The organism is Rhodococcus ruber (assembly GCF_027270735.1).
Lineage (GTDB): Bacteria > Actinomycetota > Actinomycetes > Mycobacteriales > Mycobacteriaceae > Rhodococcoides > Rhodococcoides rubrum_A.
In genome coordinates, this window is sequence record NZ_JAPWIJ010000002.1 from 459,138 (window position 1) to 574,480 (window position 115,343).

The 115,343-nt window shown below is 62.2% G+C and carries 107 protein-coding genes and 2 pseudogenes (2 of these 109 cut by a window edge); 51 read left to right on the top strand and 58 right to left on the bottom strand.

The genetic code is table 11. The features are described from left to right. The 3 genes from O4220_RS05915 to O4220_RS27875 form a co-directional block, all read left to right on the top strand. A protein-coding gene (locus O4220_RS05915) for an acyltransferase family protein (RefSeq protein WP_269602737.1) crosses the window boundary here: on the top strand, positions 1 to 958 show its 3' portion. 242 nt of this gene lie to the left of the window's left edge; the window shows 958 of its 1,200 coding nt (coding positions 243-1,200); its start codon lies off the left edge, out of view; it ends in the stop codon at positions 956 to 958. Between the two features lie 310 nt (positions 959 to 1,268). Beyond that, positions 1,269 to 2,147, top strand: a complete 879-nt coding sequence (locus O4220_RS05920; RefSeq protein WP_269602738.1) for a WecB/TagA/CpsF family glycosyltransferase — start codon at positions 1,269 to 1,271, stop codon at positions 2,145 to 2,147. Position 2,148: 1 nt separating this feature from the next. Further along, on the top strand, positions 2,149 to 3,288 hold the full coding sequence (locus O4220_RS27875) for a glycosyltransferase family 4 protein (protein ID WP_420030315.1): 1,140 nt from the start codon (positions 2,149 to 2,151) through the stop codon (positions 3,286 to 3,288). On the opposite strand, the gene O4220_RS05925 is transcribed toward O4220_RS27875, so the two are convergent. The 20 genes from O4220_RS05925 to O4220_RS06010 form a co-directional block, all read right to left on the bottom strand. Next, complete coding sequence (locus O4220_RS05925) at positions 3,277 to 4,740, bottom strand: oligosaccharide flippase family protein (protein WP_269602739.1); 1,464 nt, start codon at positions 4,738 to 4,740, stop codon at positions 3,277 to 3,279. The genes O4220_RS27875 and O4220_RS05925 overlap by 12 nt on opposite strands. Further along, positions 4,737 to 5,594, bottom strand: a complete 858-nt coding sequence (locus O4220_RS27880; RefSeq protein ID WP_420030316.1) for a glycosyltransferase family 2 protein — start codon at positions 5,592 to 5,594, stop codon at positions 4,737 to 4,739. Before O4220_RS27880 ends, O4220_RS05925 begins: the two co-directional genes overlap by 4 nt. Continuing rightward, complete coding sequence (locus O4220_RS05930) at positions 5,578 to 6,690, bottom strand: glycosyltransferase family 4 protein (RefSeq protein ID WP_269602740.1); 1,113 nt, start codon at positions 6,688 to 6,690, stop codon at positions 5,578 to 5,580. The genes O4220_RS27880 and O4220_RS05930 overlap by 17 nt, the downstream gene beginning before the upstream one ends. Next, entirely contained in the window at positions 6,687 to 7,772 is a 1,086-nt protein-coding gene (locus O4220_RS05935; protein WP_269602741.1) for a hypothetical protein, read from the bottom strand. The genes O4220_RS05930 and O4220_RS05935 overlap by 4 nt, the downstream gene beginning before the upstream one ends. 4 nt (positions 7,773 to 7,776) lie before the next feature. Then, a complete protein-coding gene (locus O4220_RS05940) occupies positions 7,777 to 8,919 on the bottom strand; it encodes a hypothetical protein (protein ID WP_269602742.1) in 1,143 nt (380 codons plus the stop codon). Continuing rightward, positions 8,919 to 10,067: a glycosyltransferase family 4 protein gene (locus O4220_RS05945; protein ID WP_269602744.1), complete on the bottom strand. Its 1,149-nt coding sequence runs from the start codon at positions 10,065 to 10,067 to the stop codon at positions 8,919 to 8,921. The genes O4220_RS05940 and O4220_RS05945 overlap by 1 nt, the downstream gene beginning before the upstream one ends. Then, a complete protein-coding gene (locus O4220_RS27885) occupies positions 10,064 to 10,810 on the bottom strand; it encodes an acyltransferase (protein ID WP_420030317.1) in 747 nt (248 codons plus the stop codon). Before O4220_RS27885 ends, O4220_RS05945 begins: the two co-directional genes overlap by 4 nt. A 223-nt stretch (positions 10,811 to 11,033) precedes the next feature. Continuing rightward, positions 11,034 to 12,029, bottom strand: a complete 996-nt coding sequence (locus O4220_RS05950) for a GDP-L-fucose synthase family protein (RefSeq protein ID WP_269602745.1) — start codon at positions 12,027 to 12,029, stop codon at positions 11,034 to 11,036. Further along, a complete protein-coding gene (gene gmd / locus O4220_RS05955) occupies positions 12,026 to 13,048 on the bottom strand; it encodes a GDP-mannose 4,6-dehydratase (protein WP_269602746.1) in 1,023 nt (340 codons plus the stop codon). Before gmd (O4220_RS05955) ends, O4220_RS05950 begins: the two co-directional genes overlap by 4 nt. Before the next feature lie 61 nt (positions 13,049 to 13,109). After that, on the bottom strand, positions 13,110 to 14,597 hold the full coding sequence (locus O4220_RS05960; protein ID WP_420030332.1) for a sugar transferase: 1,488 nt from the start codon (positions 14,595 to 14,597) through the stop codon (positions 13,110 to 13,112). 515 nt (positions 14,598 to 15,112) lie between these two features. Beyond that, positions 15,113 to 16,432, bottom strand: a complete 1,320-nt coding sequence (locus tag O4220_RS05965; protein WP_269602747.1) for a UDP-glucose dehydrogenase family protein — start codon at positions 16,430 to 16,432, stop codon at positions 15,113 to 15,115. A 189-nt stretch (positions 16,433 to 16,621) separates the two neighbouring features. Next, entirely contained in the window at positions 16,622 to 16,921 is a 300-nt protein-coding gene (locus O4220_RS05970) for a hypothetical protein (protein WP_269602748.1), read from the bottom strand. 62 nt (positions 16,922 to 16,983) lie between these two features. Then, the gene (locus O4220_RS05975; protein WP_269602749.1) at positions 16,984 to 18,429 is read right to left on the bottom strand and encodes a sugar transferase; all 1,446 of its coding nucleotides are present in this window, start codon (positions 18,427 to 18,429) and stop codon (positions 16,984 to 16,986) included. Between the two features lie 313 nt (positions 18,430 to 18,742). After that, complete coding sequence (locus O4220_RS05980) at positions 18,743 to 19,594, bottom strand: sialate O-acetylesterase (RefSeq protein WP_269602750.1); 852 nt, start codon at positions 19,592 to 19,594, stop codon at positions 18,743 to 18,745. 10 nt (positions 19,595 to 19,604) lie between these two features. Then, positions 19,605 to 20,825 (bottom strand): lipase family protein, encoded by a 1,221-nt coding sequence (locus O4220_RS05985; RefSeq protein ID WP_269602751.1) that lies wholly within the window; start codon positions 20,823 to 20,825, stop codon positions 19,605 to 19,607. A gap of 4 nt (positions 20,826 to 20,829) precedes the next feature. Next, positions 20,830 to 22,101: an acyltransferase family protein gene (locus O4220_RS05990; RefSeq protein WP_269602752.1), complete on the bottom strand. Its 1,272-nt coding sequence runs from the start codon at positions 22,099 to 22,101 to the stop codon at positions 20,830 to 20,832. A 16-nt stretch (positions 22,102 to 22,117) separates the two neighbouring features. Next, positions 22,118 to 23,365, bottom strand: a complete 1,248-nt coding sequence (locus O4220_RS05995; RefSeq protein ID WP_269602753.1) for a lipase family protein — start codon at positions 23,363 to 23,365, stop codon at positions 22,118 to 22,120. Continuing rightward, positions 23,362 to 24,057: a YveK family protein gene (locus O4220_RS06000; protein WP_269602754.1), complete on the bottom strand. Its 696-nt coding sequence runs from the start codon at positions 24,055 to 24,057 to the stop codon at positions 23,362 to 23,364. Before O4220_RS06000 ends, O4220_RS05995 begins: the two co-directional genes overlap by 4 nt. Beyond that, positions 24,054 to 25,298, bottom strand: a complete 1,245-nt coding sequence (locus O4220_RS06005; protein WP_269602755.1) for an alpha/beta hydrolase family protein — start codon at positions 25,296 to 25,298, stop codon at positions 24,054 to 24,056. Before O4220_RS06005 ends, O4220_RS06000 begins: the two co-directional genes overlap by 4 nt. Before the next feature lie 5 nt (positions 25,299 to 25,303). Further along, positions 25,304 to 26,764: a polysaccharide biosynthesis tyrosine autokinase gene (locus O4220_RS06010; protein ID WP_269602756.1), complete on the bottom strand. Its 1,461-nt coding sequence runs from the start codon at positions 26,762 to 26,764 to the stop codon at positions 25,304 to 25,306. 110 nt (positions 26,765 to 26,874) lie between these two features. On the opposite strand from O4220_RS06010, the gene O4220_RS06015 reads away from it, so the two are divergent. The 10 genes from O4220_RS06015 (at position 26,875) to O4220_RS06060 (ending at position 38,404) form a co-directional block, all read left to right on the top strand. After that, on the top strand, positions 26,875 to 28,296 hold the full coding sequence (locus tag O4220_RS06015) for an O-antigen ligase domain-containing protein (protein ID WP_269602757.1): 1,422 nt from the start codon (positions 26,875 to 26,877) through the stop codon (positions 28,294 to 28,296). A gap of 158 nt (positions 28,297 to 28,454) precedes the next feature. Then, positions 28,455 to 29,891 carry a cellulase family glycosylhydrolase gene (locus O4220_RS06020; protein ID WP_269602759.1) on the top strand — a complete coding sequence of 479 codons (1,437 nt, stop codon included), beginning with the start codon at positions 28,455 to 28,457 and terminating at the stop codon, positions 29,889 to 29,891. Positions 29,892 to 30,317: 426 nt separating this feature from the next. Continuing rightward, entirely contained in the window at positions 30,318 to 31,454 is a 1,137-nt protein-coding gene (locus tag O4220_RS06025) for a glycosyltransferase (protein ID WP_269602760.1), read from the top strand. Further along, entirely contained in the window at positions 31,454 to 32,449 is a 996-nt protein-coding gene (locus tag O4220_RS06030) for a GDP-mannose 4,6-dehydratase (RefSeq protein WP_269602977.1), read from the top strand. The genes O4220_RS06025 and O4220_RS06030 overlap by 1 nt, the downstream gene beginning before the upstream one ends. Beyond that, the gene (locus O4220_RS06035; protein ID WP_269602761.1) at positions 32,446 to 33,420 is read left to right on the top strand and encodes a GDP-mannose 4,6-dehydratase; all 975 of its coding nucleotides are present in this window, start codon (positions 32,446 to 32,448) and stop codon (positions 33,418 to 33,420) included. The genes O4220_RS06030 and O4220_RS06035 overlap by 4 nt, the downstream gene beginning before the upstream one ends. Then, positions 33,417 to 34,034, top strand: a complete 618-nt coding sequence (locus tag O4220_RS06040) for an acyltransferase (RefSeq protein ID WP_269602762.1) — start codon at positions 33,417 to 33,419, stop codon at positions 34,032 to 34,034. Before O4220_RS06035 ends, O4220_RS06040 begins: the two co-directional genes overlap by 4 nt. Then, positions 34,034 to 35,101 (top strand): glycosyltransferase, encoded by a 1,068-nt coding sequence (locus tag O4220_RS06045; protein WP_269602763.1) that lies wholly within the window; start codon positions 34,034 to 34,036, stop codon positions 35,099 to 35,101. The genes O4220_RS06040 and O4220_RS06045 overlap by 1 nt, the downstream gene beginning before the upstream one ends. Next, positions 35,098 to 36,258, top strand: coding sequence for a lipopolysaccharide biosynthesis protein (locus tag O4220_RS06050; protein ID WP_269602764.1), 1,161 nt, complete (start codon positions 35,098 to 35,100; stop codon positions 36,256 to 36,258). The genes O4220_RS06045 and O4220_RS06050 overlap by 4 nt, the downstream gene beginning before the upstream one ends. Next, a complete protein-coding gene (locus tag O4220_RS06055) occupies positions 36,255 to 37,370 on the top strand; it encodes a glycosyltransferase (protein ID WP_269602765.1) in 1,116 nt (371 codons plus the stop codon). Before O4220_RS06050 ends, O4220_RS06055 begins: the two co-directional genes overlap by 4 nt. 5 nt (positions 37,371 to 37,375) lie before the next feature. Then, positions 37,376 to 38,404: a hypothetical protein gene (locus O4220_RS06060; RefSeq protein WP_269602766.1), complete on the top strand. Its 1,029-nt coding sequence runs from the start codon at positions 37,376 to 37,378 to the stop codon at positions 38,402 to 38,404. A 14-nt stretch (positions 38,405 to 38,418) separates the two neighbouring features. Here the strand turns inward: O4220_RS06060 and O4220_RS06065 are convergent, their stop codons facing one another. The 3 genes from O4220_RS06065 to O4220_RS06075 all read right to left on the bottom strand — a co-directional run bounded on the left by O4220_RS06065 (position 38,419) and on the right by O4220_RS06075 (position 41,027). Further along, positions 38,419 to 39,414, bottom strand: a complete 996-nt coding sequence (locus O4220_RS06065; RefSeq protein WP_269602767.1) for a GDP-L-fucose synthase family protein — start codon at positions 39,412 to 39,414, stop codon at positions 38,419 to 38,421. Further along, positions 39,411 to 40,433: a GDP-mannose 4,6-dehydratase gene (gene gmd / locus O4220_RS06070; protein ID WP_269602768.1), complete on the bottom strand. Its 1,023-nt coding sequence runs from the start codon at positions 40,431 to 40,433 to the stop codon at positions 39,411 to 39,413. The genes O4220_RS06065 and gmd (O4220_RS06070) overlap by 4 nt, the downstream gene beginning before the upstream one ends. Before the next feature lie 72 nt (positions 40,434 to 40,505). Continuing rightward, positions 40,506 to 41,027, bottom strand: a complete 522-nt coding sequence (locus tag O4220_RS06075) for an acyltransferase (RefSeq protein WP_420030333.1) — start codon at positions 41,025 to 41,027, stop codon at positions 40,506 to 40,508. A gap of 133 nt (positions 41,028 to 41,160) precedes the next feature. Between O4220_RS06075 and O4220_RS06080 the strand changes: the two genes are divergently transcribed. Next, the gene (locus tag O4220_RS06080; RefSeq protein ID WP_269602771.1) at positions 41,161 to 42,366 is read left to right on the top strand and encodes a lipase family protein; all 1,206 of its coding nucleotides are present in this window, start codon (positions 41,161 to 41,163) and stop codon (positions 42,364 to 42,366) included. 11 nt (positions 42,367 to 42,377) lie between these two features. On the opposite strand, the gene O4220_RS06085 is transcribed toward O4220_RS06080, so the two are convergent. Beyond that, the gene (locus O4220_RS06085; RefSeq protein WP_269602772.1) at positions 42,378 to 43,493 is read right to left on the bottom strand and encodes a cellulase family glycosylhydrolase; all 1,116 of its coding nucleotides are present in this window, start codon (positions 43,491 to 43,493) and stop codon (positions 42,378 to 42,380) included. A gap of 191 nt (positions 43,494 to 43,684) precedes the next feature. On the opposite strand from O4220_RS06085, the gene O4220_RS06090 reads away from it, so the two are divergent. Beyond that, the gene (locus O4220_RS06090) at positions 43,685 to 44,968 is read left to right on the top strand and encodes a glycosyltransferase family 4 protein (RefSeq protein ID WP_269602774.1); all 1,284 of its coding nucleotides are present in this window, start codon (positions 43,685 to 43,687) and stop codon (positions 44,966 to 44,968) included. Here the strand turns inward: O4220_RS06090 and O4220_RS06095 are convergent. Genes O4220_RS06095 through O4220_RS06110 form a run of 4 tightly spaced genes read right to left on the bottom strand, consistent with a single transcriptional unit; the run spans position 44,941 to position 49,409 of the window. Then, positions 44,941 to 46,389 carry a hypothetical protein gene (locus O4220_RS06095; RefSeq protein ID WP_269602775.1) on the bottom strand — a complete coding sequence of 483 codons (1,449 nt, stop codon included), beginning with the start codon at positions 46,387 to 46,389 and terminating at the stop codon, positions 44,941 to 44,943. The genes O4220_RS06090 and O4220_RS06095 overlap by 28 nt on opposite strands. Beyond that, positions 46,379 to 47,194, bottom strand: coding sequence for a glycosyltransferase (locus O4220_RS06100; protein ID WP_269602777.1), 816 nt, complete (start codon positions 47,192 to 47,194; stop codon positions 46,379 to 46,381). Before O4220_RS06100 ends, O4220_RS06095 begins: the two co-directional genes overlap by 11 nt. A 5-nt stretch (positions 47,195 to 47,199) precedes the next feature. Next, a complete protein-coding gene (locus O4220_RS06105) occupies positions 47,200 to 48,114 on the bottom strand; it encodes a glycosyltransferase family 2 protein (RefSeq protein WP_269602778.1) in 915 nt (304 codons plus the stop codon). Continuing rightward, complete coding sequence (locus O4220_RS06110) at positions 48,111 to 49,409, bottom strand: hypothetical protein (RefSeq protein ID WP_269602779.1); 1,299 nt, start codon at positions 49,407 to 49,409, stop codon at positions 48,111 to 48,113. Before O4220_RS06110 ends, O4220_RS06105 begins: the two co-directional genes overlap by 4 nt. 364 nt (positions 49,410 to 49,773) lie before the next feature. On the opposite strand from O4220_RS06110, the gene O4220_RS06115 reads away from it, so the two are divergent. Genes O4220_RS06115 through O4220_RS06135 form a run of 5 tightly spaced genes read left to right on the top strand, consistent with a single transcriptional unit; the run spans position 49,774 to position 55,026 of the window. After that, the gene (locus O4220_RS06115) at positions 49,774 to 50,343 is read left to right on the top strand and encodes a DapH/DapD/GlmU-related protein (protein WP_420030318.1); all 570 of its coding nucleotides are present in this window, start codon (positions 49,774 to 49,776) and stop codon (positions 50,341 to 50,343) included. Between the two features lies 1 nt (position 50,344). Then, complete coding sequence (locus O4220_RS06120) at positions 50,345 to 51,472, top strand: glycosyltransferase (protein ID WP_269602782.1); 1,128 nt, start codon at positions 50,345 to 50,347, stop codon at positions 51,470 to 51,472. Continuing rightward, positions 51,465 to 52,331: an SGNH/GDSL hydrolase family protein gene (locus tag O4220_RS06125; protein ID WP_269602783.1), complete on the top strand. Its 867-nt coding sequence runs from the start codon at positions 51,465 to 51,467 to the stop codon at positions 52,329 to 52,331. The genes O4220_RS06120 and O4220_RS06125 overlap by 8 nt, the downstream gene beginning before the upstream one ends. Then, a complete protein-coding gene (locus O4220_RS06130; RefSeq protein WP_269602784.1) occupies positions 52,328 to 53,710 on the top strand; it encodes a polysaccharide biosynthesis tyrosine autokinase in 1,383 nt (460 codons plus the stop codon). The genes O4220_RS06125 and O4220_RS06130 overlap by 4 nt, the downstream gene beginning before the upstream one ends. 2 nt (positions 53,711 to 53,712) lie before the next feature. Continuing rightward, on the top strand, positions 53,713 to 55,026 hold the full coding sequence (locus tag O4220_RS06135) for a polysaccharide biosynthesis tyrosine autokinase (protein ID WP_269602785.1): 1,314 nt from the start codon (positions 53,713 to 53,715) through the stop codon (positions 55,024 to 55,026). Here the strand turns inward: O4220_RS06135 and O4220_RS06140 are convergent. Continuing rightward, positions 55,023 to 56,318 (bottom strand): hypothetical protein, encoded by a 1,296-nt coding sequence (locus tag O4220_RS06140; RefSeq protein ID WP_269602786.1) that lies wholly within the window; start codon positions 56,316 to 56,318, stop codon positions 55,023 to 55,025. The genes O4220_RS06135 and O4220_RS06140 overlap by 4 nt on opposite strands. A gap of 117 nt (positions 56,319 to 56,435) precedes the next feature. Further along, positions 56,436 to 57,458, bottom strand: coding sequence for a hypothetical protein (locus tag O4220_RS06145; protein ID WP_269602787.1), 1,023 nt, complete (start codon positions 57,456 to 57,458; stop codon positions 56,436 to 56,438). A gap of 423 nt (positions 57,459 to 57,881) precedes the next feature. Here O4220_RS06145 and O4220_RS06150 point away from each other — a divergent pair, with 423 nt between their 5' ends. After that, on the top strand, positions 57,882 to 59,072 hold the full coding sequence (locus tag O4220_RS06150) for a transposase (protein ID WP_269602788.1): 1,191 nt from the start codon (positions 57,882 to 57,884) through the stop codon (positions 59,070 to 59,072). Between the two features lie 38 nt (positions 59,073 to 59,110). Here O4220_RS06150 and O4220_RS06155 read toward each other — a convergent pair whose 3' ends face one another. Next, positions 59,111 to 60,295, bottom strand: coding sequence for a DUF6461 domain-containing protein (locus O4220_RS06155; RefSeq protein WP_269602789.1), 1,185 nt, complete (start codon positions 60,293 to 60,295; stop codon positions 59,111 to 59,113). A gap of 131 nt (positions 60,296 to 60,426) precedes the next feature. Between O4220_RS06155 and O4220_RS06160 the strand changes: the two genes are divergently transcribed. The 3 genes from O4220_RS06160 (at position 60,427) to O4220_RS06170 (ending at position 64,710) form a co-directional block, all read left to right on the top strand. Next, positions 60,427 to 60,705: a hypothetical protein gene (locus tag O4220_RS06160; protein WP_269602790.1), complete on the top strand. Its 279-nt coding sequence runs from the start codon at positions 60,427 to 60,429 to the stop codon at positions 60,703 to 60,705. A gap of 137 nt (positions 60,706 to 60,842) precedes the next feature. Further along, the gene (locus tag O4220_RS06165) at positions 60,843 to 61,505 is read left to right on the top strand and encodes a TetR/AcrR family transcriptional regulator (RefSeq protein ID WP_269602791.1); all 663 of its coding nucleotides are present in this window, start codon (positions 60,843 to 60,845) and stop codon (positions 61,503 to 61,505) included. Between the two features lie 121 nt (positions 61,506 to 61,626). Next, the gene (locus tag O4220_RS06170; protein WP_269602793.1) at positions 61,627 to 64,710 is read left to right on the top strand and encodes an MMPL family transporter; all 3,084 of its coding nucleotides are present in this window, start codon (positions 61,627 to 61,629) and stop codon (positions 64,708 to 64,710) included. A gap of 28 nt (positions 64,711 to 64,738) precedes the next feature. Here O4220_RS06170 and O4220_RS06175 read toward each other — a convergent pair whose 3' ends face one another. After that, positions 64,739 to 65,644 carry a zinc-binding dehydrogenase gene (locus O4220_RS06175; RefSeq protein ID WP_269602794.1) on the bottom strand — a complete coding sequence of 302 codons (906 nt, stop codon included), beginning with the start codon at positions 65,642 to 65,644 and terminating at the stop codon, positions 64,739 to 64,741. 114 nt (positions 65,645 to 65,758) lie between these two features. On the opposite strand from O4220_RS06175, the gene O4220_RS06180 reads away from it, so the two are divergent. Beyond that, positions 65,759 to 66,388 (top strand): TetR/AcrR family transcriptional regulator, encoded by a 630-nt coding sequence (locus O4220_RS06180; RefSeq protein WP_269602795.1) that lies wholly within the window; start codon positions 65,759 to 65,761, stop codon positions 66,386 to 66,388. Positions 66,389 to 66,544: 156 nt separating this feature from the next. Here the strand turns inward: O4220_RS06180 and O4220_RS06185 are convergent, their stop codons facing one another. After that, the gene (locus tag O4220_RS06185) at positions 66,545 to 66,904 is read right to left on the bottom strand and encodes a CGNR zinc finger domain-containing protein (protein WP_269602797.1); all 360 of its coding nucleotides are present in this window, start codon (positions 66,902 to 66,904) and stop codon (positions 66,545 to 66,547) included. A gap of 74 nt (positions 66,905 to 66,978) precedes the next feature. On the opposite strand from O4220_RS06185, the gene O4220_RS06190 reads away from it, so the two are divergent. Together O4220_RS06190 and O4220_RS06195 are read left to right on the top strand one after the other, a co-directional pair. After that, complete coding sequence (locus O4220_RS06190; protein WP_269602799.1) at positions 66,979 to 67,905, top strand: SMP-30/gluconolactonase/LRE family protein; 927 nt, start codon at positions 66,979 to 66,981, stop codon at positions 67,903 to 67,905. A gap of 235 nt (positions 67,906 to 68,140) precedes the next feature. Next, positions 68,141 to 68,509, top strand: coding sequence for a histone-like nucleoid-structuring protein Lsr2 (locus tag O4220_RS06195; protein WP_269602801.1), 369 nt, complete (start codon positions 68,141 to 68,143; stop codon positions 68,507 to 68,509). A gap of 375 nt (positions 68,510 to 68,884) precedes the next feature. Here O4220_RS06195 and O4220_RS06200 read toward each other — a convergent pair whose 3' ends face one another. Continuing rightward, the gene (locus O4220_RS06200) at positions 68,885 to 69,235 is read right to left on the bottom strand and encodes a winged helix-turn-helix transcriptional regulator (protein ID WP_269602802.1); all 351 of its coding nucleotides are present in this window, start codon (positions 69,233 to 69,235) and stop codon (positions 68,885 to 68,887) included. Positions 69,236 to 69,278: 43 nt separating this feature from the next. On the opposite strand from O4220_RS06200, the pseudogene O4220_RS27890 reads away from it, so the two are divergent. Further along, positions 69,279 to 70,163 (top strand): annotated as a pseudogene (locus O4220_RS27890) (NAD(P)-dependent oxidoreductase); the annotation flags it as partial. A gap of 218 nt (positions 70,164 to 70,381) precedes the next feature. After that, positions 70,382 to 71,167 (top strand): hypothetical protein, encoded by a 786-nt coding sequence (locus O4220_RS06210; protein WP_269602803.1) that lies wholly within the window; start codon positions 70,382 to 70,384, stop codon positions 71,165 to 71,167. A gap of 2 nt (positions 71,168 to 71,169) precedes the next feature. Here the strand turns inward: O4220_RS06210 and O4220_RS06215 are convergent, their stop codons facing one another. Continuing rightward, the gene (locus O4220_RS06215) at positions 71,170 to 71,577 is read right to left on the bottom strand and encodes a hypothetical protein (protein ID WP_269602804.1); all 408 of its coding nucleotides are present in this window, start codon (positions 71,575 to 71,577) and stop codon (positions 71,170 to 71,172) included. A 126-nt stretch (positions 71,578 to 71,703) separates the two neighbouring features. Here O4220_RS06215 and O4220_RS06220 point away from each other — a divergent pair, with 126 nt between their 5' ends. Together O4220_RS06220 and O4220_RS06225 are read left to right on the top strand one after the other, a co-directional pair. Beyond that, entirely contained in the window at positions 71,704 to 72,147 is a 444-nt protein-coding gene (locus O4220_RS06220) for a VOC family protein (RefSeq protein ID WP_269602806.1), read from the top strand. A 108-nt stretch (positions 72,148 to 72,255) separates the two neighbouring features. Beyond that, entirely contained in the window at positions 72,256 to 73,392 is a 1,137-nt protein-coding gene (locus O4220_RS06225) for an alpha/beta fold hydrolase (protein ID WP_269602807.1), read from the top strand. Between the two features lie 45 nt (positions 73,393 to 73,437). On the opposite strand, the gene O4220_RS06230 is transcribed toward O4220_RS06225, so the two are convergent. Next, positions 73,438 to 75,198, bottom strand: a complete 1,761-nt coding sequence (locus O4220_RS06230; protein WP_269602809.1) for a 2-isopropylmalate synthase — start codon at positions 75,196 to 75,198, stop codon at positions 73,438 to 73,440. 178 nt (positions 75,199 to 75,376) lie between these two features. Between O4220_RS06230 and O4220_RS06235 the strand changes: the two genes are divergently transcribed. Further along, complete coding sequence (locus O4220_RS06235) at positions 75,377 to 76,066, top strand: FadR/GntR family transcriptional regulator (protein ID WP_269602810.1); 690 nt, start codon at positions 75,377 to 75,379, stop codon at positions 76,064 to 76,066. A gap of 64 nt (positions 76,067 to 76,130) precedes the next feature. Continuing rightward, entirely contained in the window at positions 76,131 to 77,153 is a 1,023-nt protein-coding gene (locus O4220_RS06240) for an ABC transporter substrate-binding protein (protein ID WP_269602811.1), read from the top strand. Here O4220_RS06240 and O4220_RS06245 read toward each other — a convergent pair. After that, complete coding sequence (locus O4220_RS06245; RefSeq protein ID WP_269602813.1) at positions 77,128 to 78,411, bottom strand: MFS transporter; 1,284 nt, start codon at positions 78,409 to 78,411, stop codon at positions 77,128 to 77,130. The genes O4220_RS06240 and O4220_RS06245 overlap by 26 nt on opposite strands. A gap of 151 nt (positions 78,412 to 78,562) precedes the next feature. Between O4220_RS06245 and O4220_RS06250 the strand changes: the two genes are divergently transcribed. After that, positions 78,563 to 79,117, top strand: coding sequence for a hypothetical protein (locus tag O4220_RS06250; protein WP_269602815.1), 555 nt, complete (start codon positions 78,563 to 78,565; stop codon positions 79,115 to 79,117). Between the two features lie 49 nt (positions 79,118 to 79,166). Beyond that, entirely contained in the window at positions 79,167 to 79,601 is a 435-nt protein-coding gene (locus O4220_RS06255) for a hypothetical protein (RefSeq protein WP_269602816.1), read from the top strand. Here O4220_RS06255 and O4220_RS06260 read toward each other — a convergent pair. After that, positions 79,588 to 79,968 carry a VOC family protein gene (locus tag O4220_RS06260; protein ID WP_269602817.1) on the bottom strand — a complete coding sequence of 127 codons (381 nt, stop codon included), beginning with the start codon at positions 79,966 to 79,968 and terminating at the stop codon, positions 79,588 to 79,590. The genes O4220_RS06255 and O4220_RS06260 overlap by 14 nt on opposite strands. A 92-nt stretch (positions 79,969 to 80,060) precedes the next feature. On the opposite strand from O4220_RS06260, the pseudogene O4220_RS06265 reads away from it, so the two are divergent. Further along, positions 80,061 to 81,112: pseudogene (locus O4220_RS06265) on the top strand (YihY/virulence factor BrkB family protein). A 203-nt stretch (positions 81,113 to 81,315) separates the two neighbouring features. After that, on the top strand, positions 81,316 to 81,705 hold the full coding sequence (locus tag O4220_RS06270; protein WP_269602818.1) for a DUF4234 domain-containing protein: 390 nt from the start codon (positions 81,316 to 81,318) through the stop codon (positions 81,703 to 81,705). Between the two features lie 27 nt (positions 81,706 to 81,732). On the opposite strand, the gene O4220_RS06275 is transcribed toward O4220_RS06270, so the two are convergent. Continuing rightward, positions 81,733 to 82,902, bottom strand: a complete 1,170-nt coding sequence (locus O4220_RS06275; RefSeq protein ID WP_269602819.1) for an MFS transporter — start codon at positions 82,900 to 82,902, stop codon at positions 81,733 to 81,735. Next, positions 82,902 to 83,741: a MurR/RpiR family transcriptional regulator gene (locus tag O4220_RS06280; RefSeq protein ID WP_269602820.1), complete on the bottom strand. Its 840-nt coding sequence runs from the start codon at positions 83,739 to 83,741 to the stop codon at positions 82,902 to 82,904. The genes O4220_RS06275 and O4220_RS06280 overlap by 1 nt, the downstream gene beginning before the upstream one ends. Positions 83,742 to 83,883: 142 nt before the next feature. Between O4220_RS06280 and O4220_RS06285 the strand changes: the two genes are divergently transcribed. Genes O4220_RS06285 through O4220_RS06300 form a run of 4 tightly spaced genes read left to right on the top strand, consistent with a single transcriptional unit; the run spans position 83,884 to position 87,603 of the window. Continuing rightward, positions 83,884 to 84,453 (top strand): tripartite tricarboxylate transporter TctB family protein, encoded by a 570-nt coding sequence (locus O4220_RS06285; RefSeq protein WP_269602821.1) that lies wholly within the window; start codon positions 83,884 to 83,886, stop codon positions 84,451 to 84,453. Positions 84,454 to 84,456: 3 nt separating this feature from the next. After that, positions 84,457 to 85,980, top strand: a complete 1,524-nt coding sequence (locus O4220_RS06290) for a tripartite tricarboxylate transporter permease (RefSeq protein ID WP_269602822.1) — start codon at positions 84,457 to 84,459, stop codon at positions 85,978 to 85,980. After that, entirely contained in the window at positions 85,977 to 86,969 is a 993-nt protein-coding gene (locus O4220_RS06295; RefSeq protein WP_269602823.1) for a Bug family tripartite tricarboxylate transporter substrate binding protein, read from the top strand. Before O4220_RS06290 ends, O4220_RS06295 begins: the two co-directional genes overlap by 4 nt. Positions 86,970 to 86,991: 22 nt before the next feature. After that, on the top strand, positions 86,992 to 87,603 hold the full coding sequence (locus tag O4220_RS06300) for a methyltransferase (RefSeq protein ID WP_269602824.1): 612 nt from the start codon (positions 86,992 to 86,994) through the stop codon (positions 87,601 to 87,603). A gap of 8 nt (positions 87,604 to 87,611) precedes the next feature. Here the strand turns inward: O4220_RS06300 and O4220_RS06305 are convergent, their stop codons facing one another. The 11 genes from O4220_RS06305 to O4220_RS06355 all read right to left on the bottom strand — a co-directional run bounded on the left by O4220_RS06305 (position 87,612) and on the right by O4220_RS06355 (position 96,202). Beyond that, positions 87,612 to 88,367 (bottom strand): EAL domain-containing protein, encoded by a 756-nt coding sequence (locus O4220_RS06305; RefSeq protein ID WP_269602825.1) that lies wholly within the window; start codon positions 88,365 to 88,367, stop codon positions 87,612 to 87,614. Next, the gene (locus tag O4220_RS06310; RefSeq protein WP_269602826.1) at positions 88,354 to 88,560 is read right to left on the bottom strand and encodes a hypothetical protein; all 207 of its coding nucleotides are present in this window, start codon (positions 88,558 to 88,560) and stop codon (positions 88,354 to 88,356) included. Before O4220_RS06310 ends, O4220_RS06305 begins: the two co-directional genes overlap by 14 nt. Before the next feature lie 62 nt (positions 88,561 to 88,622). Further along, the gene (locus O4220_RS06315) at positions 88,623 to 89,915 is read right to left on the bottom strand and encodes a lipase family protein (RefSeq protein WP_269602827.1); all 1,293 of its coding nucleotides are present in this window, start codon (positions 89,913 to 89,915) and stop codon (positions 88,623 to 88,625) included. 22 nt (positions 89,916 to 89,937) lie between these two features. Beyond that, positions 89,938 to 91,527 (bottom strand): GMC oxidoreductase, encoded by a 1,590-nt coding sequence (locus O4220_RS06320; protein WP_269602828.1) that lies wholly within the window; start codon positions 91,525 to 91,527, stop codon positions 89,938 to 89,940. Between the two features lie 100 nt (positions 91,528 to 91,627). Beyond that, positions 91,628 to 92,179, bottom strand: a complete 552-nt coding sequence (locus O4220_RS06325) for a TetR/AcrR family transcriptional regulator (protein WP_269602829.1) — start codon at positions 92,177 to 92,179, stop codon at positions 91,628 to 91,630. Between the two features lie 27 nt (positions 92,180 to 92,206). Further along, a complete protein-coding gene (locus O4220_RS06330; RefSeq protein WP_269602830.1) occupies positions 92,207 to 92,350 on the bottom strand; it encodes a hypothetical protein in 144 nt (47 codons plus the stop codon). A gap of 147 nt (positions 92,351 to 92,497) precedes the next feature. Next, positions 92,498 to 93,256 (bottom strand): 1-acyl-sn-glycerol-3-phosphate acyltransferase, encoded by a 759-nt coding sequence (locus tag O4220_RS06335; RefSeq protein WP_269602831.1) that lies wholly within the window; start codon positions 93,254 to 93,256, stop codon positions 92,498 to 92,500. 6 nt (positions 93,257 to 93,262) lie between these two features. Then, positions 93,263 to 93,655: a hypothetical protein gene (locus tag O4220_RS06340; RefSeq protein WP_269602832.1), complete on the bottom strand. Its 393-nt coding sequence runs from the start codon at positions 93,653 to 93,655 to the stop codon at positions 93,263 to 93,265. A gap of 11 nt (positions 93,656 to 93,666) precedes the next feature. Beyond that, a complete protein-coding gene (locus O4220_RS06345) occupies positions 93,667 to 94,809 on the bottom strand; it encodes an NAD(P)/FAD-dependent oxidoreductase (protein ID WP_269602833.1) in 1,143 nt (380 codons plus the stop codon). Next, complete coding sequence (locus O4220_RS06350) at positions 94,806 to 95,003, bottom strand: ferredoxin (RefSeq protein ID WP_269602834.1); 198 nt, start codon at positions 95,001 to 95,003, stop codon at positions 94,806 to 94,808. Before O4220_RS06350 ends, O4220_RS06345 begins: the two co-directional genes overlap by 4 nt. Next, positions 95,000 to 96,202, bottom strand: a complete 1,203-nt coding sequence (locus O4220_RS06355) for a cytochrome P450 (RefSeq protein ID WP_269602835.1) — start codon at positions 96,200 to 96,202, stop codon at positions 95,000 to 95,002. The genes O4220_RS06350 and O4220_RS06355 overlap by 4 nt, the downstream gene beginning before the upstream one ends. A 162-nt stretch (positions 96,203 to 96,364) precedes the next feature. On the opposite strand from O4220_RS06355, the gene O4220_RS06360 reads away from it, so the two are divergent. Further along, positions 96,365 to 97,030 (top strand): TetR/AcrR family transcriptional regulator, encoded by a 666-nt coding sequence (locus O4220_RS06360; RefSeq protein ID WP_269602836.1) that lies wholly within the window; start codon positions 96,365 to 96,367, stop codon positions 97,028 to 97,030. A 34-nt stretch (positions 97,031 to 97,064) separates the two neighbouring features. On the opposite strand, the gene O4220_RS06365 is transcribed toward O4220_RS06360, so the two are convergent. From O4220_RS06365 to O4220_RS06375, 3 genes are all read right to left on the bottom strand, one after another. Further along, a complete protein-coding gene (locus O4220_RS06365) occupies positions 97,065 to 97,907 on the bottom strand; it encodes a GAF and ANTAR domain-containing protein (RefSeq protein ID WP_269602837.1) in 843 nt (280 codons plus the stop codon). 553 nt (positions 97,908 to 98,460) lie between these two features. Beyond that, complete coding sequence (locus tag O4220_RS06370; RefSeq protein WP_269602838.1) at positions 98,461 to 100,824, bottom strand: transketolase-like TK C-terminal-containing protein; 2,364 nt, start codon at positions 100,822 to 100,824, stop codon at positions 98,461 to 98,463. Between the two features lie 238 nt (positions 100,825 to 101,062). Further along, complete coding sequence (locus O4220_RS06375) at positions 101,063 to 101,692, bottom strand: TetR/AcrR family transcriptional regulator (protein ID WP_269602839.1); 630 nt, start codon at positions 101,690 to 101,692, stop codon at positions 101,063 to 101,065. A 121-nt stretch (positions 101,693 to 101,813) separates the two neighbouring features. Here O4220_RS06375 and O4220_RS06380 point away from each other — a divergent pair, with 121 nt between their 5' ends. From O4220_RS06380 to O4220_RS06420, 9 genes are all read left to right on the top strand, one after another. After that, positions 101,814 to 102,794, top strand: a complete 981-nt coding sequence (locus O4220_RS06380; RefSeq protein WP_269602840.1) for an SDR family oxidoreductase — start codon at positions 101,814 to 101,816, stop codon at positions 102,792 to 102,794. Then, positions 102,791 to 103,576 (top strand): SDR family NAD(P)-dependent oxidoreductase, encoded by a 786-nt coding sequence (locus O4220_RS06385; protein WP_269602841.1) that lies wholly within the window; start codon positions 102,791 to 102,793, stop codon positions 103,574 to 103,576. The genes O4220_RS06380 and O4220_RS06385 overlap by 4 nt, the downstream gene beginning before the upstream one ends. Positions 103,577 to 103,588: 12 nt before the next feature. Then, the gene (locus tag O4220_RS06390; protein WP_269602842.1) at positions 103,589 to 104,305 is read left to right on the top strand and encodes a TetR family transcriptional regulator; all 717 of its coding nucleotides are present in this window, start codon (positions 103,589 to 103,591) and stop codon (positions 104,303 to 104,305) included. Positions 104,306 to 104,437: 132 nt separating this feature from the next. After that, positions 104,438 to 105,073 carry a VOC family protein gene (locus O4220_RS06395; RefSeq protein WP_269602843.1) on the top strand — a complete coding sequence of 212 codons (636 nt, stop codon included), beginning with the start codon at positions 104,438 to 104,440 and terminating at the stop codon, positions 105,071 to 105,073. A gap of 15 nt (positions 105,074 to 105,088) precedes the next feature. Further along, positions 105,089 to 106,015 (top strand): fumarylacetoacetate hydrolase family protein, encoded by a 927-nt coding sequence (locus O4220_RS06400; RefSeq protein WP_269602844.1) that lies wholly within the window; start codon positions 105,089 to 105,091, stop codon positions 106,013 to 106,015. Beyond that, a complete protein-coding gene (locus O4220_RS06405) occupies positions 106,012 to 107,799 on the top strand; it encodes an FAD-dependent monooxygenase (protein WP_269602845.1) in 1,788 nt (595 codons plus the stop codon). Before O4220_RS06400 ends, O4220_RS06405 begins: the two co-directional genes overlap by 4 nt. A gap of 93 nt (positions 107,800 to 107,892) precedes the next feature. Next, a complete protein-coding gene (locus tag O4220_RS06410; RefSeq protein WP_269602846.1) occupies positions 107,893 to 108,768 on the top strand; it encodes a hypothetical protein in 876 nt (291 codons plus the stop codon). Positions 108,769 to 108,819: 51 nt separating this feature from the next. Next, positions 108,820 to 110,028 (top strand): lipase family protein, encoded by a 1,209-nt coding sequence (locus tag O4220_RS06415; protein ID WP_269602847.1) that lies wholly within the window; start codon positions 108,820 to 108,822, stop codon positions 110,026 to 110,028. A gap of 19 nt (positions 110,029 to 110,047) precedes the next feature. Then, complete coding sequence (locus O4220_RS06420) at positions 110,048 to 110,920, top strand: alpha/beta fold hydrolase (RefSeq protein ID WP_269602848.1); 873 nt, start codon at positions 110,048 to 110,050, stop codon at positions 110,918 to 110,920. A 22-nt stretch (positions 110,921 to 110,942) separates the two neighbouring features. Here the strand turns inward: O4220_RS06420 and O4220_RS06425 are convergent, their stop codons facing one another. The 4 genes from O4220_RS06425 to O4220_RS06440 form a co-directional block, all read right to left on the bottom strand. Further along, positions 110,943 to 112,340, bottom strand: a complete 1,398-nt coding sequence (locus tag O4220_RS06425; RefSeq protein ID WP_269602849.1) for an MFS transporter — start codon at positions 112,338 to 112,340, stop codon at positions 110,943 to 110,945. 159 nt (positions 112,341 to 112,499) lie between these two features. Continuing rightward, positions 112,500 to 113,159: a bifunctional 4-hydroxy-2-oxoglutarate aldolase/2-dehydro-3-deoxy-phosphogluconate aldolase gene (gene eda, locus O4220_RS06430; protein ID WP_269602850.1), complete on the bottom strand. Its 660-nt coding sequence runs from the start codon at positions 113,157 to 113,159 to the stop codon at positions 112,500 to 112,502. After that, the gene (locus O4220_RS06435; RefSeq protein ID WP_269602851.1) at positions 113,156 to 114,568 is read right to left on the bottom strand and encodes a mannitol dehydrogenase family protein; all 1,413 of its coding nucleotides are present in this window, start codon (positions 114,566 to 114,568) and stop codon (positions 113,156 to 113,158) included. Before O4220_RS06435 ends, eda begins: the two co-directional genes overlap by 4 nt. Continuing rightward, positions 114,565 to 115,343, bottom strand: partial view of a sugar kinase gene (locus tag O4220_RS06440; protein ID WP_269602852.1) — the 3' portion only. 172 nt of this gene lie beyond the right edge of the window; 779 of the gene's 951 nt are visible here — the last part of the coding sequence; its start codon lies off the right edge, out of view; it ends in the stop codon at positions 114,565 to 114,567. Before O4220_RS06440 ends, O4220_RS06435 begins: the two co-directional genes overlap by 4 nt.

Sequence of the window (115,343 nt, forward strand, 5' to 3'; positions counted from 1 at the left end):
AGTTGGGCGCCTGCTCTTAGAGGAGCAACTTCACCGCACGACGGTCGATGGCAAGCGATTTCTGATACGTCGCGCCTTTAAACTTTGGCCCGTGCTGTACGTATTCCTTTTCGCACAACTCATCTTCGGGGATATGAGCTGGAACACGTACCTGGCACAAACAATATTCCATATTCAAAACTACACACACGGTTCCATATCCCATTTATGGTCGCTCGCAGTCGAGGAACACTTCTACCTGATACTGGTTGGCGTGATTACCATATTTTCGACAACTTTTCGCAGCTCCCGGCACCTTTTGGCGTTGATGTTTTCGTTACTAATTTCATGCCTGGCGCTCCGCGTATCAGCGTACGCATTTGGCTCCGGATTGGTCGAACTTCAGACTTACTCGCATTTCCGGTTCGACTCCCTCGCCGCTGGAGTCATTCTTGCGATAATGGCAGTCAACTACCCGAAACAATTTACGAAACTGTTGCTTCTACGCCCGATGTTCGCGATCGTAGCTTGTGCTGGCGTGACATGGCTAGTCCTAGTTCCAAAGAACACCGCTCTAGGGAGCACGATTGGCTACACCATTGCATATCTCACTGGCGCCGCGCTTCTTCTAACTGTATATCGAGCTGATTTCGTGATTAAGGCTCCTCTATGTTGGCAGTGGTTGGGTGTCCTAGGAACATATTCATACGGCCTATACATTTGGCATATCGCAGCTGGAAATTTCGGGGAAATCTTGTTTCGGAAAATATTCGACGATTCCGTCGGCACAGTTGTGCTGACAATCGTCAAGTATCTGTCAGCGCTCACTATCGCAGTCTTCGTGACTAAGATTGTGGAGTGGCCATCGCTCCAGCTGAGGAACAAGCTATTCCCCTCGCGCACCACGATACAGCCAGACGGAGACGCCTCGAGGGGTACTAACACGCATCGAAACGCCTCTGATCTTCCCGATGAATGACCATCCGAGAACAACAACCTACGAATCCTAGAGACGGTGGTGCCGGTGCGGATACCGTGGTCGACCTGGGGTTGCAGAGTCCAACACCACACCGTTTCCTGACCGACCCCCACTATTTTGGCGCCTCGCCACCGCCGCGGTGGTGGCGAGGCGCAGTCCGCTCCGTGAGCTTCATGCAACTGCAGTGCCCTCGCGCAGACCACTGGTCAGATCTTCTTGAGCGTGTGCTCATACTGCGTGGCTCACTATATGGCATCGAACCTAAATTGGTTCACCGCATGGGCACGACGATAAACCGAGCCCAAGGACAATGCACTCTTCACCCGACCAATACGACAGAGACCGATTTGACGCCCGGTCGGGTTGCGCGCAGGATACGAAGGTCAAGCGCAGCGTCACACTTCAGAACTCACCGGGGGCATGGATAGTGCAGCCAGACCACAAGCCTCACTACGAGCGCGTCTCGGTGGGTAAGGTGCCGTTCGAGGTTACTGACCTTACTCAGGCAACCGGAAGGGTGCTGACTTTAGTCAGAGACCACAACCCACTCCCCATACGTCTAGCCAACGCATACTGCGTTGCAACTGCATCTAAAGATCACACATATCTTCGCCTTCTTAACGATGTCGGGTTAAACTTCCCCGACGGAACGCCCGTGGTGTGGTTTATGCGCTCACGTGCACGTACTTCCAAGCCATCTCGTGTGCGTGGACCGTCGCTATTTCGAGAGGTCTTGGACAAAGGCCAGCAGTCAGGTATTTCTCACTTCTTCCTGGGCACCACGCCGAGCACACTCACGGCGCTGCAGAACGAGGTGAAACGAATGTACCCGCTGGCCAACATCAGAGGAACCCTGTCACCTGCGTTCGGACCCCTGAGCGATAAATTCTACTCCGAAGCCGTCTCCGCAATAGAGAGAGCATCGCCGGACATCGTGTGGGTTGCCCTTGGCTCTCCTAAGCAAGATTTCGCTGCAGTTGAGATCTGCAAGCGCACGAACGTCACTTGTATAGGTGTAGGCGCAGCGTTCGACTTTGTTGCTGGCACGGCAAATGAGGCACCCGAGTGGATTCAAGCAAATGGTATCGAATGGCTGTTTCGCCTGGCCACTGACCCAAAGAGACTCTGGCGTCGATACATATTTGGCAATATAACGTTCCTTCGCACAGCCTTAACGAATCGACGCTAGGATGTTGCGAATCGCGCTCGTGCACAGCTACTACTCATCGGAGAGCCCCAGCGGGGAAAACGTAACTGTTGACGCACAAGCGGCCGCTCTTGTGAAACGCGGGTATGAGGTAAAGATAATAGGAACCTCAACTGACTACCTTCAAGAATCGCGACTGTATCCTATCCGCGCCGCCGTCACAGCTTCAGGATTTGGCGGCCTCGACCCAACGAATCAACTTCGCCAGTTCAATCCGCATATTGTCCACGTACATAATCAGTTCCCAAATTGGGGAACTGGGTGGATGAAATCGTGGCGCCGCCCTATAGTGTCAACGTTACACAACTACCGCACAATCTGCTCGAATGCACTTTTGTGGCGCGACGGACACGACTGTGTCGATTGCCTATCCCATGGATCATTTCAAGCGATTAAGAACAAGTGCTACCGCAATTCCGCTCTAAGTACTTTACCTCTTGCGATCGCTACTCGTAGTTCTGGAAGACACTCAGCTGTATTGAACCAGTCTAGTGCCATTATCGTGCTGAACGACGCGGCGAAAGAACACTATAACCAAATCATACCCGACGCTCCAATATATACGATTCCGAACTTTTCACCGCATGCCGAATTACAACAGGCGCACAGAAGTCCGGCGTGGATCTATGTAGGCAGACTGACGGAAGAGAAGGGTGTGGGCTGGCTTGCTGACAACTGGCCAGTGAATGAAACGCTAACTATAATAGGGTCCGGTCCATTGGAGAATTATGTAAGACAGATATGCCTAAAGAACCCGAGAATACAATTCCTCGGCAGGCAAAGCCCAGAAGCTACAGTAAACAATATCTCGAAGTCGAGAGGTTTAGTTCTCCCAAGCATGTGGTCAGAGGGAATCCCGACTGTAGCCTTGGAAGCCCTTCAGACCGCAACCCCAATTCTGATTTCCGATGCATGCTCCTCGGCAAGACGACTAGTTGCTGGCGGTGCGGGAGAAATCTTTATATCGGGCGACATTACGTCTCTACGACAAGCGATGAGTTCAGTCAAAACTGCCCCCGATAGCTACTCGCACCAAGCAGCCGTCAACTACGAAAAATCGTTCTCCGAGAACGCTTGGTTAGACAACATTTCTAAGGTCTATCAATCGGTCTTATCGAAGTGACGTCGGAACCATCTCGTACTTGCACAACAGCGTCCAAAATTGCGTTCTCCTTCGAAGCAGAATCACACCAGCGGTATTCAGCATCCAGGCAACAAGTAGCGGTACCCAAACAAGAAATCCATGAAGCGTCTTTTCTCCAATCGACAGCAAAGTCCAAGAAGTCAATCCGTACGCGAAAGAAGTCCATAAAACCCATCCATACGACTTGATAATTGACCTCGAATTGATTAAGTCGAGTTTAACACTCATATATACATGAATCGCATGCCTCAACAGAAGACTAAACCCGACCCCTGCCACGGCCAACGCTAGAGATCGCGTCAGAAGAACACCCAACGCGATAACCACCACCACTAGAATAATGAACACCTGAGTGCGGAAGATTACCTGAAATTTACCCAGTGACTCCAGCCCTGCCGCGAGTAGAGTCGTGATTGGCTGGAAACATGCGCCGATTGCAACTAGTGGAACCAGCTTGGCGGTCTCCCCCCAGCCTGGCCCGAAGAGTACAGGAACCATCTCAGGCAGGATCGCTGCTAATACGAAGCCAGCCGGTACTGTAACCCAGGCCGTCAACGCTAAGAGATCGCCCCAGCTTTCACGGCCTGTCTCAGATTTTCCCATTCTCACTGACCGAGAGAATTCTGGATACACCACTTGCATAATCGAATTCTGCAGCATGGTAAACGGCTGAACCGTAAGGACGTCGGACCTACTCCAAATTCCGAGTGCGGAACCCCCAATAGCGCGGGTTACCGCGATCTTCAGAATATTGGATAGAATGTACTCACGAACATTTGATAGAAGTACTTTGTATGAGAATATAATAGAGCCTAGAGATTGAGCACCAGGAACACTCGGCCAAATTGCACGGCCACACATCGAGCAAATCAGCACCAACACCACCATTTGCTGAACTAGGGGAAATACCACCAGCGCAGATGCGCTTCTAAGCTGGAATACAGCAACTGCACCAACTAACATCCCCATTACGCCTGCGCCGAAGTTCACTATCGCGAAACCTTTGAACTTACCCAGCCGACGCAAAACGCCATTGCAGACTCCGATCGCTGGAGCCATTGCCGTACCCAGGGCGAGGACTCGAATTGGAGCAGCCGCTTCTGGCACGTTCCAAACAGCAGCCCAGAGCCCTGCGCTGAAGTAGACGCCGACTCCTCCGAGCAATCCCAGACCCAGGGCAACCGATGCAAGTTCACGGCTGCTTCGCTCGCCTGCATCGTCCATCCGCATGATTGCCTGGCTCAACCCGCCAGCTGCAACAAGGTTTGCAGCTGCGATAACGACTAGCGCAACGCCGTATGCGCCAAATTCAAGCGACGAAACGATACGCGAGGTCAAACCCGCATAGGCGAACTGCAGCACGACGACCAGAATCTGAGAGACTGCAAGCCACGATGCACCCTTCAGAAGCGCTTGACCTCGCGCGCTCATGACCGCGAATACAGCTGTTCGGCATAGGGCTTTACGAAGTAGATCGGTGCAGCAATCCCTCCGTGACGGAGGCAGAATGTGAACCAATCCTTGACGGGCAGCTCTTTCTTCGAGACTCGGTTCTTCAGGCGTTCGATAACGTTGCTGGATCCGAGAACCGCACGAGGCGGATTCGGCTCACAGGTACCGACAGTACCGGGCAGCAAAGCAACTGCAACTTTGGTTCTACTAGCCCTAAGGGTGTAGTCGAAGTCTGCCATTGAGTGACTAAAATCCGCGGGAAAACCCCTCAGCCTGGAATCGATCGGGGCCGGGCTGATTAGAAAATTTCCATTCAAGGCATCGCATTTCTGAACTGAACCTGACATCTCCAAACGCCGAAAACTCATTCGCTTAAATATCGGGCCTCGGATATATCCCCCGTACGAAAGTACCCCCGTCGAACTTCGAGTCGCCCCGCCTATTATCGCACCACCATCGAACTTTCGGTAGAGGTCGAAAGCTCTCGTAAGCGCATCTGTATCCAGGACCACATCGTCATTCAACCACAAAACGCAATCTGCCCTTGCGCCTTGCGAGGACTCCCAAGAAGACCTCATCCCGCTAGCCCAAAACGTCTCGGAAGATCGTAGCTGAATGCGTGCATCCGGGAACAGAGACTTTACGCGGGCGATTGTATCGTCGCCGCTGGTCGCATCGGTCAGAAACAGCTGCAAGCTGACTTCTGTACTGGACGCAGCCTTCAGGAGAGATCGCAAGCATCGTTCCGTGGCATCGGCCCTGTTGTAGGTCGCCATCAGCACTGAAACAGATATCGTTTCAGAACCGGGTAGCTCGTCACGTTGAGAGGGCATTCTTCACTCCGTCCAGAAAATTTCTCGCCATAATCTCGGTACTGTATAAATTTGAACTCAACTCACAGCCAATTGTAATCTTTTGGCGAAGATCGTCGTCTCGAAGTACAGATAGAAAGGTACTGATGAATGCCTCTAAGGAGTTTTCGGAAAGTACACAATTTTCTCCATGCTTCAAATAATCAAATTCAGGACCATGCAGTGCACCGTTCACAGCCACAATTGGTGTACACGAAGCAATCGAGTCGACAGCAACTAAGCCCACACGCCCCGGAATTGGGATCACGTCCGCAACAGCCAGCCATGAAGCCAGTTCCACTCCGGACAATGGACCAACCGACAGAAGCCAGTCATGTGTCAATTCCTGGTCGCGGACATATCCACGAAGTGCTCCGTCACCTGCAATTACAAGCCTGAACTGGTCATCGGCAGATGCGGCCTCGCAACCCGCCGCTATCAACCAATCTAGCCTCTTCGATTCGTCCAACGCACCTAGAAAAAGCGCCACACGCCCGTTTAAGCCATGTCTAGTGCGAAACTCGGATTGCAGGGCAGAATCCACAGTTGCCAAGTCTCGCTTCAAACGTCCTGTATCGGTGGAGTTTAAGACCAGCGTCGTTCGCGCTCTCGGAACTCCCTGGGCCACCACATCTTCTACGGAGCTTTGTGTGTAGCCAAAGAACCAGCACGATCGCCTTGTCAATTTTGCGAGTAATTTCTTGTCAAATTTGCCGACAGTCTTAGTCCGATCTCTTCCGTGTCCCCATAACGCTATCTTTTGGTGTCTCTGCGGAAGCAAAAGCCGATAGATATCGATGTTTCTGCGTGCTTGCTCCAGGATCACGAGATCGGCATTCCGAATAAGACTATTCAAATTTCGAATTGTGATCCGTCGCCCGAATAGACTGAATTCTCTTTGAAAAACAACAACAAAACCTTCATTGGTTGCGTCTCCACGCTGAGACTGTGCACCAACCGGACCATTGGCGGCCACGGTAATGTGAATTCCCTGTCGAGCTGCCTGCTCAACCAGTTCCTCGAAGAAGGGCGCACGATAATTTGGTACATATTCTTGAGCTATCAGAACCTGTTTCATACTTTATCACCGGATGGCTTCTGGCTACTATTGTCCGGCGCGCCCGTTGCGAGCGCGGCATGCCCGTTTCTGATGAAGTCGAGCAGTCGGGCTGGGTCCGCAACTTCGCCCACGTTGTCCAGGTGGATCCATCGTCTATCACCCGGGACATGGTGCCACCAAGGAACGCGAGCAAGGACCAAAGCATGACTTGCGATTGCAGCGAGGTACGAGAAGCTACTTGGTGCCATTACCAGAATATCCGCGCCGACCAGCGCGCTGAAATCCTCGTCTCGATCCCCGTTTAATAGAACTCGAACACCGGTTTGCTGAATCTTCTCGAATTGATCTATAGACCCGAGCGAGTGGATACTAATTTGAAGCGATCTACCAGTTTCCGAAGACGCAGCCCGAAGACGGGAGATGACGTTGACATAGAAGTCCTCGTCGATCCAACGATCAGGATGACTCACAGCTCCGACATCACCGCGCCGGATGTGGATTCGAACATCCAATGTTCCGCCTTGTCGTGGCGTGTTGAGCGGGGGCAATCTATCCGAGAAGTACGCAGCACGCACCGAGTCTTGGGCGATTGTAAGATCAAACCTTGGAAGATCAAGTGGCGTCTGGAGTATGACTTGCCGACTTCGTGCGAGGTGCCTTCTAGCTACCTTGTTTAAGCGTTGACGCGAAATGCCAGAGTTCTCGTCACCTGCTGGCGGCAAGCGCACCGTACGAGGACACGTATCCCCCGTCTCCTCCTTCCTAACGGGCCTGTCACTAACCCAGCGAAGGCCGAATATGTCGTCGACGTCGGCACTCAGTGGCGAATACAAACACTTTATGCCGAGTTCCTGTGCGAACATTGCAGCCGAATACCAAGCGGTCAACTGATGACCCAGGCCGGCGTATGGATGCACTACTGGCTTGACGCGACCAGCGTGCTTCAGATCGCTTCGCGCGGGTATCAGTAGCCACCATGTTGCGGGCCACAACCACTGCAATGCTGGCCGCTTTTTCACCTGTTCGCCTACAAGCACCAATATTTTCATTTTCAATTTAATAGGATCACGAAGCGCGTTTTTCGTACGTTCTACAATCATCAATTCACCTGCCTCCGCTGTCTCTCTGCGCGTGAGGATGTTCTGGACTAGTATTTGGGGTTGCTAATCGCGAATTCAAGGTTGGTAACCGCGCCCACGGGTCCGACGGTGGGTTGTCAACTCCCAATATGGAATCCTTCAGCATAAAGTTCAGCGCCTCAACATCGGACATCCGATCCTTAACCCATCGATTTGCATTGCGTCCTGCGTGCAGCAGTGTCTTTGGTCCGCGCTCCAGAACACCCTCCACGCTGTGCCTAAGACCCAACGGACGGTCAACCAAGGTAACGAATTCGGCCAGCTCATCGAGCCATTCCATTCCAAGATGCCCGGTCGTAACGTGCACCCGGCCCGCCAGAAGTGATATCGGCAGACGATCGGACGCGTAGCCAAAGTGCTTTGGATAATGATCCCAGTTGGCGGATATGAGACCCCGCCTCAGTGTGGGTATTTGCAATTCGTATGGTATTTTTCCGCGGGCAGATTTACCTCGCCAATTTTCACCATATACCTCGAAATTGGCCTTTTTCGATCGGAGCATCTGTGAGATGGATACAGCCCGCGCGGCAGCGCCTGGCACCGGGCGACCCGGACGTAACAGCTTCTGACGATTAGCAATTGTTACCACATCGGGCAGAGAAGTCCGGTCAAGTTCACGTCCCTGCCAAGTCAACATCTTTTTGTTCTGGACCTGGCAGTAAGTGTGGAGTATCAACCTTACATCTTGAGCACCGTAGGACTTGAAGGCTAGTGCCTGGCTGCCGCCGGCAACCGTATATATTCTGTCTGATCGCTTCGCCCAATAGGTCATCGAATGGGTGAACTTTGATCTCGATTCCCAAGGGTCACCTTCCCAGTAGATAACCTCAGCATTACCGGAGAATTCGTGGACTTGATCTTCGGTCCAGGGACTAGATTTGGGCGACATGATCAAGATAGTTGTCGGTCTGAATTCTTTGCGCACCGCCACTAATTCGGGATAGACGGAGTCCCATTGCAGGCCAGCTTCCAACTGCACCCTGGGTGCTAAGGTAAGCCAGCTATCGATAAGTCCCTGATCTTCCAGCCGCGCTAATGCGTCCCTGAAGCCCGCTTCCCCGCCTTTTGCTCGCTCGTTACTCACCAACAAGATACGATTACTGTTCATTAGTACGAACCGGGGGTTCGATTAGTAGCCGCTGCCAGTTCGGCAAGGTAAATGTCTGCTACGTGTTCGAGATCGAATTTTGGGGCTCTCTCGCCTGCAAGCGTTGAGTACATCTCTCTCAATTCGGGGCTATCGATCATAGCTCTGATACTACTTGCAATCTCATTGGTAGAATTGACATTCACAAGGAGGCCGGCTTCGCCAACGACTTCAGGAACGGCCCCTGAATGGACACCAGCTATGATTGGCTTGCCAGCTGACATTGCTTCCACCAGGACCAGACCGAATGACTCCTCCAAAGACGGATGCAAAAATATTTCAATCGAATCGAACCATTGATTGATCTCGTTGGGGTCGATAGCACCTCGTAGGTGGATCTGGAGTCCAGTTTCGTCCGGCTTCAGAACCTGCCCGACGTTCCTTGGATCGTACGGTGGCCCAGCCAACTCCAGAATCCATTCAGGGTATTTTTCCCGGATTTGAACCCAAGCATCGATTGCAGTGCCCACATTTTTTCGAGCATCGTCACTTACATTAAGTAGCCCGATCCTGCGAACTGTCGGATTAGCAACAGCTATCGGAGCGGAGGACCTCATCGTTATGCCGTTGGGAATTACTATGCATTCTTTCCGAAAGTACTTACGAACCCTGTTGGCAATATATATTGATGGCGCGGTGATTTTTGCGGCGTTGGTCAGTACGCGTATCTGCATAAATAAGCGAACAAGCCTGTAGGGGTCCCGCAGCTGATTCAAGATCGCTGGAGCCCAGTCGTGGACGGTGATGACCGTCGGCTTCCCACTCGAAAGTGCCGCCAGTGCGAACTCGTAAGTCCAGTGCGCATGCACTACGTCCGGGTTAATCTCACCTATAACCTGACTAATCGCGCGCCGTTCCTCCCGGAACATGTCCAACGCACGTGAGCGGGCGCTCTCCCGTGACGGAACAACAACGACCTTCAGGCCCTTCTCGGAGGCGATTTCGATTCGGTGCTCTAGTCCTGGACTGGTTGTGACAACTATAACTTCGTGGCCACGCTTTACGTATTCGAGCGCCAGATACGCGGTCATCGAGAATGGGTATCCATCGGGCACCTCCTGGTCGGTAAGCAGCGCCAACGTCGCCGGGGCGGCCAGAGCGATCCTCATTTTTCGCCTCCCAGCCGTCTGACTAGCCGGGCCGGGTTACCCGCGTAAATGGAGTGCGGTTCGAGAACTCCGGACGCAACAGACCCTGCCCCCACTACTGAACCCCGGCCAATCCTGGTTCCCTTTAAAATTATTGCCCTCGCGCCAACGAAGACATCGTCCTCAATCTGCACTTCATGTTGCGATTTGGAAGGCGGCCGCCCTGCGCTGCGCCGTGCGCTTACATCCTGCAAATCTGCAACGTGGTGGTCCGAATCTGTAACTATTACTCCCGCCCCCAGGAGCACCCTGCTGCCGATCGTGATTTTTCTTGCAGCACTGATTGTTACGCTTGTCATACCAGTATCGCTGCCTACCGAGATTTCTGCACCCGAACTTAGTGTTCGTAGAATTGTCGGGCCGCGCGCGTCGAGGTCGTTCTTTCGCCACTGCCCCGCAATCACGACATTATCTCCGAGAATGATGCTACTGCCATCCGCAATACTTATCCGAGGACGACCGTACAGTCGAATACGACCCAGGGTCTTTACGCCCAAGAACTTCATGAAGCGGCAGGTCACTTGGTTTCTGGAATGCCCAACGGCATGCCGGATCTGACGTTTTAGATAGGTTGCGGATCTCATTGTCTTTTTGCTGTTTTCGCTTGCTGACGCGGCACCGTGGGCGGATGCGCAACGCGCAGGTATTCTTTGGCACACCCGGCTACACTCATATTTAGACTCCTTGCAGTCCGGCGTGGGCATGTTTCGCCATTGTTGACGTCCTTCGGCTTCTGGTAGCTGCTGGTTGGGCAGACTGCCTGTTTGTCTATTCCAGGCGCGTAGTTCGCCATACAACCTCAACTAGTTGCTGTAAGCCGCACTGACTGTCGCGGCGGAGTGTAACGTCTAACGGATGCGCTACCCGGCCTGATAGACGGACGGACTTTCTTCACGCGCCACCATCTTGGCGCGAGGACGCTCGTTCCTACTCCCGCAGCGTCCCGATCTGATTCCGATACCATTCGATCGTGGACTCAATTCCCGCCTCAAGATCGATCTGAGGCTTCCATCCCGCATTCCGAAGTTTGCTCACGTCGAGCAGCTTTTGTGGTGTTCCGTCCGGCTTGGACGCGTCCCACTCTGTCTCACCCTCGAAGCCGACGGCGGATGCCACAATACCGGCGATCTCCTTGATCGTCGCGTCCTCGCCGGTGCCCACGTTCACCTGATCAGGTCCGTCGTAGTGCTCGAGTAGATGGATGCACGCAGCGGCCATATCGTCTACGTGCAGGAACTCGCGGCGAGGAGATCCGCTACCCCAGTTGGTCACCTTGTCTAGACTGTCGCGGCGGGCTTCGTCGTAACGACGAATGAGTGCGGGCAGGACGTGCGAGCCCTTCGGGGAGAAGTTGTCGCCCGGGCCGTACAAATTGGTCGGCATTGCCGAGATCCACGGCAGGCCGTACTGCTTGCGCACCGACTGAATCTGCAGGATGCCGGCGATCTTCGCGATGGCGTAGGCGTCGTTCGTCGGCTCCAAATGCCCGGTGAGGAGGTACTCCTCCTTGATCGGCTGCGGAGCCAGTTTCGGATAGATGCAGGAGGAGCCGAGGAACAGTACCCGCTGCACGTTCTGCGCCAACGCTGCGTCCAGCACGTTCACCTGAATGCGCAGATTGTCCGAGAGAAAATCCACCGGGTACGTGCTATTGGCAAGAATTCCGCCCACCTTGGCGGCCGCCAGGACCACCGTTGCCGGCTTGGTCTCCTCGAAGAACGAGAAGACCGCGTCACGATCTTTGAGATCCAACTCGGACGACGAGCGTCCGATCAGGTCACTGAACCCGGACGCTTCGAGCTGACGCCATATTGCCGAGCCCACCAGACCACGGTGCCCGGCCACGTAGAACGGCGCATCTCGGTCGAGCGGAGCCGGCGTGTATTCGGAAGCTGCCGACGCATCCGTCACCACGGCGCTCATGCCCAATCCGGCAGCGCCGGACGGTCGATCCACGGGCGACCCTCGTGCTCGAGGGCCGCAATATCGGCGTCGACCATGATCTTGGCGAGCTCAGGCGTGTGGACAGTTGCCTTCCACCCGAGCTTTGCTTCGGCCTTGCTGGCATCACCTATGAGAGCGTCCACCTCGGTGGGACGCAGATAGCGCTCGTCGAACTTGACGTGCTTCTCCCAGTCCAGTCCTGCTCGCTCGAAGGCGACGACAAGGAAGTCTTTCACCGAGAAGTTGCCGCCGGTGGCCAACACGAAGTCGTCCGGCTCATCGGCTTGCAACATCCGCCACATGCCCTCGACATACTCGGGGGCGTAACCCCAGTCGCGGATAGCGTCTAGGTTGCCCATGTACACGTTCTGTTCCAGGCCGGCCTTGATGCGTGCGACGGCGCGAGTGATCTTGCGGGTGACGAAAGTTTCGCCACGGCGCGGAGATTCGTGGTTGAACAGAATGCCGTTGACGGCGAAGATGCCGTACGCCTCGCGGTAGTTCTTGGTGACCCAGTAGGCGTAGACCTTGGCTGCGCCGTACGGCGAGCGTGGGTAGAACGGAGTGTCCTCGTTCTGCGGGGGCGGAGTTGCGCCGAACATCTCGGAGCTCGACGCCTGATAGAAGCGGCATTGCAGGCCAGCAAGGCGTACTGCCTCGAGCAAGCGAATGGAGCCGACGCCGGTGGTGTTGCCGGTGTGCTCGGGTTCGTCGAAGCTGACGCGCACATGGGACTGCGCACCCAGGTTGTAGACCTCGTCCGGCTGGATTTCGGTGAGCAAAGTGACCAGTCGCGCTCCGTCACTCAAGTCGCCGTAATGCAGAAACAGCTTGGCGTCTTTATCGTGCGGATCCTGGTACAGGTGATCGATGCGTGAGGTGTTGAAGGTGGACGACCGTCGAATGAGGCCGTGCACCTCGTAGCCCTTGCTCAGCAGCAGTTCCGCCAAGTACGAGCCATCCTGGCCGGTAATGCCGGTTATCAGTGCGCGTTTCATCTTTTCCACTCCTCTAATGCCCAGCACAGATCTGGCTTTGTAATCAACTTGGACATGCCGCTCAGTAAGCTCCGTCGCTTCCAGCGACGGCCTTCATGGTCTTGGCGATGATCAGTAGATCCCCCACCATCGACCAGTTCTCGACATACGAAAGATCAAGCCGGACAGTCTCTTCCCACGACAGGTCGGATCTACCGCTGACCTGCCACAGACCTGTTACTCCGGGCTTGACCAGCAGTCGCCGACGAACCTCACCGTTGTAGGTCTCGACCTCTCGGCGCAGCGGCGGCCTCGGCCCCACCACACTCATCTCGCGCTTGAGAACGTTGATGAACTGCGGAAGCTCATCGAGACTGAAGCGCCGCATCACCTTGCCCACGGGCGTCACCCGTGGATCGTCACGCATCTTGAACAGAACTCCGCCGGCACCCTCGTTCTGATCCAAGAGGTGTGCAACCTGCTTGTCGGCGTCCGCGGTCATGCTGCGGAACTTGATCATCGAGAACGGGGTGCCGTCGATGCCCATTCGCTCCGACTTGTAGAAGATCGGGCCTCGGCTGGTTGTCTTCACGGCGATGGCGACGGCCAGCAGGATCGGCGAGATCAGCACCAGCACCAGAGCTGCGAACGTCAGGTCGAAGGCAGTTTTGCTGAACCGCGTCGCGCCGTTGTACTGGGGCTTCTCCACATGGATCAGCGGAAATCCAGCGACTGGACGCATCACCAGTCGCGGACCGGCAACATCGACCACACCCGGGGCGACGACCAAGTCGACGTCCTTCTTCTCCAGATCCCAGATCATTTTGCGAATGCCCTTGTTACCGAGGTGCTCGGTTGCAGTAACAGCCACCGTGTCGGCACCGCACTGCCCGATCGCGTCGAGAACGTCGTGCTCATCACCCAGCACCGGGATGTCGGTACCTTCGATATGAACCAGCCCGTCCCGTGGAGCCTCGTAACCGGGCATACACATACCGACCACCGCGTAGCCCGAGGACGGGGATCTTTCGAAGGACTGTGCCATCGACATCGCGGCCGTACGGCTGCCCACGATCAAGACCGAGGTCTTGTATTCGCCGGTGCTGCGCAGCCGAGCGACGACCTTGCGCCAGACCCATCGATTCAGCAGCAGAGCAAGCAGCCCGACGGGCAACGCTATTGCCAGATACAACCGCGCGAAGTCGATACGGAACAGCAGCGACATGATCGCGATGACGCCGAACAGGCGGAAGGTGGCCGAGACGATACGTCGGTACTCCTCCGCACCGTTTCCGATGACGCGAGGGGATCTGGTGCGAAAAATGGCGAGGAAGGCAATCCAGACGGCGGCCAAGGCGACGGACACCCCGGTGTACGTGACCGTCGGAAGCAAACCTGTGGTCGCAATATCTTCGCCACCGAAGCGCACGACCTGCGCGAGTGCGACCGACAGAACCACGACGACGACGTCGGTGACCCGCAGCCGCCTGATGTATTGCTCTTCCCACACGTGACGCGAAGTGAGGGTGCGTGTTGCCACTGCGCCCTGTCGACGCGGATTACCCCACAGAGAGCGCTGTGCAGCCCCGACAGATGCCACGTGCTCCCCTCCTCTGCACTCCTGCGCACACTGCGCGAGTTCGGATCGAACCAATCCGGAAAGCAACTGGTACCGAATTGAAATAGTCCCACGCCGCTTTCCAATGCACCACGCGAGCGGCGCAGATCACAAATGAATAACGGCACGTGTATCGGTTTACCACACCATCGCTGACTAGGCGATATGAGCGACTGGAACCCACCGGGTGTAACCGTGCCACGGCCCAAAAACGTTACATGTGAACACAATCGACTTAACAATGTGAGGATTCACAGGCTGCACCGCTGGTTATTGTGTGATCGACAGCCTCGCTCCCGCTGAAGGAACTCCGTACGGACCCTGGAGCAGTCCCAACTGGTAAAAACAAGGATTTTGCCTACCTTAGCGAGCACAAGAAATCGAATCGGCGAGAAATCGTATCCAAAAGAATGAGCGCAAAAATTCATTCCAACGAATGAATCTTTCGCTCGGATTGTTCGCCCTGATCAGGGACGGCCGAGCCCGCGGTAGTTCCACCCCGCCGCCCGCCACTGCTCCGGGTCCAGGCAGTTGCGGCCGTCGATGAGCGTCTTGCTGCGCACTGCGCCCTCCAAATCGTTCGGAGTGAGTGCTTTGAACTCTTTCCATTCCGTCAGCACCAACACCACGTCCGCGCCCTCGCACGCTTCCAGCGCAGAATTGCTGTAGGTGAGAGTGGGGAACAGTGCCCGCGAGTTCTCCATCGCCTTGGGGTCGTACACGTTGACCGCAGCACCCTGCAGCTGGATCTGCCCAGCCACGTTCAGAGCAGGCGAATCGCGCACGTCGTCGGAATCGGGTTTGAAGGCCGCACCGAGCACGGCGACCCGAGCACCGAGGAGAGACCCGCAGGCCTCGCGCGCCAGCTCGACCATGCGGGTACGGCGTCGCATGTTGATGTTGTCGACCTCGCGCAGGAACGTCAGAGCTTGGTCGGCACCGAGTTCACCGGCCCTGGCCATGAATGCCCGGATGTCCTTGGGCAGACAGCCGCCGCCGAAGCCGATGCCGGCATTGAGGAACTTGCGGCCGATGCGTTCGTCATGACCGATGGCGTCGGCCAGCACGGTGACGTCTGCGCCGGCAGCTTCACACACCTCGGCAATGGCATTGATGAACGAGATCTTGGTGGCCAGGAACGCATTAGCGGATGCCTTGACCAACTCGGCGGTCGCCAGATCGGTGACCAAAAACGGAATCTTCTCGTCGAGCAGCTGTGCGTAGACCTGACGAGCGAGTTCCTCGGCGCGGCCCGGACGGGCGCGGTCGACGCCGAGCACCAGGCGGTCGGGATGGAGGGTGTCTTTGACGGCATAGCCCTCGCGGAGGAACTCCGGGTTCCAAGCAACCTCGACGTCGTCGCCTGCGGGAGCGAGCTCGCGGGCCATGCGGCCCAGACGCTCGGCCGTGCCCACCGGCACGGTCGACTTGCCGAAGATGACGGCCGGCTTGGTCAGCAGCGGAGCCAGCGTCTCGATGACCGAGTCGACGAACTTCATGTCGGCCGCGAACTCCCCCTTCTTCTGTGGAGTCCCGACACCGAGAAAGTGGACCTCCGCGAAGTCTGCGGCTTCCTGGTACGACGCGGTGAAGCGCAGCCGGCCGGCCGCGATGTTGCGCTGCAGCACCTCTTCGAGTCCGGGCTCCCAGAAGGGGACCTCACCGGCTTCGAGCTTGGCGAGCTTGGCCGGGTCCACATCGACACCGAGCACCTCGTGGCCGAGTTCGGCCATGCACGCGGCATGAGTGGCACCGAGATAGCCGGTACCGAAGACTGTGATTCGCATGCTGCTCGTTCCCCGTCGGTTGTGCTGCTGAACTCAGATGTTCGGTCGAGACACGTTCTCGAGAATGGCGGGCACACCGTCATGACCACTTCCGCCCATGCGCATAGTAAACGCACAACGGAGGTCTCCGAAACCCGAGGGACGACGATTTACAGCACAATGAACACTCGATGATTCCGCGGCCAACTTTCAGCGGCGAACGGGAAACTGCGGGTTCTCGGGCTCTTCGACGGCCTCGGCGCAGCGATGGATGAAATCGCTCAGCTCGGTACGAACCTCGGGGGCAAGCAGGTCCAACGGTGCCTCGGTGCCGTGATATTCGGCGAATGCCGACGTGTACGCGTCCACGCTGTCGGAGATCACCGCGTGCAGCGAGGTCGACCGATTCAGATGCTCCCGCGCGATCCGGTCTACTCGATCGGACAAGAAATCATGAAAGGAACTCTGCGCCATGGTGTTACCGGATCCGTTCTCCGAAATAATGGTCATCCCAGAATGATACGAACAAAACCGACCGATCGCACGGTGAACGAGATCGAAAGAGTCTGGCGTCAGTACGCGCCTTCACTCTTGAAGACGGCCACTGAGGTTTTGGCGATGATGAGCAGATCCCCCGTCATGGACCAGTTCTCGACGTACGAGAGATCGAGGCGAACGCTTTCCTCCCACGACAGATCGGATCGGCCACTCACCTGCCACAACCCGGTGATGCCCGGTTTGACGAGCAACCGGCGTCGTACCTCGCCGTTGTAGGTCTCCACTTCACTGCGCAGTGGCGGGCGCGGACCCACCACACTCATCTCGCGCTTGAGCACGTTGACGAACTGCGGTAGCTCATCGAGGCTGAACTTGCGCATCACCTTGCCGACGCGGGTGACCCGTGGATCGTCACGCATCTTGAACAACACGCCGCCTGCGCCCTCGTTGAGAGCGGCCAACTCCTGCACGCGCTTGTCTGCGTCCTGCACCATGCTGCGGAACTTGATCATCTGGAAGGGCTTGCCGTCGATGCCCATTCGCTCGGACTTGTAGAAGATGGACCCGGTGCTGGTGAGCTTGATGATCACCGCAAGCGCAATGAGGATCGGCGAGATCAGTAGCAGCACCGACGCGGCGAACACGAAGTCGAAGGCCGTCTTGCTGAAGCGCTTCGCGCCGTTGTACTGAGGCTTCTCCACGTGGATGAGCGGAAAGTTCGCCACCGGTCGCATCACCAGGCGCGGGCCCGCCACGTCCATCACGCCCGGCGAGACGACGAGGTCCACCTTCTTCTTCTCCAGGTCCCACACCATCTTTCGAAGACCATGGTGGCCGATGTGCTCGGTAGCCGTGACCGCTACGGTGTCGGCTCCGGAGGTCTCGATGGCCTCGACAACGCTGTGCTCGTCTCCCAACACGGGGATCTCGACGCCGTCGATGGTGAAGGACGTGTCGTTGCCGGGCTCGTAGTTGGGAAGGCAGATTCCGACCACGCTGTAGCCGGCTTGGGGTGAACGCTCGAACGATGTGGCCATCGACAGCGCCGAACTACGGCTGCCGACGATGAGCACCGATGTCTGATAGTCGCCGCCGGCGCGCTTGCGAGCGACGACCTTGCGCCAACCCCACCGACTCAGCAGTAGACCGATCATGCCGACGGGTAGCGCGATGGCGAGATACAAACGAGCAATGTCGAATCGGAACAGCAGCGACAGAATGGCAACGGTGCCGAACAAGCGGAACGTGGCCGAGACGATGCGTCGGTACTCCTCCGACCCATTGCCGATCACCCGCGGGGAACGAGTGCGGAAAATTGCGAGGAACGCCAACCACAGGACGGCGAGTACAGCCGAGACGCCGACATAGCCGGCAATGGACGAGGGCTCACGAAAATCGATATCGCCGAAGCGGATGATCTGGGCGACCGTGACCGCACCGAGAACGACCAACGTATCGGTGACACGAAGCCCCTCGGTGTAATGCGTCTCCCATTCGCGACGCGAGGTCACCCGTCGCATCCTCCGTGCGTCGCGCCGCGACACTACCGAATTCTGCGTATTCACATCCCTGACCGACACTGATTCCCCCTCGGTACGTGTGCACTGTCGAACTTCCGCGACCGACACAGCACCGTGCCTTCCCGTCCCTGCTATCTACCTTGTTCGTACTGAACGTAACCGGTAGTAACGATATGTTGATCGACGCTGCGCCGCAGGTCGTTACATGTTTCGAGTGCATTAACCAGAGGCGTCCACTGCGTTTCTGGCAGAGCCGAATTCCCAATTCCGCCCCACTCCCGGGGACCACTAAGCAACAGATCGTCACTCGATGTCAAGCGATGTCGGTCGATCGCACGACGCGCGGTCCCATGCCCGCGAAGGCCGTCCACATTCGGTGCCCCAGTTCCCGTTGCCCCGCACCGCTGTAGTGAATCTTCTCGGTCTCGCTGTTGTAGAGCCCCCTCGGTCCCGGCACGTACGCAACGTTCGTCCTTCGCCGCGGAGTATCGGCATGGACCGCGTCGATGACGGCGTAGTTGGGCTCCCCCGATTCGATTTCGTCCGGCACCATCTGGCCCACAACGAACGGCACCTCACCGAACTCGATACGCAAGGCGTCGATGAGACTGTCCAGCTTCTCGGCATACACCGGCCCGGTCAGCAACGGCACATCGCTCTCGCCCTGATGCCACAGCACCGCAGCGAGCTGGTTGCCGGGTTTGGTGGCCAGGCCGGTTCGGATGCGCTGCATTGCATCCCAGAACAGATTGACGCGGGCACCGGTATCGGCCGGATCCCACGAGATGCCATGGATGCGCGCAAAGCCCGAATCTCCACGCGCATAGGGAACGAGCAACACCGGCTTACCCGTCGTATCGGCGAGGTGCGCTGCAAACGTGGGGCCGAAACCGACTGCCTTGGAGGGAACCTCGTGAAACAGCGGGTTGCTGCCCGCCACGATGGTGTTCTTCGACTGCCCCGACGCTGCCCACTGATGCACCCGTGGATGCGGAGCGTCGAGACCCGAACTGTCCAAACCGACGCCTGCGCCATGTGCGTTCGATTGCCCCATCACGGCGACCACCAGGTACGGCTCGTCGAAACCCTCCACCGGAATGCCTCGTCCCAGACGCTTCTTGACGACGTCCTTCGCACGCACCTTCAGATCTTGACGAAATCCCATGACATCCCCCTCATCGGCGGCAATCGTTCTGCGCCGGTGCGCCGGCGAATCGATCACCTATCCACTGATTGACGGCATCGCCGTTCACGTCCCCGTGCCCCCGCCCGGCCTGACGATCGATGCTGATGACGTCTCCGAACGCGCAGGCCTGCTCGAGTGCCGCGTCGGTCCACGCCGCGTCGATGAAGGTGTCGGCGTCGCCGTAGGCCACCAGCATCGGTGCCGACGCCGGCCCCTTGGGCACGGCCATCGCCGTCAACTCCTCGCGCAGTGCCGCCGCGGCCTCGTCGGACTTGGGTGCAAAGTCTTTGTCGCCGAGCCGTTTCACGGCATCGTCGCGGGCACCGGCTTTGTCCGGAGTACACCCGGTGAGCGCAGCCCAGTCCTGCGCAGCGTTGCCGCTGCGGTAGTCGTCGAGATTCACGGCAGGATCACGTCGCGACAACGACTCGAGTATCCATTGCAGCAGCGGACCCTGATCCACGGTCAGTGTCGCCGCGATGGCCTTGTCCACCAATCCGACCATGTTCGCCCCGGGTGCAAGCGCCACGGCTCCCACCAGATCCAGCTCGGGCGCATAGGAATCGGCGAGCTCGTTCGCGGCCCACGCAGCGCCGCCACCCTGCGAGCCACCGAACGCAGCCCACCGGGTACCCACATCGGGAAAGACCGTGCGGAGAGCACGCACGGCATCGATCACGTCGTAGCCGGCCGCGATGTTGTCGAGGTAGGCATGACTGCCGGGGTGTCCCAGGCCCTCGTAGTCGGTGATGGCCACGGCGAATCCCGCTGTGGTGTAACCCTGTACGAGCGCCGAGGCACCGAGGAGCGAACTGGACTCCGACGGCGCACACTCCTGCTCGATGCCCGTCGTGCCGTGGGCGTAGGAGATGATCGGCCAACCACCCTCTGGGGCATCACCGGACGGGGTGAACACCGTGCCCGATACTTCTCGCTCCCCCACTCCCGGCTGTACCGAGCGATACACCACCCGCGCAGCGTCGACTCCCGAAAGCCGCACCTGGATCGGCAGATTCGGCATTGTCTCGGCACTGACTATCGACCCGCTGCCTGTCCCTGGGTCCGCGATCACCAGCGGCTCGGGATCCGAACCTCGTACCGCCGCCGCGACGCCGCGCTGCACGTCCGCACCGACCGGCACGACGGCGGTGCATCCTGCCAGGACGGGGAGCAGCAGCAGTGCTGTCAGCGCTCGATGTGTACGACGCATGACACTATTTGCTGGCCTTGAATCTACGGGCGTAGGTCAATGCTGGCTTTTCGATGAATCGGTAGGTCAACGTTCCGAATGCGATGCTGACCGCGCTGACCAGAACGAAGTTTCGGAGCATACCCAGCGGGCTGTCGCCTGCCATCCAGCCGAAGCGCCCCACCATGATCAGGATGGGAAAGTGCCACAGGTACACGCTGAGCGAGATCATTCCCACGTAGCTCAGCGGTGCCCAGTCGGCGCGCTCGGCGAGCGAGGACTTCTCGCCTCGGGCCAGTGGAACGATGATGAACAGGATGAGCAGGGCCGAGCCGAAGGCGACGGTGGAGCTCTGCCAGCGGGAGTTGTCGTCGATCAGCTTCAAGGAGATCGCTGCCGTCGGGAGCATCGCGATTCCCGTCCACCACCGCATCTTGGTTGCGATGGCACCCTTCATGATTCCGTTGTCGATAGCGACGAACACCACTGCGGCAAGCATCCCGTACGTGAAGTTGTCTGCCAACGACCAGAAGCTGCGGCTCAGCACCGCAATCTCGTTGGGTCCCCAATCCAGCAGTTTCGGATCGGTGATGCCCGACGGCCCCACGAGCGAGGCGGTGTACAGCTTTCCGGTCACGCCGATGACGAACATGATCACCACCGGAATCATCGCCAGCACCGGGGCCGAGATGGACGTTCGCTTACGCAGATAGAACGCGATGCCCGTCAGCAGCGGGAGCGCAAGATAGAACGCGAACTCCAACGACAGCGACCACGACGGGTTGATCCCGGTTTGGAGCATGCTCGGAATGTAGGAGTGCACCAGGGTCAGATTGGCCAACAGCGTCAGCGGATCGGCGAGGACTCCCAGTCCGTTGTCGGTGAAATGCCGCTCGGCGACGGCCGCGTTCTCCACGAATACCGCACGCATGACGAAGTTCGCGAACAGGAAGATGAACAGGTACGCCGGAAACACCCGCAGCAGGCGGTGCATTGCGTAGCTGAAGTTGTTCGGCATCGGTTTGCCCGCAAACAACTTTCGCACCATCGGCAGGAAGATGAGGAACCCCGACAGGGCGAAGAAGAAGATCAGCCCCTGGCCGAGCAGTCCGAGCTTGTACGTGAGCACGGTCTGCGGCGAGTAGTGACCACCGACGTGCACGGCGAGCACACACAGGCACGCGAAGCCACGTGGCCCGTCGAGGCCGAGGATACGAGCGGGTCGCTTGGACTCGCTGCTCACCGGAGACGCGGGCGCAGTTGCTGCGGCCGCGGTGCTGTCTGGAGTTGCTGTCATGGCTGCCTTCTGAAGGTCACGGAGCCGGAGCCGATTCTGGAGCTGAGGCTGGGCAGAAGCTGATGGCCTCGGTACCGGCGAACCGGTCCGCGAGCCATCCGAACGCAGCAGCACCGTCGATGTCTGCGTGACCGGAATTCGGCTGGAGCACATACTGAATACTGTCGCCGTTGCCGCAGCCGGCGGCGATCGCCGCGTCCGTCCACGGCTGGGAGATCAACGTGTCCTTGCCGCCGTAGATCACCAACATCGGAGCCGACGCAGGCGACTTGGGCAGGCTCATCTCTCTCAGGTAGCCCTCGAGTGTCGCGGTGGCCTCGGGAGTTGCCGGGCGGAGATCGTCGTCGCTGATCTGTGCCGCCAACGACGTGCGGTCGGCCGCGAGGACACCGCCACACGCCGACAACTCGTCCCACCGCTCGGCCACGATGCCCCTGCGGTAGTCGTCGAGATTCAGCTCGGGATGAGCCTGGGCCAAGCCCACCAGAACCCACTGCAGCAGCGGCTTCTGATCCTCGGTGAGCGTGCCGCTCGCCGCCGCCGCGGCCAAACCGGTGATGTCTGCTGCGGGAACCAGGCTGACCGATCCGACCATGTCGAGGCCAGCGCCGTAAGTCTTGGCCAATTCGTTTGCTGCCCAGGAGGCTTGACCACCCTGAGAACCACCGAACGACGCCCATCGGGTCGAGGCGTTCGGTACCAACTTGCGGGCGGCACGTACCGAATCGATCAGGTTGTTCCCGACGGTACGTGCATCGAGGTAGGGGTGATAGGTGCCGTCCAGGCCGAGCCCCTGGTAGTCCGAGACCGCAACCACGTGTCCGGAGCGCACCAGCGCCGCAACGATCTGAGAACTGCCGAGCAGCTCAGGGTCGGTCGATGGGCCGCAATCCTCGAGCACACCGGTGGTGCCGTGGCCGTATGCGATGATCGGCCAACCACCCTCCGGTGCTGTGCCTTCCGGGGCGAAGACGGTGCCCGATACCCGTTGCTCGGATCCGTCCACCCCGGACGTCGAGGTGTACACCACCCGCGCTGCGATGGAGGAGATCCCGCTCAGCCGGCGATCGATGGTGAGCAACTCCTCCGCGCTTTCCAGAGAGCCCGGGCCGTCGTTGCCGTAATCGGCTTGCAGCGTGGCCCCGACCGCGACGGATTGCGGATCCACCACCGCGTCGTCCGAACCGCACCCTGCCGTTACCAGCACCATCGCCAACGCACCGGCCGTTGCCGCTCTGCGCAACACCGTTCGCGTGTAGTTCATCGCTTCTCCCCCATGCCTTGCTTCTCCCCTAGGACTTGCCCCAGCAATTGTTCGACCTGATCGCGATGGTCGATCGAATCCCGCGAGATCCCCCTCGCGAGCACAAGCACACTGCCGATAACGATCCCCATGACCCCGCCCAGCATGGCGTTGCTCGTGCGCTTTGGGCTGGTTGCCGAGCCAGGGGTTGTGGCCGCATCGACGACAGTCAGCTGAGATACCGGCCCGTCTGCCCCCAGGTCGATCTCCCCGGCCAGCTTGACCAGCTGCACGGCAACAGAATTGGCGATGTCACGGGCACGCTCGGCATCGGCGTTCACCACCGAGATCTCGATCAGAGCAGAGCCGGGACTCGGCAACACCGTGATGTCCTTCTTCAGCTCGGCAGGTTCGATCGGCAGATCCTCGGACGCGATGACCCGTCGCAGTACCTGCTCGCCGGTGGCAAGCTGAACGTACGACTCGACGCGAACCAGAGATCCGCGGTTGCCGTCGAGCGAATTCTTGGGCGACGGTGGACCGGGCGCAGTGACGAACACTCGAGAGGCCGCGGTGTACGACGGCTCCACGAACGATGTCGCCAGCCACGCGACGCCCGCCGACAGTACGGCCGCGGCAACGATCGAAGCCCAGCCGGACAACAGAATACGGCCGTAGTCCTTGAGCGTCGGCACACCCGTGGGCGCGATCATCGCTTCTGCTCACACGTGTTGACGGGTCGTTGGCCGGCGAACATGCCCTTGACCCACGGTAACGACCGGCTGCTGTCCAGGTTGCCGTGGCCTTCACCCTGATGCAGCTCGTATTCGACGACGTCGCCGGAGTCACACGCGCGCTGCAACGCCTTCTCGGTCCACGGCTGAAGTATCAAATCGTCTTCGCTGCCGTACATGACCAGCAACGGTGTTGTCGAACGTTGTTGCGGCAGAGCCATGTCCGAGAGGTAGCCGCGCAGCCTGTCCGTGGCCTCCTGGCTCACCGGCTTCAGATCGGCAGGCCCCAGCCGTGTCTGCAACTCGGGTACGTCCAACGACCCCGGCGGAACACATTGAAGCAGGTCGTCCCACCGTTCCCGGGCGAAGCCGGACCGGTAGTCGTCCAGGTTCATCTCGGGATGCGAGATCGCCAGCGAAGACAGCGCATACATCAACAAGGGGTACTGCGCCCGAGTGAGCGTCTCGTTGGCTGCCGCGTCGGCCAAACCCGCCATGTCGGAGACCGGCACCATCGCGGCCGTACCGACCAACTCCAGTCCGCCGCCGTATTCGGCGTTGCGGTCGCTCGCCGCCCACGCAGCCATCCCGCCGAGCGAGACCCCGTATGCCGACCACCGGGAGCTCAGGGTGGGCATGAAGTTCCTGGCCGCTCGCACGGCGTCGATCATGTTGTAGCCGAACGTCTTCGAGTCGAGATAGGGATGATAGGACCCCTCGAGTCCGAGGCCCTGATAGTCGCTCATTGCTACCGCGAAACCGTTCAGAGCGAGAGCGGCCACGATAGGAGCGTTACCGAGCAGGTTCGCGTACAGCGACGGTCCGCAGGCGTTCAGCACCCCCGTGGTTCCGTGCCCGAACGACACGATCGGCCAGCCACCCTGGGGCGCGATGCCGGCGGGAACGATGACGGTTCCCGAGACCTCCGTCGGTTGGCCTGTAACACCGGAGGTCGACCGATACACCACCCGGGTAGCGGAGGCACCGAGCTCGGTGATGTCGACGGCGATGTCGTCTATCGGTTCGGCCGAAATCAGCGAACCAGGAGCCGTACCACCGAAATTCGACGGAGGCGGCGGCTCCGACGCCGTCGCGGACGCCGTCACCGGAGCCGTCGGCGCGTCGGGAGAGATGACCACGGGTGCCTCCTGCGAACAGGAGACCAACACCGCCGCGACGGTCAGCACCACGCCGACCTTGGCCGCGAACCTACCTGCCATCGAAGCTATCCTCTGCTCGCCGAGGAGCTCGCAGTGTCGCTCGTCGCCGGCGTGGGCCGGGGGAATGCGGGTTCGGTAGGTGTCGACGGAGCTGCCGTGGAAGGTTCTGCGGCAGAGGAATGTACCGGGGACTGGTCGGACGACGAGGAGTTGCCACCGAGTAGACGCCGGGCCGACGGCTCGAAGGTGGTCACGACGCCCAGCACGGTGCCACTCACACCGTCGAGCACCTTGATCGCACGTCGCAACTTCTCACGTGTCGTTCTACCGGTGCGCGCGAGAACCAGAGTGCCGTCGGCCAACGCGGTGAGAATCGCACCGTCGGTGGCCTCGAGCAGAGGCGGGGTGTCGACGATGACATAGCGGTAATCGCCGCGTAGCTCCACGAGCACCTCGTGGGCGCGGTCCGATCCCAGCAACTCGCTCGGATTGGGCGGCACCGGACCCGAGGGCAGTACCGACACACCGTCGAACACATCGTGCGCAATCGCGTCTTCGATGCGGTGCTCACCGGAGAGCACCGTCGACAGCCCGCTGTGCTGCTCGATGCCCAAGCGAGTTCCCAGGGCTGCGCTGCGAAGATCGCCGCCGACGAGCAGCACGCGGTGCCCCGCTTCGGCGAGAATTGCCGCGAGATCGATGGCGGTGCTGGTGCGACCTTCGGCGGCGGACGGGCTGGTGATGGTGATGACGCGCGGCGGCGCGCCGCCGCCGAGGAAGCGAATGTTGGTGCGCAGCGCGCGTAGTGGCTCGCCCATCTTGATCATCGACGACACTGCCGCTTTGGGTCGCGTCGCATCGACCGGGAGTCCGCCGAGTACAGCGCGACCCGAGATCTCCTCTGCACGCAACCGATCCCGAACAGACCGGTCCAGCAGACCGCGGAGCAACGCGAGTGCAAGACCGACGACGAGGCCGATTGCGGCGCCGAGTCCGAGGACGGTGGTCAGCCCCATGCCGATCGGTGCGGCCGGAACATCGCCCTGATCGACGATGGTGGCACCGGCGGCCGGGCTACCACCGCGCTGAGAGGTTTCGAGTTCCTGCACCAACTGGGTCAACTGGCCGGCGACCGCGTTGGTCAGCACCTGAGCGACCGCGGGATCGGCGTCGGTGGCACAGAGATCGAGCAACACCGTCTTGTCGATGGGGGTGGCAGTGACGCGTGTACGCAGTTCGTCCGGCGACATGTCCAGCTGCAACTGGTTTATCGCGCGCTGGGCAACCTGTGTGCTGGTAGCCAATCCGGCATAGGAGGTGACACGTTCCTGCGAGAACAGGTTGTTCTGATAGGCCTCGCCCACCGAGCTGCCGCCCTCGGTGGTGACGAACAGGCGGGCGCACGCCTGATACTGCGGCGTCGTGAAGAACGTGTATGCCCAGCCTCCGACGATGCCGACGACCATCGTGAGCGCGACGATCCACCAACCCGCGCGAAGAATCCGCCCGTACTCTCGAATCTCCACGAGTGCTCCTATCGAATGACGTCGGTCAAGGGGAAAGAATAAAGCGCAGCGAACGATTCGGCACGGCGTACATGTTGCGAGCGGGTGAAAGCGTGACAACATCAGACCCTATGAGCATCACGCAACGAGTCGGTGCGGCAGCCATCGTGGTGGTCCCCGTGTTCGTTACATTCGCAATGATTCTCGGCGGAACTCCAGCAAAACTGGGTGCGTTCGCCCTCGTCGTGCTGACCGTGGGAGCGTACATCGGCCTACGTCATCCGCTGTATCTGACTCGCGCTCTTGCTTTTTCGCTCGGGGCATTGCCGTTCGGATATGTTCCCGGCGTTCACGCGCCGTTAATCTTCGCCTTGGGAATCGCGGTCATCATCGCCACTGTGGTCCACCGCACAGCCGTGAGCCGCATCACATGGCCGGAATTGCCGATGATCGCACTGCTCGTTCTCTCCGCATTGTCGTTGTTCGCGACGAGTGGCGCACTCGTCGACTACGTGGAATTCGCGCAATGGGTCGTATCCACCTTGGTCGTCGTCTGCTTGCTCCGAATGCAGCGTGACGAGCTCGCCCTTTTCGGCAGGATCTATGTCTACGCCGCATCGGCCGCAGCTGCTTTCGCACTGTTGATCTTCGTCGCAGATCCGGCCGGGAAACTTATTCGCTACCTGTCGATTTTCGGCTACGGCAGCGAAGAAGAAAGCACTCGCTTCGTCTACAGCCCCACCGGAGCCACCACCGTTCGCCTGGCCGGGACGTACATCGACCCCAATGCGGCCGGCATCGGATTCGTCCTCGCACTGATGCTGTGCGTGCTGCTGTTGCGCGGCTACCTGCGCACAATGCTTGCCGCACTGCTGTTCTTGTCGATCGTCATGACGCTCTCTCGCGCAGCACTGTTCTCGGTTGTGTTCGGCGTACTGCTGATGTTGGCGTTCCAGCAGCTGCGCGCTCGTGAGCGGCTCGCCATTGTCGGTGCATTCGCGGCCGCTTTCGTCGGGGCTCTCGCCGTACCGAGCGTGCGCAATCGCGTCTTCTCGTCGTTCGGCAGTGGGGACGCCGGCTCGAGTGCACGGGGCGATGCCCTGGTGGAGTTCCCCGGCCACATGCAAGGCCACTGGATGTTCGGACTGGGCTGGGGCCGTGCAGAATTCAAAGACCCCACGGTCGCTTTCGAAGTGAACTACGTAGCCAACACCCCGTTGCTGACCATCTATCGCGGAGGGTTGGTGGCCGGCATCGCCTTCGTCGCGATACTCGTCGTCATCGCGGTGGTCGGATACAAACTCCTGCGGGCCCGGCAGTGGGAGTACGGGTTCTACGGCGGCGGAATGATCGGCTTCGCCGTCGTCGCGCTGCAACTCGACTTCCCCGTTGTCACGATCCCAGCGACCACGATGGCGTTTTCGGTGATGTACGCATTTCTCGTCTACGCATGGGAAAAGTCGTCGGAAACCGATCCACCAGCCGACAATGCCTACACTCTCGAAACGAAAAGCTTGGTTTCACCGAGAGAAGCTCGACCAGCAGTTTCATAACAAACGAGCTGGTTTTTGGGAATTGCACAAAACCCTGTTTGTAGTGCAATGATTCTCCGCACCGGCCCGTCGAACGTTGGCACAGGCCCCCTGGTGGAGAGAATTGAAAGATGGTTCACTTTCGTGGTGGCTTTCGCATAGCGATTTCAGCAACAGCGATGATCGTCGCTGCCGGACTTGCATTCGGGGCACAAGCGCCGGCCCAAGCAGCCCCGACACCCCCCGGTGTCGGCATCTCGGACGGCGGCGGCCTGCTCTGGTCGACGGACGCCGAACTGGACACCACCGTCCAATTCGTCACCGCCATGGGCGTGAAGTCCATGCGCATAGCCATCCCGTGGTCGACCGTCGAACCCGTCCAGGGACAGCCGAACTGGGCACCCGTCGACCGCGTGGTGAACAAGCTGCGAGCAGCCAATATCTCGATGCTGGGAATCATCGCCTACACCCCGTCGTGGGCGACCTCGCCGGTCAACCAGCCCATCAACACCCGTCCCGCCTCGCCGGCCGCATTCGGTGACTTCGCCGGAAAAGTCGCCGCCAGGTACAAGGGCAAAGTGGCCGACTACGAGATCTGGAACGAGCCCAACGGGGCCATGTTCTACGCACCGCAACCCGACGCGTCGGGATACACCGCCCTGCTCAAGGCCGCATATCCCAAGATCAAAGCCGCCGATTCTGCCGCGACGGTCGTCGGCGGCGTGCTGGGTGCAGCCGAGCAGGCATACGGCGTGGTCAACCCGGTCGACTTCACCGATCAGATGTACGCGGCAGGCGCGAAAGGCTACTTCGACGCGCTGTCCTATCACCCGTACCAGTACTCGCTGAAGTTCTCCGAGGGCCCGTACGTCGACCACTCCCCGGCCCGGCAGGTCATGGACATGCGCGCAACGATGGTCGCCAACGGTGACAGCGGAAAGAAGATCTGGGGAACCGAGTACGGCGTGCCGACCTCGGTGGCCTCGGAAGATCAGCAGAGCGCGATGATCACCGACTTCGTCACCAAGTGGCGTGAGCTGCCGTACACCGGCCCGATCTTCCTGTACCAGCTACGTGACAAGCAGACCGGCAGCAACGACCCGGAGATGACGTTCGGGCTGTTGCACACCGACTGGTCGGCCAAACCCGCACTGTGGGCTCTGATGAGTCTGCTGCAGAACAACATTCCGCGGACCCCGGAGTACAACCGCTTCGCTGCCGCTCCCAACAATTTCGGCGCAGTCCTCGGACCGGTGTTCCCTGTTCGCGACACGTGGGCCCAGTATCGGCAGGACGCCGTGGTCTACGAGATGCCCAACGGATTCGTCGGCGTACCCCGCGCGGTCGCGGAGGCCGTCCGCTACACCGGATTCTTGCCCACGACCCCGTTCAACGGCACGTACCAGGACTTCGACAGCCCCTACGGCCTCCGTGTGTTCTCCACCGCCATCGGCGGTACACACAACATCGGTGGTGGCATCTTCAGCGCCTGGGATCCCACCCTTGGGCCGGCAACCAGCGACGAGATCCCTCAGTACGGCGGCGGCGTTCGCGTCACGTTCCAGTACGGTGCCATTACGTGGGCTCCCTTCGTGGGGACTACCGTCACCCGTTGAATTCGGGACTATGTAGTCGAGTATTCACAGACCGCTGAGCCTTTTTATTCGCGTTCCCGACGGCCAATCTCGGTGTCTTCGTTGCGGTCAAGTTAACTCTGAGCAAAGGCACGGTTTCGGCGGCCCGATCGATTAATTCGCGTTGTGAAGAACCTCACTCAGAGCTATCTATTTGTCGTGGAAAGGGATATTCATATAGCGCGAACGAATGACTTTTCGTGGCAGGATTGCGTCCATCGTTCGTATGTCTCGTCGGGGGACACCGGTTTGTTTCACGGTTCCGTCGTGCAGTGCCGCACGCTCGAACCCGGTCGGTGCTCGAGATGTCTCACTCCATTCGAGTACGGTTCGACACGATGGGTAACTGATGATTACGAATATTGTTGTGTCGCAGCTAGGTTCGCGTAAGTACTGCCAGGTGCAAGCATGACCGACGGCACTGGGCTTCGTGTCGCGATTGCCCACGACTACCTCACCCAACGCGGCGGTGCCGAGAAGGTCGTACTGGCAATGGCTCGCGCGTTCCCGGACGCGCCCATCTACACCACACTCTTCGAGCCGTCGACAACGTTTCCCGAGTTCTCGAACCTCGACGTGCGGCCTTCCGCATTGAACCGAGTCGGGCTTCTACGCAAGAACCACCGTGCCGCTCTGCCGCTGCTCCCGTTCGCGTCCTCATCCATCGAGATCGACGCCGACGTGGTGCTCACCAGTACCAGCGGTTGGGCCCACGGCTTCCGTACCTCCGGCCGCAAGCTCGTCTACTGCTACTCTCCGGCGCGCTGGTTGTACGAATCTCAGATGTACCTGGGTGAAGCGCGAAGCCCGCTCAAACGTGCTGCGCTGAAAATACTTTCAGCACCGCTTCGCACCTGGGACCAACGAGCGGCACTCTCGGCAGACCGGTATCTCGCCATCTCCACCGTGGTACAGCAACGCATCACCGATGCTTACGGTATCGAGTCGACGGTGCTGCCCGCGCCGTTCACCGTCGAGACGGCATCACCCCAGTCGATCCCGCAGGCGGACGCCTGGTTGGACGGCTCGGGCTACTACCTGTGTATCTCACGACTGCTGCCGTACAAGAACGTCGACAAAGTCATGGCCGCATTCGCCGACACCGACCGCAAGCTGATCGTCGTCGGCCGCGGCCCTGAGGCGGAGCGGTTGCGAAAGCTCAAGTCCGACAACGTACTGATGCTCAGCGATCTGACCTCGGGACAGATGACCTGGCTCTACCAGGGTTGTAACGGTTTGATCGCCGCAAGCTATGAAGACTACGGACTGACCCCCATCGAAGCGGGCTTCCACGGCAAACCCAGCGCGGTGCTGCACTGGGGCGGGTTCCTCGACACCGTCGAGGAAGGCGTGACCGGTGTGTATTTCGATCGGCCCCAACCGGATTCGATCCGAGACGCGGTATCGGAACTCGAACGAACCACGTGGGAACCCTCGAAGATCCAAGCGCACGTAGAGCAATTCAACGAAGAACGCTTCGCCGCCGAACTGCACGCGGCAGTGTCCGAGATGTACACGGAAAACATGGAGAAGACGGCATCGTGATGACCAAGCGCGCACTGATCACCGGCATCACCGGCCAGGATGGCCTCTACCTCGCCGAGCTGCTGTTGAGCAAGGGATACAAAGTCTTCGGTTTGATTCGCGGACAGAACAATCCGAAGGCTGCCATGGTCGAACGGGAGCTACCGCAGGTCCAGATCCTGCACGGCGATCTGCTGGATCTCTCGGCATTGATGCGCGCATTTGCCGTCGCCGATCCCGACGAGGTCTACAACCTCGGAGCCGTCTCCTTCGTGGCGTACTCGTGGGAGAACGCGCGCCTCACCACCGACGTCACTGGCGGCGGCGTCCTGAACATGCTCGAGTCCACCCGGCTCTACGAGCAGGTATCGGGCAAACAGGTCCGCTTCTACCAGGCATCCAGTTCGGAGATGTTCGGCAAGGTCCAGCAGGTACCCCAGCGCGAGGAAACGCTGCTGTGGCCCCGATCCCCGTACGGCGTGGCCAAGGTCTACGGGCACTACATGACCATCAACTACCGCGAGTCCTACGGCATGCACGCCAGCTCCGGCATTCTGTTCAACCACGAATCCCCCCGTCGGGGGCCCGAATTCGTTACTCGCAAGGTCTCCAAGGCCGTCGCCCGCATCGCGCTCGGATTGCAGAGCGAGATCTCGCTTGGCAACCTCGACGCCAAGCGCGACTGGGGATTTGCCGGCGACTACGTCGAGGCCATGTATCTGATGCTGCAGCAGGACGAGGCCGACGACTACGTGGTCTCCACAGGCGAGACACATTCCATCCGAGAGCTTCTTGACCATGCGTTCGCCGCAGTCGACATCACGGACTGGGAGCGCTACGTCAAGATCGACCCACAGTTCTTCCGTCCCGCTGAGGTCGATCTACTCGTCGGTGACTCCGCCAAAGCCCACGCAGCGCTGGGCTGGAAGCCGAAGGTTGCCTTCCCCGAACTGGTTGCGATGATGGTGCAGCACGACCTCGCCGAGCAGTCGCCCGACACGGCCGCAATCGCGTGAACACCGGGCATCGTCCGACCGCGCTGATCACCGGAGTGGCAGGCCAGGACGGTAGCTACCTCGCTGAACTGCTGCTCGAACGCGGTTGGGCAATTCACGGCGTTGCCAAACCCGGTGCGCGGCAGGGCTCGGTGAACCCGCTCGTGGAACAGCACGACATCGAACTCGGCGAACACGGGACGACGCGAGCACTGATCCAGGACATCGAACCCGATTATGTCTTTCACCTTGCCGGCATCTCGTCGGTGTGGCGATCGTGGAACGACCCGATCCTGACCACCCGGGTGAACGGCGTATCGGCGGCGGCACTGCTCGATGCCTGCTTCACCCAGCAGGAGGCATCGGGGAAACGCATCGTGATGATCAATGCATCCAGTGCCGAGATCTTCGCCGGATCCGGAGTGCCCCTGCAGAACGAGGGAACCCGAGTTGCGCCGACATCTCCTTACGGCGCGTCGAAAGCTCTGAGCCACAACATGGTCGAGGTCTACCGCGCTCGCGGACTCGAGGCGACCAATGCCATCCTGTTCAACCACGAATCGCCGCGACGACCGGAGACCTTCGTGACCCGCAAGATCACCAAGGCGGTCGCCGCCATCTCCCGCGGCAATCGTGACACGCTCGCGCTCGGCAACCTCGCCTCGGTACGCGACTGGGGCTGGGCACCCGACTATGTCGAGGCGATGGCCACAATGGCCGACTACGGCAAGGGTGACGATTTTGTCATCGCCACCGGCAAGGCGCACAGCGTGGCGGACTTCGTCGCCACCGCGTTCGAGGCCGTGGGAATCGACAACTGGCGTGACCACGTACAGAGCGACTCCGAGATGCTCAGACCCGTCGACTCGGCAAGAATGGTGGGCGACGCCACCAAAGCCCGAAGCCTGTTGGGCTGGGCACCGACCAAGGACTTCGATCAGATCGTGAAGGCGATGGTCGAGTTCGACATGACCGAGGAGATGGCAGCATGACAGCGGTGGAACGGCCTGTGGGCGACGCGGAACCCGAGATCTACGACGTGTCGAATTACAAGATGCAGGACATCACGTTCAAGCGGAAGCTGCGCAACCGCATCGGCACGCTCGGTTTCAACATGATCGTCACATTCATTCCGTCACACTGGATTCGGCAGAACTTCCTGCGCGCGTTCGGAGCGACGATCGGCAAGGACGTCTCGATCTTCCGCGGCACCACCATTCTCGACCCCGAGGGCCTCACCATCGGCGATGCCTGCTCGATCGGATTCCGCTGCATGCTCGACGCCCGCGGGGGCATCACGATCGGCAGCAATGTCGTCATCGCCAGCGACACCCACATCATCGCCGGCTACCACGATCACAATTCGCCGGAGTTCACCCCGATCCTCGAACCCTGCGTCATCGGCGATTACGTGTGGATTGCCAGTCGCAGCACGCTTCTCAGCGGCGTGACCCTGGGCCGTGGCGCGGTCGTCGGCGGCTGCTCCATGGTGCGTGGAAACGTGGGCGAGCTCGAGGTGGTGGCCGGAGTGCCCGCCAAGGTGCGCGCCATGCGCGATCCCAAGGCGCTTGCCTACCGCCCGAAGTATCGGCCGCTGTTCTACTGATGATTCTGCGCGACTGCCGACTCGTCTACCTCGCCCCTCGATCCGGAGTGGGCGGGGTAGGCGACTACGCCGACGATTTCGCCGACGCCGTACGTCATCACTTCGGCGAGGTGATCGAGTATCGCCATGACGGACCGGGGGCTCACTCGGTGCGAGATATCCTGCGGCACCGCAGAGCAATTCAAGAGCTCGTCGACGCCGACCCAGGCAGGACCGTTGTGCACTGCGAACTCAGCGGCGGCTCGGTGATGCCGTTCTGGGCAACCGCTCGGCTCACCGGCAACCCGCTGGTGACCGCCACCGTGCACGACCCACCCGGCATCGTCTGGTGGCCTGCTCGCACCAAATTCCTGGCCGGCAAGAAGGTGCTCAATCACGGCCTGCACTACCCGCTTCGGGCAGTGTGGCGCCGATTGGAACGCGCCGTCGTCGGTCGTCGAACGCTGTTCGCGCTCACCCGCTCCGGTGCAGATTCCCTCGAACGCAGCTACCCCGCCGTGACGGCAGAAGCTGTGATGCACTTCGTCCCCGAACGTCCCGACATCACCCCGGCCGAAGACCGCCCCCTTGCCGTCGGCCTGTTCGGGTTCGTCTACCGCGGAAAAGGATTCGATCAGCTCCAGCAGCTTCGCGATCGTCTGCCGAACGAGATTGCCATTCGCATCGCCGGACGCGGGACCGAACTGCTCGACCCCATCGACGGAGTCGAGATTCTCGGAGAGGTGAACGGACCGGACGAGGACGCCTTCTTCGAGTCGATCCGCGCACTGGTCGTGCCCTACGGCAAGCGATCCATCTACGGCGACGCGTTCCCTGCCTCCGGTTCGGTGAGCCGCGCCATCGCCTACCAAACCCCGGTTGTTTGCCTGGAGGAAGGTGCGCTCTCCGAAACCGACGGTGGTGCACTGGTTGTCGCCGGCGGGACCATCGAGATCGCCGACGCCACCGCGGCGCTCGTCACCGATCGGGAAGCCCTGACCCGACTCCGCCAGGAAGTGGAGACCTTGCGCAGCGCCAACGCTCCCCACCTGGTGGCCGAGAACTTCGTCGCTGTGTGGTCCAAGTGAACGGCAATCTGATCAAGGCCGGGGTCGCCGCCCTGTGGACCTACGGCGGGCGCGGAATCGGCCTGCTGTGGACCGTCGCGCTGATCGGCAAGCTGGGGATCAGCGACTACGGCCAATACGCCATGGCGTTCGCACTGGCCGCCATTCTTGCCGCACCACTGGATCACCCGTTCACTGTGCGCTCCATCCGCGTGAGTGAACGAGAGTTTCTGGGCGAGCGCACTACTCGCGTGCTGGCCGGTGCCGTACTGATCGCCGGCGGACTGTGCCTGGTTCAGGTGAACTACATCGCTTGGTTCGCTCTTGTCATCGGCGGCGGCGAGTTGGTCTTCAATGCCTACAAGAGCAGGGCATTGCGCGACGGCCGTCCTGATCTGACCCAGCGTCTGGACACCACTCGCCAAGCGACCTCCATCGCGCTCGCAACGGCGTACCTGTTCGCCGTTCCCGACCCGTCGCTGACGGTGGCCAGCCTGCTCTACGCCGCGCCGTATTTCGTCATCGCACTGCTGGCCGCGCTGCAGAGCCGGGTCGCGGCACCGCGCGTGCCCGGATCGTGGCGTGAAATGTCGATGTTGTTCTCGGAGAACCTCGCCAACGCGGTCTACATCCAGGGCGACGTGCTGCTGCTCGGCTTCCTCACCGACTCCACCATCGCCGGTTATTACTCCGTCGCCGCGGTGACGGCCTGGGCCGTGGCCTTCATCGGCCAGGCCTTCGGGAACACCTTCCACGAGAAGCTGCGCGCAGCAGACGGATCGGTCAGTGCCGGTCCGGCCTTGAAGCACACGGCGATCCTCGGCGGTGCCGCTGGATCTCTGCTGTTGGCAGCCGGGCTCGTACTGTTCTTCACTCCGGCGTCACCGCAGGTTGCCGGTGCCCTGGTGGTGATGTCCCTGTTCGTGGTGATGCGGGTGATGAACCACGTATTCACCACAGTGCTCTACCTCCAGCATCGCGACCGCACGCGGGTGCTGGCCGCCGCAACACTCGCGCCGCTGAAGATGGTGCTCGTGTTGTGCCTGTTCCCCTTCGGTGCCGTCGGCGCAGCAGTGGCGTCGGTGATCACCGACGCCGTGCTCCTCGTCTGGTTCATGCGCGCCCTTTACCGCACTGCGGCAACACAAGATCCGGTGAAAGAAGAAGTGACGCAATGAGACGAGCGACCTTCCTGCTGTCCAAAGACCCCGTCACCGAACACGGTGGCGACATCGCACTGTCTCGCTTGATGATGCAGCTGGCCCGCGAGGCATTCGAGGTGCGCTCGATCTGCCTGTCCAAGGAGACCGGTGTAGCTCCCGACGTCGTCCGCGTTCCCAAGCCCAAGGTCGATGTGGGGTTGCTGACGAAGTCCCTACGCCCGACTCGCTCGGTGGTACACGGGCGCTACGACGTCGACGCCTTTCGTGACGCCATCGACGCATCCAACTCGGATGTGTATGTGGCCGAACACAGTTACATGGCCGAGTCGTTTCTGCGCTCGGCCAAACTGGGGTCACCGTTCGCGATCAACACCGTCAACACCGAATCGCAGGTGTGGAAGGTGACGCGCGGGTTGATCGGCCGCATCGAGGCACCGCGCATCCTGCGTGACGAGATCCGCGTCGCCCGCGCAGCGGATGCCGTCGGGACGTACGACGCCGACGAGGCACAGATGTACCGGGACAAGGGTGTACGTGACGCCCGCTGGATCGACCTCACCCTCGAACCCGCGCCACAGCTGAATCTGGCCGAGACCGCGAAACGTCTGGTGTTCATGGGCACTCGCGACTGGCCGCCGAACCAGGAGGCCTTCAAGATCGCTCTGCAGTACTGGCCGGCGATCTCGGCGGGCATCGACGGTGCCGAGCTGTGCATCATCGGCGCGAAGGCCCCGGGTGCCAAAGATCCCGTGTATCCCGATGGAGTTCGCGACCTCGGCTTCGTAGACGACCTGCAGGAATTCCTCGGTACCTGCCGAGCTCTGATCGCACCGGTCGCCACCGGCGGTGGGGTACGCGTCAAAATCCTCGACGCCGCGAGCAAAGGCCTACCCGTCGTCGGAACGTCCGCGGCCGTCGGATCCCTCGACTCGATCTTCGAGCTCCCCACCTTCGACGGCAAAGAGCAGTTCGTCGCCGAATGCCGTCGCTACCTGCTCGACCGCACCGCAGCCGTCAAGGCCGGCGAGCGCATTTACGAGCTGAACACCGCACGTTGGCACGATCGAATCCCCCACTCCACCGTGGAGTCACTGATCGGTGCTCCACTGACACGCACCATAGGATGATCGCCATGACCCTCCGCTCACGTCTGCTCACCGTGGCCGCTGCCGCCGCGATCGCCGTCGGTCTCTCGTCACCCGTGGCGCATGCAGCACCGCCGGCCGGTCTCGGATTCACCGGCGGTGCGCCGTTCCTGACGCTCGACGACGCCACGCTGAACAACGAGCTCGGGGCCGGACGCGAGATCGGTGCGTCGTGGGTCCGAGTGGTTGTGAACTGGGCGGCAATCGAGACAGCACCGGGAGTGTTCGACTGGGGCAACACCGATCGCGTGATCAATGCTGCGACGGCGCAGGGTTACTCGGTACTGGCCGTGCTGGGCGGAACCCCCGGATGGGCGCAAGGTGGCGTCGCCTCCCCGCTGCCTGGCGCAGTTCCGTTGGATCCCAATACCTTCGGTGCGTTCGCGGGTGCGGCAGCAGCGCACCTCGGCGATCGTGTCGACAGCTACGAGGTGTGGAACGAGCCCAACATCCCCACCTTCTTCGCGCCCGTCGACGCCGCCCGCTACACCGGCCTGCTTCGCGCCGCCTACCCCGCGATCCACAACGCCGACGCCGGAGCCACCGTGCTCAGCGCCGGGTTGGCCACCACCGTCAACTTCGGAGCTTGGACCGTTGCTCCGGTGACCTTCCTGCAACAGATGTACGCAGCAGGAGCAGGCGGGTTCATGGATGCCGTTGCGCTGCATCCCTATACGTTCCCCTTCACCGTCGAGAACGACCCCAACGGCCAATGGGCGCAGGTGGATCAGGCCTACGGCACCATGGCGGCCAACGGCGACGGCGGCAAGAAGATCTGGATCACCGAACTGGGCGCACCCACCGGCAACGGTCCGATGGCCGTCACCGAGGACGCACAGGCCGCGATCATCGGCTCGAGCCTGGCCAAGGCGTCGTCACTGCCGTACGTGGGCCCGGTCTTCGTGCACTCGCTGCGTGACTCGGGAACCGACCCCGCCGACTCGGAACAGAACTACGGACTGCTGCGCTCGGACTTCAGCGCCAAGCCGGCATACGACGTAGTGCGGGGCTCGTAACCGAACCACAGCTATCAGGTGCGTACCGTGTCGACGTGTTCGCGATACCACTCGACAGTGGAGGAAATTCCTTCCTCCAGGTCTATGCGCGGTGTCCACCCCGCATCCCGGAGCTTGCTGACATCGAGCAGTTTCTGGGGAGTGCCGTCGGGTTTGGAGGAATCCCACTCGGTGGTCCCCTCGTACCCGACGGCGGACGCGACGATTCCCGCGATTTCCTTGATCGTGGCATCTTCGCCGGTACCGACGTTCACCTGTTCAGGTCCGTCGTAATGCTCGAGCAGGTGGATGCAGGCAGATGCCATGTCGTCGACGTGCAAGAATTCGCGGCGTGGTGAGCCGCTGCCCCAGTTGGTCACCGTCTCGACACCGTCGCGGCGCGCCTCGTCATAGCGACGGATGAGGGCAGGAAGCACGTGCGAACCCTTCGGCGAGAAGTTGTCGCCCGGGCCGTACAAGTTGGTCGGCATAGCCGAGATCCACGGTAAACCGTATTGCCTGCGGACCGCCTGGATCTGCAGGATGCCGGCTATCTTCGCGATTGCGTACGCGTCATTGGTCGGTTCGAGATGCCCTGTGAGCAGGTACTCCTCCTTGATCGGCTGCGGAGCCAACTTCGGATAGATGCAGGAAGACCCGAGAAACAGCACCCGCTCGACATTCTGTGCCAATGCTGCATCGAGCACGTTCACCTGGATACGCAGGTTGTTCGACAAGAAATCGACCGGGTACGTGCTGTTCGCCAGGATGCCGCCGACCTTCGCAGCGGCCAACACCACCGTCTTCGGCTTGGTCTCCTCGAAGAAGGCGAACACCGCATCGCGATTCTCGAGATTCAGCTCGGAAGACGAGCGGCCGATCAAGTTCTCGAATCCTCGGCCCTCCAGTTGACGCCGGATCGCCGACCCCACCAAACCTCGATGCCCAGCCACGTACAGCGGCGCTTCTCGATTCAGCGGTTCGGGGGTGTAGACGGATTCTCCCGACGCCTCGGCCGCTGCGGAACTCATGCCCAATCCGGCAAGGAGGGCCGGTCGATCCACGGACGGCCCTCGTGCTCGAGAGCAGCAATGTCGGCATCGACCATGATCTTGGCGAGTTCCGGAGTGTGGACCGTCGCCTTCCATCCCAGCTTCTCTTCGGCCTTGCTCGCATCACCGACCAACGCGTCCACCTCAGTGGGGCGAAGATACCGCTCGTCGAACTTGACGTGCTTCTCCCAATCCAAGCCGGCCCGCTCGAAAGCGACCACCAGAAAGTCTTTGACCGAGAAGTTGCCACCGGTGGCAAGAACGAAGTCGTCCGGCTCGTCGGCCTGCAGCATCCGCCACATCCCTTCGACGTACTCCGGCGCGTAGCCCCAGTCGCGGATCGCGTCCAGATTTCCCATGAAGATGTTCTGCTCGACCCCGGCCTTGATCCGGGCGACGGCACGAGTGATCTTTCGCGTCACGAATGTTTCACCACGCCTGGGCGATTCGTGATTGAACAGAATGCCGTTCACTGCGAAGATGCCGTACGCCTCGCGGTAATTCCTCGTCACCCAGTACGAGTACAGCTTTGCGGCACCGTACGGCGAGCGCGGATAGAAGGGAGTCTCCTCGTTCTGCGGGGGCGGCGTCGCGCCGAACATCTCGGAACTGGACGCCTGATAGAAGCGGCACTGCAAGCCTGCGAGGCGTACTGCCTCGAGCAAGCGAATGGACCCGATACCCGTCGTGTTTCCGGTGTGTTCGGGCTCGTCGAAGCTGACGCGCACATGCGACTGCGCACCCAGGTTGTAGACCTCGTCCGGCTGAATTTCCGTGAGCAACGTGACCAACCGAGCACCGTCGCTCAGATCACCGTAGTGCAGAAACAGCTTTGCCTTTTCCTCGTGCGGATCCTGGTACAAGTGTTCCAAGCGGGAGGTATTGAACGACGACGACCGCCGAATCAGGCCGTGCACCTCGTACCCTTTGCCGAGCAGTAGCTCCGCGAGATACGAACCGTCCTGCCCCGTAATCCCGGTGATCAACGCACGTTTCACTTGTTTCTCCACTCTGCAGACTTCGATGAACGATCATAGCGACGGCGTGTGCCGAATACACAAGCCCTGCACCTATTTTCGCTTCTGTTTGCGCGCAAAGGACCCGTTGCGCCGATCCCAGTAGTCGGACACAGTGCTGACTTCTCGTGCCGGGTTTCCGGCTACGACGGTGCCGGGCGGAACATCTTTGGTCACTACCGAGCCAGCCCCGACGATACTTCCTTCCCCCACCGTCACGCCAGGGAGGACAACGGCCCGAATACCGATGAACGCGTATCGCGAAATGACCACGGGAGACTCTTTGACCAACTCGAAAGAGCTGTCTTCCAACAGATTGTGCTGCTTAGCATACCGATCGAGAGAAAAATCATGTGTCAAAAAGACCACCTGCTCGGATATGACGCATTGGTCTTGCACTTCGATTATGCCGGGAGACTTGGCATCCCAGTACACAGACGGGGCGATCCACAACGGTGATCCCTGAACGGAAACATTCGATCTTTTCAAGATGCCGAGACAGAGCTTCATGTACCGCTGTTGATTGACGATGTCGATGACCCGCGTAAGGGGTAGCACCTTCAACAGTAGGCCCATCGTGCTCTCCCGTTCGATGTCGGAAACGACGCCGTCGACGCGTTGTCCCACAGCCTAACTGCCCATCGAGACTTCGGCGGTCGTGTTCGGCACACACAGACCCGGTTTCCGGCGTTCGCGATAACCTGAGCGTATGCCTGTGACTCGCACCCTGCGGCTGGCCTCTGCCGCCGCCGTCGGATTGATCGCTCTCGGCGGTTGTGCGTCCACGGGCGAGTCGTCGCCAGAGGTTGCGGCGCAGGACGATTCGCTCCCCTACATCGCGACCGACGTCCTCGCGCAGCGTGGATCGATCGTCTCGTCCGCCCTCGTGGCCGGGCTCGATCCCGCTGTCGCCACCAGAATCGGCGAGGCACGCACGGTCGTGTATCGGTCGGTGTCTGCTTACGACGGCCTCGCCAGTGAGGTGGCGTCCACGGTGTATCGCCCACGGGGAGACGCGCCCGCAGGTGGTTGGCCCGTCATCTCGTTCGGCCATCCCACCACGGGGCTGACGCAGGACTGCGGGCCTTCCCTCACCCCCGATCTGCGAGGCTTCGCGTCCACCCTGGCAGCCCTGGCGGAGGCCGGATTCATCGTGACCATGACGGACTTCCAAGGTTTGGGGTGGCCCGGCAAGCATCCCTACCTCGAACCGCGGACCGCGGGATTCAACATGATCGATGCGGTACGCGCCGTTCGAAACCAATACCCCGCCTCGTCGAACAAGTGGATGGCCGTGGGTAGCTCACAGGGCGGACAAGCAGCCTGGGCCGCAAACGAATACAGCTCCGAGTACGGAACCGGACTCGACCTGGTGGGCAGCGTCTCCACCTCCCCCGCAGCGGACATCAGCGGATTGGCACGTGCTGCCAGGGACAAGACCCTGACCGGTGATCAGGCCGCGTTCATGCCGTTGATCATCGACGGCCTCGAGGTTTCGCATCCCGAGCTCGTACAGAGCGACTACTTGGCTCCCCCTGCCGTCGCAGCACTCGACGTACTGGCATCGTGCGCACTCCCCGATGCCGAGAAGGCCCGGTTGACCAGCGAGCTCGATGCCGCTGACGTCCAACCCGTCTCGGACGAGGCAACCGAGCAGCTCGAAGCCTGGCTCACCGAAGCGGCGCTCCCCCAACGCCGCGCCACGGCTCCGATGTTCGTCGTCAACGGGTCCGAAGATCAACTGGTGCTGGCGAGCTGGGTACAGAAGGCCGTCGACGCCGCGTGCAGTCTGGGTGATCGCGTCGTACACCGCGAAATGGCAGGCCAGGGGCACGGCGACGCCGATGCCGGCGGCGAGACGTATCAGTGGATTGCAGACCGCTTCGCCGGCAGGGACGCACCCGACGAATGCTGACGGCGGCACGATCAGCGCAGCGTCGTCACCGCATTCAGAGCAGGCTTGGGTGAGAAATCCGAGCGAACGAGACCGGCGTTGTACTCGTCGACGGCACTGCCGGTATCGATGTCCCGAAGGTCGAACAGGTAGATCCCTCCGCAATACGGAAGACTGCGGAGATAGTCGATCCCGTCCACCAGCAGCGCAGCCTGATCGGGCTCACTGACACTGCGAGGACCGGTCCCACTGGCCGCGCCGAACTCGGTGAACCAGATCTGCTTGTCGCGATCACCGTTGGCCACCATCACCTCACGTACCAGATTGATGGCCGTGTTCGAGTTGCCCCGCTCAGCCGACGGCTCGCTCAGGCGCTTGGGCGCGCTGTAGGGATGCATTGCGACCGCATCGAAGTACGGTGCCGCGCCGCGGTCGTACAGGCCTTGCAGAAACGTGAAGGGATTCAGGTCGCTGTCGGTGTTGACCGTGGGAGATGTACCGCCGGTGAGTACCAACAATTGGGGATCGACGCTCTTTATCTTCTCGTATGATTCCTTCAGCATCGGAACGTACGTCGAAAGGTCCTCGGCCGGTCCGAAACTTGCCGCGACGTTGGGCTCGTTCCATATTTCCCACGTCCGAATTCGGTCTTTGTACCGTTCTGCTGCCAGGCGTGCGAATTCTGCGAATTTCGACGGACTCGTCGGTGCCGGATTGGGCACGGTTCGATTCGCCGGATCCACATCCCATGCCGGTGCCCATGTCGCAACACCGAGAATGTCGATGCCCTTCGACGCGAACGCATCGACCTGCTGATCGGTGGAAGTCCAGTCGAACACCCCGGGAGACGGCTCGATGATCGGCCAGTGGATCGTCAGCCGCACCGAGCCGAACCCGTAGTCCGAGATCAGCGAACTCTGTTGGTCCAGTTGCTGATCGGAGAACGAAGCCGAGACAGCGGTGATACCGAGATCCGACACCTCCGGCGCGCAACCACTGACCTGGTCGGCCGGTGCGGCCGACGTGGAGGTTGCGGTGGTACCGCTGTCGGTGGAGTTTCGATCCGCCTCAGGCGCGCTCTGCTCGCCCTGCGAACACCCGGCCAACAATGCCGAGACCAACACCGCAGCGGTGCAGGATGTGGTCACCCGACGCCACCGACGCCGATGGGATCGCCTCGCGTCGTCGTTCCTCGGCGAGGAGGAAAGTGGTTTCGAGGAATTGCGCACGATCTGTAACTTACCGGGTTCATGGCAAAATAGAGATCCACCGGATGATTAATTCGCTTTCGTTTGTCGGAAAGCGTCAACCGTGCTGAGATCGGATGGTGCCTGCCCCCGTGAGTGACCACGATCGCGAATCACCGCAGCAACTGGCCGGTTTGTCGGTGTGTGTCGTCGCCTGCCACTATGCGCCCGAGACCACCGGCAGCGCGCCCTACAACACGGCATTGGTGCAGGCGCTGTCGACAGCCGGGGCTGATGTCGAATTGATAACCGGCATACCGCATTACCCACAATGGGCAGTACAGGACGAGAAATATCGGCGCGGTTTGTCGTGGAACGAGACGCACGATCGAGTCCGCGTGCGACGCGTCCGGCACGCGGTACCGAGCGCGCCCAACCTGCTGGGTCGGGCCAGAATGGAGCTGAGCTTCACGGCACTGGCCGCGCCGCTTGCCCGAAAGTCCAAGGCCGACATCGTCATTGCGGTCACCCCATTACTCGGCGCGCTCCTCGCCGCATCCCTGGGAAAGGGCAAGCGGCCCCTCGGTGTGGTCGTTCACGACCTCAGTGGGAATGCGGCCCAACAATCGGGCACCACCGGCGGACGCGCCGGGAACGCGGTGGGCAGCGTCGAGTATCGACTCGCTCGATCGGCAGACCTGATCGGAGTCATCACCCCGCGTTTCCGAACGGTGCTCACCGAACACGGTGTTGCCCCCGAGGCGATCGTCGATCTCCCCATCTTCACCCACATAGCCGGATCGGACGAGAGCAGGAGTGCGGCTCGAACTCGACTCGGCTGGGTCACAACCGACCACACCGTCGTCGTCCACACCGGCAACATGGGAATGAAGCAGGGCCTGGAATCCGTAGTGGAGGCGGCACGTCTGGCGGAGCAGCAATCGCTTCCCATCACCTACGTCCTGGTCGGTGACGGCAATCAGCGTCGACAGTTGGAGGCAGCGGCCGGCTCGACGGCCACACTGCGCTTCGTGGACCCCGTCGACGACGACACGTACCCCAGCGTTCTCGCTGCCGCAGACGTGCTGCTCGTCAACGAACGCCAGGGCGTCAGGGAGATGTCGCTACCCAGCAAGCTGACCTCATACGTCGCTGCAGGGCGTCCGATCATGGCGGCGACCGAACCGGGAGGCATCACGCACTCGGTGCTGACCGAATTCGATTCGGCAGCCTTCGTAGCGACCGGCGACCCGCGCGCTCTCAACACCGCGGTGGTCCGGTTACGTGAGAACCCAGCCGAACAAGACCGACTGATCGTCGCGGCGCGTGATCTGGGAGCAGCCCGATACAGCGAAGCGGCCGGCCATGCGGGCTTCCGGAGATTCGCCCTCGCGCTCTCGGACTTACGTCAGGCCGGCACCGCACCGTCGGTCTGAGCCAACTCGTCCGGGCTTCGCCGTTTGACCAACCGGGGCACGAAAGCGAAATCCGGCACGATCTGCGTGATCAGAACTGCTGCGGCAGCGACGAACACGACCCCTGCGGCACCGTACTCGCGGGCCACGTAGATGCCGCAAAGAACGCTCCCCAGCCCCATCGCCATCACACACACGGCCTGAAACCTCATCTCACTCGGCGTCGTCAGCAGAACGCCTGCAGGCAGATGCACACACTGCACCACCAGAAGGCAGGCGAAAGCCAACGCCAACGCAGTAGTGGCCTTCACCTCGCCGCTGGAGAGAATCGATGTGGCCAGCGGGCCGAGCAAGACGATGAACACCGCCGCCACAACGGCGGCAGCGGAAAACACCAGTACGATCTTGATCCACATCTTGATCGTCTCCGCCTGGTCACCGCGGCGTTTGACGAACACCGGCCAGTACGCCATTCCGGCGGTGGAGAACACCGACCACCCCAGCGCATACACCTGAGCCATCAATGCATACCGCGACAATTCCTCCGGACTCGACATGTGCGACAGAATGATTCGCTGCGACTGCAGCCCCAGCGGAAGACCGACACTGACCACGAGCATCCACAGTGAACCGGCCAACAGCTTCACCTGCTTGATCTCGTCGACCGGGGCGGCGAATATCGCCGATCCGAGACCCGACAATCGAAGCGCAACAATCGTTCCCACGATGTTGCCCAGCAGTGCCCCCAACACTCCCGGTATCGCGAACCAAATACCCTGTGCACCGGCCAGCATCAACCCGACCGTGATGAGCAGTCCGAAAGCCGAATTCGACATCAGTATCAGCACCGCGAGCTGGCTCTTGTTGATGCCGATCAGGATGCGTACTCCCAACCCCAGCGGCAGGCTCAATGCGAACAAACTCGCTGCGATCGTCACGACGTACCGGTCGTTCGGCCCGGTCGTCACCCCGATGGCCGCACCCCACTTGTCCGTCACCATGACCAGAACGAAGATCACGATCAATCCGCACGAAATAGATGCCAGTACTCGGTACGCACGTTGGATCGTGCCGATCACCACCGGATCCTCGGACAACTTCCCGGCTCGCGAACTCGCATTGGTCACCACCGCGCCGATACCGAGGTCAGCGAACGGAAAGAGCAAACTCATGGTGGCGATCAGCGATACGACACCGAAGATGGACTCCCCGGTTTCCCGAACGATGATGGCGGTGTTCAGCAGACCGAGGAGGGCCATGATCGGCGTGCCGAGAACCCGAAACACCGTCCCCCACAACACGGCTTTCTGCTCCTGAGACGACAGACCACCGGCGGGAGCCACGGTGTCGACCACCTCGTCCGGTGGCAGGTCCGCCACCGGCTGCACCGTCGTCGTCGAAAATCCGGCCTGCCCGGAGGCAGTACGGTGCTTACCCGCCATTCGTCGGCGACCTACGCAGTACTCGGCGCGCGACGCTGCGACCCCGAAGCACTCCCCGCACCGCATATTCGATCGCGCGCGACTGCGCGCGCGAACGGCGACGGCTGCCGAACGGGTAGTAGTCGATGATGTCCCATGCGCGCCGCAGATCAGCGAAATTGTCCTTGACCGGCCGAACCGTTCCCGCCCCGGTGGTGTCGAAATCGCAGACCACCCTGTCCAGCGTCACCGGAGGTTTCTTCAACGCTGCCCGCATCAGGTAGAGCTGATCCGCAGCCAGACCGAACTGCTCGTCGTACGGCCCGAGCTCGGCAGCCAGATCCGCTCCGACGAACGAACCCTGATGCGGTATGGACGATTTCGCGGTCACGAAGTTGTGCAGATCGAACGGAATTGCGCCCCACTCACCCAGATCGTCACCGTCGGCGGTGACGCGTCGAACTTTGCCGTATCCCCACTGCCCGCGAGGATCGTGCACGTTGTTCACGACGTACTCGAGCGCATCGGGATCGGAGAAGCAGTCTCCGGAATGCATCAACCAGATGATGTCGCCTGCGCACTGAGCGATACCGCGATTCATGGCGTCGTACCGTCCGTTGTCCCGCTCGGATCGCCAGTACGACAAGCCGTCCCCGATCGAGGTCAAATACTCCTCGACATCGCTACCCGATCCACCGTCGAGGACGATGTGCTCGATGGGAACCGAGCATCGCTGGGAACGAACGCTGGCGACGGTCTTCCTCAAGCCGTCGAGATCTCGAAAACTGATCGTCACGACGGAGATCTTGCCGATCTTCGATGCCATCGGTGTCACCTCTTCCTCGGTCGCGTAGCGACGGTTGCAAGCTTGTTCGCCAGCACTCTTCCGGTGCTCAGAACGGCATATCCCAGCGCCCACTTACTGGGACGACCGCTGGCCAACCCGGCACGCCAGGACCGCACCACACCACCCAACGAGTGCCCGGCGACCGCCGACGTCAGCGGACTGGTCAAGAAGTAATCGGCCCGAGTCCGACCGTCCGAATCGGCGAGATAGTCCATGCCCCAGCGGATGTACGCAGCGCTCTCGTCGCGAGCACTGCGAGACAGTGAATTCGAGGTCATGTTGTAGTTCACCAGAACGTCACCCGATTGGAGGATCGGCACGTCCGGGAATTTTCGGCGCACCTCGATCAGCCATGCGGGGTCGTCGTGTACCGAGCCGAACGGCAGGGTCATCGGCATCTGTTCGGCGATGCGGCGCGGAAACAGCAACGTCGACGTCTGGGCGCTGGCTCCGCCGAATCGCAGCGAGTGGAAGCGAAACAGATACTCGCCCACCGGTTGACGCGCACCGATCAGGCGAACCGGCCACTCGGTGCTACTTCCGTCCGAAATCGCGCGGTACCGGCACGAGGCAATCCACAGTTCCTCGCCGGCCGGCACGGATGCCAACTGGACCGCAACCTTGCTCGGCAACCACTCGTCGTCGTCGTCCAACAAGCCGATGACGTCCCCGCTGCTCGCGTCGATGCCCAGCTGACGCGACCTACTACTACCCACGCGCCCCGGCGTCCTGACCACGGTGACCCGATCATCAGCCGGTACAACGGGTTCGACGTCTGCGTCGACCACGACGATCACCTCGAAGATCTCGTGGGTCTGAGCCAAGGCAGACCGCACCGCGGCAGCAACCGAGGCCCGGCCCACCGTCGGAATCACCACGCTGACAGTCGGACCGGTCATGCTCGAACCAGGCTGTCCGTCACCGATGCCTCCTCGTCGTCCGAGCGCCAGTGTCTGGCGGTGAACACCGCGGCCAGTAATGCGAATGCCGCCAGCAAGTTGTAGGACATCGGCGAGAACAACAGGTCCCACCCCGCCTGTATCGCAATCTGTACCGCCATTGCTGCCCAGATCCCGTACCGGGGACAGTTCCAGATCACCAGTGCGCCGGCGACGATCAGAAACAGCGGCAGCATGGCCGCGAACAGTCCGCCTTCCGCCCAGGAACCGAAGAACACCGAATGCAACGACGTGTCGCCGTTCGGCAGGTGCCAGTAGTTGTAGAAGGGCAGGGTGGGATCGAAGCCCACCTTGATGGCGTACTCCTCGCCGCGCGCGAAGACCTCCGGGGTGAGGTTGTTGGCGCTGCCCCATCCGAAGAACGGTCTCTCCACGATCGCCGAAATCGAGAGCGGCGACTCCGTACGTCCGGCCAGGATGGCCGGAACACCGGCCGACTCCTGAGATTCGGTCTTCTCCTTGACGGCCTCACCCGCGATGCCGCTGCGCGCGATGGCCGGAATGATCGTGCTGATCACCCACCCCACACCGGCGACCAAGAGAAACTGCGCCGACCGCGGGATGCGCCCCCGCGAGAAGTAGGTGACCAGAAGAAACGCGGCGCTGCCGAGGCTGACGAGGGCGTGCGAACGGAAGTTCAGTGCCAGGCTGACCCCGGCGAGCAGAATCAAGAAACACGCCTGCAGATGCACCGGCACCTCGAGTCGGGCGAGGATGTACAGGCCGATCAGGGTCGCATACGGCGCGTACCCGTACTTCCACAGATCCTCGATGCTTCCCAGGCCCAGCAAGGGTAGGCCCGCGGTGGAGAAGTACAGGCACGAACCGACAGCCACACCAGCCGCCAACGAGAACAATCGCTCGAGGTCTCGCCCTGCGATCACCACAAGACCCACGAAATAGATCCCGAACGACCCCCATTGAATGACCCGTTGATCGAAGAAGCTGACATCGTTGAGTTGGGACGACACGGTGAAGCCGGCGAACGCCACCACCGACAGGCCGAGTGTCAGACGCTCGCCTGTGGACGTCGCGGTCAGGAACAGAGCCGGCGCGACCAGAAGACACAGTCCCGACAAGACGGTGACGGTGAACCCCATTACCTGGAGTCCTGATGTTGCCCCGAGCAGCACGAGCGCTCCGCTGGATGCGATCCGCTTCCACAATGCCCGTCGATCCTGAAAACTCCGACCGGACGACGAGGCGACGGGACGAGCGACCGTGAGGGCAGTCATGACGGTTCGGCGATCACATCGACAAGTTCGATCATCGCGCCGAAAGCCGCCGTTCGATCACGCGAACAAACCCGAATCGGGCATTTGGACGGTAAAGAGCGTGAGTTCCGAATGGCGATGAGCGAGACACGCATCCGAACCGCCTTTCCGTCGCTACTACATTGGGGGTGCACACAATTCGGCATCGTAGATCGAATGGAGGTCACCGAAAGCGTAGCAACGACACGTTCGTACGTCTCGAAACAACGACCGGCCCAACTCGCTCCACGCGCGGCGAATTGCATCTGCATTCCGGTACCGTTGCTCTTGACCCGCAGATATCGATGTACGAAATACGACACCGAGAAATCACTCTCAGGACAGGATGATCCGCGTGCCAGACTCCACCGCATCCGTCAGATCACTCGGAGCGCGCCGCGGACGCTCGTACGACAAGGGCCGTGGATTCGTCCATCAAGCACTGTGGGTTGCGTTCTCGTACTTGGTTTTCACCAAGGTGTGGTGCCCCAACAAACTTCGGTGCGCAGTCCTGCGTCTGTTCGGTGCCCAAATCGGTAGTGGAGTCTGGATCAGACAGGACGTCCGCATCCAGTGGCCGTGGAAGCTGAGGATCGACGACAATTCGTGGGTCGGAGTCGGTTGCGACCTGTACAACATCGACGAACTGACGATCGGTTCGGATGTCTGCATTTCTCAGCAGACATTTCTGTGCACCGGTAGTCATGATCGACGTTCACCCAACTTCGACTACGACAACGGCCCCATCACGATCGAGAACGGGGTCTGGGTCGGTGCGCGGGCACTGGTACTCCGCGGTGTGACGATAGGTTCCAATTCCGTTGTGGGTGCGGGCTCTCTGGTCACCTCGGATGTTCCGCCGTCCTCACTGGTTCTCGCCCCGCCGCCTACCGTTCATCCGATTCGACCGCGTTGACATGAGGATTCTGCAGGCGGTAACCCTGTTCAGCCCGGACGGCGCGTACGGCGGACCGGTCCGGGTTGCGCTCAATCAGGCTGCCGCACTGCACGACGCAGGGCACACCGTGACCATCGCAGCAGGTTCGCGGGGCTACGACCCCCTTCCGACGTCGCAGGAAGACGTGCCGTTGGCGCTGTCTTCGGCACGAAACATGATGCCATCGCTCGGTTTTGCCGCGCTCGTGGCACCTGGAACGTTGGCCTGGTTTCGCCGTAATCGCCACGAGTTCGACGTAGTGCATCTACATCTGGCACGAGACATGGTGATGCTCCCACTCGCACTCGCCGTCCGAGCCAGCGGACTGCCGTACGTGGTGCAGTCTCACGGCATGCTCGCACCGCGGTCCAACGCACTCGCGCCCGCACTCGACGCCCTCATGGTGCGCCGATTACTGCGTCGGGCACACACCGTCTTCTGCCTCACTCCACAGGAGCGAGTAGAAATTGCCGAGGTATCGGGCTCCGACGACCGAATCACCATGCTGGACAACGGCGTTCCCCTCTACCCGCCGGCCCTGAAGACCGACGGTCCACCCGAAGTTCTCTACCTGGCCCGATTGCACGCCAGAAAACGTCCTCTCGATTTCGTCGACGTCGCCAAACAGATCCTGGACGCAGGCATCGACGCCACCTTCACGTTGGTCGGCCCCGACGAGGGGGAAGGGGACAGGGTGCGCGCAGCGATGGAGGGCTACCCCGCGATCTCCTGGGAGGGTGCACTACCCGGAGGTGCGGGCCCGGAAAGAATGCGACGCGCGCGCATCTACGTTCTGCCCTCGGTCAACGAGCCGTACCCGATGTCTGTCTTGGAGGCGATGTCCGTCGGCATTCCCGTTGTGCTGACCCGAGACTGCGGTTTGGCAGAACTGGTGTCGAGCACCGGGAGCGGTGTGGTGACCGATCCCGGTCCGCAGGCACTGGGGCATGCGGTGAAAACACTGCTGAACGACCCCGCGTCGGCCACCGCCATGGGCGAACGCGGCCGCGAGACGGCCCGAACCAGGGCTGGGATGGCGTCCGTTGCGAACCGCCTGATCGATGCCTACGCCGGCGCGCGCGCCGAAACGGCCGGTCGCAGTGGCTGAGCATGCCCGTCATTCTGCGGTGCCCGCCCCGGCGAGAGAACCCGTATCTGCCGGTGCGCCATGGCGTTCGCGGCTCGCGACCCTGGGCGTCTGCGTGCTTGCCCTCATCGTGATCGCGGCCGCAGCCACGGTGTTGATCGATCATTACAGTCCCGCTCCGGCACCCTCGTCCTCCGCGACGGACACAGCAACGGAACCGACAACCGACCGAAGCAGCGACACCTCGGCCTTGTTCATCGGCGACAGTTACACCGCCGCGCAGGCCAATCCCAGCGGCACGGGCTATCCGTGCCTGACGGCGACCGCACTGGACTGGAACTGCAACATCGCGGCCCAGCCGGGTACCGGGTACATCAACGGCGGACCCGATCATCGGATCCCCCGAATAATCGGTGCGCTCGAGGTGGATTCGACATCGCTCATCGAACGCCTGCCCCGTCTCCGCACGAAATTCGACGCGGACATCGTGGTGCTCGATGCCGGCCGAAACGATGTGGGTTTCGATGCCGTCGACGTCGGAAATGCGTTCCTCTCCACCTTGGATCAGACCCAGCAGACCTGGCCGAATGCCCGCATCGTCGTGATCGCGCCGTGGTTTCTGGCCAGCCCGGCCATCGTGATCGACCCCGGCACCGGGCCGATCGGCGTCGGCGCATATCTGCTGGGCCTGATGCGCGCTCAACCACGATTCGACCCCGTCACCTTCATCGACCCCGGCGCGCTCGGCTGGTTCCAGAACGAGGACACCTTTCCCCTCCGCGACCTGGACGGTATTCACCCCACCGATCGCGCACATCGCGTAATTGCCGAAAAGCTGATCCCCGCGTTACTCGCCAACGGATTCGGACAACGGCAGTGAACGACACGCTCCGCGAGTACGTCCGCGTCCTTCGCGAGCGGTGGAGACGAGTGGTCGTTACCTGCCTCCTCGTCGTGGGCGCTGCGACGGCGTTCCTTCTTCTGCAACAAACGAACTATCAGGCTTCGTCGACCGTGTTCGTCTCGACACCACGCGACGACACCGATACCTATTACCGCGGAGACACCTACGCCCAGGAGCGCCTGCCGTCGTACGCCGCACTGATCCAGAGCCAACAACTGGCCGGACGGGTGATCGACAAGCTGAACTTGGACACGACGCCGGCCGCGTTGATCGCGAATACCACGGCCGTGCCGGTGCCAGGCACGGTGCTGATCCAACTGATCACCCTCGCCGAGTCGCCGTCCGATGCACAGAGCATCAATCAGGCCTACCTGGATGAATACATCGCCGAAATAGCCTCTCTCGAATCGATACCCGGAGCTCTCACACCACGCGCAGAACTGCTGGTGGTGGAGCCGCCCACCGCCTCGGACCTTCCCGGTGGGTTTCCGCCCACCCTCGTACTCGGTGCAGCGACTGCCGCCGGGTTGATCGTCGGTGCGGCCGTGGCCGTGCTGTCTGCGCTGGCCGACAGTCGTATCCGCCGACCGGAGGATGCGGCCGAGGCAACCGGTCTCCCGCTGCTGGCAGTGTTCCCGGCCTACAGCTCGAAGAGACCGGGGACCGAAGCCGTTCGCATGCTTCGCGATTCGTTGACCGCCGCTCTGCCCGACGAACGACGCCGCGTCGTGCTCTTCACGTCACCCACTGTGTCGACCGGAACCAGCTCCATCGCCAGTCAGCTCGCCGAGTCTCTACGCGACTCCGGGGCAAGCGTGGCGATGCTGGACTTCGACGTCAGGACCCACTCTCGACGTTCGATCGACACGTCCGTGGTCTCGATGACCGACGTGGTACTCGAGATGGAGGCACCGGACGACGCGTTGGCCAATGTCGTCGACGGTGTCACCCGAGTACCGCGCGGCGCACTGCCCAGCAATCCCGCCAGAGTGGTGGATTCTCCCCGGGCACGGCTGCTGATAGAGCGGGCCCGGCACCAGCACGGGTGGGTTCTCGTCGACACCGCCCCCACCGACACGTTCAGCGATGCCCAACGATTGGCGCGCTGGGCCGATGCCACCGTCCTCGTCGCGCGCAGCGGCAGAACCGAATACGAGAAGCTTCGATCCACCGCCGAGCAATTCCGCCAGTTGGGAGGGCTCTGCCCCGGCGTCGTCCTCAACGGAGCTTCGTCGGCGGCCGCCGACCATTTTCGTAGAACCGGCGGACACGCCGCCGCAACGCCTCGTCCCCCCACACCGACAGCACGGAACAGGCACGAAGCAGAAATCGATAATCGAGAAGAGAATCGCTGACCATGGACATCAAGAAGGCATTCGGCACACTCCTCGAACGCTGGTGGGTGGTGGTCCTGACCGTGCTGATCGGCATCGGTGCCGCCATCGCTGCCACCACGGCCACCGCTCCGCAATACACCTCGCGCGCGCAACTGTTCGTATCGACAACCGGTGGCACGAGTTCCACCGAATCTTTTCAAGGAGACCAGTTCTCGCAGCAGCGGGCCTCCTCCTACGCGCAAATTCTGACCAGTGAAATTCTGGGGCAACGTGTTGCCGATGCTCTCGATCTGAACCTGAGCGGTGCTCAGGTCGCGGCAAAGGTAACAGCGGCCGTCGTACCGAAGACCGTGCTACTCGACATCGCCGTGGTGGATTCGTCTGCAGACCGCGCGGCCGACATCGCCAACAGTTTGTCCCAGGAATTCATCTCCTACATCGTCCCGTTGGAAACGCCCACCGGTCAGGAACAACCTCGCGCAAGCATCACCGTCGTCAATCCTGCCGAGGCAGAAACGACTCCGACGTCACCGGTTCTCGCTACCAACCTTCTCTACGGTGTGGCCGGCGGTTTTCTGATCGGCGTGCTCATCGCGATCGCTCTGGCCGCAGCCGACTCGAGGGTGAAGAAGCGTTCGACAGTAGAGGCTCTGACGAACCTTCCGGTGCTGGGCCCAGTTCAGCCGCTCGTACGCACCCCTGAATCCCGCCGTACTCAGCTCACCGGATGGACCACGCGCGACGCCGAGGCGTACCGCAAGATTCGCGTACATCTGCAGTCACTCCCCGATCAGCCCAAGGTCATTCTGATCACCAGCTCGTCGAAGAAGGAGCGAACATCAGGATTCGCTCTCGATCTCGCTGTTGCATTTGCCGAATCGGATCACCGCACGTTGCTGGTGGAAACCGATTCCGCTCGTCCCGCTGTGGCCACCCAACTCGGATCGACGCCTGCTGTCACGCTTGCGGACGCGCTGGGCGGGCAGACGTCCTCCGAAGCGACGGCCGCTGTACCGACAGCCACGCCCAACCAATACCTCGACGTCATACCGGTTGGGGCAAACGACAAATTGTGGCCGCTACTGTCGTCTTATTCGATGCGCTCTCTGATCTACGACCTGCGAGCGTCGTACTCGTACATCGTGATCGACACGCCGCCCATTGCAGGTAACGGCACTGCGGCAGTACTCGCCGGAGTATCCGACGGAGCCCTTCTCGTCGTCGACACCAAGGCAGCCAAGAAAAAGGACGTCTCGGCCGCCGTACGCGAACTCGCCGACGCGGACGCTCGCCCCATCGCCGCGGTGTTGACGAACCCCGCCAAGAAACGCTAGCCCGGGTCGTTCGCCGGCACCGAGCCCAGCAGGGCCAGCGGGTCCGACACAACGAGAGCAAGCGCCTCTTCGATACGGCCGCGGTCGAACACGTTGTCGTGGAACGACACCGAGTACGTGCGTTCGCGACCGACGACGCCGCACATCACCGTCACCGCGTCCGGACCTGCCGGATCGAGCAAACCAGCGAACTGCATCCCCTCGTTCTTCGACCACGGCACGCGCGCCCACGACGGCGGGCGCCCGAGATCGGAGTACATCATGACGACCTTCGGATGGCGGGACACTGTGTCGGGAACCGCTGGAGTCAAGGACTTTCCGAGTCGGAGTTGGGCCGAGACGACACCCATCAATGCCAGTGGCAAGCCGGAAGCGTAGACGGTGTTCAACGTTTTCGCTTGCGGTTCTATGCTTCGCTCGCCGGACACAGCGACGTTGAGGCCGATCGCGAAATTGCCGTTCAACACCGTGTTCTCCGGGAGGTACCGACGGCAATTGACGGCCACCGTCACTCCGGGGACGGACTCGAGACCCACTTCGTCGAACGCGCGTCGCACCAACCACAGAGCGACCGTGGCAGCACCGGCCGACGGTGAGTTCGCCTTACGCCAGGCGGAGACCGCGGCCTCGGTGGTCGCCGACGACTGAGCTATGACAACGGCTGGCGACGGCCGCCACGGAACCACATCGTCGTGTTCGACCGCCGGCGCGGGCCCAGCCTCTGCCGCTGACAACGATTTCAACTCCCGCAGCGCCTTGACCGCCGCGAGCGACTCCTTCAACTTGCCCGGATGCAGTGCGTACCAACGAAACAGCGCTCGTGGTAGAACGTGACGCGATTCCGGGGTGGTCGACCACGCGCTCAGACCTTCGACGGCATTGAGGTGAAGAGCCTCGACCAGGTCGACGAAGAGCTTGCCGTCGCTCAATCCGTGGGCAACGTCGACGAAGAGGTATTCCCCGCAAATCGTCACCTCGAGCGGCAACCGCGGCCCCTCACGGCGGCGCACTTGCATGATTGCCGCCTCCAGTTCGGCCGGCGAACTCGCCGCATCGACTTCTCGAACGGTACGTGGGTCGAGAATCCGGGACGCCTCCCAGCGGACCGTGCCGGCTTTGGGTTGCAGGCCGATTCGGGTGTGCGTTCCCGCGTCCGCGAGGCTGCTCAGGGTGCTTCGCACATCGGCGATGTCGAGGTGGCGAGCCGGGCCTGCCACGCCGATGTAGCGCATCTCGACCATCATGAGGTCGGCACCTGCGACCTTGTGCTTTCGGGAAGAATCACGGGACATACGGCAACTCCGATACTGGATATTCTCCGAAACCAGAATATATCCACTTCAGAATCGCATGTCCGGTTCGGACGAGACAATTCGGACCCCAGCATCCCACTGCGGTTGCGCTACGCCTTACCGAATGAGTGCCTTCACCGCCGCGAGAGCAGGTTTGGCCGTGTAGTTCGATCTCGTGAGACCGAAATTCTCCTCGAGATTCCCGCTGCCGGTGTTGATGTCACGGTGGTCGAAGATGAAGACGGGCCCGGCGTTCGGCAACGTTCTGAGGTAGTTGATCGCATCCACGAGAATTTCCTTCTGGCGGTTCTCCGTCACGCCGTACGGCGGATAATTCGGCGCAGTGGGTGCTCCGAACTCGGTGGTCCACAACTTCTTCGCACCATCACCGTTGATATTCATCAGGTAGGAGATCATTTCGATCTGTTTACGTGGAGTCCACCAGTCCTGACCCACACTGAGCAGGTCAGGCACGCTGTACGGATGGTTGCCGACTCCGTCGAACGACGGCCCTGCCCCGTTGGCGTAGAGCGACTGGACGAACACCGCCGGGCTGATGTTCAACCCGTCGTCGAAGGAGGGAGACAGTCCGCCCGTAATGACGACGGAGTACGGGTCGACCGATTTGATGGAGGTATAGGCGGCCCTGAGCATCTGGGTGTACTTCACCACGTCCGGCCTGGGCGCAAAGCTCGACTGGATGTTGGGCTCGTTCCAAATTTCCCAGTTACGAATCAGTCCGCGGTACCGCTGGGTGACCAGTCGGGTGAATGTGCCGAAGTTGTTCGGGTCGGCAGGTGCCGGGTGTAGGTAGTTGCGGCCTTCCGGGGTCGCTGCCCAGGACGGCGTATAGGTCGGCACGCCCAAGATATTGAGACCCGAGTTGTAGGCACCCAAAATGAGTTTGTCGGTTGCCGCCCAATCGAATACCCCTTGGAGGGGTTCGATCTGCGGCCATTGAATGGGTATCCGAATTGCAGGGAAGCCGGTCTGTTTTATTGCTTTCAGCTGAGTTTGCCGAATGGTGTCGGAGAAATCCAACGTCACCGCAGTGACACCCAAGGTCTGTGCCCCCATCGGACCGGAGGCCGCCGATGCGGGCGCAGGGCCTGCGACAACAACCACGAACGCAATCGACATGGCCGTCACGATCGAGAAGAGGCGATGGCATAGAGACCTTTTCGCCGACAAAGAGGGAAGTACTTTCTGCATAACTCAGCCTTACTCGGTGATGCCAGCGGTAGAAACTTCAACCGGTACGAAGCTTTAGATGTACACCAAAAAAGGAAATAAGCAAAGACCAGCCGAAGAACCCGTTTACCGATCGATACCAATCGTGAGGACGTGTTCTTTTCGCGTTGATCGTCGAGCTCGACGATTGTCGACCTGGGAGCCTCGAGGTCGAGCGGTACCGGACCAGCCGATTGCACGTCTGGTGCAGCAGACAATGCTGTTGTCGATCTCGTAAGCTTCGATCATGAAATCGTGCGCCGTCAGCCGGGCATATGGTAGTAGCGAACCTTCGCGAAGTGTCGTCGAATCCATTTCCGGCGAGGTGGTTTCGTGACGCACTCCGGAATTGTCGAGGCCGACCATCACCAGTTCGTCGTCGGATCACCATCCGCAGAGACCTACGAACCTGCTGCGACCGGCAGCGTCATGGAAGTCGGGCGAAACTTCGTCACCGTCATGACGGGCGTCGCCTACGGTCCGGTGTCGGTGACGGTGGAACTACTCACCACCGCTCCCGGCGGCCCTGGCGCTGAGGTCGAGTGGGAGGTCATCGAAGAAGCCACGATCAAGGTGAGCAAACCGTTCCGGGTCATAACTCTCGATGGCGAGGTTGCGCAGGATTTCCCGGTGTTGTCGATAGTGAAGGGCCTGAACACCTTTCGGGTCAGCGCGCGAGGTCGAGATGTGAGCCCGGACCAGACCGTGACCGCACCCACCGAGTCCTACCTCGTCCAGGTTTGGAAAGTCACCCAGCCTGCTGCTCTGCGGCGACTTCACAAGACCGACACGGTGTGGAACGACGACATCACCGTCCACAAGGTCAGAAGCTGGTGGGACCCCGATCCCGCTGCAGACGCGACCCTGTACATCAAGTACGGCTACGAATACATGACGAACCAAGTCAAACAGGACGCTATCGACTGGGGCGGGCGACCGCCCACCGACAAGCTCTACCGCGCCCACTATTCCAAGCAGTTCGCCTTTCACGACAGAATGCTCGTCGACGCACTGGCACGCGCACGCGCACCGAAACTTCGCACGATCGCTGCGTGGGCTGTGCGCCGGTCTTACACGCTGGCCGGTGTTGCGGATATCGACTGGATTCGGGCCGGACTCGAGGCGTTGGAGAACGAGACCCCGCTCCCGGCACCGTTCGACGACCGGCACAGCACGAAAGTGTGGGACGCCTTCAACGCCGAAAGCCGCATCCAGATGTGGGTCACATCGGACAGCGGCGAGCAGGTCCCGACGGCTGCGGTGGCAGCGGCCGGTGCTTTGACGAAAGCCAGCGGCGTCGAGCCGTTCGCAGCCCTGTTCGACGTCCTGAAAACCCTACTGGTGGTGCAACATCAGGTCGACCATCCGGACCAGGTGCCATTCCAAAGACCGGACTACGACCATGTGGGACTCATCTCCGACGTGCGTCGAGAGTTCTTCCCCAAGCTGGCCCCTGCCGATCGATACGAACGCTGGATCGGCCACACGGTCGACGATGTGCTTCGAGCAGATACAGGGCAATGACGGCGCATCGGTGGACAGGGCCTAGAGCAACCCTCAGTTCAATCACCGTCGAACAAATCGTCGGCCAAATCCGTCCCGACGACGATTTCGCTGAACTCGATGCTGATGTACGGCATGTTTCGTCGTAGGGCGATGCCCGACTCCGCATCGAATGCCACGGCGCTCGGAAAGCCCTGCCACCCCGGCGGTAGCTCGAACTCCCACGCAGCCCTGCCGCCTACCTCGACAGCAGTTCCTTCGGTGTTGTCGGCAATCAGAGTGCTGAACTCGACGTCCCAGTTCTTCTGCACTTCGACCAGGGTGTCGGGGTGTACCTCGAGACCGATCGGCGGAGCACCTTTCTGCAGGGTGCCATCCACTCGGGACCAGTAGTCACCGCGCCGGTTGATGATGTGCCGCACCCCTTCTCGGTCCGCCATCCGATACGACCTGTACGGGCGATACCAGAACAGAATCTCCGCTACCCGATCTCCCCTGGTCTCGACGGCCCGTCCGTACCGGGACAGCCGGGAGGACTTCTGGTATCGATCCACGACGGCACCCCACGAAGATTCGGACTCGAAAGTGCGTGGCGTCTCGACGGGTAGCGCTGGCCCTGTCCGAACCACTGCGACGGCAAAGATCCCGCGGCTCAACACATCAGGGCTGACGTGTGACTGGGTCAGATGATCGGCCAACGCAAACGAGCCTGCTACCGAGGGATATCCGTCGTTCTGCGGCGGCGGACCGTCGATACCGATTCCGCCGATCGTACGCGCGGCCTCGATCACCGACTCCGGTGCACGGTTCTCCTCGACGTCGTAATGATAGGGATCGAAATCGGCGACGACATTTCCGTCGGACCACCATACGAACCGCTCCCCCGAACCGAGGCTACTGTGCGACACGATGTCCCGGCCTGCGAACAACGGCTGCAAATACGATTCCGTCGCACCCACGTACTGTGAATGCTGTTGCACGAGTAGAACCTTGTTGTCACCGAGATCCATGACATCGATGAGCTGAGTATCGAGGCCGTCGAGCTTGCCTGCCGCTTCGAGGTCGAACTCTGCGGTCGACAGATCGGTGATGCCCTCTGCCGTCGCGTGTTCGGTGTCGTCCGCGCCGAAGGCCTGCAATACCTCAGCGGTCGACGTCTCGCAGATGATTGTCGAGACATACCCGTTACCGATCCAGCCTTCGTACAGGTCCGGGATGAACAGGTACTCCTCGTACGAGCGCATACCGCACGGTCTCACAAATTTCGTGTCGGGACCATCGGACACTCGACAAACCGGCGGACCGACATGTCCGGGGTCACCTCTCGGCACGGCTCCGATGCGGCGCCGGCGCACTGGTCGGCGATGATGGGACGGTGCCGACTACCGATCCGTTCCACGCCCTCGTTCTGTTGAACGCAGTGTTCGCCTCGGCCGCATGGTCTCTGGCCAAGCCGTCCTGGTCCGCCGCAATATCGCTGGGGGCTGTCTCGATTCTGTGGCTGTTCTTCAATCACCCCATCGAGGGAAAGGTCCTCTACTCGATCGACTACCAGACAGGGTTGACGGAATCCGACCTCGTATCGGCCGCGGGGCTGCTGCTCGCAGCCGTCACGGTGACTCGATGCCGTCGAGCGCGGCGGTCACGACAGTGACCGGAACTTGGGAACCGGCGCTCGGATATACAAGGCCGTACGCCGCGTATGTCTGGGTGATCGTAAGCTCAGCAATTTTCGCGCTGCGGTAATCTTCCTGTTCTGGGTCGCGGAGAATCGACAGGGCAGGAACATACGTGAGGCAAACGCAGTGCGTGTTTCGGTCGCTGCTGGCGGCCGATACGCCTGCTCAGCGATCGCTGAACGACCCCGTCGCCGCACGAATAGTCGACGAGGCCATCGAGGCTGTCGCGGTGCTCGGTTGGCGTCGCATGACGATGAGCGATGTGGCCAAACGCGGACGAATCGGCCGAGCGACGCTGTACCGCTACTTCGCCTCCAAAGATGAACTACGTGATGCCATCGTTCTGCGTGAAATGAACCGATTCATGCAAGAGTCCACGGCCGCCAGGACGGGCGCGGCTTCCGTGGAAGATGCACTGACCTCGTCTCTTGCGATCACGCTGGAATTCGTCCGCGACAACCGAATGCTGAACAGACTGCGCGAAACCGACCGCGAAATGCTTCTCGAGACTTTGTTCGACGACGATCTGATCGCGACGGGACGCGAATTCTCCGCTCAGCTGTGGAAGACCCAGCTTCACGGCGAGGCTCCAGTGGACGAATCCGTGATGACACATCTCCGTACAGTCAGTGAGATCACTGTCCGGCTGTCGTTGTCCTTGATCGCCAACCCACGAACCACAGCCGACTTCGCTACCCCCGATGCGTCTCGTGCCTACGTTCGGCGGTACATCTTGCCCCTTCTCGGCCCACCTTCCGCTCCTCTCCAGGGTTAGTTCTCCCACTGCCCGAAGTTCTCCACGTCGCCACGGATCTTGTGCCAGTCCTGAGTGGCTGATAGCCTCGGCCATCATTGAGACACTTTAGATGCCATTGTCTCACTATGGAAGGCGTCACATGGCTCGTCGATCAGTGGGTAGAAATCCTTTTCGTGCGGTGGCCGCATCCGCCGCACATCATTCCTGGTGGGTCGTCGGCACCTGGCTGATCGCGGTCGCCGCTCTCAATGTTGTTGCGCCGCAACTGGAACAGACAGCGACCGAAAAGTCCGCGGCAATTGTCCCGTCGGATATGCCGTCCACGCAGGCACTGGTCGATATGTCCAACGACTTCGGAACGCCGGCGTCGACCGCTGTGGGTGCCGTCGTCCTGGCCAGCGATGGTGGGTTCGGTGAGCAAGAGCAAAAGTACTACTCCGAACTCGTCGCCCGCCTGTTGGCCGACCGCGACCACGTCGCCTTCGTTCTCGACATGTACGGCAATCCTGCTACCCGCGACTTCGCGCTCAGTTCCGATGGCCAGGCAGTCACCGTCACGGTAGGCGAGCAGGGCGATATCGGTACCTCCGCAGCGCACCGGTCCACCCAGGCCATCCGGTCGACGATTGCAGACGTTGCAGCACCCGACGGCTTGGACGTGCATTTCTCAGGTCCGGCACCGACAGTGGTCGACGAGTTCACCGCAATGGACACCTCGATGGTCGTCATCACCGCGGTGTCTGTCCTGCTGATCACGTTGATGCTTGTCATCGCGTTCCGATCGGTGGTCGCTGCGCTGATCCCACTTCTGACCATCGGCATCGCGCTGGCAGCATCACGCGCGGTTGTTTCCGCATTGGGATGGAATGCGGTGCTGCCGGTCTCGACGCTGACGGTCACGTTGATGACGGCGCTCGTCCTCGCGGCGGGGACGGACTACGCCATATTCCAGACGGCGGCCTTTCACGACGCGCGTCGTCGCGGTGAGAGTCCGCTGCGGTCGGTCGTCGCTGCGGGCTCGAACGTAGGAGCTGTTCTGACAGCATCGGCATTGACCGTCGCCGCCGCAGCGACGTCGATGATCTTTGCCAAGAACGGCATGTTCACCACCTCCGGCCCTGCGATCGCCATCGGGTTGATGGTCACCCTCGCAGTGTCGCTCACGTTCACCCCTGCGCTGCTGTCGATCTTCGGACGCCGTGGATGGATCGAACCCCGGGTCTCTCGCGAGCGGCAATGGCGCCAGCGCGGCACCCGAATCCTCCGCCGCGCAGGAGCGCTCACCGCAGTGTCCGTTCTTGCGCTCGTAGCGTTGGCCGCGCCAGCGCTCGGCATGGTCCCCAACGGTGACGACAGCGCCATGATCATGGGCGACGCCGACTCCACAGCTGGATACGACGCGGTCTACGAACACTTTCCGGCCAACGAGATCGTGCCCGAGTATTTGATCGTTCGAGCAGACCACGACCTGCGAAACTCGACCGATCTCGCAGCGTTGGACCGCGCCGCCGCCGCCGTTGCCGACCTACCGAACGTTGCGTACGTGCGGTCGTTGACGCGACCGAACGGTGAACCGCTCCCCGAGTCGGCGATCGGTTACCAAACTGGTCTGATCGGAAGCAACCTGGGAGCGGCACAGGGTCAGATCGCCAATGCCCAACCCGACCTCGAGCGGTTGGCGTCCGGCATCACCGAACTCCGAGACGGCGCGCTCGACGCACAGAAGCAGCTTCCTCAACTGCTCGACGGGACCAACCAGGTTGTTGCGCTGTCGAATTCGGTGATCGACCTGCTGCCGACTGCCACGGCCCTGACCACCGCCACCACTGCCGACGGCCGGACCCTCGATCAAGTACTCGGCCAAGTACAGTCGCTGACCGGCACACTCGGCACCCTGGTCTCCGCTGTCCAGGCGAACCAGAGCGCGGTGAACGATTTCCAGACTGCGTTGGCACCGTTCGCTTCTCCCGACCCGTCGCCGCAGTGCGCTGTGAACCCGGGTTGTTCGGCCGGGCGCGCACTGTTCGATCAGCTCGACGCCGCAACCTCGGGCGCACTGACCGCAGCCCTGTCCGCCTCCGAAGCCGTCACCGCGCTTCCGCCCGATACCGTCGACACCATCGAAGGCGTCCTGCCGACACTCCGCACCGGACTGGGCGAGATCGACTCACTCGTAGCATCTCTCGATGGCCGCACTCCGCAATCGATTCGATCCGATCTCGAGCAACTGCAAGACGGCATGTCTGCATTGGCAACAGGAATGGACCAAATAGCCGGTGGCCTTTCTCAGGCCAAAGACGGGACCGACACCACGGTAGCCTTGACCGGGCAGCTCTCCGACGGACTCGGTGAGGCAGCGAACTATCTGGCGTCCATGAGTCGGGACACCGCTACCGGGCCAGGCTCCGGCTTCTACCTACCCCCGAGCGCATTGCAGGATCAGCGGTTCGTCACCGGAGCGAAGCTGCTGATGTCGCCGGACGGCCACGTGGCACGCATGTTGGTGATGCAGAAGGGCAACCCCTACAGTGCCGGTAACATCGCCACTGTCGGTGACATCGCCCAGTCCGCACGAAACTCGTTGCAGGGCAGTACTCTTGCGGACACCGAAGTGAGTTCCACCGGTCTGACTTCGATCACGTCCGACATCATCGACCAAGCAGAACGTGACTTCCTTCTGATCGCAATCGTCGCGGCCGTTGCGGTCTTCGCGATCCTCGCGGGTTTGCTCCGCAGTCTTGTCGCACCCGCCCTGCTCGTGGCAACCGTATTACTGTCCTTCGCTGCGGCCGTCGGTATCAGCGTCCTGGTGTGGCAGCACCTGGTGGGCATCGGCCTGCACTGGTCGGTTCTTCCGGTCTCGTTCATGTGCCTGGTCGCGGTCGGAGCCGACTACAGCATGCTGTTCGCGTCGAGAGTCCGCGAGGCCAGCACCGGCGGCACCACCAGTGGGATTCTGCGAACGTTCGGAACAACCGGCAGCGTGATCACCACTGCAGGAGTCGTTTTCGCAGTCACGATGTTCGCCCTGATGTCAGGATCAGTGGTCCTGCTGCTGCAGACCGGCTTCACCATCGGTGTCGGACTGCTGATCGACATCGCCGTGGTACGCACCATCATCGTCCCCGCAGCGCTGCACCTACTCGGTGCTCGTATCTGGTGGCCCTCGGTGCCCAGAACGCATGTACGCAGCCGCACAACTCCGGCCCGATACGGTGTCTGACGCCGTAGCCGACGACCAGGCGCTGACTTCACTGAGGAACGAGCACAATTCGGCCGAATACCTGCCCGTCGTCCATTCGCTGATGAGCCTCGGCAGCACGATCGAGCGGTAGAACCTCGTCGACGACGGCGTGGAGACGGCCTGGCGTGAAGAGGTCTGCTCGCACTCGGTCTCGTTCGGCTGTCGGGATGGTATCGAGGCTCAGCGTGCTGACCGTCAACGATCGCCGGAAATTGCGCATCACGGTGGGGCCGATCTCGGCCGGTGGGCCTCCGACGACACCGACGACAACGAGGCGTCCATTATCGGCGAGCCGTTCCACGAAGTCCGGAAAGTTCTGCCCAGCAACGATATCCACGATCACATCGAACGTGTCGGGCCCGCCGCCGTACCCATCGCGATCCAATACGTGCGTAGCTCCTAACGACCGGAGCTTCGCGCCGCGCTCGGCCGACGACGTCGTGACCGACACCGATGACGCCCCTGCACTCGCGGCCAACTCCACGGCCGCAATACCGATGCTGCCGCCTGCCCCACGCACCAGCACCGACTCACCGTGGGCGAATCGCGCACGATCGAGCGCGAAATGCGCCACTGGACCGGCAGATCCGAGTGTCACGGCATCGATACTGGACAGGCGCTCGGGCAATGCCACCACGTCGGCAAGATCGGCGACCGCCTGTTCGACGTAGCCACCGCCCATGCCGGTGAACGCCCACACCCGTCGCCCCATCCAGCTCGCGTCCACACCGTCGCCGACATCGGTGATCACACCCGCTATCTCGCTGCCCGGAATATGTCCGGCACTCAGCCCGAGGGTGCCGAGGGTGCCGCGGCGGACGATGGCGTCGACGCCGCCCACTCCGATTGCCTCCGTGCGGATCAGGACCTGCCCTGCCAGTGGATCGGGCGTCGGCACGTCCACGACCTGCATGCCATCGGAACTTCCGAACGTCTGTATTGCTATTGCTTTCACATCTGCCTCCGGTCGAATCGAGTTCCGCCGACGTTAGTGGACACCCCCGTCCGTTTACGTAAAGTGAGAGCCATGGTCGAAGAATTGACTCGTCTGCGCTCGGACGCCGAGAACAACCGGGACCGCATACTCGAGGTTGCGCGCGAGGTGTTCGCCTCGGACGGACTCGCGGTGTCGATGCGCGAGGTTGCGCGCCGGGCGGAGGTCGGCCCCGCCACGCTGTATCGCCGCTTCCCGACCAAGAAGGACTTGATCCTCGAAGCGTTCCTCTCCGAATTTCGCCTGTGCCGCAACATCGTTGCGAGCGGGTGTGCCGACCCTGACGCGTGGCGCGGGTTATACAGCGTCATCGAACAACTCAGTGAACTCAACGCCAGGAATCAGGGATTCACCGAGGCGTTCATGGCCGAGTACCCCGGCACCGTCGATCTCTCGACGCATCGCAACGACGCCCTACGCGGGTTCACCGGACTCGCGGCCCGCGCGCAGCGGCAGGGCAAACTGCGATCCGACTTCGTCGTCGACGATCTCGTTCTCTTCCTCAGCGCCAACCGCGGACTCTCGACTCTCTCGACCGAGGACCGCGTCCGGGCCGCCCGACGATTCGCGGCCCTGATGATCGACGGGTTGCACGCGTCGCCGACCAACCAGACGTTGCCGGCCTCACCCCGACTCGGGGTGAGTTCGCTTCTACGGGATTGACGGCCCTGGCCGGCGATGCTGGAATGCACCTCGTTGTTCACGATCGCATTCTGCACGCGGGATCACGCGCACTGGAGTCGGTTCTGAACACTCACGTCCATTCGCCGGGACCGCGTCCGCGCGCGCGGCCCCAGCTGTTGACCTCGCCGGCCGTGATCACTTGTTGCCGAGTGCATTTCTTCGTTCTCTGTGATTGGCGACGTTGATCCGGTTGCCACACAGATCCGGCATGCAATAGCGCCCTCGACCCCCACGGCTCACGTCGACGAACACGCCGTTGCACGTCGGGGACGCACACGCACGGAATCGCTCGAACCCGAGCATGCGCAGCGCACCCAGAAGGGCGTAGCCCGTGAACACCGTCAGCTCCTCCGCCACCGAACCGACGCCGTCGGTCGTCGCCTGCCAGCGCCAGCTGGGGCCATCGACTTGGACGAGTTCGAGGTGATGCGGAACCGTCGAGAGCAGCCCGTGCGTGAGGTCGGCCGCCAACGACGTCATCGAACGGATCGGCATCGACGCAGGTGAGCAACTCTCCGGTGGTTCCGATTCGGAGGACTCCCACGTATACGGCAGTTAGGGTTCGCGCTATGTCTCCGATCTCATGTGGGCTTCGACCGCGCCTGATCGCCGGGGCAATTGTTGCCCTGGCAACGGTGTCATCCATACCGGCTCATGCCGGGATACGAGAGCCGGACGTCTCGCCTTCGTTGTGCGCAGGGTGGTCGGTCGAGACCGTGGCGACCGGACTCGATGAACCCGAGAACCTGGAACCCGACGGTGCAGGCGGGTTCTACATATCCGGTGACTCGAGCATCGTCCACGTGGACACAGACGGCCGCGTCGAGCCCGTACTCGACGACCTCCCAGCTCCGCGAGGGATGCAGTTGCACGACGGCATCCTCTACTTCGTGGCCGGTCCGGGCCTTTCGCAATTCGACACCCGCACCGGAGAGGTCAGCCCGGTGACCGACATGGCGGCCCATGGACTGCTCCGCCTGCCGAACGGGGACTTCCTCACCACCGACGTAGGAACCGACATCGGTTCGCCCTCGAGGGGGCTGACCCGGTACCACCCGGATGCCGACGCCGTGGAAGTGAATTGGTCGCCGGTTCCTCGATCGGAGGGATTGGCACTCAGTCCGGATCACAGCCGGGTGTACACCGACGATCTGTTCACCGGACAGGTCATCGAAGTGCCTCTCGAGGCACCGGACAATTGGTCGGTAGTGGCCACAGTGCCGGGAATCTTCCCCGGTCTCGACGACCTGACCATGTCCGACGCGGGCGTGCTGTACGCCGCCGCCCATGTCGAAGGTGCGGTGTACAGCATCGACCCGCTGACGGGTGCGTCCTGCGTCATCGCGGCAGGTATGTCGCCTGGATGGACGGGACCGAGCTCGGTGCGCATCGGACCGTCCTCCGACGGGTGGGCGCTGTATGCCACCGTTTTCGACGGAACCCTTCGTCGCCTGACCCCGCCGACCGGTGTGGATATCGAACCGGTGAGGCCCTGACGCGGTCGCCGAACAGCCTTGCTTATCCCTCGAGAACGTTCCGCCATTTCAGGCTCTCGCTCTCGATCGCATTGGGTGCCAACGCATTATCACTGCATACGCTCGAAGAAAATGATCGGACAAAGCGCCTCGCGATGTTACCCGTGGCTTTGTGTGCAACTCGTCAGCTCGTTTTTGGTTATGCTGAACCACATCAGTATTCGTAACGTTGTGTGATCGAAAGGTATGTCGCGCTGTGGCGAGAAAGATAACCGTTCAATTGGTCGACGATATCGACGAGTCGGTCATCAACGACGATTCGGGCGAAACGATCGAATTCGCCGTCAACGGTGTCGAGTACTCGATCGACCTGAAGGCAAAGAATGCCAGCGAGTTCCATAGGAAGCTCGGCTACTACATCGAGCGCGCAACGCGGGTCGGTGGCCGCAAGCGCAAGCCCTCCCCCGCCACCGCGTCGACGACGGCAACTGCTGGAACGCAGGCCAAGCGCGATCCGGAGCAAACACGCGCTATTCGGCAGTGGGCGTTCGATCAGGGATACGAGATCAGTGAACGTGGCCGCATTCCGGCCGGCATCGAAGAGGCGTACAACGCCGCTCACTGACCAGTGCTGAGCTCTTGTGGAAATCGGACGCGGGCACCCGTCATCGGTCCGTAAGGTGCGTCCGGCCGGTCTTGACATACAGCGCTATTCGGCCTTCAGCACACCGGCCACCTTGCCTGACAGAACCTGGCCGCACCCACGGGCAAATGCGTTGCGTGCCATCATTTGACGCTTGTCGTTGGCATGAGCCATCGTTCGATCAGAGCCGGCTCGGTAAGGGCTTGCCAGACGCTCTCGGGCGAACAGCGGTAGAACCGACTTACCTCGACCCTGGAACGATCAGGCTCCACATCAGGTTCGAAATTCATAGCACTCCACGCATGAGATCTCTCCGTTGCAACACTTTTCGTGCTGAATTTGTGCAGATCCGAGACTTCACGTCTCGGCGCTCAGGCCGATGATGTGTTCCGCGTGTTCTTCGCCCCACTCGCCAAGGGTTCGTAGCGCGTCGTTGAGACTCTGCCCCAGTACGGTCAGCGAGTACTCGACTCGCGGTGGTACCTCTGCGAACACTTCACGGTGAACGATGCCGTGAGACTGAAGTTCTCGGAGCTGCTGCGTCAACACTTTCTCGCTCACGCCACCGATCGACCGGCGGAGTTCGCCGTGGCGCTTCGCACCATCGTGAAGCTGCCACAGAATCAACGGCTTCCACTTTCCACCGACCACGGAGACGGCCGCATCCAAGCCGCATGAGTATTTGCTCCCCGCGAAAGTTGCTGCCATAGCGCAATACTGCCATTGAGGTGGCTACCGCACTTCAAAGTGGGTACTTGTGTGCACGGTTACAAGCACCCACCCTGACGATATGAAAATTTCAGTCCTCGGACTCGGACACATGGGCACCGCAATCGCAACTCACCTGATAGACGAGGGCCACCAGGTAACCGTCTGGAACCGCACACCGTCGCGGGCAACGCCCTTCGCCGACCGCGCACTTCTCGCCGCCGACCCTGCAGAAGCCGTGGCCAGCGCGGACCTGGTGATCGTCTCGACCCTCGACAACAGCGCAGCGCGAAACATTCTCGTCTCGGCAGGGGGAGCGATCCGTGCGTCCCTGGTGGTCAACCTCAGCTCGGACACCCCCGCCAGTAGCCGAGCTCTGAGTCAGTGGGCTCACGAACGCGGAGTTCACTACCTGGCCGGTGTCATGGTGACGCCGTCGACGATCGTAGGGCAACGCGGATCGACGATGCTCGTCGCCGGAGACGAAGCAGACCTCGATACGGCGATGGCAGTCTTGACCACCATTGCCCCCACCGTGACCGTGCTCGGCAATCGACACGAGCTTCCCGCGTCATTCGACACAGCATTGCTCGGCGTATTTTGGACCACGCTCGCAGCCTGGGCACATGGCACCGTACTGGCAAGAGCTCACGGAATCGACGGCAATTCGATCGCTGCCCAGCTGGCAGCAATGGTGCACCTCGCCGCAGACATCGGCCCTGGCTTCGCACGAGACGCCGACAACCGGACATATCCAGCCGAGACCTCGACCATCATGTCGGCCGTGACGACGATGCAGCACGTGACCACCGCGTCGAAAGACGCCGGCGTGGACTTCTCTCTCCCGGCGGCCGTGACAGCGCTCTACGAACACGCGGCGAGCGGGCATGAAACGGAGTCACCTTCTCGAGTGGTCGAGGCAATGTGACCAGGTCCAGCTTTGTTGTCGGAGCGCATCCAGTATTGAGTACGACCAGTTTCGGTCGCCGACTGCTGAGCAACTGGTGCTCCACTCCTCGAAGACGCCCGGGTATTCCCCTTGATCAAGGCCGCGAGTGGAGCATCCCGTGCAACCGCTGCATGTAGTACTTCCGATGGATGCGCCCCCGGGTACCCGGTGATTGACTCTCTTCCGTGAGCCGTCCGATGAGTAGGTCCGTCAACCCAAGCCGCTGGTCGATCGCTGTATTGGCATGCGCCGGGGCGGCGTTGGTGGCCGCGTTCGTTCTTGGCCCGGCCGCGTTGCTACGTGCGCGCTATCCGCAGTTCCAGGATCAATCCGTCATGAGTGAGCTGCTCGGCCGAGGCTTGGTCGAATACTGGGGTAGCGGAGTCCGCACCTATCCTCCCGGCTTGGCAAAGATGGTGGACTATTGGTTCGAGTGGCACGCCATCAAAATCGTCATCTCGGTGCTGCTGACCGTCGTTCTGGGTCTGCTTGCGGCGACTCTGTGGCGGCGATCTCTGACGGCCGGCGTTGGCTACGTGGTCGCTGCAATCAGTACGACTGTGCTGTCATTGTTTTCGGTGTTTCTGGCTGTGCTCAACATCCAGTCGACGGTCGCACCCGTAGTTGCGCTGCTTCCGATGCTCTCCGCTGACGACGCGGACGGGCAGACAGCGCAGTCGCTGATCGAGAACGGTGTGCGGAGCGGAGACACCAGGCCGCCACTGCTCGAGCTGCTCACACAGGTCGAGCACTACAACTGGGCGGTGGTTGCCGCTACCGCCGTGGTGATCGCCGTAGTCGCTACCGGAACCGTCATCGCATTCCGACGCTACAGATCGGCGGACGGCGCTCACCGTCGGATGTTCGTCGCTCTCGGATCACTCGGTGCGGTGATGACGATCGTGATGGCGCTGCTGTTCGTCGCAGCCATCGTTGCGGTCGTCGATCCAGGAGCAGCCCTGCTCGGTGCGGTCGGCCTCTGACGCTATTGCCGGCTGCGATCACGGGCACGCGCGCGGAATTGGCCGATTGCAAGGACGGTCAACGCGACCCCCAACAGGGTGAGGGGGACGTGAGCGCGGGGAGCGTCGACATCGAGCACGACGATCTGCCACACCACCCACCCGATGGTCAGCAGCCCCACGCACGCCACGTATACAGCAGCATCGGAGGCGTCGACGAGCACGGCAGCGACGCCGATCAACGGCCCGAGTCCGAGAAAGAACAACACGAACAACCCGGAGATGCGGTAGTCCCAGGTGTGCCACGACGGGAGCATCCCGACATCCAAGCCTAATGACCGCCCAGTGGGGTCCAAGGTCAACGACACTCCGTTGAACGTCCCGGCTGCGCCCAACAGGATCAGCAGTGCCACCGTCGAGAGCTTGTTCACGGTGGCGTCATGTGTCGGTCGTCCTTCGGGTCGTGGCCGCCGCACCCCGGCGTAGCTGTTGATCCTGCCAGAACGAGGCCGCTCGGTCTTGTTCTATCCGGGAAAGCACTATGCGAGACTCAGCGTATGAGCATCAAGCTCGAAAACGTCGGCATCGCCGTCCGCGACATCGAAGCCACAATCGACTTCTTCACCGAGCTCGGCCTCACGGTCCTCGGCCGCGACACGGTCAGCGGTGAATGGGCCGACACCGCCGTCGGTCTCGACGGCAACCACGCCAAGATCGCAGTGCTGCAAACCCCGGACGGCCTCGGCCGTATCGAGCTGTTCGAGTACATCCACCCCGACGCCATCGAGACGACGCCGACGCTGCCCAACGAGATCGGCATGCACCGCATCGCCTTCTCCGTCGACGACATCGACGCCGCTCTGGCAATTGCCGCCCGCCACGGTTACTTTCCCCTGCGAGGCGTGGCCAATTACGAGGGCGTCTACAAGCTCACCTACCTCCGCGGGCCGAGCGACATTCTGCTGATGTTCGCGCAATCGCTCACTGCACCCGAAAGCTAGTCGACGGTATACAGATCCTTCGAGTCCGCAGCGGCGATCCTGTATGTTTCCCGCAGGGGCGGACACGGGCAGCACGGTCTTCGCCTACGGTCGATCCCGAAGGAAGACATGCAGATTCGATCCACAGTGATTCTGTCGACAACCGCAGCACTTCTCGGTGCCGCGGGACTGTTCGCGCCTATCGCCGACGCTGCACCGCCGACGTCCATCGATTCACTTCCGCGCCTGATCGACGGTGCCGCGGTGGGTTATGCGCTCTCCTACCCGACCACTGACGAACACGGCCGTCCCGCGATTGCCCACGGACAGGTCTACCTCCCCTCGGGCACGCCGCCACCGGGCGGGTGGCCGGTCGTATCGTGGGCCAAAGGCACCGTCGGCGTCGGCGATTCATGCGCCATGAGCACAGCGCTGGACGGCGACGGCGAGGACCCGATGGCCGTCGAACTGTCCAAGCCCCTGCTCACCCAACTTCTCCGTAGCGGAACCGCCGTCGCCTCCACGGACTACATCGGACTCGGAACTTCCGATGCCCACCACTATCTCAACAGCGTCTCGGAGGCGAACGCCGTCACCGACATCGTCGGGGCAGCGGCGGACGCACTCCCCGAGCTGTCGCGAACCTGGGTGGCTGCAGGACACTCCCAAGGTGGCGCTGCCGCACTCGCCACCGGAGCTCGCGCCGACATCTACGGCGCACCATCGGACTTTCGCGGTGTCATGTCTTTCGCACCGTCGTCGAACCTCGAGGCCCTTCTGCCGCTGCTCTCTCCCACCACTCCGAGGATCGCACCACTCGACAACCTCACGGCCACCCTGATCTACGTCCTGTACGGGCTCGAGGACTCTCGGCCCGATCTCGATGTCGACAGCTATCTCAGCGACGTCGGCCGTGGATACGTCACGCAAGCCGAAAGCAGCTGCATCGCCGACCTTCGGCAAGAAGTGACCGGCGTTGCCCCACAACAGCTCTTGGCGCGATCGCTGTCCGACCCCGCGATGTCCACGGCTCTGCGCGAATACCTATCGGTACCGACCACCGGTTACAGACGGCCGGTGGTCATCGAACAGGGACTGGCCGACACAGTCGTACCGCCGGCGCTGACGACCGCCCTGGCCGCTGAACTGCTGGCACGCGGCGTCCGAGACATGACTTACTTTCCCGTGCCCGGTGCCACCCACTACGACGTCATCGCCGCCACCGTCGATGACGCCCTGCCGCGAATACTGGGCATGCTGCGCTGAGTACTCGCCGACATTCGCCGTCGACGGCGTCGAGTGGCCGTCCCGCTAGGTCACCCTATTGGCGGCGCGAACAACGGCATCGAGGGTGGCCGACAGGACGGAGCGATCGATCCCTGCCGCCCATCCGGGGCCTGCGGCAGTGCGATATTCGAGCATCGTGACGGCATCACTGTCGTTGGCGGCCCGCACACTGGTCTGGGTCAAGTCGAGAATCTCCACGTGACGGCCATGATCGGCCAAGGCTTCGACGAGTGCCTCGACGGGGCCGACTCCCCTGTGTGACGTGCTGAAGGACGTGCCGTCGATCTTCAGCGTGACGCACGTGTCTGCTGAACCGTTGTCATCATGAGAGTCGAAGCCGACCAGCGACACATCGGGGTCGTCGATATCGATGTACTCCTCCCGGAAAATGTCCCAGAGCTGCTCCGCCGACAATTCGGTACCGATCGAATCGGTGCGCGCCTGCACATGCCGGGCGAGGTCGATCTGAAGGCGACGCGGAAGTTCGATGCCGTAACCGGTTTCGAGAAGATACGCGATTCCTCCCTTGCCCGATTGCGAGTTCACTCGAATCACAGCGTCGTACGAACGACCGATGTCGTTGGGGTCGATCGGCAGATATGGCACCCGCCATTCGATCTCGCCCTCGGAGCGACCTTCGCTCAGCGCCCGTGTGCGATGCTCGGCGAAACCCTTCTTGATGGCGTCCTGGTGCGTACCGCTGAAGGCGGTGTGCACCAGATCGCCGACGTAGGGATGCCGAGGATGGGTCTCCAGTTGGTTGCAGTACTCGACGGTACGGCGAATCTGGTCGATGTCGGAGAAGTCGATCATGGGGTCGACACCCTGTGCATGCAAATTCAGTGCGAGAGTGGCGATATCGACGTTTCCGGTGCGTTCCCCGTTCCCGAACACACAACCTTCCACCCGTTGTGCACCGGCCATGACGGCCAGCTCGGCGCAGGCAATGCCCGTACCACGGTCGTTGTGCGGATGCACCGACAGAATCACGCTGTCTCGGCGTGCAAGGTTGTCGTTCATGTACTCGATCTGGTCTGCATAGACGTTCGGTGTGGCCACTTCGACGGTGGCGGGAAGGTTCAGGATGACCGGCCGCTGCCTCGTCGCATCCCACGCCGTCGTGACCGCATCGCAGAGGTCGAGGACATAGTCGGGTTCGGTGAGATTGAATACCTCCGGTGAGAACTCGAACCGCACGTTGGGCAGGTCGCCGGCGAGTTCGAGAACGTCGGCAGCGCCCGAAAGTATCAGTGCACGAAGCTCGTTGGATTCGCGGCCGAGAACCACCTCACGCCACGTCGGAGCCGTGGCGGTGTACATGTGGATCACGACGTCGTTGGCGATGCCCTCGATCGACTCCACTGTTCGCTCGATCAGGTCACGTCGAGCCGGGGTGAAGACCACCACGGTGACGTCGTCGGGTGCGAGGTCGGCATGGGCCAGCAGACGCACGAAATCGAAATCGGTCTGCGAGGCAGACGGATAGCCGACTTCGATTTCCTTGTAGCCCATGGCAACCATCAACTCGAAGAACAGCTTCTTGCGGACAGGATCCATCGGCTCGGGAAGCGCTTGGTTACCGTCGCGAAGATCGACAGGTACCCAGAGCGGCGCCTCGGTCAGCCGTCGGTCCGGCCAGCGACGTTCCGTCAGCGGAATGTCGACCTTCGAGTAGACGTCACGGTACCGATGTGACGGCATCTGGGAGTGCCGCTGCCGATTCCAGGTGTGCGCATCGGCGGGAACGGGACCAGCGGGAGTGGACAGGGTGGGAAAAGCAGACATGGTGGAGGTACCTGTTCTGATCGGACGGTGAGGCGAACCGGCAAGCATCGGGCTCCACGACGGGGTTGCCGGTCCTGGCTATGCCCCGCCGTGGCCCATAAGGAGAAGGCCCGTGAATGTCCCCATGCGAAGCAATGTAGCACTACTCCTCAGACAAGCTGAGGAGTAGTGTTCCGGTGTGCCTGCGATACGTCGAACATCCTTGGCCGATCAGGCCGCCGAACTGCTGCTTGCTCGAATTCAGTCCGGTGAGTGGCCGATCGGCACCAAACTGCCAGGTGAAACCACTCTTGCCCCCATGTTCGACGTCGGTCGATCGACGATGCGCGAGGCCATCAGGCAACTGGCGGGGCGCGGAATTCTCGTCACCAGGCAGGGCTCAGGAGTCTTCGTCGAATCACTCGACGAAGCGCGGACGGAATGGGACCGAGTTCTGCAGCGCGTTCATATCACCGCAGTCCTCGAAGCCCGCCTCGCGATCGAAGGTGAGGCCGCCGCACTCTCCGCAACCAGGCGTACCCCCACCGATCTCGACACCATTCGCAGCTCACTCGAACTGCGCAACGCAGCTCGCGGTGACGCCGTCGATCTGGTGAACGCGGACATGGCTTTTCACCGCTCCATCGTGGTCGCGTCACACAACGACATTCTGCTCGGACTCTTCGACTCCATGGCACCACGTCTCCGCGACGCCATGATCGACATGTTGCGGATCGCGGGAGCGTTCGGCGACAAGGCAGACCACGACACGCACGCAGACGTCGTCGAGGCAGTCGCGGCACGCGATTCGCAACGAGCTCACGCCCTCACGCGCGCGCACCTGCTCGAGTTGTCCGAGTCGATGGACCGGAATGGCCGCGGAACGTAGCGCAGCACAAAACTGCGAGGGTGGTTTAGATTAGGGCATCCAAACTACGCTCGAAGGAGACTCGATGAATCCAGTGGTGAATCGACGGACTGCGTTGTCGATGACGTTCGTGTCGGTCGCCGGTCTCGTCGTCGCCGGGTGCACCAACGGCTCGACTGCACCAGCGGAGACATTGGATTCCGGGTCGCATGCCGAGAACGGTGCGTTCCCCGTGACGATCGAGCACAAGCTCGGGTCGACAACCATCGAGGCTGCCCCGACTCGTATCGCTGCGGTGGGCATCGGTGACTCCGACGTCCTGCTGTCCTTGGGCCTGACTCCCGTGCTGGTGCCGGTATGGAAGGGCTCGACCGACGACGGCATCGGCATCTGGGCCGAACCGACCGTGAAGGGCGACGAACCGGTCGCACTGGCGAATGCGACGACCGCGTTCGATGTGGAGACCATCGCCGCTGCAGCCCCTGATCTGATCATCGCCGTCAACAACGCCATCGACGAGGACGTCTACGCGCAGCTCAGTGCGATCGCGCCGACGGTGCTGCATGCTGCCGACCAGACCGACTGGGTGCTCCCCTGGCAGGAGGTGACTACAAGGATCGGACGCTCGGTGGGCTTGCCGAATGCCGCTCAGGCCGAGGTGGATCGCATCGAAACCCTTGTGGCGCAGGCTCGAACCGACAATCCACAGTTCGTCGGCAAGACGGCAGCACTGGTGATCAGATGGAGTGACGGAAAACTACGCGCATTCAGTCCGAACTCGGCGCGGGCCCAGCTGTTGACCGCACTCGGCTTCGAGCCTCCCGCTGCGTTGGCCTCCCGCTTCGAGGGCAAGCTGAATGCCGAACTGTCGGCCGAAAGCTACGGGCTCCTCGAATGCGACTACCTGTTCTTCGACAATTACGAACTGGCTCGCGAATCCATGCAGTCGCAGGAGACGTTCACCAATCTGGGCGTTGTGCGCAGTGGTGGATTGATCGCGCTGGATCCGATTGTCTCCGATGCGGTTTCGATGCCCAATCCGTTGACCATCCCGTTCGTGTTGTCGGCGTTCATCGACGACATCAAGGCAGTCGACGCGGCCAGATAGCGCCCGACATCGACGACCACACACCGAGCACGAGCGCAGGCGCGGCGATGCAGCCGGCAACCACCAACCATGGCGTCGCCGCGCCAACGCTGCCGTCGTCGAGGCGATCGTAGAGATACCCGACGCCGATAGTGCCGATCAGCGACAGACATCCGCCGATAGTGTTGAGAAGTCCGAAATGTGCACCCAGATACTGCTCCCCGGCAATTCGAGCCAAGGTGTCTCGCATCGAGGGGACCATCAGCATCTGCCCCAGATGCAGTAGCGCGATCCACAGCGCAATCTGCAGGTACGGCCATACCGACGGGGTTGCATTCGCCGGTCCGAGGGCCGGAATCACAAACGACAACGCCATCACCGCCAACCCGATGGTCGTCGCGGCGCGAGATCCCATCCGCGCTGCGACTGCCACCATGGGCCGTTGACCGACGATCACCAAGACTGCCGCCCCCACGTAGAACCACCCGAGCAGATCCTGCGAACCGACGCGTAGCGAGAGTTGCTCGGGCAGCATCAGATACAGCTGGGCGAGCGCGACGAACTGCGCGCTGCACAGTGTGGCCAGGACGACGTAGCGTCGATTGCCCAACACCACACGCCATACCAGGGTGATGGATGTTCCGACGAGGCTGTCGGTTCCGCCAGTCTTGGGGAACAGGAAGTAGAACCCGATCCACATACCGGCGAACAGGATCGCGGCCACGGCGGCGGAGGCCGAGAACGGAAACACCAGAAGCACCGCACCCAATGCCGGCCCGAGCACGGTGCCGAGCCGACTGCTCATCTGTTCGTAGCCGAACAGTTCGGTGCGTTTTATGACGCCCGCGTCTTCGAGTTGGCGGCCGAGATCGGCGTTGGCAGACTCCACTGCAGGGGCGAACAGTGCCGCGGCAAAACCGATCAGCAGAATCCCGACGATCACCGCGGCGAGACTGCTCGCAAGCGCCAGTACAGCGAAGCCGACGATACGTATAGCTATGCCCCACAAAATGACTGGACGTCTGCCGAACCGATCGGCGATACTGCCTCCGAGAAAGAACATGCCCTGCTGACTGAACGTGCGCAGCCCCAGCACGAGCCCGACGATCCAACTCGCGAATCCGAGCTCCTCGGACAGGTGCACCGCCAGAAACGGAACCACCAGATAGAAGCCGACATTGAACAACACCATCGATGCAAGCACGAGCTTGACCACCGGCGGAAGGTCTCGCAGTCGACCTCGCGCCGCCGCAGCACCGAAACCGGGGTTGATCGTCACGAGCGTCGACACTACTGGCGCGGAGGCCCGCGCGGTCACCCTAGCCTCGGAGCCTCGCTATATCGGAACGGGCAGTCGCGAACACGATGGAATACGAGTTGGTGCGTACGGCGCGGTTCCGCTGTCCGACGAAACTCAGCATGATGTAGCCATGGACCTTCAGCTGCACGAGCGTATTGACCGTGTGCATCACCAATGGTTCACTGCGGCATTCTGGGTGATCCTCGTCGGGTCGATCTACGGGTCCTTCGTCTACCCGTATTGGGAATGGTGGCTTGTACTCGCCGCGCTCGGAGGGGCGGCCAGCTACTGCTGGTGGCGGGCACGGCGGCCCCAGAAACTGGGCAAGCTGTGGGGGCTGACCTGCGGCCTGATCGCTACTGCCACTCTGCTTGCCGGTGGGCGGGCCCTGCTCACTCCCATCTCCGTGGCGACTGACAGTGTGGGGAACAACAGGGTCGTATGTGGTTCGATCGTGAATCCGATCCCCGGCGACGAACTCCGCGAAACCGACGGCCTATCAGGTGAACCGGTGGTACGAGACCAACTTATCCCACAGAGCGAATTCGAGCGGGTCTGTACCAACAACATGAACTATCGCACCGGCGACGTAGTGGGGGCAGATGTCATCGGGCTGTTGTTCGTGCTCCGGGCGACGGGCCACCTCGTTCGCCGACCTGCCGACGCGTCGCCGAATACGCTCTGATGGCGTCGGTATCTTCCTCGACGCTCGAGCCGATCGGAATGAAGTTGTGGTGACAGGTATTCGGGTTGCATGGGGCGTGGCGGCCGTCGTTGCAGTGGCGTTGGGCGTCGGGATCATGAAGTGGCCGATGTCCGAAGTCACGAACTGCGAATTGGGGCTGACGATGAGTCCGGCAGCATGCGAACAGGGACTGCTCGACCACTTCGGCTTTGCGCTCGTCATGGTTTTGGCAATCCCGGTTGTTCTCTTCACGATGGCTGCAGTGGTGTGCCGACCTTGGATGTCCTGGACGGTAGCCATTGCACAGACGATATTCACTGCCGTGGGGTTCTTTTCGGCCACAGGGTCGACGCCGTCCTTGCTGTCGACTTTGGGGAGTCTGCCGGGGACAGCACTCGCACTGTTGCTGGCAGTCGTTCACCATGTCCTCGCCTCGCAGAAGAAGCCGACCTCAGTTCTTGCCCGAGGTTTCACGCCGGGCTGAGTCGCGTTCGCAACAAACAGAATTCGTTACCTTCGGGGTCCGCGAGCACGTGCCACGACTCCTGGCCGGTCTGACCGATCTCCACTCGTCGTGCGCCGAGGGTGAGGAGTCGTTCGAGTTCGGCGTCCTGATCCCGATCGGTTGCGCTCACGTCGATGTGGAGGCGAGGTTTCGCCTTCTCGGGCTTCTCGCTGCGACTGAGGATGATGGTCGGCTGAGTGCCGCCGAACCCGTCGCGCGCACCGATCTCCACCGAACCGTCGTCCTCCCTGTCCAATACGACGAAGTCCAACACCTCACACCAGAACGTCGCCAAGGCCTCGGGATCGCGACAATCGAGTACGAGCTCACTGATTCGACATGCCATGGGCGCGAAGCTACACCCAACCGAGCGTGCCCACAGCCGATCTCCGCGAGCCACCCTTGTTTTCATCGGCATTGCCCGGGTATGCGCCGTTGATGGCCGAACACGCTACCGATCCCGCGCCCACCGAGGCAGATCCCGACGATCCCCGCAAGGCGGATTCACCTGCCGATCTGACCAAGCCGTCGTGGATCTACGTACTGAAGAAGACCGCCCGTGAGTTCTCCCGGATCAGTGCACCGACCTCGCAGCAGCGCTGACCTACTACGCCGTGCTGTCCCTCTTCCCCGCGATCCTGGCCATCGTGTCGTTGCTGGGTGTGTTCGGCCAGGGACAGGCCACGGTCGACGGAGTACTGCAGATCGTCGGGGATCTGGGACCCCAATCGGCTGTCGACACCCTGCGCGGACCGATCGAACAGCTCGTCCAGGCACCTACCGCGGGATTCGCGTTGATCATCGGTATCGCCGGCGCGCTGTGGTCTGCGTCCGGCTACGTCGGCGCATTCGGCCGCGCGATGAACCGCATGTACGAGGTGGAAGAGGGCAGGCCCATCTGGAAGCTGCGTCCGGTGATGCTTCTGGTCACGCTCGCCGCTCTCGTGCTCATCGCGCTCGCCGCCGTCATGCTGGCGATCAGCGGGCCCGTGGCGAAAGCCGTGGGCGACGCCATCGGACTCGGTGATACCGCATTGACGATCTGGAACATCGTGCGCTGGCCGCTGGTGCTGATCGTTGTAGTGCTCGCCGTCGCGATCCTGTACTACGCGACACCGAATGTGCAGCAGCCCAAGTTCAAATGGATCAGCTCCGGTGCCGCCGTCGGCATCATCGTGTGGATTCTCGCCACCATCGCGTTCGGCTTCTACGTCGCGAACTTCTCCAGCTACAACAAGACCTACGGTTCACTGGCAGGAGCCATCGTGTTCCTGCTCTGGCTCTGGATCACCAACTTGGCCTTGCTCTTCGGTGCCGAACTGGACTCGGAGCTCGAACGCGGTCGGCAACTCCAGGCTGGAATAGTCGCCGAGAAGCGACTGCAACTACCGCCGCGCGATACCCGCGTCTCGGACAAGAACGACGAGAAGGATGCGCAGGCCGTCGAGCAGGGCCGCAAACTGCGGGAGGAACACAACCCGGAGCAGTGAGCTCCCTTTCCTGCTAGAGATCTCTGCGTTCGATCAACAGTTGCTCCACTCCGCGAAGAAGATCCGGGGATCCCCGTGACCGGGCCGTCGAGTGGAGCATTCTGTGCACGCTCCGCCGACGTGCGATAATCGTCCGGTCCACCGCACGCCGTTCGACAATGTTGGGGAGCATCATGACCGGTTCGGTTGCCCAAGGAAGTGCGATGAAGAGGCGTAACCCAGTTGTCGTCTGGATCCTGTTGCCGCTGATCACTCTCGGCATTTACCACTTCGTCTGGTATTACCTCATTCACCGTGAGATGGCCGATTTCGACCGACGCAAGGTCGACCCGCCGGTCGTCGGCCCAATGCTGGTCCTACTCCTCCTCGGGTGGACCATCATCGGGCCGCTGATCAGCTACTACAACACCGGAAACCGCATCGCCGACGCCCAACGCGCGGCCGGCCTGCAGCCGACGTGCAGCTCGGTCGTCGGCTTGCTGCTCACGTTCGTCTTCGGCTTGCAGTCCCTGTACTACCAGGCTGAACTGAACAAGATCACGGCGCGATACAACGACGCCGCACCGGGAACCGTTGTGCCGCTCGCGGTGTAACGGTCCACATCGGCCGCGCCGGGTGAGTCACGGCCGACTCCGCGGATGCGAGGCCGCGACGATCGATCCCCCGAGCACCAGGGCATTGCCGAGCAGAATGCCCGTCACCCCGAACGGCCCGGCGATGGCACCGACCGTCAAGGGGATGAGAATCTGCGCAGATCTGTTGGCCGACATCCGCAACCCCAACGCCTCCCCCTGCGTGGATTTAGGCACGATCGACACCACCCACGACATGGTCAGTGGCTGAGGAATCCCGAGCGCGATGCCGAGTGCGATCATCACGCCGATGGCTCCGACGGCCTGTACGAACGGCAGCACGGCAAGAGCGATCGCGCCCGCCGCCAGCGAAACATTGAGCAGCACAGTGCGACCGAACTTGGCGTCGAGTCTGCCGAGCCCCACTCGGCTGACCACCGACACCCCGGCTCGCAACGCCAGCAGCCACCCCACCGTCGTCACCGACACTCCACGCTCGACGGCCCACGCCGGCACGAAGGCATAGAGCAGATCGACCGTCACCAGCACCGCGCCGCTGACCGCCAACGACTGCCACATGCCGGGCAGCTTCAGCAATCTCAGCCCCGATGCTTCACCCTCGGCAGGCTTCTCCGCGCGAATATGCTTGCGGCCGAGCATCAAGAACAGTGCGGTGGGAAGTGCTACCGCGGTGAACACACCGGCAGTGAGGATGCCTGCGGTCGTGTTCGGACTCTCCACGCTCGCGCCACCGAATCTCGACGCGACGGCCGTCACTGCGAGCGGCCCGACCAACTGCCCCATCGATGCCGCGGCAGTCAGTGCGCCGAAGGCACTTTCGTTCTTGCCGTCGACGTGGACGTGCGCGACGAATGCCTGCTGCCCGATCATGATGAGCAGATTGCCCAGACCGAACGCGGCCGTACACACGAGCAACGCCCACATTGCCGAAAACGCAACGAGTACACCGGTTGCGATCGAGCACAACACAATTCCCGATACGATCACCACCGGCCCGCCGAACCTGTCGGCGATGCGCCCGATCGGCAGGGCCGCCAGTACTGCCGGCGCAGCGAACAGTGCCGCAATCACTGCCAGTGTTCGAGTGTCGGCACCCTCGGCGATCGCCCGATAGCCGATCATCAACCGCACCCCGACCCACCCGGCCTGCGCAGTCGTCGCCTGAACGGTCAGAGCAATGGAGTCACGAGAAGCCATCAGCGCAAGGGAATTTCGTCGGTTCCTCCGACCAACCTCGACACGTCGTTGATGTCGTCGCGCACCGCCCCGTATCGATCGGGATCGAGGTGGAAGATCGCCAACTGCAGTGCATACGCAATGGCGATGGGAATGATGAGAGTGTTGTACTCGGAATCGTCTCCCCGTTGCGCGACGAGCAGATGAGTCGGGGCGGGCCGGAAGTGATATCCCGGTGCATCGCTGATCAGAATCGACGTGCCGCCGCGTCGTTCCGCTTCACGGACCAGAGCAGGCAGCTGAGACGGTGCCTCGCGCAGCGCGAACGCAATAAGGATGGAGTCCTCGGTGAAGCTGACGAACCGCTCGGCGAGGTCCTTACCCCCGAGGCCGAGCTCGACGACGACAAGCCCGAGTCTGCGGAGTCGGCGGGCCAGCATGTCCAGTGCGGGCCGCTCGTCGGCCTTGGAGAACAGGTAGACCACCCGCGCCCGATGAATGGAGGTCGCCACATCCACCAGCTGCTCCTGCGGGATGAAGCTGGACAAGCGCTCCAGTGCACGGGCCTCGTCGCGCGCGAAGACAGCCAGTTCGTGGCCGGTATCGCTGCGCATCAGAGCCGATGCGGTCACGGGTTCGGGGTTGTCGCGTTCGAGATCGGCGCGCAAGTCCGGAAATCCGCTGTATCCGAGCTTCTGGGCCAGACGCACTACCGTCGACTCATGCGTTTGCGCGCGGGCCGCAACCGGAGCCGCGCGCAAACTCGACGGCTCGGGCTCACCGAGAAGTATCGCAATGACCCGCTTTTCGGACGCGCTCAGCGACTTTCCGCTGCTCGCCACCACTGTTCGGAAGCTCATACCCTCCACTTTCCACTGTGTCTGTTGACACACTCAACCACAATCCTGTAAACCTGTGCAAGATTGCAAGTGATCCACAGCACAGCAATCCGGCCGACCCTCTCAGGCCGCATCCGAACATATGTCAGAAAGGCGGCAGGCCGTGAAGGTACTGCTCGGCACACAACACACGATCGAATGGATCGTGCTCGGCGCGACCCTCGTCGTCGGCCTGGCGACGGTCACCATGGCAACCGGCTACGGCATCTCCGCCGACCCCGGCGTCGGTGCGGGTTTCCTGCCCCTGGTCGGCGGACTCGGCATGATCGCAGGCGGGGCGATGTGGGCGATCCAACTCGTTCGCGCAGACCGCACCTCCGCACCCGAGCCGGAACTCGAACCCGCCACCTCGGCAGCCGTCGCGTTCCTCTCCAGTGACAACGAGGAGGACTCCGACGAGGCCGAACTTCCCGACCGCGCCGGTTGGATCAGAATCGGAGTGGTCGTTACCTCGATCGCCGGAGCCGCACTGGTTCTCCCCACACTCGGCTACACCCTGTCGATGGCATTGATGCTCGCCGTCGTGCTGACCTTCGTCGGCAAGCGCACCCCGGTGGTCGCCGTCGGCGTCGCTGTGGCCACCACCTTGGCCACCCGACTGGTGTTCGACGTCTGGCTCGGCACGGCCTTGCCGGCTTCCTCCATTCCGTTCCTCGCCGATTGGGGGTTGTGAGTCATGGGATTTCCCGATCTGATGGCAGGCTTCGTCAACGTCCTCACTCCTACGCATCTGCTGTTCGCACTCCTCGGCTGCGTACTGGGCATGCTCGTCGGTGTGTTGCCCGGCTTCGGCCCCGCCGCTGCGGTGTCGCTGCTGATCCCGATCACGTTCGGACTCGACGCCACCACAGCGCTGATCATGCTCGCCGCCATCCTGTACGGCGCCGCATTCGGCGGCACCGTCACCGCTGTGCTGCTACGCATTCCGGGTGAGGCATCGTCCATCGCCACCACACTCGACGGTTACGAGATGGCCAAGAGCGGACGCGGCGGACCCGCTCTCGTCGTCGCTGCACTCGCGTCGTTCGTCGGCGGACTGGTCGGCGTCGTCGGCTTCGTCGTCGTCGCCCCGTTCAGCCGATTCGCACTCGAATTCGGTGCTCCCGAACTGTTTCTCGTCGCGCTGCTCGGCATGGCCCTGATCACCAGCTTCTCGGGCAACAACCCCGCCAAGGCGCTCATCAGCGTCGGCCTCGGACTCGCCATCGCGTCGGTGGGCATCGACTCCGGCCAAGGCATCCAGCGATTCACGTTCGGCATGCCGGAGCTGTTCGACGGCGTCGCACTCGTGGCCGTCGTGATGGGTTGCTTCGGCCTCACCGAAATCCTCATCCAAGCCCGCTCGGCGGGTGGTGCCGGTCGCCGACCGCTGGCCGTCGGCAAGCTGCTGCCCACCAAGACGGACATCACCAGGTCTGCGGGCCCGACGATGCGCGGATCGGTCATCGGCTTCTTCATGGGTCTGCTCCCCGGATCTCCGGGTGCTGCAACCTCATTGGCGTCCTACGCGATGGAGAAGAAGCTCACCAAGCGCCCCGGGCAATTCGGCAAGGGTGCCGTCGAGGGTGTCGCCGGACCGGAATCGGCCAACAACGCACTCGCGCTGTCGTCGATGATTCCTCTGTTCACTCTCGGTATCCCCACTTCCGCCACGGTCGCCATCATGGCCAGCGCCTTCACCATCAACGGCTTGATCCCCGGCCCACTGTTGTTCCGCGACAACCCCGAGGTCGCCTGGACCATCATCGCCAGCTTCCTCGTCGGCAACATCATTCTGCTGATCCTCAACGTGCCGCTGGTGCGCCTGTGGATCGCGGTACTGAAGATCCCGTTCCACTACCTGATGGCGATGATCCTGGCCTTCATGTTCCTCGGCGTCTACAGCATCAACGGCAGCGTCTTCGACATCTTCATCATGCTCGGCGCAGGCGTCATCGGATACCTGTTCCACCTCACCAAGATTCCACTCACGCCCCTGGTGCTCGCTCTGATCCTCGGGCCTCTGCTCGAGGAGAACTTCCAGCGGTCGCTCTCGCTCTCCCGCGGAGACTACGGAGTCTTCGTCGAAGGACCCATCAACAAGGTTCTCCTACTCGTCTTCATCGCAGCCGTTCTGTTCGGAATGCTGCGCCCCGTCCTGGCTCGCATCCTCTCCCGTCGCGCCACCCGAACCCAGCTCATCAAGGAGTCCGTCTCATGAGAACACTGCCCACCCTGGTCGCGGCCATATCCGCCGCCGCGCTGATCGCCGGATGCAGCTCTAGCACAACCGATTCCGGCGCACCTTTTCCACGCAGCGGTGCCACCGTCGAATGGGTCGTCCCGTCCGCCGCCGGTGCTGGTAACGACATCCTGGCCCGCATCATGGCACCGGCCATGGAAGCCGAACTGGGCGTGCCGGTCAAGGTCGTCAACAAGGAGGGCGGCAGCCAGGTCGTCGGCCTGAACTACCTGGCCAATGCGAAACCGGACGGCGAGACCATCGGGTTCACCAACATCCCGTCGATCCTCGGGCGATACCTGGACCCGAGCAAGAAGGCCGGCTTCGATCGTGAAAGCTTCTCGCCCATCGGCTCGTTCGCATCCAACGACATCGTCATCGGAGTCAACAAGTCCAGCCCCTACAAGAACATCGGCGAACTGTTCGATGCGGTGAAGGCCAACCCCGGCACCATCACCGTCGGCACCGACTCCCGCGCGGGCGACGACCACGTCAACCTGCGCACCCTCGAAGACACTCTGGGCCTCGACTTCAACATCGTCCACTACAACAGTGGAGCCGACAAGATTTCGGCACTGGTCTCCGGCGAAACCGACTTCGCCCTCGGCGGAGTGTCCAGCTTCTACGGCCAGTTCGCTTCGGGTGAGGTGAACATCCTCTCGGTACTCACCGAGGAGCAGAACAAACTCATCCCCGACGTGCCCACGCTGGCGAGCGAGGGATACGACGCCCCGTTCATGACCAACAACTTCGCCATCAGCGCCCCCGCAGGCACCCCGGACGCGACGATGACCACGCTGCAGAATGCCCTCGAGACCGCGCTGGCAGACCCGACAGTTGCCGAGAAGCTCACCGGCGCAGCGACACAACCCGATTGGGTCTCCGGGGCCGACGTCGCGACCCTGTGGGAACAGCGCGAAACCGAGATCGAACCGATCATCGCCGAACTGCTCGCCGACCAGCAATAGTCTCCCGAAAGGCATTGATCTCATGAGTACCGAAACCTATTCCGCCACTGCCGTATCCGACGACATGATCGCCCGCTTCTCCCGGGTGCCCGCAGCCAACGTTGGCGATGCCCAGGAACGTTTCGGCATCATCGCCGGGCTCCGTCCGATTTGGGCCGGGGCAGCAGTCACCGGCCGGGCTTACACCGTGTGGACCCGATCAGGCGACAACCTCTACATCCACAAGGCTCTCGACGACGCCCGCCCCGGTGACGTCATTGTCGTCAACGGCTCGGGCGACGACACCCGCGCGCTTATCGGCGATCTCATCGGGATCCGCGCCAAATCACTGGGTATTGCCGGCTTCGTCATCGACGGTGCCGTGCGCGACGCCGACGCATTGGCCGAGCTGGGCCTACCGGTCTTCGCCCGAAGTGTCACACCGGCAGGACCGTACAAGAACGGGCCGGGACGGCTGAACGAGCCGGTGGCGCTCGGAGGAGTCGTCGTCTCACCCGGTGACATCATCGTCGCCGATGCCGACGGAGTGGTCGTCGTCAAGAGCGCCGATGTGGACGACGTCATCGTCGCGGCCGAGGAAGTGGTGGCACGTGAGGCCTCGAAGCGGGAGAGCTTCTCCGCCCGCAGCCACTGAACACAGCCTCAGACAAGCAGATCCACCGCTGCAGGGCGGCCGATTCGGTAGCCCTGCAGCAGGTCGGCCCCGATCAGAGTGGCCGCCTCGAGGTCGTCATCGGTCTCGATGCCCTCGAACACGCACCTCGCGTCGGTTCTTCGCGCGAACTCGAGTACAAGTTCGGCCAAGGCCGACTTCGCTCGGTTGTCCCTCATGGCATGAACGACGAACGCGTCGAGTTTGATGATCTGCGGCTCGAGCACAACGAGATGCCGCATACCGGCGTAGCCGGACCCCACATCGTCGACCGCTACGGCCACCCCACCGCGCCGCAGTTCCGCCAGAACAGCCACCACCGCGGCCTCGTTCTCGAGGGCTGCGTGCTCGGTTATCTCGACAACCAGCGACCGACGTCGGCCGTGATCGAGCAGCACACCCACCAAAGCAGAATCCACCAGTAACGTTGCAGCACTGAGGTTCACCGCAACGAAGCAACCGCCCGGCAGACGAGCCGATACTGCCAGCGCCTTCACAGCCGCCGACCTGTCCAGAGCAGGCCCGAGGCCGCACTGCGCTGCATCGGCGAACCACGCTTCGGTGTCACCGCCGCCGGCCGGAAAGCGCGACAGCGCCTCGTATCCCTCGATCGCACCATCGTGTCCACGGACGATCGGCTGGAAAACGATGTCCGGACCACCGCCGGCGACTACAGCCTCCACCCGCCGCCTCGCCCGCAGCAGCGTCGAGCGCAGCGGAGTCGAGGCGGCCCTAGTAGACGGCACGGTTCCACACCCGAACCACCCGGTGAAGCCGGATGGGAGCCGCGACCGGGTGCATCGAGGCGAGGACTGCATCAGGATCCGGATCATCGAAACTACTGAGCAGCGCGCGATTTCGTGAATCGTTACCAGACCAGAAGACTCCGAACGCCTCGGCTATCGCGACGTAGTCTGCGGCGCGTTGCGGGGCGGTCATTGCCACCGGGCAGCGGTGTCGGAGTACGAACCTCCGCACCAACCGCCAGCGCCTGCGATCACTCAGTCGACGGAGCATGGTGCCATCGGAGCGTCTGCGAACCGGTCCATCAGAAACGACGCAGCTTCGCCGCCGTAGCCATCGATCAACTGCGGTCCGAAGTGGTTGGGCAACACAGCACCCGGCAGGATCGGCGGCAACGAATTCGTTCGGAACTCGACCGATGCACCTCGCCCACACCAATCCTGGGCCAACTGCCGGGCCTGACCGTAGGGAACCGTGTCGTCGTCGAGTCCGCTGGTGATCATCACCGGTGCGTTCGGGGTACTGCGACCGATCCGCTGAGCCTCCAGAATGGCCCCCGCCTGCGGAATGGTGCGCAGATTCTCGAGCATCGACTTACCGTCCACGGTCAACGAATCGGTGCGCAGGAAGGGGTACCTCAGGATCGTATCGCCGATGCACTGTGTCGACAGATCGTGCAGCACCGCTTTGCCGTGGTCGGTGAGTCGTTCGTCGATGAGTGGCAGCAAGCTCGGATCGCGCTCGACGAAGCCGTTGAGGGCGTAGCCGATCACCCCTCCGATGAGCGTCCCGTCGACGGTTTTCAGTACCTCGAGCAGATCCGCAGTGGGCGCTCCGGCCCAGGTGCCCTTGATGTTCAGACCCGGCGCGTATTCCGCAGCGAGTTCGGCCGCCGCGGCCGCCGCTCCACCGCCCTGTGAATAACCCCAGATACTGACCGGCGCGTCGGCGTCACCGGTGAGCTCGTTCGCGGCGCGGGCACCGTCGAGAACCGCATGAGCCTGCTCGATTCGATTGACGTAGGTGTGCACGCCAGGCGTTCCCAACCCGATGTAGTCGGTGACGAAGACGTTCGCACCCATCGAACCCCACAGCGTCGACGACAGCAGCTCTTGGTTGAACGAGATCGACAGTGGTTGCGCCACAGCGTTGATCGACGTCGGGAACGCGCGCGAGGGCGCGCACTGATCGGCCTGTCCCACCGTTCCCGGTGCGACGACCACGGTGGGGCGAGGGCCGGCTCCACGCCACGGCACCTCGGTCTCGATGAACGTGCCCGACACTCCCACCGGCGTATCGTCCTGCGTCCGTGACGTGTACAGCACCCGCTGCGCCTGGACGGGGTAGTCCCCGTCAGCGCCGGGTAGCGCAGCGAACAGCGACATCGGCTGCGTTCGCAGCACAGCGCCTGGTTCGTCGACGACATGGGCCGGAGGGACGTAGAAGTCGTCCACGGAATCGGCGTGTGCGGCCGAGGCTCCGAGCACGGTCGCCGAGCACGCGAGCACGGCGGTGACGGCGACGCCGATCATGGTGCGGTACAGATGCATCGGTTTCTTTCTGCGGAGGGGGTCAGATAACGGAGCCGATATCGTCGGCAACGAGGTTGTCCAACGCACGTTCGGCCAGTGCGGCGATGGTCATGGATGGATTGCACGCCGCGGTGGTGCCGGGCATGAGCGCCCCGTCGAGGACGTACAGACCTCGCTGGCCGTGGACGCGTCCGTCGAGGTCACACACCGAGCCCATGTTCGCCCCACCCAACGCGTGCCACGTGGACGGGAACAACGCATTGGTATCGGTGAGAAAGCTGCCCGAACCGGCGATGCGACGGACCGTCGGATCGATGGATCCGTCCTGAATGACGCTGTCGCCGTCAGCCGGCCAGTGCAGCCGGGCCTGGTCCGACGCGGAGTCGTAGGCGAAGTGACCGCGTCCACGACTGACTCCGTACCCCACCAACATGGTGCTGTGAGCGTCGAACGACAACGGTGGTATCGATGCCTGGATGACGGTGTGTGCGGTGTTCGGGTCGTCCCAGTTGAGGCTGCCGAACACCACCGGGCCCCCTTGCGGTGCGCCGAACTGTTGCTCGATGCTCGACCACACGTAGATGCGATCGGCATTGGTACCCCAGCCCTGCCCGAGCTCGTCCGGCAGACCGGGAATGGCCCCGGTGGCACCGGCGCGGACGAGCAGCTTGGTGGTGTTGAGGCTTCCGGCGGCCATGATCAGTGCACCGGTGGTGAGGATCTTGTTCTCCAGAACCGTTCCATCGGAGTCGATTCGATCGACGTGGACGGTCCAGCGCCCGTCTGCGGCACGTTCGATGTGGGTGACATCGTGTTGAGTTGCGACGGTGGCGAGACCCGTCGCCTCGGCGGCTGCGATGTAGGTGACGTCGACAGAATGCTTGCCGCCGTTGTTGACTCCGAAGGCCCCGGAGCCGTCGGTGTACGACGGCTTCATCACTCCGCGAGTCTCGTCGAGAGCGAAGTTCCAGTCGATCGGCATCGGGATCTTCGAGACCGGCAGGCCCGCTCGCCGCGCATTGGCCGCAAACACCCGGGCTGCTTGGTAATTGGGCGTATCGATCAACTCGTCGGGAGCCTGCTCGAGCTGCAACATCCGCGCCACGCGTGGGTAGTGCACGCGGTTCAGAGTCGGCCAGTCGAGACCGACCGGAAAGTGCTCCTCGAACACCGGCTGCGATGGCTGCAGCGTCATCCCCTGATAGATCAGGGATCCGCCACCCACACCTGCGGCGCACAGTGCCGTCATGTTGTCTCCGGAGACGGCCTCGAGCAGGCCGACGTACGGATCGAAGGGAACCGGTGTACCGAACAGGTTGGGACTGGAGCCGTGCCAGAGCATGCGCTTGTCCGGTGACGTGGCGTTGGGGAACGTGTTCGCATTCGGCCCTGTGTTCCAACGTCTTCCGCGCTCGAGTACCAGGACCGGCACCCCCGCTTCGGCCAGGCGCAATGCGGCGACGCCGCCCCCGAACCCCGATCCGATGATCACCACGCGATGGTCCTCGCGGGTCAGCGGGATCGGGGAGCGTCGCCCAGAGGCCGCTCGCGCCACCCCGGTGCCCGACAGTGCGGCCAAGCCAGCAACAGCGCTTGCACCGAGAAACGACCGGCGATTCAAGTTCGACACATACCCCCCAAAGGTGCTGCAGCGCCCCCGAGACCTGTGTCACGTGCACGTGCGATGCAAAACTAGACAGAAGTGGATCTCAGTGTCAAGTTTTGCTGGGTCAGTCCAGGGGTAGAAGCGGCACCAACCAGCGACGGAGGTATGCCCGTAGACCGTCGTCGCTGTGAATCGTCGGGTCGTCGAACAGAATGACCGACAGTGCGTTGCGCGTGAACATGGCCTCGACCCCGTCGAACTTCGTCGGATCGAATTCGGGATTGCGTTCGATGTAGCCATCGAGGAACTGACGTACCACCGGCTGCGCGCGATCCATCATGTCCGGTTCGAACAGCGGATTCGCATTGCCCGAACGCAACAACGAGTTGAGCACCGGTTCTCGGCGAATGAGATCGCGTGCAGCCACAACGGTCTCGACGACGAACTCCGTCGGCGTCTCGGCCTGATCGGCCTTCTCCCTGATGGCACCCAACACATCGACGACCAGACCCACCATCGCCTCGGAGATCATGTCCTCACGCGTGGTGAAAATCGAGTACACCGTCTGACGGGTGACGCCCGAAGCACGCGCCACCGCCGCTATGGTGACGTCCTCGAAGCCGGACTCGGCGATCAGCCCGAGCGTCGCGTCCAGGATCTTGCGTTTCGACCGCATGGTCCGATTATGACTCTCGCGGGGACGTCAGGCCCGCCGGTGCCGTGAAGGCGCGCGCACCGGCACCTTCGCAGGCGATGCCTTCGCTTTGGCCTCGGCGTGCCGATCCCCGCCGCCGGTGTCGAGTTCGAGAAATTTCTGCAGTGCGTCGTGGATAGGTGTGTCGGTCATGAGACTCGACCTTCTCGACCTTGATTACTGCAGGTCGGTTCGGCTTCGCTGAACCATGGTTGGCGCCGAGTCGATGGCGCAGACTCAACCTTACGGCCTTCCCCTCGTTCGTCGCACATTCTCCATCGAGCACTGGCCCGCACAGCGTCATCCGATGACGGGCCGTCGGTCCTTCGTCAGTTCGTCGAGCTCGGACTGCATCACCGAATGAACCCGCCCCGCGAACTCCTCCGCCGTCTCGTCGGCGTCGGGCCGCATGGGTGCGAGCACCGACGTCAGGAGCTTGGTGGGCAGCGGCAGGTACGGAAGCAGGCCGACCATGCCGAGATTGACGCCCCACGGAATGGACACCGACAGTGGCAGCGTCCTGAGCCTCAGCGCCTTGTCCAACCTCAGCGCCTTCGCCAGGCGCTTACCGCTCCCCAGTACGAGTAGCGACTCCCCGGCACCGGCCGTGACCACGGGGACAATCGGCACCCCCGCCTCCATCGCCAACCGGGAGTACCCGGTGCGCCCGTCGAAGAGGATCTCGTTCCGGTGTTTCCATGTCTTGAGCGCATCGACGTCGCCACCAGGAAACACCAGGACGTTGTTGCCGTCCGCGAAAGCATCCAGGGCCGTCTGACGACCGGCAGGCCTGGCACCGAACGGCTCGATCAATTTCTCCGCGTGCAGCGTCCACGCGATCTGGTGCGTCAGCGTGATCAGTTCTCGGTCGACACCGAGTTCGTCGTACGCGGCCGCGAATGCGAACACGTTGAGATCGATGACTCCACCGAACCCATGGTTGGCAACGAACAACACCGGAGTATCCGGAACCGGCTGCGCGACCGTCACTTCCAGTCTGTTGTAGAAGCGCACGGCACTGATGCTCGCGGCTCGCAGGGCACGCGCAATGTTGTCCATCGTCGGCTACCGGTCCAGTTGCAGATCTGCCAGCGCACCGGCGACCACGAAGCCTCCGGCGATTGCACAGCCGGCTGTTCTCGTTCGTTGCGGCAGGTGGGCGGTGAGCGCGAACGCCGCGGTATCCCAGACGTCCACAGCCACGCCCGCGCGCAGCAGTGTGCGCACTGCCTTCGGGGCATATCGAGTTGCGGCGTAGAGTCCGCCACCGATGTAGATCTCACGAATTCCGAACGTGCGGGCCGCAGCTCGCGTGGTCGCCACCGCCGCGTCGGGTCCGGCGAGGAGTTCGTTTGCGCGAGTGGGCGCAACCATGTGGGCAATACCGATCGCCGCGCGGGCGAGTCCGACCGCCTCGGGGAGACGTCGAACCAGACCGAAAGAAGCACCGAGAGCCATGAATCGATTCCTTACGTAGTGGGAACAGCGGAGTCGCGGGCAAGCCGGCGGAGCAGGCCGACGGCCCTCTTGATGCCGTAGGCGACGATGGTTGTGCGGCCGTCCTCGTGGTTCCACTGCAGCAGCGCCGATCCGTCGTCGACCGAACCTTCGAGGACGGTTGGCTCTCCCTGCAGTGGGAGTGGACCGACGACTTTGATGGACAGTCCCAGAATCTCGGTCCAGAAGTAGTCGTCGGCGGGGGCGCACGTGGGTTCGAGACCGAGCGCGGAGGCCGCGGCAACTTTGCCCTGCGCGACGGCATTGGACCAGAAAGGTGCTCGCCGGGATGCAGCACGCGCGTACGCGACATCCCCGGCAGCAAAGATACCCGGAACCGCAGTAGCACAACGGTAGTCGATCCCGACCCCGATCCGATCCGCGATACCGGCGCCGTCCAACCAATCAGTCTGCGGCACATCCCCTGCGCAGGTGACGACGACATCGGCAGTCAGCGTTCGGTCTGCGAATTCGATACCCGCGACGGGATTACCGACCAACGCGACTGGGGCGTCCGCCTGAATGAACTCCACCGAGGCGGCCTCGGCTCGCGCCATTATCGCGTCGGACAGGAAGGAACCCAGCAGCCGCTGCAGCGGAGGATCAATATCGACGACGGTCACCGCAATACCGCGTGCAGAGCAGGCACTGGCGACCTCCATGCCGAGAAACCCTGCACCCACCACGATCGCGGTCGAGGCCTCTGCCAATGTCGGGCGCAGGGCCCGGACGTCCGCGAAGGTCCGCAGCACTGTCTCGCCAGCCTGATCCGGACCGGCCAAGCGGCGGGCGGCCGCTCCGGTGGCCACGATCAGAGCGTCGTAGGGAACGTCGATTCCGGCGGCCGTGGTGACCGTTCGTAGCGTGGTGTCCACCGACACCGCACGATCGGCAATCGTGGTGATGTTCAGATCAGACAGATCCCACGTTTCCGCCTCAGCTGCTTCACCTTTGAGAACGTGCTTCGACAACGGCGGCCGTGCGTAGCAACCGTCCGCGTCGGCACCGATCATGGTGAGCGGGCCGTCGTGTCCGCGGGCGCGTAGTTCACGGGCGGCCGTGCACCCGGCTATCGAGTCTCCGACGATGACGACCCTTCGGCCCGTAGAGCTCACGCCTGTTCTCGCAGTGCCGCGACCGGACACACACCGATCGCAGACCGAGCCGAGGCCGCCAGCTCGTCGGGAATGTCGTTGTTGTCGAACGCATAGTGCAGTTCGCCCTCGTCATCGAGGCTGAATACCTTCGGTGCCTGTTCGGCGCAGATGCCGTGGCCTTCGCACCGATCCCAGTCGACGTCGACTCTCATTGCTCTGTCCCTTCTGCCGCCACCAATTCCAGTGGCAACTTCTCGTATCGGTGAATGACGTTGTTGACGGCCCGTTTCGGCGCTCCCGTGGCAACGATTCGGTCGACTCGTCGCGCAAGTACTCGCAGCATGGTCTGCGCTTCCAGGCGCGCGAGACCCTGCCCGGCACATCCGTGTACGCCGGAACCGAAGCCGAGCTGGCGCGCAGCATCGCGCGTGATGTCGAAGTCGTCGGGACGATCCCATTCACGCTCATCACGATTCGCCGACGCGTAGACCACCAAGACGCGAGCGCCCTTCGGGACCCGCGATCCGTCGAGCTCCACATCACGCACGGCTCGACGCGAGAACGCCCTGATCGGCGACTCGTAACGAACGACTTCGTTGACGGCATTGGGGATCAGGTCCGGATTCTGCCGAATCGCCTGCCATTGATCGGGGTGTCGCGCGAACAGATCGAGGGCACCGGAGATCGCTCCGATGGTGGTGTCGAGAGAGGGCCCGAGGTAGTCGACCATGAGCGCAGGGCACGCGGACTTCTCGATCTTGTTCTCGTCGGCGGCTCTGAGGACGTCGTCGCCCATGCTCCCCGGAATGACCGATCGTTCTCGTACCACCCGTCGGGAGAATGCGAGCATCTCCGTGGCACCCTTCGCGGCCGTGATCGAGTGCCAATTGACGGGACCGAGGGAGTCGAATGTTGCTCCCGCCCAACGAAGCAGTTCCTCGCGGCCGTCCTCCGGCCACCCGACGAGGTCGGGGACGATCGACATCGGTAGTGCCGTCGCGAGATCGTCGACACCGTCGACCGACCGTTTGCGCAGGGCCGCGTCGACGATCCCTTCCGCCTTCTCCTCCACAGCGACCTTCATCTTTCGCACGGCTTTCGGAGTGAGCCGATGAGCCAGCACCGAACGCTTGGTTGCGTGCTCGTCGCCGTCACTGTTGAGCGTCGTCCCGCGGCCCAGCCGATTGGCAACGGGATTGAGCGCAACACCGTCGCCCGAGATGAAGGTGTCGTCGTCGAGCAGTACTGCCTTGCACTCGGCATAGCGCGAGATGGCGAACACTTGCTGCCGTGGTAACCACACCACCGGGCCGAGCACCCGCAGCTTCGCGTAGTGCGGGTACGGGTCCAGGATCGCATCGGTGGAGTAGATGTCGGTGCGGTACTGCGGGATCGTCGTGTTCGTTGTCATGGGGTCCTTCGGTGCCGCCGGGAGAGTCGATGAAACCTGCTTGAGCAGGACACTGACGATATCGTCACCCATGACACAGCCCACAGTCAAGCTTTTTGACGAATTCGTCATCATTGGTTCGCGATAGGCTGACCTCACGAATCCATCGAGCAGGAGCAGACCGTGGCCGAAGGCAACCGTGTCGAGCGCCGAAAGGCGCGCACAAGAGCTGCCCTCGTCAAGGCCGCGCAGGGGTTCCTGGCGAGCGGTAACACCAACGCACCCGTTCTCGAGATCACGCAGGCCGCCGACGTCAGCAATGGTTCCTTCTACAACTACTTCGAGACCAAAGAAGAGCTGTGGCAGGCGGCCATCGACTCGGCCCTGGAATCTGCCGGCGACTACCTCGACTCGCTCACCGTCGGTCTGGACGACCCGGTCGAGAAGTTCACCCAATCGTTTCGGTTGTCCGGTCGCTTGTTCCGCCTCGAGCCGCAACTCAGTCGCGTCCTGCTGAACTCCGAGGCGGCGGCCTTCGCGGCGGCGGGGGGCCTGGCACCGCGATCACGCCGCGACATCGAGTCAGCGGCAGCCGAAGGCCGATTCGATGTGGACGACGCAGATGTGGCACTCGCAATCGTGGCCGGCTCTCTGCTGTCACTGGGACGCCTACTGCTCGCCCAACCCGAGCGGGACGAGACGGCCACCGTGGACGACACGACGCGGCGGGTCCTCCGCGCACTCGGAATCTCCGCCGACGAAGCCGAAACACTCTGTAGCCGAGCACTTCCGGTGTCCTACCGCGTCGACGTACACACAGTGGTCGACCCGGGTAGCACGGATCACTGACGTCGGTCGTGTTCCATCCTGGCGACTGAAATCTTCATGGTCGGTTCAGTCCTCCGACAACAGACTCCACGACCCTCGCAGCGAGGACGGCCAGTCGCGTGTTCTCACGCTGTGACTGCTCGGACAATGCAAGAAAAGCCGCCTCTGGTGAAATACCACGCACGACCGCCAGGATGCCCTTCGCCTGTTCGATAGTCCCTCGCGTCTTCATCGCCTCGCGCAAACCCGCGACTTCCCGTTGCGCCTCCACCGCGTGCCGCGCATGCCACACCGCAGCCTCGAACGACGTGACGAACATCTTGACCACTACCTCGTCGATGTCGTTGAAGCCGTGCGCGTCGAAGCCGTAGAGGTTCAGTGAGCCGGCATGCGCCGAATCAACCGCCAAGGGTGCCGACAGGTAGCTTCGGACACCGATGTTGGCCACTGCGGCCGCGAACGTCGGCCAACGGGCGGTGGCTTCGTCGACTCGAACACAGACAATGCGATCGTTTCGCGCAGCCTCGAGACAGGGGCCCTCATCCGCCCGGTACTGATCGGAATCGATGTCCACCACCCGGGCATCCGAACACGCTGCGGTCGCCGGATTCTCCGAATCATGATGCAGTAACGTCACACCCGCCATGTCCGCTCCGGGAACAGCAGCGACAACCTGTTCACACAAGCCCTGCAGCAGCGTCTCGAAGCGTTTGTGCGACAGCACCATTCCACGAAAGATGTCGAGCGCCTCGAAGTTCTCCTCGGCGAAATAGCCTGCAGCATCGGACCTACCGGCTCGCGCGGGCAGTGCAGCCGAAATCTCGACGTCAAAAGCCGCTGCGGCAGCAGCTTCGGTGTCCGCAGCACACCGAGGGCCATCGGATGTCAGGTCGGTCACATGGATCGAGTCCCAGGTGGTGCAGTCATTACACCTGTCGACGTGCACGAGGCCTGACTCCGGTGATGACCTTCACCGAATGCCCCCACCGTACGCCCGGTGTCAAACCACAGGCACTCACCGCGTCACAGATCGAGCCTCGGTCGGCGAAGCACCCGCGACGCCCCTACCGATACAGTCCGAGGCAGTCTACTGTGGCTCGTATTGATGCGGCTGTTCCCGCTTTGTGCACCGTCGTTCTCGGTTGGTCCAGCGATCACCCGGGCAGCGGCTCGAACCTCGGCTATCCCTTCGGACCGAGGACATACGACGGTCGACCTCCAGGAACGAGTACCAGTGCTCACCTACAGTGTGAACCCTGATTGGCGTGGAGTGTGTCCTCTGTGCGCTGCCGTCACTCTCGGCGAGAACGTGTGGCAATCCCATCGCACTGAACCGACCACCCACCGCATCTACGCCAGCTGCGCGATCTGCGGATGGGAAGGACTGGGATTGCCCCCGGACCCACCCACTCCGACGGCTGCTGCGAGGTGAGCCTCGGCATTCGAGTGCGCTACTGACCGGTGACATCCAAGGCAGCGCCGACGATCGAATCGGTGTCGATGTGATGATGCTTGTACACCTCGTCCAGAGATCCCACCTGACCGAAGTTGCTGACGCCCAACGACGTCGACGCCACGCGGTTCACAGTGGCCAGGAACGTCAGGGTGTGCGGATGGCCGTCGAGCACGGTCACCATCGGCGTCGCCCGATCGGCCGGCAGCAGCTGATCGAGAATCCACGATTCCGCGTCACCATGCCCCTGCCGCGCCTGGACGGCCCGATAGAGCTGGCCCGGGCTCGTGATGCACAGTACGTCCGCCAGAATTCCTATCTGGTCCAAACGTGCTGCAGCATCGAGGGCTTCGGGCATGAGAGCACCCATCGCCGCGATCGTGACGGTGGCACCGTCGCGTCGAACGAGAGGGTAGCCACCGGCCACCACCTGCTTGCGCCTGCGTTCGCGGGCCGCCGGATCGCTGGGCACATCGGCCAACGTCTGATCGACCGGTCGGGTCGACAGGCGCAGGTACGCCGAGGTGCCGTCGGGGCGGCCCAGCTTGCCGATACTGGCGAGCAATGTCCATTCGACGTCGATAGCGAAGGCGGGTTCGTACGAGATGCACCCCGGCTGCTCCAGACCGATCGATGGAGTCTTGATCGATTGGTGTGCACCACCTTCCGCGGCCAGCGTCACCCCGGATGGTGTGCCGACGAGGATGGATTGCCCGCCGGCATAGATGCCGTACGACCACGGCTCGAGGGCGCGTTCGACGAACGGGTCGTACATCACCCCGATCGGGAACAACGGCTCACCCCACCGGCTCCACGTCGCGCCCAGTTCGCCCATCAGACCGACCAGATTGGTCTCTGCGATACCGAGTTCCATGTGTTGACCGGTGGGTCCCTCGCGCCAATGCATGATCGTCTCGGCGTCGTCGCCGAACCAATCGTGGCGTTCGGCCGAGGACCAGACACCGACCTTGTTCACCCAACCACCGAGGTTGGTAGTCGAGCTGACATCGGGGCTGACCGTGACGACGCGACGTGCCGCATCAGGGGCATCGCGGGTCAGATCGATCAGGGTACGGCCGAGCGCGGCCTGCGTCGTTGCCGTGCCCTTCGGAGTACGGCCGATGTCGGTGGGAACTGCGGGCGGGCGACTGATGGAGACCGGCTCGCGGCGCAGACGTTCCGCCACCTCGGTGCACAAACGCCCGGCCGCACCGGCGTCGTCGAAGCGACCCCAGGGCGAGCCGGCGTTCGTGCCGAGACTGTCTGCGAGAGACGCATATTCCTCGACCGTCAACAGCGAGGAATGGTTCTGGGGATGCCCCTGAGTGGGGAGTCCGAAGCCTTTGACCGTGTAGGCGATGATGACCGTGGGACGGGTGTCGTCGATCTGCGAGTAGGCCTCGCGCAGTGCGTCGAGATCGTGGCCACCGAGGTTGCGAATCGACTCGGTGAGCATCACGTCGTCCAGGTCGCCGATGAGCTCGGCGATCGCCGCGGAATCGGAACCGTTGCCGGGCAGTCGATCACGCAACTCGGACGCCGAGCAACGCAACAACCGCTGATACTCGGGATTGGGCATATCGAGGATGCGTCGACGCAGAGCGTCCCCTCCGGTGCGGGCGAAGAGGTTCTCGAGCAACCGCCCGAATCTGACGGTGATGACCTGCCACCCTGCGGCGTCGAACATCTTCTCGAGGCGACGCGCGGCGATGTTCGGCACCACTCGGTCGAGCGACTGACGGTTGAGGTCGACGATCCAGACGATCTCGCCCAGCTCACCGATGCCGGGATCGATGACGGCCTCCCAGACGGCCCCCTCGTCGAGCTCGGCGTCTCCGACGAGGGAGTACTGCCGTCCCTGAAACGGACGCGTCGCGCTGGACGCGTCGCCGAAGGCCGAGTCGACGAAACGACGCGACATTGCACCCCAAATAGGGGCCGTCGCACCGATACCCACCGACCCGGTCGAGTAGTCGACGGTATCGGGATCCTTGGCGCGCGACGGGTAGGACTGCAGACCGCCGTACGAACGCAGCGTCGTCAGATACTTCTCGTCCAACTCACCGAGAAGGTAGTTGATGGCGTGCAGCACCGGCGAGGCGTGCGGCTTGACCGACACTCGATCGCCTGCGCGGAGCTGCTCGAACCACAGCGAGGTCATGATGGTGACCATCGACGCGCACGAAGCCTGGTGCCCACCGACTTTGAGCCCCGTCGGATTGGGTCGGATTCGGTTGGCGTGGTGGATCATCGATGTCGACAACCACAGCACGCGCTCGGAAATGTCGTGCAGCGTCTCGCGCCCACCGGTGCCCGAATCTCCGTCGGTCGAGTTGCCGGTGGACGGACTGAGGCTGGTCATGGCGGACACTCCTGAAATAGGCGACGAAAGATTGCATCGAACGGGAGAGACGGGACCGGATGGGGTCCCGTCCTTCCCTGAGGCAAGCGTTCGGATTACGAAGCGCCGAATCAGTCGCGTCGGTGATGCAACCGGCGTCAGTCGACCAGAGGCTCACGGCCTGCGCAATAGGAGTCGATCGCTTTGAGCATTCTGCGCAGTTTCGCAGTGCAGCGGCCTCGGTTTCTGGTCGTCCTGATCACCGCGGTGGGGTGCTTCGTCGAGTCGCAGAATCAGTGACCGCCTCGAACGCGTCGACGATCAATGCAACCAACTCGTCGAGGTCGATGTCCGAGTTGTCGAAGAAGGTGTCGGCTGTTCGGTCGAGAAATCCGGTCCACCCGGAAATCGCAGCGACGACCAGCGGCGGCAACGGATCCTGGAGTTCGGCCAGGGCTGCAACCTGCCGCTCCCCCTCGGCGCGAGCCTGTCGGAGTGCACTCTCGACACCGGCCTCCCCGAATTCCTCCTCGCGCACCACCCGCAGGTAGAGCGCACGGTGATCCCTCAGAAATTCGATGTGTCGTCGGACGAAACCCTCCAGCCGCGTCCGGACCGTCTGCTCCTCGGGCTGCGGGCCCTGGGCATCGGACAACCTGCCCAGAACATCGGCCAGAGCTGCGTCCACCAGGCCCTGTTTGTCGGTGAAGTAGTAGAAGAGCAACCCGTGTGCCACACCGGCTCTGCGCGAGATCGCCGCCGCACTGATATCTGCACTGGCACCTTCGGAAATCAACTCGATCGCGGCGTCGATCAGCGCCTGGCGGCGATCACGACGTGGGCGAGCGCGCCGTGACTGCTCGGCATCGTCGACTTCGTTCGAAGGCACGGCCCGAGACTAATGCAGATCGAGCAACCCTCTCGCGTCACCCTCTTGCGTTATATGCAGTCAATATGCAATATTCGCAAACAAGCCGGGTTTCACCGTGCTCACTCACCAAGGAGGTCCGATGATCACAGTCACCAGCGCTGCCGGCGGAGTCGGTCGACTGCTCGTTCGGCAACTCGCCGATCGGAGTGTGCCCATTCGCGCGGTCGTGAAGAACGAGAGCCAGGCCACGACCACTCGCCGCGACGGAGCAACCGAGGTCGTGGTGGGCGATCTACGTTCGCCCACGACGCTCGATACCGCCCTGGCCGGGGCCGACGTGCTCTATCACGCGGCACCGACCCAGGTCATAGACGAAAGACCGATCATCGAGCATCTGATTGCATCGGCACCCGCAAAGGGACTGCAGCACATCGTCTTCCATTCCGTCATCCATCCGAACCTGCATGAGCTGACGCACCATCATCAGAAGGACATCGCCGAGGGGCTGTTACGCGACAGCGGAATCCCCACCACCGTGCTCAGGCCGTCGCATTACATGCAGAACTACCTCGAAGTGTGGGAATTTCTGCAGGCGGGAGTCATGCCGTACCCGGTCTCGCCGGACAGCGTCATGGGTGTAGTCGATCTCGCCGACGTCGCCGAGGCCGCAGCGAACGTGCTGATCGACCCTTCACCGCACACCGGTCACACCTACGACCTGTCGACGGTCGAACTCACCCGCCACGAGATGGCACAGATCTGGTCACGCGTGTTGGGCCATCCGGTGACCGCCATTCGGATCCCACCGTCGTCCCTGACGAACTCACTGAACGTGCTGCCCGCGCTCGCCTCGGTAGTCGTACATGCAGTGCGATCGACGAAACTGAACTCGATCGGGCACCTCGTTCGCGGTGCACGGGCCGCATCGAACCCTCGCGACATGAAGAACTGGCCGGCCGATGCACGTCAGGCGTATCGCACGATGATGACCCACTACGACGGGCACGGCCTACCGGCAGGAGACCTGACCACCCTGCCTGGTTTACTCGGACACGCACCCACCTCGTACGAGGAGTTCGCGCGCCGCTCCGCCGCCGAGTGCGGGCGCTGGCACCGATGAGTCGCAACACTTTCCGGTACCGGCCTGGGCGCTCACTGATCACCGGTGCCAGTTCCGGAATCGGTGCCGAATTCGCCCGTGTGCTGGCCGCTCGCGGATCCGATCTGGTGCTCGTCGCACGACGGGAGGACCGCCTGACGGACCTGGCCGACGAGGTCGCATCGACCCACGGCGTGCGCTGCAGAACAGTGCCCTGGGACCTGTCCCAGGAAGCGAGCGGCCGGAAGCTCCGTGAGATGGTCCCCGAACCCATCGACCTCGTCGTCAACAACGCAGGATTTGCCGTCCAAGGACCGTTCGCCGACGGCGACGCCGACGACTTCGAGCGTCTCGTCGCCGTCGACATCAGAGCCGTGGTGGACATCTGTTCGGCGTTCCTCCCCGACATGATCGCCCGCAGAGCCGGCACCATCGTCAATGTCGCGAGCACGACGGCGTTCCAGCCTGTTCCGACCCTCGCGGTGTACGCGGCCGCCAAGGCATTCGTGCTGAGCTTCAGCCAGTCGCTGTGGTACGAATCAGCCCCACACGGAGTCAGAGTGTTCGCACTCAACCCGGGCCCCACCCATACCGAATTCTTCGACGTCATCGGCGACGCGGCCACAGCCGCGGGTACCTACCAGACACCGGCCGATGTCGTCGTGACTGCCATGACGGCACTCGACGCCAAACGGTCGCGGCCACAAGTTATTTCGGGACGCCGCAATTCACTTCAAGCGGCGGTGGCGGGTATCGTCCCCGCTCGAGTTCTACTACCGGCCATCGCACGAATGCTGCACTAGACTGTCACGATCATGGCCAGGGTCTCTCGATTCACACTCGCCGATCGCCGCGAAGCGGTGGCGCGGGCGTTCGGCGGCTCGGAAAGCCCAACGGCCGTCGCGGAATCACTGGGTATCCACACCACCACTCTGTATCGCTGGGCGGGTTCGTCGACCACAGACGAACCAGGACCCGCACCGGCGCGACTCGTCGAGGCCACGCAAGAGTTGCTCAGACACGCCGACTACGCGGACATCACGATTGAAAGTGTCGCTGCCCGATGCGGTCTCGCACCACGAACAGCGTTCCACCATTTCCCGACCAAGCGTGAACTCTTCCAGGCCGCGGTGGACGACGCCGCCACCGTGTTGATCGAACACATCCACGAGCGATCGACGGACGCCACCTGGCCGGAAACCCCACTGCAGCAACTGCAGACATTTCTCCGAATCGCCGCGGAGAGCATCTACGACACACCGCGCACGCACGTGCTGTTCCGCAATCTCGGAGTCCCGAAATCAGAAGGTACGGCCGAGCACTGGCACGACAGCTTCGTTGCCGCCATCACCGAATTGCTTCGCTCCGCTGCCGAAGCAGGACAGATCGACGACGCCACCGACCTGTCCGCCGCAGCTCGGCTACTCACCGGCGCCATGCGCGGCATCCACACCGCAGTGTTCGACGGAGCCGACACCCAGACCGCGCTGATGCTCGTCGGGCATGTTCACCTCCTGATCCCACCCGCCTGACCTGAACAGGCCACCCGACGTCGGTCACCATTCGGCGTCCACAATTTACTGACTATCAGTCAAATTATTGACTGACAGTCAAACAGTCCCTAATCTGGACCACAATCCGCGATCACGACGAAAGGTCGATTCATGAGCGCAACGGAAGATGCACCAACGGTCACGACGCCACGGATCGCGCCCGACTACATCGCGCACTGGGTCGTGAAGTCCGCTCGCACCGACGAGATGGTGCGCTGGTACGGCACGGTGTTCGGTGCCGAGATCGCCTACCAGGACGACGAGATCACGTTCTTGACCTGGGACGACGAGTCGCACCGACTCGCGATCATCGCCGTGCCCAAGCCGGTGAAGTTCCTGTTCCCCTTCGCCAAGCTGCGGCGCAAGGCCTACGGCATCGACCACATCGCGTTGACCTTCGTCTCGCTCGAACGACTGCTGGAGAACTACGTCCGACTCAAGCGCCTGGGCATCCTTCCGGTGTGGTCCATCAACCACGGACCCACGATCTCGCTCTACTACGAGGACCCCGACGGTGTTCGGCTCGAGTTCCAGGTGGAGAACTTCGACGCGGAGAACACCGCGGCCTTCTTCTTCACCGAGGAATTCGCGCGCAATCCCATCGGCGTCAACATCGACCCCGACTACCTCCTCAGCCGGCTCCGCAACGGAGCGACCCACGAGGAACTGCGCCAGCGCGAAGCAGGAACCAGGCCCGGCCGGCCGGTGGTCGCCAACAAGAAGACCATCACACCGAAGACTATGTAGGGGGGATCGAAAGGTATGTCTGTCAACATCATTCGAACTGCGGACGGCTGGTGGCGCCTCGACGGCGACCAGGCCGTTCGGATCGACACCGCAGCCAAGAGCACCGGTGAACTACTGGCCGATCGCACGGCCATCGATGCCGCGTCCGGGGACGGGAAGGACGTCTCCGAACTCGAACTCGTCTCTCCGATCACTGCCCCCTGCCGAGTGGTGGCGCAGCTGCTCAACTACCGATCACATGCCCTCGACACCGGAGCAGATCCGAATACCCTGCAGCCGACGTTTTTCCGGAAGTCCTCCGCGTCGATCAGTGGCCCGAACGATCCGATTCGGCAACCGCCGGAGGTGGCGCTGCTCGACTACGAGATCGAACTGGGTGTGGTGGTCGGTGCCGACATTCCCATCGGGACGACGGTGACCGACGACAATCTCGCGTCGTACGTGGCGGGGTTCGTCGTCGCCAACGATGTGTCGGCTCGGGAAATCCAATTGACGAAAGTTCAGGTGTACGAAAGCAAGTCGTATCCCACCTTCACCCCACTCGGTCCTCGGTTGGTTCTTCTCGACAACGACGAACTGCGTCGACTGCCGGAGCTGCGAATGACGTTGGCGGTCAACGGCGAGATCCGTCAGGACCAGACCATCGGCGATGACCTCATCACCCCTCCCGCCGAGGCCTTCACCAGGCTTGCCCGTTTTCAGAACATGACCGCGGGCGATGTCCTGCTGACCGGAACGCCGATCGGCACCGCAATCTCGGCCCCACCCAAAGCAATCCAGAAGATCGGCGAGCTCGTTCCGCCGGCACTGAAATGGAAGTTCTTCTTCGCACGACAGGCCAAGAACCCGAAGTACCTCTCGGTCGACGACATCGTCACTGCCACCATCCGCACCCCGGACGGATCGATAGATCTGGGGACCCAGGAAACCGTCGTCCGATGAGCACTTCGATCGTCATCATCGGTGCCGGACCGGCCGGTACCACCGCAGCGCTTCTGCTGGCACGCAGAGGTATTCGCACGGTGCTACTCGAACGTCGAACGAGCCCGCTGTTCCATCCGGCCGCGCACGTCATCAATGCCCGGACGCTGGAAATCTGGAACGAGTACAGCCCCGAATTGGCCGAGTCGATAGCAGCGATGTCGCCTCCGCACGAACAGGTCAACTTGATCAGTTGGTACGGCGACCTGGCCGATGAGGCAATCGGCTCGATCGATCTGCTGTCCGACCCCGAACGCAAAGCCGTAGTGGAAAGCCAAAGCCCCTACATGGTCTCGCACATCGGCCAACACATTCTGATGCCCGCGCTGTGGGACGCTGTCGACGCCGAACCGCTGATCGAATTTCGCCGCGGTGTCTCCGTCGAATCGGTCGAATCGAACTCCGGTGACGCGCGCGTCGCCTTCCGCACCGTGACGGGTGACGCCGCCGAAGTACGTGCGCCGTACGTCCTCGCCTGCGACGGTGCCAACAGCGCGACCCGCGACGCGGCCGGGGTATCGCTGACCGGGCCGGTACTCGCCAACATGGGCAGTGCGTTCTTCACCTCGACGACACTGTTTCCCGACGACGCGCGTCCGCTGCTGAGTTGGATCTACACCCCGGACCTGTGCGGAGTACTCATCTCGCACGCCGATCACCGCTACATCCTGATGACGGCGTATCTGCACCCAGCGCAGGAGATCGCCAGGAACGGCCGACGCTTCTGGGAGAAGACACTGCCGAAGGTGTTGGGAACGAATGATTTCGAGCTCGAATCGACAGGTACGTGGGTGATGACCTCGCAGACTGCCGACGCCTTCCGCCGCGATCGTCTGTTGTTGCTGGGCGATGCCGCCCACCGCTTTCCGCACACCGGCGGCTTCGGACTCAATTCCGGAGTGCAGGATGCTCACAACCTGGCGTGGAAGCTCGACGCCGTGCTCTCGGGAACATCTGCTCCGACGCTTCTCGACACCTACGACACCGAGCGCCGCCCCGTGGTGGAGAAGTTCGCCCAGCAGAGCGTCGCCAACCACTTCCGCATGGACGACATCGGGAAGCGGGTGGGAATCACCAACGCCATGCTGGCAAAAGCAACTCAGTCCATGGGACGGGCACCGCTGAACAAGGTTCCGGGCCGACTGATCGCGCCTGTCGCGGCCGCGGCGACACGCAAGCAGATGAGCCGGTCGCGAAGCCTGCGCCCGGATGCCCCTGGGTCCGCGACACTCCGCGCCGAGATCGCGGCGGCAATTCCCCTGCAGCTGGAGCATTTCGTCTCCACCGGTCTGCAATTCGGCTATCTCTACGACAGCCCACTGGTTGCCCAGGACGCGTCGCCGAAGCCCACAGAGGACGTGGTCGATTACGTGCCCACCACCTACCCCGGTGCGCGGATGCCGCACGCCCTTCTCGGCATCGACGATCGACTCGTGTCTCCGCACGACCTGTTGGACCCGAACATGCTGTCGCTCTTCACCTTCGCAGGCTCAGACTGGGCACCGGTTGTGAAGGGACTCGGTGACATACGCCCCGGTATCACGCTCGTCGGTGTAGACGCACCTGTCGGAGCCGATCGCGACGAATTGATATCGCTGTACGAGGTGGGCGAAACCGGAGCGATTCTCGTCCGCCCCGACGGTCACGTTGCGTGGCGCACCTCAGATTCGGCTACGGAAGCGCAGACCTCGCTGACGGATTTTCTCGGCGAACGATGGGGGAAGTACTACGCCGAGACCATCTGACGGCCGCTCGACCTGGGTGTCGAGCGCGACTTCGACGAACGAGTCCGGAGCAAACACGGTTGCTGGATCGGACAACACGATTACGGTGTGCGCATGACGTGGCGGTATGCGATGAGACTGTTGCTCGTTGTTGGCGTCATCGTCGCCGGTGCCGTTGCCTGGAATGTGACGACGCCCGATCGTCCGGTTGCCGGCATCGTTCCCGCCGAGTCGTTGCAGTGCTCGGCTCCATTCCCGGATCGAAGCTTCTCTCGCGATCCCGACGCCACGGTTCCGTCGGACTTCGAGCCTGTCGCTGCGATCACCTGCGACTCGTTCTTCGGCGAAGAAGTCGCGTCCGACCGGACCGTCGGCTATTCCGAACATCGCTGGGAGGGTGACTTCTCCGAGGCCGTCGAACTGCTCAACCGGCGATCCGAGCATCCGACGTGGTTTCCCGACAGTTGCGCGAACGACTACAGCCTGGCTGTCCTGGAGGAATTCTGGTTGCTCGACAATCGAGGGCGAGCGGTTCGCCCCGGCTTCCCGACCAATTCCTGCGGCCGACCGAAACCCGGCGGACTCGGCGCAATCACCCAACTCACCGAGGTAGAACGCATCGACCATCGCACGATGCTGACCGACGACCAGATCGGAACGTTCTATCAATGCCCGTCCATCTACACACCACCGCAGATCGGCTCGGCGCGGCCCGCCGCACCGACCCTCATCAGCAGCAGTCGGTTCTGCCGCTTCGATTCGCAGCGCTTTTCGGGTGCGAAACTGATCTCGACGTCGACGGACTTGGACGCACTGCCCCTCGCCAGAACCTGCGACAAGGCCGCGACCACCGTGGCCACTGCGCGGTACTTCGACGCCGTCTCCACCGATCGAATACTGACCGTCGAACTCGACGGGTGCAGGCGCGTCATTCTCGACGGTTATGCCCCGCTCCAGGCCTCGGCTGAACTGTCGGCCGCGTTCGAGTGAACGCGGTCATCGGTTCGATGCAATCCGGCGTGCTTCTGGTAGACACGCGGTGTGCACACCTACGCCCGCTCGATGTCCGCCGCCGCCTGCTGCCTCGCGGTGGCCCTGACGGCAGGGTGTGGTTCCTCGCCCGAGTCCGAGTCCGAGTCCGCGCCGACTCCGGCCGAAGCGACCCCGGCACCGCAGTACGAGTTGACGGGCGTGCCGGGCACCGTTCTCGCGTCCGAGGACTTCGGTGACCGATCCACGGAGCTCTCCGATACCGGTACCACGCTGTATCGCCTCGTCTACGAGTCGACCTCCGGCGTCGACGGCTCTCCCACTGCGGTCTCCGGAGTTGCCGCCGTTCCGGCAGGCAGCCCACCCGAAGGTGGATGGCCCATCGTCGTCTACGGGCACGGCACCACCGGGGTACAGGCCGGGTGTGGGCCGAGCCTGTCCAGCTACCTCCTCGGCTACCACTACGTGGTGAAGGACTTCGCCGAACTGGGTTATGTCACTGTGCTTCCCGACTATCAGGGCCTCGGCACCGGCGGTGGCACCCATCCGTATCTGGAACCACGGACCGCGGGCTACAACATGATCGACGCGGCCCGCGCAACCCATGCCGCGCTGCCCGATACGTCCACCAGGTGGGCAGCTGCCGGACTGTCGCAGGGCGGCCAAGCAGCGTGGGCTGCAAACGAACTCGATTCCGCCTACGGCCAGGGGATGGAACTCGTCGGATCGGCATCGCTCTCGCCCCCGACCGACCTGACGCCCCTGGTACGCGCCGCCACCGACGGAACATTGACCACACCTCAGAAGGAACTGCTGCCGTACCTGCTCTACGGTGCGCAGCAGGTAGACCCCTCGATCGATCCGAACGCGTACAGCGGAAGCGTCGCCCAGGACAACAACGAACTCCTACTGTCGTGCGACAGTGGCGACACCGAGGCCCGGAAACAGGTCGTCGAGGAGATGGCACCCGACGAGTTCGCCGCCGACTCGACCGAATCCGAGCAGAAGCTCATCGACGTGATCGGTCGCTTCACGCTGCCGCAGGTGCGGACCGAGGTGCCGATGTACGTGGCATACGGCGGGCAGGACGACGTGATACTGCCGCAATGGACTGCTGATGGAGTCGAAAAGGCCTGCGCCTTGGGTGATTCTGTCGTTGTGGACGAACAGGCCGATTCCGGACACGACGTCAGCGATGAAGCCGCGATCCAGTTCATCGCCGATCGGTTCGCCGGTCAACCGGTGACGAGCACGTGCTGACAACCGAAGGAACGGTTCTGTGACCGAAAGAATCACGACATACACCCACGAAGGACTGGTGTTCGACGTTCTGGACCAGGGACCCCTCGATGGCCCCGTCGTGCTGCTGCTGCACGGCTTTCCCGAACGGGCGTCGTCGTGGTCCTCGGTGATGGGGATCCTGAACGACGCCGGATTCCGCACTGTTGCACCGGATCAGCGTGGATACTCACCGCGCGCCCGTCCGACGCGGCGTCGCGACTACCGCGTCGGAGCACTGGTGGGCGACGTGGTGGCTCTCATCGACAGAATCGGGACTCCGGTACATCTGGTGGGGCACGACTGGGGAGCGAACATCGCGTGGGTCACCGCAGGCCGACGACCCGACCTGGTGTCGTCGCTGACGGCGTTCTCGGTTCCCCACCCAGGTGCGTTCATGACCGGCTTCTTCAACTCGAAGCAGATACTGCACTCCTGGTACTTCGCGTTCTTCCAATTGCCGATACTGCCCGAGAAGTGGATGACACGGCCCGGCGAGAGAGCCGAAAAGTGGTACAGGGCAAGCGGTATGACCGAAGAGGACCTCGAGCGCACGAAGACCGACATCGTCGACTACGGCGCGCTGCCCTTCGCTGTCACCTGGTACCGCGGACTGCCGTTCTCGAGCCCGAGCATCGGTCGTCTGCGCATCACCGTGCCGACCTCGATGGTGTGGAGTGACGGCGACACCTTCATCGGCCGTGCTGCCATCGACACCACCCAGAGGTATGTCGATGCGGCCTACACGCTGACAGTGCTGCCCGGAATCTCGCATTGGATTCCGACGCAAGCATCGAGAGCTGCAGCCGCCGCAATCCTCACCAACGCCGAACTCGCAGTTATGCAGGACTTCGAGCCCGATTCGTCTGCATAACTGCGAGTTCGATGCGAACCACTCAGGCTGCGTCGTTGAGTCTGACGAGATCGCGGCCCTTGGTCTCCGGCGCCAGGTAGGACGAGACCAGGGTGATCGCGGAGTAGATCACGAGCATCGCCGCGATGGGCCACCAGCTACCGGTCCATGCGGTGAGGCTGGCCGCGAGCAACGGTCCGATCGCGGTGGCGAGGATGCCGCCGATCTCCTTGGCCAGTGCCAGTTGCGTGAAGCGGGTACGCGCACCGAACAGTTCCGCCATCGTCACGCTCTCGAGCGAGAACAGGCCGAGCACACCGAGATTGAGAGCCAGCACCATCGCGACGACGAGGGCGACGGTGTTGCCGCTGGTGACCATCAGCATCAGCGGGAACGCCAGAATCATCGTCAGCGCACTGAGCACCATGTAGATCGGGCGACGACCGAACCGGTCGCCCAGGATACCGACGATCGGAATGGTGGCGAAGCCGATGAGCGAGCCGTAGACGATCGCACTGGTGGCAATGGAACGATCGATCAGCAGAGTCGACGCGATGTAGCCCACCAGGAATGTCTGGATCAGCCCCGAGTTGCCGGCCTGACCGAAGCGCAGACCCAGCGCGATGAAGAACGCGCGCCCCTTCTTCTGCTTGAGGCCGGACTCGAGAACGCTGACCTTCAAGTCCTCGTCGGTCTTCTCGATCTCGTCGCGCGAGAGGGCCACACCGTCGACCACGTCGGCGCGCTCCTCGAAGACTGGGCTCTCGCGCAGGTTGGAGCGCAACCACACCGCGAAGATCATCAGGAAGAAGCTCGCAAGGAACGGTACGCGCCAGCCCCAACTGAGCAACTGATCCTCGGACAGTACAGCGAGCAGCAAGGCCCAGATGGCCGACGCAGCAAGGGTTCCGGAGTTGGTGCCCAGTGAGACGAGCGACGCGATGAGGCCACGACGCTTGTCCGGTGCGTACTCGACCAACATGACCGTGGCACCGGCGATTTCGGCTCCGGCACCGAATCCCTGAATGAGGCGAAGGGCGACGAGCAGGATCGGGGCCATGATGCCGATCGCGTCGTACGTCGGGAGCGCACCGATGAGGGTGGTGGAGGCACCCATCATCGCGATGGTGATGAACAGGACCTTCTTTCGTCCGATCCGATCGCCCATCCGGCCGAAGTAGATGGCACCGACCAGGCGCGCGACATAGCCGACGCCGTACGTGGCCATGGCGGCGATCAACCCGATCGCCGGGCTGACGTCGGGGAAGAAGATGCGATTGAAGACGATCGCGGCGGCGAGCGAATACAGCTGGAAGTCCATGAACTCCATTGCCGTACCCAGCCAACCGGACATGGCCGCCTTGGTGAGGTCTTTCGTGCTGCGAGTCGGGACTGCGGTGTTACCGCGATCGTCCGTCGATTCGTTGGTGTCCTGTGACATCCGAAGCTCCATTGCTGGTGATGATCGATGAGTTCATGATGCGAGTTCGCCGCGGGCCTACGTGAGACCGGTGCCTCATCGAGGAAGGTTGGTGGCGCTCGCCACAGTGATATACAAGCACTGTTATACCAATCCGTCAATGACCCTTCGCGAACCGAACTAGGCGCTGGACAGCGCCTTCGCAGAGCGGGCCAAATCCTCGATCGCGGACCAGTCCCCCGCCTGCACGAGCGAGCGCGGCGTGAGCCAACTGCCGCCGACGCACACGACGTTCGGCAGTGCCAGGTACTCGGCGGCGTTCTGCGGAGTGATCCCGCCGGTCGGACAGAACGTCAAGTGCGGCAACGGACCCGCCAGCGCACCCAGTGCCGACGCACCTCCCGACGACTCGGCCGGGAAGAACTTCATCTCGGTCGATCCGCCCTCCGCAACCGTCATCGCTTCGGTCGCAGTCGACACGCCCGCCAGAAGCGGAACCGGTAGCGCACGGGCCGCGTCGAGCAGACCCCTCGGGGATCCGGGCGAGACCAGGAATCGCGAGCCGGCATCGACCGATCTCAGTGCGTCCTCGCGGGTCAGCACCGTTCCTGCGCCGATGACTACTTCCGGCACGTTCGCTGCGATTGCCGCTATGGCACCGAGCGCGGCCTCCGAACGCAGCGTCATCTCGATGATGCCGATACCGCCGGCATACAGAGCCCGAGCCAGCGGAACTGCATCCTCGACCCGATCGATGACGACAACCGGTATCACCGGGCTCACGCGCAATACATCACGGGCAGTCAGGTTTTCGAGCAATGCTTCGTGTTCGGAGGTCATATCAGCACTCGTTTCCACTCGCTCAGCGAGTCGGTCCGTAGGAAGTCGGTCCACGCAACGACCTGCGCGCCGAACGCTGAAGTGGGCCCGAGATCGGGCCCGAAGATGGAATCGATATCGAGCAGGTCCGACGCCGATCCGGCACGGGCCAGCTGCGTCGACAGCGGATCGTCCAGCACACGTCCGGCTTCCGCTTCCTCGAGCACGAAAGCGCACCAGGCCCCGACGGCGAGAGCGAGGATATCCGTCGAACCACCGGCGGACGTTGCGTCACGCACGGTTCCGAGTAGGCGTGGACCGAGCTTCTGTGATCCGTCCATCGCCACCTGCCGGGTGGTGTGTTTCAGGGCGGGATTGGCGAACCTCGAGCGAACCTCGTCGCCGTACCCGACAGCGTCCATTCCGCCCGCCATCGTCGGTGCCACGTCTCGGAGAACCATGGTTCGGCAGATCTCGTCTAGCACCGAATCCCCGACCGCCTCGGCGATAGTGCTGTGCCCACGCAGAATTCCCAGATACGCCAGCACCGAATGGGTGGCATTGAGCACGCGCAGCTTCATCGTCTCCCAGGGCTCGACGTCCTCGACGAACTGCACACCCACCCGTTCCCACGCTGGACGCGGACCTGCGAAATCGTCCTCGATCACCCACTGCCGAAACGGCTCGCACACCACCAGAGCGTCGTCGCGCAGGCCGGTCCTTCGCTCGTTGTCCGCCCTGTCGTCGTCAGTGGTAGCGGGCACGATTCGATCGACCATGCTGCTGGGGAACGTGACTCGACGCGTGATCCATTCGGCCAGGCCGTCGTCGCAGCCACCGGCGGCGACGAATGCGTGGACCAGCTCGGACAGAATTCGCCCGTTCGACGGCAAGTTGTCGCAGCACAGCACCGTGAGAGGCGAATCGCCTGGCATGCGCCGAGCCAACCCGGCCACCAACTGCCCGGCCACCGTACGCGGCGGCCTGCCGCTCAGGTCCGCCACGATCTCCGGATCGTCCAGACGCAGTCGGCCTGACGCAGGGTCGAGCCGATATCCCTTCTCGGTGACCGTCAGAGTGACAATGTGCGTTGCCGGATCTGCGATGGCCGCGACAACCGCGTCGGGGTCTGCGGCTGCGTTACGTACGTCGAGCATCGAGCCGACGACGGTGGCCGTGGTCTGCTCGGTTCCCTTCTGCACCAGGGTGAACAACCCGTCCTGCGGGGCGAGCTGCTCCACCACGGTATTGCTTCGCTGAGTGAAACCCGTGATGCCCCAGTTCGTTTCCCCGGTCAACAGTGCCGCCTCGTAGGTGAACGCTGCCTGATGCGCCCGGTGGAACGCGCCGACGCCGAGATGCACGATTCCACTGGAGGTGGGGCGGGCGACCGTGGCCGTCGCATCGGACAACCGTGTGGACGCCGTCATGTCGTTACTCGCTCGCTGAGGTATCGCTCACTGTGGCGGCGGATCTCGTCGAGGGGTGCGATGAGACCGGTGCCGCCGCGTCCGCCGACGCTCAGCGATGCCGCTGCTGCAGCCATGGCCGCGGCCTCGCGAAGATCGTCGCCGAGAGCGAGACGCGCAGTCAGGGTGCCGGCGAACACGTCACCGGCACCGGTCTGGTCGATCACCTGGAGGGCGGGAATCACCGGCTGATGAGACCGTCCCTCCTCGGTGAAGATGCTGGACCCTTCTGAACCCTGGGTGACCACCACAGAGCGCGCACCCCAACCCATCAGGGACGCCGCGGCACTCGCCGGATCGTCTGTGCCGAGAAGCAATTCGATCTCGCTCGGTGCCGACGGCACCATCACCTCGCAGTAGGGGGCAATGTTCTGTAGGAAGCCGCGCGCCTGCTCGGCCGTCGTCAACCTGGGACGGAAGTTGGGGTCGTAGACGAATCTGGCCGAGCGCTGCGCCACCTGCAGCATCACGCGGGCGACGGTCGGCGACAGCGCCGCAGCGATTCCGCCGCCCAAGACGGCACCCGCATGCTCGATCACGCCCTCGGGCAGGTCCGCCACGTCGAGCTGGCTGCCCACCGAACCGGCTCGGGCATAGGAGAACTGGCGATTGCCCTCCGGATCGATGTGCAGGAAGTAGACACCCTGCTGGCCGGGGACTCGCCGAATGTAGGCGTCGTCGATGCCGAGCTCACGAATTCGCCGACAGACAGCGTCGCCGAGCTCGTCGTCGGATA

Bases quoted from the DNA above. Each gene is read 5' to 3' on its own strand.
- O4220_RS05920 (WP_269602738.1), top strand. From the start codon at position 1,269: ATGCACTCTTCACCCGACCAATACGACAGAGACCGATTTGACGCCCGG.
- O4220_RS27875 (WP_420030315.1), top strand. From the start codon at position 2,149: ATGTTGCGAATCGCGCTCGTGCACAGCTACTACTCATCGGAGAGCCCC.
- O4220_RS05925 (WP_269602739.1), bottom strand. From the start codon at position 4,740: ATGAGCGCGCGAGGTCAAGCGCTTCTGAAGGGTGCATCGTGGCTTGCA.
- O4220_RS27880 (WP_420030316.1), bottom strand. From the start codon at position 5,594: ATGCCCTCTCAACGTGACGAGCTACCCGGTTCTGAAACGATATCTGTT.
- O4220_RS05930 (WP_269602740.1), bottom strand. From the start codon at position 6,690: ATGAAACAGGTTCTGATAGCTCAAGAATATGTACCAAATTATCGTGCG.
- O4220_RS05935 (WP_269602741.1), bottom strand. From the start codon at position 7,772: ATGATTGTAGAACGTACGAAAAACGCGCTTCGTGATCCTATTAAATTG.
- O4220_RS05940 (WP_269602742.1), bottom strand. From the start codon at position 8,919: ATGAACAGTAATCGTATCTTGTTGGTGAGTAACGAGCGAGCAAAAGGC.
- O4220_RS05945 (WP_269602744.1), bottom strand. From the start codon at position 10,067: ATGAGGATCGCTCTGGCCGCCCCGGCGACGTTGGCGCTGCTTACCGAC.
- O4220_RS27885 (WP_420030317.1), bottom strand. From the start codon at position 10,810: ATGCCCACGCCGGACTGCAAGGAGTCTAAATATGAGTGTAGCCGGGTG.
- O4220_RS05950 (WP_269602745.1), bottom strand. From the start codon at position 12,029: ATGAGCGCCGTGGTGACGGATGCGTCGGCAGCTTCCGAATACACGCCG.
- gmd (WP_269602746.1), bottom strand. From the start codon at position 13,048: ATGAAACGCGCACTGATAACCGGCATTACCGGCCAGGATGGCTCGTAC.
- O4220_RS05965 (WP_269602747.1), bottom strand. From the start codon at position 16,432: ATGCGAATCACAGTCTTCGGTACCGGCTATCTCGGTGCCACTCATGCC.
- O4220_RS05970 (WP_269602748.1), bottom strand. From the start codon at position 16,921: ATGACCATTATTTCGGAGAACGGATCCGGTAACACCATGGCGCAGAGT.
- O4220_RS05975 (WP_269602749.1), bottom strand. From the start codon at position 18,429: ATGCGACGGGTGACCTCGCGTCGCGAATGGGAGACGCATTACACCGAG.
- O4220_RS05980 (WP_269602750.1), bottom strand. From the start codon at position 19,594: ATGGGATTTCGTCAAGATCTGAAGGTGCGTGCGAAGGACGTCGTCAAG.
- O4220_RS05985 (WP_269602751.1), bottom strand. From the start codon at position 20,825: ATGCGTCGTACACATCGAGCGCTGACAGCACTGCTGCTGCTCCCCGTC.
- O4220_RS05990 (WP_269602752.1), bottom strand. From the start codon at position 22,101: ATGACAGCAACTCCAGACAGCACCGCGGCCGCAGCAACTGCGCCCGCG.
- O4220_RS05995 (WP_269602753.1), bottom strand. From the start codon at position 23,365: ATGAACTACACGCGAACGGTGTTGCGCAGAGCGGCAACGGCCGGTGCG.
- O4220_RS06000 (WP_269602754.1), bottom strand. From the start codon at position 24,057: ATGATCGCGCCCACGGGTGTGCCGACGCTCAAGGACTACGGCCGTATT.
- O4220_RS06005 (WP_269602755.1), bottom strand. From the start codon at position 25,298: ATGGCAGGTAGGTTCGCGGCCAAGGTCGGCGTGGTGCTGACCGTCGCG.
- O4220_RS06015 (WP_269602757.1), top strand. From the start codon at position 26,875: ATGAGCATCACGCAACGAGTCGGTGCGGCAGCCATCGTGGTGGTCCCC.
- O4220_RS06020 (WP_269602759.1), top strand. From the start codon at position 28,455: ATGATCGTCGCTGCCGGACTTGCATTCGGGGCACAAGCGCCGGCCCAA.
- O4220_RS06025 (WP_269602760.1), top strand. From the start codon at position 30,318: ATGACCGACGGCACTGGGCTTCGTGTCGCGATTGCCCACGACTACCTC.
- O4220_RS06030 (WP_269602977.1), top strand. From the start codon at position 31,454: ATGACCAAGCGCGCACTGATCACCGGCATCACCGGCCAGGATGGCCTC.
- O4220_RS06040 (WP_269602762.1), top strand. From the start codon at position 33,417: ATGACAGCGGTGGAACGGCCTGTGGGCGACGCGGAACCCGAGATCTAC.
- O4220_RS06045 (WP_269602763.1), top strand. From the start codon at position 34,034: ATGATTCTGCGCGACTGCCGACTCGTCTACCTCGCCCCTCGATCCGGA.
- O4220_RS06055 (WP_269602765.1), top strand. From the start codon at position 36,255: ATGAGACGAGCGACCTTCCTGCTGTCCAAAGACCCCGTCACCGAACAC.
- O4220_RS06060 (WP_269602766.1), top strand. From the start codon at position 37,376: ATGACCCTCCGCTCACGTCTGCTCACCGTGGCCGCTGCCGCCGCGATC.
- O4220_RS06065 (WP_269602767.1), bottom strand. From the start codon at position 39,414: ATGAGTTCCGCAGCGGCCGAGGCGTCGGGAGAATCCGTCTACACCCCC.
- O4220_RS06075 (WP_420030333.1), bottom strand. From the start codon at position 41,027: ATGGGCCTACTGTTGAAGGTGCTACCCCTTACGCGGGTCATCGACATC.
- O4220_RS06080 (WP_269602771.1), top strand. From the start codon at position 41,161: ATGCCTGTGACTCGCACCCTGCGGCTGGCCTCTGCCGCCGCCGTCGGA.
- O4220_RS06095 (WP_269602775.1), bottom strand. From the start codon at position 46,389: ATGGCGGGTAAGCACCGTACTGCCTCCGGGCAGGCCGGATTTTCGACG.
- O4220_RS06100 (WP_269602777.1), bottom strand. From the start codon at position 47,194: ATGGCATCGAAGATCGGCAAGATCTCCGTCGTGACGATCAGTTTTCGA.
- O4220_RS06105 (WP_269602778.1), bottom strand. From the start codon at position 48,114: ATGACCGGTCCGACTGTCAGCGTGGTGATTCCGACGGTGGGCCGGGCC.
- O4220_RS06110 (WP_269602779.1), bottom strand. From the start codon at position 49,409: ATGACTGCCCTCACGGTCGCTCGTCCCGTCGCCTCGTCGTCCGGTCGG.
- O4220_RS06115 (WP_420030318.1), top strand. From the start codon at position 49,774: ATGATCCGCGTGCCAGACTCCACCGCATCCGTCAGATCACTCGGAGCG.
- O4220_RS06120 (WP_269602782.1), top strand. From the start codon at position 50,345: ATGAGGATTCTGCAGGCGGTAACCCTGTTCAGCCCGGACGGCGCGTAC.
- O4220_RS06135 (WP_269602785.1), top strand. From the start codon at position 53,713: ATGGACATCAAGAAGGCATTCGGCACACTCCTCGAACGCTGGTGGGTG.
- O4220_RS06140 (WP_269602786.1), bottom strand. From the start codon at position 56,318: ATGTCCCGTGATTCTTCCCGAAAGCACAAGGTCGCAGGTGCCGACCTC.
- O4220_RS06145 (WP_269602787.1), bottom strand. From the start codon at position 57,458: ATGTCGATTGCGTTCGTGGTTGTTGTCGCAGGCCCTGCGCCCGCATCG.
- O4220_RS06155 (WP_269602789.1), bottom strand. From the start codon at position 60,295: ATGCGCTCGTACGAGGAGTACCTGTTCATCCCGGACCTGTACGAAGGC.
- O4220_RS06170 (WP_269602793.1), top strand. From the start codon at position 61,627: ATGGCTCGTCGATCAGTGGGTAGAAATCCTTTTCGTGCGGTGGCCGCA.
- O4220_RS06175 (WP_269602794.1), bottom strand. From the start codon at position 65,644: ATGCAGGTCGTGGACGTGCCGACGCCCGATCCACTGGCAGGGCAGGTC.
- O4220_RS06180 (WP_269602795.1), top strand. From the start codon at position 65,759: ATGGTCGAAGAATTGACTCGTCTGCGCTCGGACGCCGAGAACAACCGG.
- O4220_RS06185 (WP_269602797.1), bottom strand. From the start codon at position 66,904: ATGCCGATCCGTTCGATGACGTCGTTGGCGGCCGACCTCACGCACGGG.
- O4220_RS06190 (WP_269602799.1), top strand. From the start codon at position 66,979: ATGTCTCCGATCTCATGTGGGCTTCGACCGCGCCTGATCGCCGGGGCA.
- O4220_RS06200 (WP_269602802.1), bottom strand. From the start codon at position 69,235: ATGGCAGCAACTTTCGCGGGGAGCAAATACTCATGCGGCTTGGATGCG.
- O4220_RS06210 (WP_269602803.1), top strand. From the start codon at position 70,382: ATGAGTAGGTCCGTCAACCCAAGCCGCTGGTCGATCGCTGTATTGGCA.
- O4220_RS06220 (WP_269602806.1), top strand. From the start codon at position 71,704: ATGAGCATCAAGCTCGAAAACGTCGGCATCGCCGTCCGCGACATCGAA.
- O4220_RS06225 (WP_269602807.1), top strand. From the start codon at position 72,256: ATGCAGATTCGATCCACAGTGATTCTGTCGACAACCGCAGCACTTCTC.
- O4220_RS06230 (WP_269602809.1), bottom strand. From the start codon at position 75,198: ATGTCTGCTTTTCCCACCCTGTCCACTCCCGCTGGTCCCGTTCCCGCC.
- O4220_RS06240 (WP_269602811.1), top strand. From the start codon at position 76,131: ATGAATCCAGTGGTGAATCGACGGACTGCGTTGTCGATGACGTTCGTG.
- O4220_RS06250 (WP_269602815.1), top strand. From the start codon at position 78,563: ATGGACCTTCAGCTGCACGAGCGTATTGACCGTGTGCATCACCAATGG.
- O4220_RS06260 (WP_269602817.1), bottom strand. From the start codon at position 79,968: ATGGCATGTCGAATCAGTGAGCTCGTACTCGATTGTCGCGATCCCGAG.
- O4220_RS06270 (WP_269602818.1), top strand. From the start codon at position 81,316: ATGAAGAGGCGTAACCCAGTTGTCGTCTGGATCCTGTTGCCGCTGATC.
- O4220_RS06275 (WP_269602819.1), bottom strand. From the start codon at position 82,902: ATGGCTTCTCGTGACTCCATTGCTCTGACCGTTCAGGCGACGACTGCG.
- O4220_RS06280 (WP_269602820.1), bottom strand. From the start codon at position 83,741: ATGAGCTTCCGAACAGTGGTGGCGAGCAGCGGAAAGTCGCTGAGCGCG.
- O4220_RS06290 (WP_269602822.1), top strand. From the start codon at position 84,457: ATGGGATTTCCCGATCTGATGGCAGGCTTCGTCAACGTCCTCACTCCT.
- O4220_RS06295 (WP_269602823.1), top strand. From the start codon at position 85,977: ATGAGAACACTGCCCACCCTGGTCGCGGCCATATCCGCCGCCGCGCTG.
- O4220_RS06300 (WP_269602824.1), top strand. From the start codon at position 86,992: ATGAGTACCGAAACCTATTCCGCCACTGCCGTATCCGACGACATGATC.
- O4220_RS06310 (WP_269602826.1), bottom strand. From the start codon at position 88,560: ATGACCGCCCCGCAACGCGCCGCAGACTACGTCGCGATAGCCGAGGCG.
- O4220_RS06315 (WP_269602827.1), bottom strand. From the start codon at position 89,915: ATGCATCTGTACCGCACCATGATCGGCGTCGCCGTCACCGCCGTGCTC.
- O4220_RS06325 (WP_269602829.1), bottom strand. From the start codon at position 92,179: ATGCGGTCGAAACGCAAGATCCTGGACGCGACGCTCGGGCTGATCGCC.
- O4220_RS06330 (WP_269602830.1), bottom strand. From the start codon at position 92,350: ATGACCGACACACCTATCCACGACGCACTGCAGAAATTTCTCGAACTC.
- O4220_RS06335 (WP_269602831.1), bottom strand. From the start codon at position 93,256: ATGGACAACATTGCGCGTGCCCTGCGAGCCGCGAGCATCAGTGCCGTG.
- O4220_RS06340 (WP_269602832.1), bottom strand. From the start codon at position 93,655: ATGGCTCTCGGTGCTTCTTTCGGTCTGGTTCGACGTCTCCCCGAGGCG.
- O4220_RS06350 (WP_269602834.1), bottom strand. From the start codon at position 95,003: ATGAGAGTCGACGTCGACTGGGATCGGTGCGAAGGCCACGGCATCTGC.
- O4220_RS06355 (WP_269602835.1), bottom strand. From the start codon at position 96,202: ATGACAACGAACACGACGATCCCGCAGTACCGCACCGACATCTACTCC.
- O4220_RS06370 (WP_269602838.1), bottom strand. From the start codon at position 100,824: ATGACCAGCCTCAGTCCGTCCACCGGCAACTCGACCGACGGAGATTCG.
- O4220_RS06380 (WP_269602840.1), top strand. From the start codon at position 101,814: ATGATCACAGTCACCAGCGCTGCCGGCGGAGTCGGTCGACTGCTCGTT.
- O4220_RS06385 (WP_269602841.1), top strand. From the start codon at position 102,791: ATGAGTCGCAACACTTTCCGGTACCGGCCTGGGCGCTCACTGATCACC.
- O4220_RS06390 (WP_269602842.1), top strand. From the start codon at position 103,589: ATGGCCAGGGTCTCTCGATTCACACTCGCCGATCGCCGCGAAGCGGTG.
- O4220_RS06395 (WP_269602843.1), top strand. From the start codon at position 104,438: ATGAGCGCAACGGAAGATGCACCAACGGTCACGACGCCACGGATCGCG.
- O4220_RS06400 (WP_269602844.1), top strand. From the start codon at position 105,089: ATGTCTGTCAACATCATTCGAACTGCGGACGGCTGGTGGCGCCTCGAC.
- O4220_RS06405 (WP_269602845.1), top strand. From the start codon at position 106,012: ATGAGCACTTCGATCGTCATCATCGGTGCCGGACCGGCCGGTACCACC.
- O4220_RS06410 (WP_269602846.1), top strand. From the start codon at position 107,893: ATGACGTGGCGGTATGCGATGAGACTGTTGCTCGTTGTTGGCGTCATC.
- O4220_RS06425 (WP_269602849.1), bottom strand. From the start codon at position 112,340: ATGTCACAGGACACCAACGAATCGACGGACGATCGCGGTAACACCGCA.
- eda (WP_269602850.1), bottom strand. From the start codon at position 113,159: ATGACCTCCGAACACGAAGCATTGCTCGAAAACCTGACTGCCCGTGAT.
- O4220_RS06435 (WP_269602851.1), bottom strand. From the start codon at position 114,568: ATGACGGCGTCCACACGGTTGTCCGATGCGACGGCCACGGTCGCCCGC.